This window comes from Mycobacterium sp. 852002-51152_SCH6134967 (assembly GCF_001667105.1).
In the GTDB taxonomy this organism is placed as follows: Bacteria; Actinomycetota; Actinomycetes; order Mycobacteriales; family Mycobacteriaceae; genus Mycobacterium; species Mycobacterium neumannii_A.
Window position 1 is genome coordinate 54,218 of the sequence record NZ_LZIK01000036.1, and the last position, 112,773, is coordinate 166,990.

113 protein-coding genes, 1 pseudogene and 1 riboswitch (2 of these 115 only partly in view) are annotated in these 112,773 nt (G+C 67.7%); of the genes and pseudogenes, 53 read left to right on the forward strand and 61 right to left on the reverse strand.

Features of this window, described 5'->3' with window-relative positions; genetic code table 11:
* Positions 1-389: the 3' end of an alpha-amylase family protein gene (locus tag A5790_RS11570; protein WP_066843845.1), read on the forward strand. 916 nt of this gene lie to the left of the window's left edge; only the last 389 of its 1,305 coding nucleotides appear in the window; its start codon lies off the left edge, out of view; its stop codon occupies positions 387-389.
* Here A5790_RS11570 and A5790_RS11575 read toward each other — a convergent pair.
* Complete coding sequence (locus tag A5790_RS11575; RefSeq protein ID WP_066843848.1) at positions 373-834, reverse strand: DUF1810 domain-containing protein; 462 nt, start codon at positions 832-834, stop codon at positions 373-375. The two genes, A5790_RS11570 and A5790_RS11575, sit on opposite strands and share 17 nt — an antisense overlap.
* Before the next feature lie 76 nt (positions 835-910).
* Between A5790_RS11575 and A5790_RS11580 the strand changes: the two genes are divergently transcribed.
* From A5790_RS11580 to A5790_RS11615, 8 genes are all read left to right on the forward strand, one after another.
* Entirely contained in the window at positions 911-2,167 is a 1,257-nt protein-coding gene (locus A5790_RS11580; protein WP_066844168.1) for an alpha-hydroxy acid oxidase, read from the forward strand.
* 193 nt (positions 2,168-2,360) lie between these two features.
* Positions 2,361-3,365, forward strand: coding sequence for an esterase family protein (locus tag A5790_RS11585; RefSeq protein WP_066843850.1), 1,005 nt, complete (start codon positions 2,361-2,363; stop codon positions 3,363-3,365).
* Positions 3,366-3,533: 168 nt separating this feature from the next.
* On the forward strand, positions 3,534-5,855 hold the full coding sequence (lon, locus tag A5790_RS11590; RefSeq protein WP_066843853.1) for an endopeptidase La: 2,322 nt from the start codon (positions 3,534-3,536) through the stop codon (positions 5,853-5,855).
* Between the two features lie 73 nt (positions 5,856-5,928).
* Positions 5,929-6,300: a TfoX/Sxy family protein gene (locus A5790_RS11595; RefSeq protein ID WP_066843856.1), complete on the forward strand. Its 372-nt coding sequence runs from the start codon at positions 5,929-5,931 to the stop codon at positions 6,298-6,300.
* Positions 6,236-6,928 carry an endonuclease gene (locus A5790_RS11600; RefSeq protein ID WP_082961683.1) on the forward strand — a complete coding sequence of 231 codons (693 nt, stop codon included), beginning with the start codon at positions 6,236-6,238 and terminating at the stop codon, positions 6,926-6,928. The genes A5790_RS11595 and A5790_RS11600 overlap by 65 nt, the downstream gene beginning before the upstream one ends.
* A gap of 4 nt (positions 6,929-6,932) precedes the next feature.
* Positions 6,933-7,661 carry a DUF72 domain-containing protein gene (locus A5790_RS11605; protein ID WP_066843863.1) on the forward strand — a complete coding sequence of 243 codons (729 nt, stop codon included), beginning with the start codon at positions 6,933-6,935 and terminating at the stop codon, positions 7,659-7,661.
* Positions 7,662-7,716: 55 nt separating this feature from the next.
* The gene (locus tag A5790_RS11610; RefSeq protein WP_066843866.1) at positions 7,717-8,304 is read left to right on the forward strand and encodes a hypothetical protein; all 588 of its coding nucleotides are present in this window, start codon (positions 7,717-7,719) and stop codon (positions 8,302-8,304) included.
* Positions 8,305-8,325: 21 nt separating this feature from the next.
* A complete protein-coding gene (locus A5790_RS11615; RefSeq protein ID WP_066843869.1) occupies positions 8,326-9,123 on the forward strand; it encodes an SDR family NAD(P)-dependent oxidoreductase in 798 nt (265 codons plus the stop codon).
* Here the strand turns inward: A5790_RS11615 and A5790_RS11620 are convergent, their stop codons facing one another.
* From A5790_RS11620 to A5790_RS11630, 3 genes are read right to left on the reverse strand one after another with little or no spacing between them, the layout of a single operon-like run.
* On the reverse strand, positions 9,124-10,593 hold the full coding sequence (locus tag A5790_RS11620) for an acetyl-CoA acetyltransferase (RefSeq protein ID WP_066843873.1): 1,470 nt from the start codon (positions 10,591-10,593) through the stop codon (positions 9,124-9,126).
* A complete protein-coding gene (locus A5790_RS11625) occupies positions 10,593-12,899 on the reverse strand; it encodes a CaiB/BaiF CoA-transferase family protein (RefSeq protein ID WP_066843875.1) in 2,307 nt (768 codons plus the stop codon). Before A5790_RS11625 ends, A5790_RS11620 begins: the two co-directional genes overlap by 1 nt.
* A complete protein-coding gene (locus A5790_RS11630) occupies positions 12,896-13,771 on the reverse strand; it encodes a TIGR03619 family F420-dependent LLM class oxidoreductase (protein ID WP_066843878.1) in 876 nt (291 codons plus the stop codon). The genes A5790_RS11625 and A5790_RS11630 overlap by 4 nt, the downstream gene beginning before the upstream one ends.
* 84 nt (positions 13,772-13,855) lie before the next feature.
* Here A5790_RS11630 and A5790_RS11635 point away from each other — a divergent pair, with 84 nt between their 5' ends.
* Entirely contained in the window at positions 13,856-16,273 is a 2,418-nt protein-coding gene (locus tag A5790_RS11635; protein WP_066843880.1) for a phosphoketolase, read from the forward strand.
* A gap of 11 nt (positions 16,274-16,284) precedes the next feature.
* Entirely contained in the window at positions 16,285-17,046 is a 762-nt protein-coding gene (locus tag A5790_RS11640) for a CPBP family intramembrane glutamic endopeptidase (RefSeq protein ID WP_066843883.1), read from the forward strand.
* A 2-nt stretch (positions 17,047-17,048) separates the two neighbouring features.
* On the opposite strand, the gene A5790_RS11645 is transcribed toward A5790_RS11640, so the two are convergent.
* On the reverse strand, positions 17,049-17,627 hold the full coding sequence (locus tag A5790_RS11645) for a CGNR zinc finger domain-containing protein (protein ID WP_066843886.1): 579 nt from the start codon (positions 17,625-17,627) through the stop codon (positions 17,049-17,051).
* Between the two features lie 228 nt (positions 17,628-17,855).
* Between A5790_RS11645 and A5790_RS11650 the strand changes: the two genes are divergently transcribed.
* The gene (locus A5790_RS11650) at positions 17,856-18,209 is read left to right on the forward strand and encodes a hypothetical protein (protein ID WP_231987756.1); all 354 of its coding nucleotides are present in this window, start codon (positions 17,856-17,858) and stop codon (positions 18,207-18,209) included.
* Here A5790_RS11650 and A5790_RS11655 read toward each other — a convergent pair.
* On the reverse strand, positions 18,206-19,222 hold the full coding sequence (locus A5790_RS11655) for a zinc-binding alcohol dehydrogenase family protein (protein WP_066844171.1): 1,017 nt from the start codon (positions 19,220-19,222) through the stop codon (positions 18,206-18,208). The two genes, A5790_RS11650 and A5790_RS11655, sit on opposite strands and share 4 nt — an antisense overlap.
* Before the next feature lie 271 nt (positions 19,223-19,493).
* Here A5790_RS11655 and A5790_RS11660 point away from each other — a divergent pair, with 271 nt between their 5' ends.
* On the forward strand, positions 19,494-19,739 hold the full coding sequence (locus A5790_RS11660; RefSeq protein ID WP_064394143.1) for a hypothetical protein: 246 nt from the start codon (positions 19,494-19,496) through the stop codon (positions 19,737-19,739).
* A gap of 74 nt (positions 19,740-19,813) precedes the next feature.
* Here A5790_RS11660 and A5790_RS11665 read toward each other — a convergent pair whose 3' ends face one another.
* The 3 genes from A5790_RS11665 to A5790_RS11675 form a co-directional block, all read right to left on the reverse strand.
* Complete coding sequence (locus A5790_RS11665; protein ID WP_066843891.1) at positions 19,814-20,944, reverse strand: APA family fibronectin-binding glycoprotein; 1,131 nt, start codon at positions 20,942-20,944, stop codon at positions 19,814-19,816.
* Between the two features lie 209 nt (positions 20,945-21,153).
* Entirely contained in the window at positions 21,154-22,206 is a 1,053-nt protein-coding gene (locus A5790_RS26505) for an ATP-binding cassette domain-containing protein (protein WP_197696771.1), read from the reverse strand.
* Positions 22,203-23,006, reverse strand: coding sequence for an ABC transporter permease (locus tag A5790_RS11675; RefSeq protein WP_066843896.1), 804 nt, complete (start codon positions 23,004-23,006; stop codon positions 22,203-22,205). The genes A5790_RS26505 and A5790_RS11675 overlap by 4 nt, the downstream gene beginning before the upstream one ends.
* Before the next feature lie 138 nt (positions 23,007-23,144).
* On the opposite strand from A5790_RS11675, the gene A5790_RS11680 reads away from it, so the two are divergent.
* The 3 genes from A5790_RS11680 (at position 23,145) to A5790_RS11690 (ending at position 26,298) form a co-directional block, all read left to right on the forward strand.
* On the forward strand, positions 23,145-23,816 hold the full coding sequence (locus A5790_RS11680; RefSeq protein ID WP_066843899.1) for an SDR family oxidoreductase: 672 nt from the start codon (positions 23,145-23,147) through the stop codon (positions 23,814-23,816).
* Between the two features lie 66 nt (positions 23,817-23,882).
* Positions 23,883-24,812, forward strand: a complete 930-nt coding sequence (locus A5790_RS11685; RefSeq protein ID WP_066843902.1) for an LLM class F420-dependent oxidoreductase — start codon at positions 23,883-23,885, stop codon at positions 24,810-24,812.
* 112 nt (positions 24,813-24,924) lie between these two features.
* On the forward strand, positions 24,925-26,298 hold the full coding sequence (locus A5790_RS11690) for an NAD(P)/FAD-dependent oxidoreductase (protein WP_066843905.1): 1,374 nt from the start codon (positions 24,925-24,927) through the stop codon (positions 26,296-26,298).
* On the opposite strand, the gene A5790_RS11695 is transcribed toward A5790_RS11690, so the two are convergent.
* Genes A5790_RS11695 through A5790_RS11725 form a run of 7 tightly spaced genes read right to left on the reverse strand, consistent with a single transcriptional unit; the run spans position 26,295 to position 31,117 of the window.
* On the reverse strand, positions 26,295-26,921 hold the full coding sequence (locus A5790_RS11695; protein WP_066843908.1) for an urease accessory protein UreD: 627 nt from the start codon (positions 26,919-26,921) through the stop codon (positions 26,295-26,297). The two genes, A5790_RS11690 and A5790_RS11695, sit on opposite strands and share 4 nt — an antisense overlap.
* Complete coding sequence (gene ureG / locus A5790_RS11700) at positions 26,921-27,595, reverse strand: urease accessory protein UreG (RefSeq protein WP_066843910.1); 675 nt, start codon at positions 27,593-27,595, stop codon at positions 26,921-26,923. Before ureG ends, A5790_RS11695 begins: the two co-directional genes overlap by 1 nt.
* A gap of 20 nt (positions 27,596-27,615) precedes the next feature.
* On the reverse strand, positions 27,616-28,251 hold the full coding sequence (locus A5790_RS11705) for an urease accessory protein UreF (protein ID WP_066843913.1): 636 nt from the start codon (positions 28,249-28,251) through the stop codon (positions 27,616-27,618).
* Between the two features lie 5 nt (positions 28,252-28,256).
* Positions 28,257-29,990, reverse strand: a complete 1,734-nt coding sequence (locus A5790_RS11710; protein ID WP_066843916.1) for an urease subunit alpha — start codon at positions 29,988-29,990, stop codon at positions 28,257-28,259.
* A 28-nt stretch (positions 29,991-30,018) separates the two neighbouring features.
* Positions 30,019-30,351, reverse strand: a complete 333-nt coding sequence (locus A5790_RS11715) for an urease subunit beta (RefSeq protein WP_066844174.1) — start codon at positions 30,349-30,351, stop codon at positions 30,019-30,021.
* An 8-nt stretch (positions 30,352-30,359) separates the two neighbouring features.
* A complete protein-coding gene (locus A5790_RS11720; protein WP_064393718.1) occupies positions 30,360-30,662 on the reverse strand; it encodes an urease subunit gamma in 303 nt (100 codons plus the stop codon).
* A gap of 50 nt (positions 30,663-30,712) precedes the next feature.
* Positions 30,713-31,117 carry a PaaI family thioesterase gene (locus tag A5790_RS11725; RefSeq protein WP_066843921.1) on the reverse strand — a complete coding sequence of 135 codons (405 nt, stop codon included), beginning with the start codon at positions 31,115-31,117 and terminating at the stop codon, positions 30,713-30,715.
* Between the two features lie 63 nt (positions 31,118-31,180).
* Here A5790_RS11725 and A5790_RS11730 point away from each other — a divergent pair, with 63 nt between their 5' ends.
* Positions 31,181-31,573, forward strand: a complete 393-nt coding sequence (locus A5790_RS11730; protein WP_066843923.1) for a rhodanese-like domain-containing protein — start codon at positions 31,181-31,183, stop codon at positions 31,571-31,573.
* A gap of 155 nt (positions 31,574-31,728) precedes the next feature.
* Here A5790_RS11730 and A5790_RS11735 read toward each other — a convergent pair whose 3' ends face one another.
* Positions 31,729-32,505, reverse strand: coding sequence for an iron reductase (locus A5790_RS11735; protein WP_066843924.1), 777 nt, complete (start codon positions 32,503-32,505; stop codon positions 31,729-31,731).
* A gap of 219 nt (positions 32,506-32,724) precedes the next feature.
* Here A5790_RS11735 and A5790_RS11740 point away from each other — a divergent pair, with 219 nt between their 5' ends.
* The 9 genes from A5790_RS11740 (at position 32,725) to A5790_RS11780 (ending at position 44,998) form a co-directional block, all read left to right on the forward strand.
* A complete protein-coding gene (locus A5790_RS11740) occupies positions 32,725-33,141 on the forward strand; it encodes a BlaI/MecI/CopY family transcriptional regulator (protein WP_066843927.1) in 417 nt (138 codons plus the stop codon).
* 14 nt (positions 33,142-33,155) lie between these two features.
* On the forward strand, positions 33,156-34,097 hold the full coding sequence (locus A5790_RS11745) for a M56 family metallopeptidase (protein ID WP_066843928.1): 942 nt from the start codon (positions 33,156-33,158) through the stop codon (positions 34,095-34,097).
* Between the two features lie 58 nt (positions 34,098-34,155).
* Positions 34,156-35,619 (forward strand): NADP-dependent phosphogluconate dehydrogenase, encoded by a 1,464-nt coding sequence (gene gndA, locus A5790_RS11750; RefSeq protein WP_066843931.1) that lies wholly within the window; start codon positions 34,156-34,158, stop codon positions 35,617-35,619.
* A 52-nt stretch (positions 35,620-35,671) separates the two neighbouring features.
* Positions 35,672-37,108 (forward strand): GuaB1 family IMP dehydrogenase-related protein, encoded by a 1,437-nt coding sequence (locus A5790_RS11755; RefSeq protein ID WP_066843934.1) that lies wholly within the window; start codon positions 35,672-35,674, stop codon positions 37,106-37,108.
* Positions 37,109-37,304: 196 nt separating this feature from the next.
* A complete protein-coding gene (locus A5790_RS11760) occupies positions 37,305-38,675 on the forward strand; it encodes a hemolysin family protein (RefSeq protein WP_066843937.1) in 1,371 nt (456 codons plus the stop codon).
* Positions 38,668-39,720 carry a hemolysin family protein gene (locus tag A5790_RS11765; RefSeq protein WP_066843940.1) on the forward strand — a complete coding sequence of 351 codons (1,053 nt, stop codon included), beginning with the start codon at positions 38,668-38,670 and terminating at the stop codon, positions 39,718-39,720. The genes A5790_RS11760 and A5790_RS11765 overlap by 8 nt, the downstream gene beginning before the upstream one ends.
* Positions 39,713-40,606: a 3-methyladenine DNA glycosylase gene (locus A5790_RS11770; RefSeq protein ID WP_082961685.1), complete on the forward strand. Its 894-nt coding sequence runs from the start codon at positions 39,713-39,715 to the stop codon at positions 40,604-40,606. The genes A5790_RS11765 and A5790_RS11770 overlap by 8 nt, the downstream gene beginning before the upstream one ends.
* 65 nt (positions 40,607-40,671) lie before the next feature.
* Entirely contained in the window at positions 40,672-42,912 is a 2,241-nt protein-coding gene (locus A5790_RS11775) for a malate synthase G (protein WP_066844180.1), read from the forward strand.
* A 37-nt stretch (positions 42,913-42,949) separates the two neighbouring features.
* Positions 42,950-44,998: a substrate-binding domain-containing protein gene (locus A5790_RS11780; RefSeq protein ID WP_066843943.1), complete on the forward strand. Its 2,049-nt coding sequence runs from the start codon at positions 42,950-42,952 to the stop codon at positions 44,996-44,998.
* 116 nt (positions 44,999-45,114) lie between these two features.
* On the opposite strand, the gene gcvP is transcribed toward A5790_RS11780, so the two are convergent.
* The 13 genes from gcvP to A5790_RS11845 form a co-directional block, all read right to left on the reverse strand.
* Positions 45,115-47,961 (reverse strand): aminomethyl-transferring glycine dehydrogenase, encoded by a 2,847-nt coding sequence (gcvP, locus tag A5790_RS11785; protein WP_066843947.1) that lies wholly within the window; start codon positions 47,959-47,961, stop codon positions 45,115-45,117.
* A gap of 181 nt (positions 47,962-48,142) precedes the next feature.
* A riboswitch (glycine riboswitch) is annotated at positions 48,143-48,241 on the reverse strand.
* 66 nt (positions 48,242-48,307) lie between these two features.
* Positions 48,308-48,943: a MerR family transcriptional regulator gene (locus A5790_RS11790; protein ID WP_064418507.1), complete on the reverse strand. Its 636-nt coding sequence runs from the start codon at positions 48,941-48,943 to the stop codon at positions 48,308-48,310.
* A 224-nt stretch (positions 48,944-49,167) separates the two neighbouring features.
* Entirely contained in the window at positions 49,168-49,662 is a 495-nt protein-coding gene (locus A5790_RS11795; RefSeq protein WP_059098552.1) for a bifunctional nuclease family protein, read from the reverse strand.
* A gap of 60 nt (positions 49,663-49,722) precedes the next feature.
* Positions 49,723-50,472: a MerR family transcriptional regulator gene (locus A5790_RS11800; protein ID WP_066843949.1), complete on the reverse strand. Its 750-nt coding sequence runs from the start codon at positions 50,470-50,472 to the stop codon at positions 49,723-49,725.
* A 31-nt stretch (positions 50,473-50,503) separates the two neighbouring features.
* The gene (garA, locus tag A5790_RS11805) at positions 50,504-50,983 is read right to left on the reverse strand and encodes a glycogen accumulation regulator GarA (protein ID WP_064393704.1); all 480 of its coding nucleotides are present in this window, start codon (positions 50,981-50,983) and stop codon (positions 50,504-50,506) included.
* Positions 50,984-51,115: 132 nt separating this feature from the next.
* Positions 51,116-51,511 (reverse strand): glycine cleavage system protein GcvH, encoded by a 396-nt coding sequence (gene gcvH, locus A5790_RS11810; protein WP_064393703.1) that lies wholly within the window; start codon positions 51,509-51,511, stop codon positions 51,116-51,118.
* Positions 51,512-51,558: 47 nt separating this feature from the next.
* Positions 51,559-52,410, reverse strand: coding sequence for a DUF881 domain-containing protein (locus A5790_RS11815; RefSeq protein WP_066843952.1), 852 nt, complete (start codon positions 52,408-52,410; stop codon positions 51,559-51,561).
* Between the two features lie 15 nt (positions 52,411-52,425).
* Positions 52,426-52,758 carry a small basic family protein gene (locus A5790_RS11820; protein WP_066843955.1) on the reverse strand — a complete coding sequence of 111 codons (333 nt, stop codon included), beginning with the start codon at positions 52,756-52,758 and terminating at the stop codon, positions 52,426-52,428.
* Positions 52,759-52,779: 21 nt separating this feature from the next.
* Positions 52,780-53,697 carry a DUF881 domain-containing protein gene (locus A5790_RS11825; RefSeq protein WP_066843958.1) on the reverse strand — a complete coding sequence of 306 codons (918 nt, stop codon included), beginning with the start codon at positions 53,695-53,697 and terminating at the stop codon, positions 52,780-52,782.
* The gene (locus A5790_RS11830; protein WP_066843961.1) at positions 53,694-54,320 is read right to left on the reverse strand and encodes a CDP-alcohol phosphatidyltransferase family protein; all 627 of its coding nucleotides are present in this window, start codon (positions 54,318-54,320) and stop codon (positions 53,694-53,696) included. The genes A5790_RS11825 and A5790_RS11830 overlap by 4 nt, the downstream gene beginning before the upstream one ends.
* 9 nt (positions 54,321-54,329) lie before the next feature.
* Complete coding sequence (secA2, locus tag A5790_RS11835) at positions 54,330-56,654, reverse strand: accessory Sec system translocase SecA2 (RefSeq protein ID WP_066844183.1); 2,325 nt, start codon at positions 56,652-56,654, stop codon at positions 54,330-54,332.
* A gap of 88 nt (positions 56,655-56,742) precedes the next feature.
* On the reverse strand, positions 56,743-57,603 hold the full coding sequence (locus tag A5790_RS11840; protein ID WP_066843964.1) for a GNAT family N-acetyltransferase: 861 nt from the start codon (positions 57,601-57,603) through the stop codon (positions 56,743-56,745).
* A gap of 130 nt (positions 57,604-57,733) precedes the next feature.
* The gene (locus A5790_RS11845; protein WP_066843966.1) at positions 57,734-59,386 is read right to left on the reverse strand and encodes an acetolactate synthase; all 1,653 of its coding nucleotides are present in this window, start codon (positions 59,384-59,386) and stop codon (positions 57,734-57,736) included.
* Between the two features lie 19 nt (positions 59,387-59,405).
* On the opposite strand from A5790_RS11845, the gene A5790_RS11850 reads away from it, so the two are divergent.
* Positions 59,406-61,022 (forward strand): FAD-dependent monooxygenase, encoded by a 1,617-nt coding sequence (locus A5790_RS11850; protein ID WP_066843969.1) that lies wholly within the window; start codon positions 59,406-59,408, stop codon positions 61,020-61,022.
* Between the two features lie 90 nt (positions 61,023-61,112).
* On the forward strand, positions 61,113-63,026 hold the full coding sequence (locus A5790_RS11855) for an ABC transporter ATP-binding protein/permease (RefSeq protein WP_066843972.1): 1,914 nt from the start codon (positions 61,113-61,115) through the stop codon (positions 63,024-63,026).
* Here the strand turns inward: A5790_RS11855 and A5790_RS11860 are convergent.
* Genes A5790_RS11860 through A5790_RS11880 form a run of 5 tightly spaced genes read right to left on the reverse strand, consistent with a single transcriptional unit; the run spans position 63,023 to position 66,737 of the window.
* Positions 63,023-64,528, reverse strand: a complete 1,506-nt coding sequence (locus A5790_RS11860) for an FAD-binding protein (protein WP_066843976.1) — start codon at positions 64,526-64,528, stop codon at positions 63,023-63,025. The two genes, A5790_RS11855 and A5790_RS11860, sit on opposite strands and share 4 nt — an antisense overlap.
* Positions 64,525-64,995, reverse strand: coding sequence for a VOC family protein (locus A5790_RS11865; RefSeq protein WP_066843979.1), 471 nt, complete (start codon positions 64,993-64,995; stop codon positions 64,525-64,527). The genes A5790_RS11860 and A5790_RS11865 overlap by 4 nt, the downstream gene beginning before the upstream one ends.
* Before the next feature lie 50 nt (positions 64,996-65,045).
* Entirely contained in the window at positions 65,046-65,684 is a 639-nt protein-coding gene (locus tag A5790_RS11870) for an SRPBCC family protein (RefSeq protein WP_066843981.1), read from the reverse strand.
* Positions 65,681-66,019, reverse strand: coding sequence for a helix-turn-helix transcriptional regulator (locus A5790_RS11875; RefSeq protein WP_066843983.1), 339 nt, complete (start codon positions 66,017-66,019; stop codon positions 65,681-65,683). The genes A5790_RS11870 and A5790_RS11875 overlap by 4 nt, the downstream gene beginning before the upstream one ends.
* A gap of 31 nt (positions 66,020-66,050) precedes the next feature.
* Entirely contained in the window at positions 66,051-66,737 is a 687-nt protein-coding gene (locus A5790_RS11880; protein WP_066843986.1) for a TetR/AcrR family transcriptional regulator, read from the reverse strand.
* A gap of 105 nt (positions 66,738-66,842) precedes the next feature.
* Here A5790_RS11880 and A5790_RS11885 point away from each other — a divergent pair, with 105 nt between their 5' ends.
* Entirely contained in the window at positions 66,843-67,283 is a 441-nt protein-coding gene (locus tag A5790_RS11885) for a nitroreductase/quinone reductase family protein (RefSeq protein ID WP_066843989.1), read from the forward strand.
* Here the strand turns inward: A5790_RS11885 and A5790_RS11890 are convergent.
* From A5790_RS11890 to A5790_RS11905, 4 genes are all read right to left on the reverse strand, one after another.
* The gene (locus tag A5790_RS11890; RefSeq protein ID WP_066843992.1) at positions 67,280-67,975 is read right to left on the reverse strand and encodes a hypothetical protein; all 696 of its coding nucleotides are present in this window, start codon (positions 67,973-67,975) and stop codon (positions 67,280-67,282) included. The genes A5790_RS11885 and A5790_RS11890 overlap by 4 nt on opposite strands.
* 185 nt (positions 67,976-68,160) lie before the next feature.
* The gene (locus A5790_RS11895) at positions 68,161-69,579 is read right to left on the reverse strand and encodes an FAD-binding oxidoreductase (RefSeq protein ID WP_066843994.1); all 1,419 of its coding nucleotides are present in this window, start codon (positions 69,577-69,579) and stop codon (positions 68,161-68,163) included.
* A gap of 37 nt (positions 69,580-69,616) precedes the next feature.
* Positions 69,617-70,504: a sterol desaturase family protein gene (locus tag A5790_RS11900; protein ID WP_066844186.1), complete on the reverse strand. Its 888-nt coding sequence runs from the start codon at positions 70,502-70,504 to the stop codon at positions 69,617-69,619.
* A gap of 70 nt (positions 70,505-70,574) precedes the next feature.
* A complete protein-coding gene (locus A5790_RS11905; RefSeq protein ID WP_082961686.1) occupies positions 70,575-72,164 on the reverse strand; it encodes a carboxylesterase/lipase family protein in 1,590 nt (529 codons plus the stop codon).
* Between the two features lie 109 nt (positions 72,165-72,273).
* Here A5790_RS11905 and A5790_RS11910 point away from each other — a divergent pair, with 109 nt between their 5' ends.
* Both A5790_RS11910 and A5790_RS11915 read left to right on the forward strand, forming a co-directional pair.
* Positions 72,274-72,609 carry a multidrug efflux SMR transporter gene (locus tag A5790_RS11910; protein ID WP_066844000.1) on the forward strand — a complete coding sequence of 112 codons (336 nt, stop codon included), beginning with the start codon at positions 72,274-72,276 and terminating at the stop codon, positions 72,607-72,609.
* On the forward strand, positions 72,609-72,932 hold the full coding sequence (locus A5790_RS11915; protein WP_066844003.1) for a multidrug efflux SMR transporter: 324 nt from the start codon (positions 72,609-72,611) through the stop codon (positions 72,930-72,932). The genes A5790_RS11910 and A5790_RS11915 overlap by 1 nt, the downstream gene beginning before the upstream one ends.
* Here A5790_RS11915 and A5790_RS11920 read toward each other — a convergent pair.
* Positions 72,901-74,100: an MFS transporter gene (locus A5790_RS11920; protein WP_066844006.1), complete on the reverse strand. Its 1,200-nt coding sequence runs from the start codon at positions 74,098-74,100 to the stop codon at positions 72,901-72,903. The genes A5790_RS11915 and A5790_RS11920 overlap by 32 nt on opposite strands.
* A gap of 120 nt (positions 74,101-74,220) precedes the next feature.
* On the opposite strand from A5790_RS11920, the gene malQ reads away from it, so the two are divergent.
* Positions 74,221-76,362, forward strand: coding sequence for a 4-alpha-glucanotransferase (gene malQ / locus A5790_RS11925; RefSeq protein ID WP_066844009.1), 2,142 nt, complete (start codon positions 74,221-74,223; stop codon positions 76,360-76,362).
* A 77-nt stretch (positions 76,363-76,439) separates the two neighbouring features.
* Positions 76,440-76,853: a hypothetical protein gene (locus tag A5790_RS11930; protein ID WP_066844012.1), complete on the forward strand. Its 414-nt coding sequence runs from the start codon at positions 76,440-76,442 to the stop codon at positions 76,851-76,853.
* 4 nt (positions 76,854-76,857) lie between these two features.
* Here the strand turns inward: A5790_RS11930 and A5790_RS11935 are convergent, their stop codons facing one another.
* Both A5790_RS11935 and A5790_RS11940 read right to left on the reverse strand, forming a co-directional pair.
* Entirely contained in the window at positions 76,858-77,292 is a 435-nt protein-coding gene (locus tag A5790_RS11935; protein ID WP_066844015.1) for an SRPBCC family protein, read from the reverse strand.
* A 5-nt stretch (positions 77,293-77,297) separates the two neighbouring features.
* Complete coding sequence (locus A5790_RS11940) at positions 77,298-78,143, reverse strand: lysophospholipid acyltransferase family protein (protein ID WP_066844018.1); 846 nt, start codon at positions 78,141-78,143, stop codon at positions 77,298-77,300.
* Positions 78,144-78,230: 87 nt separating this feature from the next.
* On the opposite strand from A5790_RS11940, the gene A5790_RS11945 reads away from it, so the two are divergent.
* The 5 genes and pseudogenes from A5790_RS11945 to A5790_RS25445 all read left to right on the forward strand — a co-directional run.
* Positions 78,231-79,181, forward strand: a complete 951-nt coding sequence (locus A5790_RS11945) for a metal-dependent hydrolase (RefSeq protein WP_066844022.1) — start codon at positions 78,231-78,233, stop codon at positions 79,179-79,181.
* Complete coding sequence (locus A5790_RS11950; protein ID WP_066844024.1) at positions 79,181-80,287, forward strand: PDR/VanB family oxidoreductase; 1,107 nt, start codon at positions 79,181-79,183, stop codon at positions 80,285-80,287. Before A5790_RS11945 ends, A5790_RS11950 begins: the two co-directional genes overlap by 1 nt.
* A 20-nt stretch (positions 80,288-80,307) precedes the next feature.
* Positions 80,308-81,753 carry a serine/threonine-protein kinase gene (locus tag A5790_RS11955; protein WP_066844027.1) on the forward strand — a complete coding sequence of 482 codons (1,446 nt, stop codon included), beginning with the start codon at positions 80,308-80,310 and terminating at the stop codon, positions 81,751-81,753.
* Complete coding sequence (locus tag A5790_RS11960; protein WP_066844030.1) at positions 81,750-82,625, forward strand: LLM class F420-dependent oxidoreductase; 876 nt, start codon at positions 81,750-81,752, stop codon at positions 82,623-82,625. Before A5790_RS11955 ends, A5790_RS11960 begins: the two co-directional genes overlap by 4 nt.
* A pseudogene (locus A5790_RS25445) lies at positions 82,622-83,014 on the forward strand (nuclear transport factor 2 family protein); the annotation flags it as partial. The gene A5790_RS11960 and the pseudogene A5790_RS25445, both read left to right, overlap by 4 nt.
* Positions 83,015-83,036: 22 nt before the next feature.
* Here the strand turns inward: A5790_RS25445 and A5790_RS11970 are convergent.
* From A5790_RS11970 to A5790_RS11980, 3 genes are all read right to left on the reverse strand, one after another.
* Positions 83,037-83,528 carry an NUDIX domain-containing protein gene (locus A5790_RS11970; RefSeq protein WP_066844035.1) on the reverse strand — a complete coding sequence of 164 codons (492 nt, stop codon included), beginning with the start codon at positions 83,526-83,528 and terminating at the stop codon, positions 83,037-83,039.
* A 108-nt stretch (positions 83,529-83,636) separates the two neighbouring features.
* Positions 83,637-83,828, reverse strand: a complete 192-nt coding sequence (locus A5790_RS11975; RefSeq protein WP_064348755.1) for a hypothetical protein — start codon at positions 83,826-83,828, stop codon at positions 83,637-83,639.
* A 33-nt stretch (positions 83,829-83,861) separates the two neighbouring features.
* Positions 83,862-85,172 carry an NAD(P)/FAD-dependent oxidoreductase gene (locus A5790_RS11980; RefSeq protein WP_066844038.1) on the reverse strand — a complete coding sequence of 437 codons (1,311 nt, stop codon included), beginning with the start codon at positions 85,170-85,172 and terminating at the stop codon, positions 83,862-83,864.
* Between the two features lie 45 nt (positions 85,173-85,217).
* Here A5790_RS11980 and A5790_RS11985 point away from each other — a divergent pair, with 45 nt between their 5' ends.
* The 3 genes from A5790_RS11985 (at position 85,218) to A5790_RS11995 (ending at position 87,545) form a co-directional block, all read left to right on the forward strand.
* Positions 85,218-86,030, forward strand: a complete 813-nt coding sequence (locus tag A5790_RS11985; RefSeq protein WP_066844041.1) for a hypothetical protein — start codon at positions 85,218-85,220, stop codon at positions 86,028-86,030.
* Between the two features lie 187 nt (positions 86,031-86,217).
* Entirely contained in the window at positions 86,218-86,523 is a 306-nt protein-coding gene (locus A5790_RS11990) for a hypothetical protein (protein ID WP_066844189.1), read from the forward strand.
* 74 nt (positions 86,524-86,597) lie between these two features.
* Positions 86,598-87,545 (forward strand): ankyrin repeat domain-containing protein, encoded by a 948-nt coding sequence (locus A5790_RS11995; protein ID WP_066844044.1) that lies wholly within the window; start codon positions 86,598-86,600, stop codon positions 87,543-87,545.
* 16 nt (positions 87,546-87,561) lie between these two features.
* On the opposite strand, the gene A5790_RS12000 is transcribed toward A5790_RS11995, so the two are convergent.
* From A5790_RS12000 to A5790_RS12020, 5 genes are all read right to left on the reverse strand, one after another.
* Positions 87,562-87,927 carry a DUF732 domain-containing protein gene (locus A5790_RS12000; RefSeq protein ID WP_066844047.1) on the reverse strand — a complete coding sequence of 122 codons (366 nt, stop codon included), beginning with the start codon at positions 87,925-87,927 and terminating at the stop codon, positions 87,562-87,564.
* Positions 87,928-87,952: 25 nt separating this feature from the next.
* Positions 87,953-88,534, reverse strand: a complete 582-nt coding sequence (locus A5790_RS12005; RefSeq protein WP_174522722.1) for a hypothetical protein — start codon at positions 88,532-88,534, stop codon at positions 87,953-87,955.
* 117 nt (positions 88,535-88,651) lie between these two features.
* Complete coding sequence (locus A5790_RS12010) at positions 88,652-88,837, reverse strand: hypothetical protein (RefSeq protein ID WP_066844049.1); 186 nt, start codon at positions 88,835-88,837, stop codon at positions 88,652-88,654.
* The gene (locus A5790_RS12015) at positions 88,834-89,271 is read right to left on the reverse strand and encodes a hypothetical protein (protein WP_126315862.1); all 438 of its coding nucleotides are present in this window, start codon (positions 89,269-89,271) and stop codon (positions 88,834-88,836) included. Before A5790_RS12015 ends, A5790_RS12010 begins: the two co-directional genes overlap by 4 nt.
* 46 nt (positions 89,272-89,317) lie before the next feature.
* Complete coding sequence (locus A5790_RS12020) at positions 89,318-90,121, reverse strand: ketosteroid isomerase family protein (protein WP_066844056.1); 804 nt, start codon at positions 90,119-90,121, stop codon at positions 89,318-89,320.
* 107 nt (positions 90,122-90,228) lie between these two features.
* On the opposite strand from A5790_RS12020, the gene A5790_RS12025 reads away from it, so the two are divergent.
* Positions 90,229-90,636: a hypothetical protein gene (locus tag A5790_RS12025; protein ID WP_066844059.1), complete on the forward strand. Its 408-nt coding sequence runs from the start codon at positions 90,229-90,231 to the stop codon at positions 90,634-90,636.
* Between the two features lie 21 nt (positions 90,637-90,657).
* Here the strand turns inward: A5790_RS12025 and A5790_RS12030 are convergent, their stop codons facing one another.
* On the reverse strand, positions 90,658-91,659 hold the full coding sequence (locus A5790_RS12030) for an alpha/beta hydrolase family protein (RefSeq protein ID WP_066844062.1): 1,002 nt from the start codon (positions 91,657-91,659) through the stop codon (positions 90,658-90,660).
* Between the two features lie 268 nt (positions 91,660-91,927).
* On the opposite strand from A5790_RS12030, the gene A5790_RS12035 reads away from it, so the two are divergent.
* Positions 91,928-93,385 (forward strand): aldehyde dehydrogenase, encoded by a 1,458-nt coding sequence (locus A5790_RS12035; protein ID WP_066844065.1) that lies wholly within the window; start codon positions 91,928-91,930, stop codon positions 93,383-93,385.
* Here the strand turns inward: A5790_RS12035 and A5790_RS12040 are convergent.
* The 5 genes from A5790_RS12040 to A5790_RS12060 are packed head-to-tail and all read right to left on the reverse strand — an operon-like array spanning position 93,377 to position 97,465.
* A complete protein-coding gene (locus tag A5790_RS12040; protein WP_066844067.1) occupies positions 93,377-93,796 on the reverse strand; it encodes a MaoC family dehydratase in 420 nt (139 codons plus the stop codon). The genes A5790_RS12035 and A5790_RS12040 overlap by 9 nt on opposite strands.
* The gene (locus A5790_RS12045) at positions 93,796-94,269 is read right to left on the reverse strand and encodes a MaoC family dehydratase (RefSeq protein ID WP_066844190.1); all 474 of its coding nucleotides are present in this window, start codon (positions 94,267-94,269) and stop codon (positions 93,796-93,798) included. The genes A5790_RS12040 and A5790_RS12045 overlap by 1 nt, the downstream gene beginning before the upstream one ends.
* Positions 94,270-94,322: 53 nt before the next feature.
* Positions 94,323-94,736 (reverse strand): nuclear transport factor 2 family protein, encoded by a 414-nt coding sequence (locus tag A5790_RS12050; protein WP_066844069.1) that lies wholly within the window; start codon positions 94,734-94,736, stop codon positions 94,323-94,325.
* A 12-nt stretch (positions 94,737-94,748) separates the two neighbouring features.
* Complete coding sequence (locus A5790_RS12055) at positions 94,749-96,350, reverse strand: AMP-binding protein (RefSeq protein WP_066844070.1); 1,602 nt, start codon at positions 96,348-96,350, stop codon at positions 94,749-94,751.
* On the reverse strand, positions 96,350-97,465 hold the full coding sequence (locus A5790_RS12060) for an aromatic ring-hydroxylating dioxygenase subunit alpha (protein ID WP_066844072.1): 1,116 nt from the start codon (positions 97,463-97,465) through the stop codon (positions 96,350-96,352). The genes A5790_RS12055 and A5790_RS12060 overlap by 1 nt, the downstream gene beginning before the upstream one ends.
* 105 nt (positions 97,466-97,570) lie before the next feature.
* On the opposite strand from A5790_RS12060, the gene A5790_RS12065 reads away from it, so the two are divergent.
* Positions 97,571-98,812 (forward strand): cytochrome P450, encoded by a 1,242-nt coding sequence (locus A5790_RS12065; RefSeq protein ID WP_066844075.1) that lies wholly within the window; start codon positions 97,571-97,573, stop codon positions 98,810-98,812.
* Positions 98,813-98,814: 2 nt separating this feature from the next.
* On the opposite strand, the gene A5790_RS12070 is transcribed toward A5790_RS12065, so the two are convergent.
* Positions 98,815-101,148 (reverse strand): CoA transferase, encoded by a 2,334-nt coding sequence (locus tag A5790_RS12070; RefSeq protein ID WP_066844078.1) that lies wholly within the window; start codon positions 101,146-101,148, stop codon positions 98,815-98,817.
* A 72-nt stretch (positions 101,149-101,220) separates the two neighbouring features.
* Between A5790_RS12070 and A5790_RS12075 the strand changes: the two genes are divergently transcribed.
* The 4 genes from A5790_RS12075 (at position 101,221) to A5790_RS12090 (ending at position 105,222) form a co-directional block, all read left to right on the forward strand.
* Positions 101,221-102,030 (forward strand): FadR/GntR family transcriptional regulator, encoded by an 810-nt coding sequence (locus A5790_RS12075; RefSeq protein WP_066844081.1) that lies wholly within the window; start codon positions 101,221-101,223, stop codon positions 102,028-102,030.
* 19 nt (positions 102,031-102,049) lie between these two features.
* Positions 102,050-102,763, forward strand: coding sequence for an SDR family NAD(P)-dependent oxidoreductase (locus A5790_RS12080; RefSeq protein WP_066844084.1), 714 nt, complete (start codon positions 102,050-102,052; stop codon positions 102,761-102,763).
* Between the two features lie 99 nt (positions 102,764-102,862).
* Positions 102,863-104,068: a cytochrome P450 gene (locus tag A5790_RS12085; RefSeq protein ID WP_066844087.1), complete on the forward strand. Its 1,206-nt coding sequence runs from the start codon at positions 102,863-102,865 to the stop codon at positions 104,066-104,068.
* Positions 104,065-105,222, forward strand: a complete 1,158-nt coding sequence (locus A5790_RS12090) for a Zn-dependent alcohol dehydrogenase (RefSeq protein WP_066844091.1) — start codon at positions 104,065-104,067, stop codon at positions 105,220-105,222. The genes A5790_RS12085 and A5790_RS12090 overlap by 4 nt, the downstream gene beginning before the upstream one ends.
* 28 nt (positions 105,223-105,250) lie before the next feature.
* Here the strand turns inward: A5790_RS12090 and A5790_RS12095 are convergent, their stop codons facing one another.
* The 3 genes from A5790_RS12095 to A5790_RS12105 all read right to left on the reverse strand — a co-directional run bounded on the left by A5790_RS12095 (position 105,251) and on the right by A5790_RS12105 (position 107,672).
* Positions 105,251-105,487, reverse strand: coding sequence for a hypothetical protein (locus tag A5790_RS12095; protein WP_066844094.1), 237 nt, complete (start codon positions 105,485-105,487; stop codon positions 105,251-105,253).
* Between the two features lie 123 nt (positions 105,488-105,610).
* Complete coding sequence (locus A5790_RS12100) at positions 105,611-106,825, reverse strand: cytochrome P450 (RefSeq protein ID WP_066844097.1); 1,215 nt, start codon at positions 106,823-106,825, stop codon at positions 105,611-105,613.
* A 10-nt stretch (positions 106,826-106,835) separates the two neighbouring features.
* Entirely contained in the window at positions 106,836-107,672 is an 837-nt protein-coding gene (locus tag A5790_RS12105) for a mycofactocin-coupled SDR family oxidoreductase (protein WP_066844100.1), read from the reverse strand.
* Positions 107,673-107,812: 140 nt separating this feature from the next.
* Between A5790_RS12105 and A5790_RS12110 the strand changes: the two genes are divergently transcribed.
* The 5 genes from A5790_RS12110 to A5790_RS12130 all read left to right on the forward strand — a co-directional run bounded on the left by A5790_RS12110 (position 107,813) and on the right by A5790_RS12130 (position 112,618).
* Positions 107,813-108,322, forward strand: coding sequence for a TetR/AcrR family transcriptional regulator (locus A5790_RS12110; RefSeq protein ID WP_066844102.1), 510 nt, complete (start codon positions 107,813-107,815; stop codon positions 108,320-108,322).
* A gap of 160 nt (positions 108,323-108,482) precedes the next feature.
* Positions 108,483-108,911: an MmpS family protein gene (locus A5790_RS12115; protein WP_064396475.1), complete on the forward strand. Its 429-nt coding sequence runs from the start codon at positions 108,483-108,485 to the stop codon at positions 108,909-108,911.
* Positions 108,908-111,814, forward strand: a complete 2,907-nt coding sequence (locus tag A5790_RS12120; protein WP_066844105.1) for an RND family transporter — start codon at positions 108,908-108,910, stop codon at positions 111,812-111,814. The genes A5790_RS12115 and A5790_RS12120 overlap by 4 nt, the downstream gene beginning before the upstream one ends.
* Positions 111,811-112,149 (forward strand): DUF732 domain-containing protein, encoded by a 339-nt coding sequence (locus A5790_RS12125; protein WP_066844109.1) that lies wholly within the window; start codon positions 111,811-111,813, stop codon positions 112,147-112,149. The genes A5790_RS12120 and A5790_RS12125 overlap by 4 nt, the downstream gene beginning before the upstream one ends.
* A gap of 64 nt (positions 112,150-112,213) precedes the next feature.
* Positions 112,214-112,618, forward strand: coding sequence for a DUF5078 domain-containing protein (locus A5790_RS12130; RefSeq protein WP_082961690.1), 405 nt, complete (start codon positions 112,214-112,216; stop codon positions 112,616-112,618).
* Positions 112,619-112,624: 6 nt separating this feature from the next.
* On the opposite strand, the gene A5790_RS12135 is transcribed toward A5790_RS12130, so the two are convergent.
* Positions 112,625-112,773, reverse strand: the end of a protein-coding gene (locus A5790_RS12135) for a hypothetical protein (protein ID WP_156656367.1). It continues 817 nt past the right edge of the window; only the last 149 of its 966 coding nucleotides appear in the window; its start codon lies beyond the right edge, outside the window; its stop codon occupies positions 112,625-112,627.

A 112,773-nucleotide genomic window follows, 5' to 3' on the forward strand; every position in this document is an offset into this window, starting at 1 on the left:
TCCAGGGCATCAAAGAGGAACGGTTCGGGGGCGACGATGCGGTGCGCCCCGAATTCGCGACTCCCCCGCTCGACGTCGACGAACACGGCGCCGACGTCTTCCGGTTGCACAAGTTCCTGATCGGGTTGCGCCGACGCCACGCGTGGCTGCACACAGCGCGCACCTCGCCGCTGCTGTTGACCAACCGCCAGTACGTGTACCAGAGCCGCACCGGAGCCGAGTCGCTGATCGTCGCGCTCAACATCGGCGATGAACCGCTGGCGATCTCGCTGCCCGACCTGGGATTCGATCGGGCGGAAGTCCTCGCGGGCTCGGGCGCACCGCCGTCCGAGGTCGTCACCACCTACGAGGTCGGGCCGCACGGCTGGCTGGTCATCGCTCCTCGCTGAGCAGTTCGACGGTCAGCGGGTCGGGTTCGCCGTCGTAGTATCTCGTCAACACGCGGCTGAAGAGCGCCTCGTCATCGGGGTCCTCGGCGGCGCGGCTGAACAACGTCATCGACGAGCGGACCTTGAGGTTGTCCGGCCACCCGAACAAGCCGTCGGCCGACGGTTGGTCACTGCGGGCGACCAGGTCCGCGCACTCCCGCAGGCGCGGACCGAGCACGTCATGGGCGAGGTACGCCCGAGCTTCGGCGAGGGACCCGATCCCGTACCGCTGCGCGGTCGGGCTCCTACCCAGCCCGCGCAATTGGGGGAACACGAACCAGATCCAATGGCTGCGTTTGCGGCCGGCGCGCAGTTCGTCGAGCACCGTGGCGTACACGCGTTCCTGGGCGTCCACGAAGCGCTGCAGGTCGAACGGGTCGCCGGATGCCGATCTGTCTTTCGCCATGTCATCGGCCAGTCTGACAAGCTAACCTGTGCGATTCAATGACGACTATGAGCGACACGCCGACCGAGGCGCCAAGATGACGCGCCGTCGCGTCCCACATCCGCGGGACCTGGCGCCGCTGCTGCAGTTCAAGAAGCCCCAGCTGAACGCGACGCACCGCAGGCTGGCGTCGGCGCTGACGATCGAGGACCTGCGCCGCATCGCCAAGCGACGGACTCCGAAGGCGGCGTTCGATTACACCGACGGCGCCGCCGAGGACGAGCTGTCACTGGCTCGTGCGCGACAAGCTTTCCGCGACATCGAGTTTCACCCCACCATCCTTCGTGACGTGTCGAGCGTCGACACCAGCGCGACGGTGCTCGGCGGTCCCGTCGCGCAACCGTTCGGCATCGCGCCCACCGGCTTCACCCGGCTGATGCACACCGCGGGCGAGACCGCAGGCGCCCGTGCCGCCGCGCGGGCCGGCATCCCGTTTGCGCTCTCGACGCTGGGCACCGCATCGATCGAAGACGTCAAACAGGCCAACCCGCACGGACGCAACTGGTTTCAGCTGTACATGTGGAAGGACCGGGACCGGTCGATGGCCCTCGTCGAACGGGCCGCCGCCGCAGGGTACGACACGCTGCTCGCCACCGTCGACGTGCCGGTCGCCGGGGCGCGCCACCGCGACACCCGCAACGGCATGTCGATCCCGCCGACGCTGACGCTGCGAACGGTGCTCGACGCCATTCCCCACCCGCGGTGGTGGTTCGACCTGCTCACCACAGAACCGTTGTCTTTCGCGTCGCTGGACCGATGGCCGGGCACTGTGGCCGAGTATCTCGACACCATGTTCGACCCCACGGTGAACTTCGACGATCTGGTGTGGATCAAGAAGCAGTGGCCGAACAAGTTGGTGGTCAAGGGAATTCAGACGCTCGACGACGCCAGGGCCGTCGCCGAACTGGGAGTGGACGGCATCGTGCTGTCCAATCACGGTGGCCGCCAACTCGACCGCGCGCCGGTGCCATTCCATCTGCTGCCCAGTGTCGCCGCCGAGCTCGGCGACACGACCGAGATTCTGCTGGACACCGGGGTGATGTCCGGCGCCGACATCGTCGCTGCCATTGCGCTCGGTGCGCGCTTCGTGCTGGTGGGTCGCGCGTACCTGTACGGGCTCATGGCCGGCGGCGAGGCGGGCGTCGACCGGGCCGTCGAGATCCTTTCGCATCAGGTCAAGCGGACAATGCAGCTACTCGGGGTGAGGTCGCTGAGCGAGCTGGGGCCGCGGCACGTCACGCAGTTGCACCGGCTGCAGCCCGGCGTGGCGGACCCGTCGCGCGATTTCTCCTGAGTCACTCTGACCACACAGGTCACAGCCGGTTTTCGTGGTTCGTGAGTCCGCGCTGAGTCGTAATCGTTAGCCAACCGCGATGTGGCAACCGCATGTCGGGTCGACATCGGCGGTGCGAGTGCGTGTTTCATTACTCACGCACAGCAAACGGCAATTGCTTGTGGAAGCGATGAAAGGTGGGTTGGTTGCCGTTATGAAGATTTTGGAGAGGTGCCGGGGTACCGGTACAAAACTGTTTCGCCGAATGGCGGTGGCGGCGTTCGCCGTGGCGGCGCTGCCCGGGCTGATCGGCTTCGCCGGGGGTTCGGCCACTGCGGGAGCGTTCTCGCGGCCCGGGTTGCCCGTCGAGTATCTCGACGTGTTCTCCCCCGCGATGAACCGCAATATCAAGGTCCAGTTCCAGGGCGGTGGACCGCATGCGGTGTATCTGCTCGACGGCCTGCGCGCCCAGGACGACTTCAACGGTTGGGACATCAACACCCCGGCCTTCGAGTGGTACTACCAGTCCGGGCTCTCGGTCGTCATGCCGGTCGGCGGACAGTCGAGCTTCTACACCGACTGGTACCAGCCGTCGCGGGGTAACGGCCAGGACTACACCTACAAGTGGGAGACGTTCCTGACCCAGGAACTCCCGGCGTGGCTGGAAGCCAACAGGGGCGTGTCGCAGAACGGCAATGCCGTGGTGGGTATTTCGATGGCCGGCAGCAGCGCGCTGACGTACGCGATCTACCACCCGCAGAAGTTCATCTACGCCGCTTCGCTGTCGGGCTTCCTCAACCCGTCCGAGGGCTGGTGGCCGATGCTGATCGGTCTCGCGATGCAAGACGCGGGCGGGTACAACGCCGAGAGCATGTGGGGTCCGTCATCGGATCCGGCGTGGAAGCGCAACGACCCGATGATCAACATCAACCAGCTGGTGGCCAACAACACCCGCATCTGGATCTACTGCGGCACCGGTACGCCGTCGGATCTCGATGGCGGCGCGGCCGGCCAGAACCTGATGGCGGCCCAGTTCCTCGAAGGCTTCACGTTGCGGACCAACGTCACCTTCAAGGACAACTATGTCGCGGCGGGTGGCACCAACGGGGTGTTCAACTTCCCGGCACAGGGGACTCACAGCTGGGGCTACTGGGGTCAGCAGCTGGAGATGATGAAGCCTGACATCCAGCGGGTGCTGGGTGCACAGGCCAGTGCGTAACCGCACCGCATAGATCCACCCACACAGGGAGCCTGCCGTTTACCCCGAACGGCAGGCTTCCTGCCGTCTCGGGGGTGTTTCGCGGTGCGCGTACACCGCGCGACGGGTGAGGGAACAAATCAGGTCATCCCAAGGTTGAGCGCAACAGACTCAAACTTTGGAGGATTGATGGCTGAAGCCAAGACTGTTCCGGTCTTGTTCCTGAGCGAGTCGATCGTGCTGCCCGGGATGGTGGTGCCGATCGAGCTCGACGAGGCCGCGCGCGCCGCGGTCGACGCCGCCCGCGCGAGCGAGTCCGGAGAACTGCTGATCGCTCCCCGCCTCGAGGACCGTTATCCCTCGCACGGGGTGCTGGCTTCGATCGTGCAGATCGGGCGCATGGTCGGTGGACCCGCCGCGGTGGTGCGGGGCGAGAGCCGTGCCCACATCGGCGCCGGCGCCACCGGACCCGGCGCGGCGCTGTGGGTCGAGGTGACCGTGGTCGACGAATCCGAGGTGACCGAGGAGGCCTTCAAGCTCGCGGCCGAGTACAAGAAGCTCCTGCTGGCGATGCTGCAGCGGCGTGAAGCCTGGCAGATCATCGATTTCGTCAACCAGCTCTCCGATCCGTCGGCGCTGGCCGACACCGCGGGCTACGCGTCGTACCTGACCCAGGTTCAGAAGCGTCAGCTGCTCGAGACGCCGGACGTAGCCGAGCGGTTGCGTGCGCTGATCGAGTGGACCGGTGCTCAGCTGGCCGAGGTCGAGGTCAACGAGAAGATCGCCGAAGACGTCCGTGAGGGCATGGAGAAGACGCAGAAGGAATTCCTGCTGCGCCAGCAGCTCAATGCCATCCGCAAGGAGCTCGGCGAGGACGAACCCGACGGCTCCGACGACTATCGCGGCCGCATCGAGGCCGCGGATCTGCCCGAGAAGGTGCGCGAGGCCGCGCTGCGCGAGGTCGGCAAGCTCGAGCGCGCGAGTGATCAGAGCCCGGAGAGCGGTTGGATCCGCACCTGGCTGGACACCGTGCTCGACCTGCCGTGGAACGTCCACACCGAGGACTCCACCGATTTGAGGACGGCGCGGGAGATTCTGGACGCCGATCACCACGGCCTCGAGGACGTCAAGGACCGCATCGTCGAGTACCTGGCTGTGCGGGCACGCCGCGCCCAGCGCGGGTTGGAGGTCGTCGGCGGGCGCGGTTCGGGTGCGGTCATGGTGCTGGCCGGTCCCCCCGGTGTCGGCAAGACCTCGCTGGGTGAGAGCGTCGCACGCGCGTTGGGCCGCAAGTTCGTTCGCGTTGCCCTCGGCGGCGTGCGCGACGAGGCCGAGATCCGCGGCCACCGGCGCACCTACGTCGGTGCGCTCCCCGGTCGCATCGTGCGTGCCATCGGCGAGGCCGGTTCGATGAACCCTGTGGTGCTGCTCGACGAGATCGACAAGGTCGGCTCCGACTTCCGCGGGGACCCCGCGGCGGCGCTGCTGGAGGTCCTGGACCCGGCGCAGAACCACACGTTCCGCGACCACTACCTGGACCTGGATCTGGACCTGTCGGACGTGGTGTTCCTGGCGACGGCCAACGTCATCGAGAACATCCCGTCGGCCCTGCTGGACCGCATGGAACTGGTGCAGATCGACGGCTACACCGAGGACGACAAGGTCGCCATCGCCCGCGACTTCCTGCTGCCCCGGCAGCGTGAGCGGGCGGCGCTGACCGAGGACGAGGTGATCGTCACCGAGGCGGCGCTGCGCAAGATCGCCGCGGACTACACCCGCGAGCCGGGGGTGCGTCAGTTCGAGCGGCTGCTGGCCAAGGCGCTGCGCAAGGTGACGACGAAGTTGGCTGCCGGCGACATCACCACCCTCACCGTCGACGAGCCGGATCTCGTTGAGTACCTGGGGCGTCCGCGCTTCCTGCCGGAATCGGCCGAGCGCACGGCGGTGCCGGGTGTGGCCACCGGGTTGGCGGTCACCGGCCTCGGCGGCGATGTGCTCTACATCGAGGCCGGGGCGACCGACGGTGAGCCCGGGTTGCAACTGACCGGGCAGTTGGGCGAGGTCATGAAGGAGTCCGCGCAGATTGCGTTGTCCTACGTGCGCTCGCATGCCGAGCAGTTGGGCGTCGACCCCAAGGTTCTGGACCGTCGCATCCACGTGCACGTGCCCGCGGGCGCCGTGCCGAAGGACGGTCCGTCGGCGGGCGTGACTATGGTCACCGCGCTGGTGTCGATGGCCACCGGTCGTCAGGTCCGCGCCGACGTCGGGATGACCGGCGAGGTCACGCTGAACGGTCGAGTGTTGCCCATCGGCGGCGTCAAGCAGAAGCTGCTGGCGGCGCAACGGGCCGGGCTGTCAACGGTTTTCATCCCGCAGCGTAACGAGCCCGACCTGGATGACGTCCCGGCCGACGTGCTCGACGCGCTGGAGGTCAAGCCGATGACCGACGTTGCCGACATCGTCGCGCAGGCTCTGCAGCCCGCAGAGGTCGCGGCCACCGCGGCCGCCTGACCGCAGGACCGCAGGACCGCGCTCAGGGTCGTGATCGATCGCAGGTCACGACCCTGAGCGATACGGTCGTCGTATGGCGTACGACGAGGACCTGGCTCACCGCATTCGCGAACTGCTCAGCGGCGAACAAGGAGTCGAGGAGAAGGCCATGTTCGGTGGGTTGGCCTTCCTGATCGGCGGCAACATGGCGTTGGCCGCCAGCGGTCAAGGCGGCCTGATGGTGCGGGTGCCGCCGGACGACACCGCGAAGCTGTTGTCGCGCGAACACGTCGCACCGATGGTGATGGCGGGCAGAGAGATGCGCGGATGGCTGCGGGTGGACGGCGCAGGGCTGGTCACCAAGCGGCAACTGCGACCGTGGGTCATCCGCGGGGCCGGCTATGCCAAGAGTTTGCCCCCGAAAGAGCGCGGGTACGCCAGCCGACGTGGACGCCGCAGCACGTAAGAAGCTGGTCAAGCGCCTCCTCGAGCAGGCGGGCGCGACCTATGCCGAAGACGCCGGTATCCGGTTGGCGGACAAGCCGATGCCGCTCTTTCAGCTGCTAGCCCTGTGCATGCTGTCGAGCAAACCGATCGATGCCTCGATCGCGGTCGAAGCCGCGCGGGAGTTGTTCCGCGCGGGTCTGCGCACCCCCAAGGCCGTCCTCGACGCCGACCGCGCCGAAATGATTCGCGCCTTCGGCCGTGCTCACTACGTTCGGTACGACGAAAGCTCGGCGACCAGACTCACCGATATTTCCAAGAGCGTTGTCGACGAATACGGCGGGGATTTACGCAATCTCGATGGGACCGAGGATCACGACGCGACCGCGCTGACGCGTTCGCTCAAGGGATTCAAGGGTATCGGCGACACCGGCGCCGACATCTTCCTGCGGGAGGTCCAGGACACCTGGACATGGATCCGCCCCTACTTCGACGCGCGCGCCAGCAGTACCGCGCGCAAGCTCGGATTGCCAAGTGGCAGCGACGAGCTCGCCGCGCTGGCGCCGCGCAAGTGTGCAAAGCTAGCCGGCGCCTTGGTCAAGGTGTCGCTGGACAACGACCTGCGTGACGCCGTCATGGCGCGGGAATGACGCGATGGTGATCCGGATCGGCACCTCCGGGTGGTCGTATGACCATTGGAAGGACGTCCTGTACCCGGCGGGGCTGCCGACGGCCAAACGGCTGGCCCGCTACGTCGAGGAGTTCGACACCGTCGAACTGAACGCCAGCTTCTACCGCTGGCCGAAGGACAGCGCGTTCGCCGGTTGGCGACAGCGGCTGCCCGACGGGTTCACGATGTCGGTGAAGGCCCAACGCGGACTCACGCACTACCGCCGGTTACGGGAGCCGGAGCCGTGGGTCGAGCGCTTCGACCGGTGCTGGGAGTTGCTCGGTGACCGCAGCGAGGCGTTGCTCGTGCAACTGCACCCGGAACTCGAGCGCGACGACGCCCGCTTGGACCACTTCCTCAAGCTCATGCCCGATCACATTCCGGTGGCGATGGAGTTGCGGCATCCGTCGTGGGACGACCCCTCGGTCTACGCATTGCTGGAGCGCCACGGCGCCGCCTACGTGGTGATGAGCGGTGCGGGTCTGCGCTGTGTCCCGCGGGCGACCAGTGAGCTGGTGTACATCCGGATGCACGGCCCCGACCAGGATTCGATGTATGCGGGCTCCTACCCCGACGATGCGTTGCGGCGTTGGGCCGACCGGATCTCGGCGTGGGAGAACGAAGGCAGACGGACGCTGGTCTATTTCAACAACGACCTGGGTGGGCACGCGGTCTGGAACGCGCAGAAGCTCAAAGCGATGCTGGCCGGCTGATCGGCCACCCCCGCTGCGCGGACGAAAACCGGTTCCGGCACGCTTAGGAGCCGAGATGCGTGTCCTATGTCTGATGTCGGCCGTCGCGATCCTGGTCGCGGGGTGCTCGGCCGAGCGGATCGTCACCACCGACGAACCGTTCGTGGCGTCGCCGACCTCCACGACCTCCGAAGCGCCTGCCCCGCCGCCCAACAGCGCGCACCTGGTCGACGCATTCGACTACGTCGCGCATCCAGCCGGGTCGGCCGTCTACTTCTTCACCACGCCGAGTGGACGCTGGGCGTGCGCCGTCATACCGCGTGACAGGGCGGGCTGCCAGTCGGCCGCCTCCCCGCTGTCCAGCATGAACATCACCGGCGAACCGGACACGGTGGACAACGGCGCCGGTGACCAGGTCGCGCCGAACGCGATCATCGTCGAGCGCGAGGGTGAACCCCGCTTCGCGGCATTGGAGCAGGCGCAGTTCGTCCTCGACGACGCGAAGGTGCTGGAATTCAACCGGATCCTGGCTGTCGCCGGGTTCCGTTGCAATGTGCAGGACGCGGGCGTCTCGTGCATGAGCGAGGTGACCGGCAAGGGATTCACCTTCACCCCCGAGGGTTTTCAGCCGCGATACACCGAGGTGCCCGCGAACGCACCGTAGCGACGAGAAAGGCAGGCCCGCATGAGGATCGAGCCCGGACAGGTCGCCGTCGTCACCGGCGGAACCAGTGGAATCGGTTTGGCGCTCGCCACGCATCTGGTGGGTCGCGGCGTCGCCGTGGTGATCGCCGACATCCGTGAGGATGCGATACCCGCGGCGGTCGACGCCCTGTCCGGTCACGAGGGGGCAGTGGCCGGGGTACGCGTCGACGTGCGTGACGCGGCCGATGTCGATGCGCTGGCGGCGCACACTTTGGACCGCTTCGGACGCGTCGATCTGGTGTGCAACAACGCCGGGGTGGTGTGCGAACAGACGCCGGTGTGGGAGCAGCGGATCGAGACGTGGCGGTGGCTGATAGACGTCAAGCTGATGGGTGTCGTACACGGGGTGAAGACCTTTACTCCGCTGTTCGTCGCGCAACGCTCCGGGCACTTCCTCAACACCGCGTCCGCGGGCGGGCTCATCCCGCTGCCCCACCTCGGGCCGTACAACGCGACCATGCACGCCGTCGTCGGATTGACGGAGACGCTCGACATCGAACTGCGCTCCGTCTCAAGCGATATGGGTGCGACCGTGTTGTGCCCCGATCTGGTGGACACGCCGCTGGGACCCAACTCGGCGAGTCTTACCCCGCCGGGGGCGGTCAGCGTCCCCGACGACCGGAACGATGACGCGATGCGTGGTGCGATCAGCCCTGCCGTGGTCGCCGATGCCGCGATCGCCGCGGTGGAGGCCGGTCGGGTCCATGCCGTCGTCGGGCCGGGCGCGGCGGAGGCGGCCCGCCAGCGCATCGACGCGCTGTTGGCAGACCTCGACTGACTACCGCAACGCGGCAGTACCGTCCGGATTGACCTGGACCTTCGCGCCCGAGATGTCCTCGTCGACCGTCGCCGCCGCCCCCGCCGCGTCTGGGATGACCGCCAGCACCCGCTCGTCGTCGGGGGTGCGGACCGCGAGGAACGTCTTCTCCGGTGAGCCCTCGCGGTCGAACGGTGTCGTCCACGTCTCCACGGTGCCCACCCCGGCCCAGTCCACGAGCGCCGTTCGGGCCGGCTCGCGGTCAACCTCCGATTGCACGTCCTCCCAACGAAACTCGTGTGGCGGCGGCTCGGTGCCGTAGATGCCGAAGCTGTGCTTGGTGAGGTATCCGCCGTTGGCGGTGATCAACCCGAGCTGGCCGGGGGCGGCAAGGAGTCGTTCGGCCATGGTCGCGATCGAGTGGGTCACGTAGTTGTTCCATGGCCCGCCCGCGAAGGTCAGCCCGCCAGTCACCGTCAGCGGTCTGGCGGGGTCTGCGATCGGGAGGCCAAGCTCGTTGGCGGCCACCTGAACCGCCGAAGGGAAGCACGAGTAGACGTCGACGAGCCCGACATCGTCGATGCCGACCTCGGCCAGTTCCAGGGCCCGCCGCCCCCCGATCCGAATCGCAGGAGACGCGGAGAACTCCGCGCGCTCGCCGATCGCATAGGTATCGTGCGCGTCGGTGCCCGAGTACGGGAACACCCAACGGTCCCTGGGGATCTGCAGATGCGTGGCCTTGTCTGCCGAGGTGAGCACCAGCACCGCGGCCTGGTCGACCATGTTGTTGGAGTTCATCAGCTTCGGATAGGGCCAGCTGATCATCCGGTTGCCCGGTCCGGCCTGCCAGATCTGCTCGGCCGGCACCGCATCTCGGACCCACGCGTGGGGGTTGTTCGCGGCGACCGCACTGAATTGTGCCCACAGCTCACCGATCCGGCGTCGGTGCTCCTCGTCGGACTCGCCCGCGGCGATACGCAGGGCTTGCTCGAACATCGGGTAGACGTAGGCGGGCCGGTCCAGGCTGATCTTGATTTCGGCGGGCCCGGCCATCGGGACCCCTTCGTCGGCGCCCTCGGCCATCGGGACGGACTCGTCCTGGCGCGGCCAGTCCGGCCGCACGCCCTTGGCGCGCAGCCGGCTTCGGGTGCGCCAGGTCTCACCGCCCGCGATCAGAACCACCTCGGCCCGACCGTTCTGGATGTCTCGGCACGCCTCGTTGACCAGCGACTGCGGCGTATTACCGCCGACCCCGGTATAGCGGGTCGCGGCGTTGACGGCGTGGAGGCGTTGCGCGAGAAGCAATCCCGGATCGCGGTACCGCCACGAAAGGAGATTGACCACCCGAACCGAGTCGGCTGCCTCGAGGACCCTGGGGTCCGCTGCTTGGCGTGCGGCCGCGACCATCAGGTCGATCGGCGACACGTCGGGGTTCTCGTCGCGCTGGTTGACTTGTCCGTAGCCGACCAACACCGGCGTCCTGGCTTCCATCACGGCCTTTCTCGGTATGCGAAGAGCGTGCCGTCGGCGATGAGCCGATCGGTCTCCTCGGCGGGGATGTCGAGGATCTGCCGGCAGATCTCTCTGGTCTGCTCCCCCGGCATCGGCGCGGGCCTCAGCAGGGCGGGAGGGATGTTCGTGTACGGCGCCGGTCCCGTTTCGGTGAGCATGGGCGCATCGAAAAGTGGATGCTCCATGTCGGAGTACAGCTTTCGGTAACGCACCTGCGGGTCGGCAGGCACATCGACGGCACGGTTCATCGGCGCGGCGGCGATCCCGGCGTCCTGCAAAGTGCGCGCCACCACGGTCTTGTCGCGGGTACGGGTCCATTCCGCGGTGTCGACGCCGCCGGTGACCGATCCCAGTGCGGCGTGGTCGGTCTCGCAGCGCAGCGAGATCACGCACCACTCGTCGTCACCGGCGCACGGGTACACACCGTGCGCCGCTGTGTCGTCGACGACGGGCAGGCCTGCCGCACGCGCGGACTCGGTGACGTAGCGGGTCGCCAGTTGGCTGACCGCGGCCTCGGACTGCGAGACGTGTACGTGTGCGGGCTGTCCGGTTCGCTCGCGCCGGATCAGCGCAGCCAGTGCGGCGATCGCGGTGAGCCGCGCTGACACGTGGTCCGGGAAGATCGTCGTCGCATCGTAGAAGCCGCCGTCGGCAGACGCCCACAACGCGGTGACCCCGGTGGTGGCCCGCACCAGCGGCCCGTACCCCATGCGCGAGCTCCACGGACCGGCCGCGCCGAAGGCGCTGCTCTCCGCGAGCACGATGCGCGGATTCAGCTCCCGCAGACGGTCATAGGAGAACCCCAGCGACGCAAGCGTTCCCGGCTTGAAGTTGGCGAACACGGCGTCGGCGCCTCTGACCAGGCGGGCAAACAGGTCGGAGCCCGCGGGCGAACGCAGGTCGAGCCCCAGGCTCTGCTCGTTGCGGTGGGTCAGCGCCCAGGACCTGCTCATCACCTGACCGGGCGGGGCCTGGCGCAGCCCGTCGGGATAGGCGGCGCTCTCGATCTTGACCACCTCGGCGCCGAGGTCGGCGAACAACCTGCCCAGCTCGCCCCCGGCGACGATGACGCCGAGGTCGAGGATGCGCATCCCCTCGAAAGGACGCTGCGGCGCGACCGTGCCCTGCGATGCTGTCACCGATGACGCTGTGGCCCAGGCGGGTTCGTCAGCGCCGGGAGCGGGAGCCAACCACCTCAGGCCGCGATGATGGCCGTCGACGACGAACGGTCCCACCGGGGCGACGACATCGGCGCCCGGGGCGAACTCGGCGGTGGTCAGCGCACCGACCGCGCGGAAGTGCTCGGAGGCCAGCGTCTCCGTGGGGGTGAGCACGGCGGCGATGGGAACGCCCCGCTCTTGTCCCTCGGTGACCAGAGCCTCCATGGTCTGGTTCGCGACGAAATCGCCGATCAAGGCGTTGAGTTCGCGAGACGCCGCATAGCGCGCCGCGATCGTGTCGAACTTGGGGTCGGCGAACTGTTCGGGTTCACCCAGCCAGGCGCGCATGCCCTGCCACTGACGCGGGGACAGCAGGCAGATCCGGACATGCCCGTCCTTGCAGGCGAAGATCGGATAGATGTTCTGGTTGCGTGGCCTGCCGCGCCAGATTTCGGTGGTCCTCTTGACGCCGACGGCCGCCTGACCTTCTGATCCGAACGGCGGATCCAGCGACTGGAGCACCGCCTCGAATCGGGAGCAGTCGATGTAATCGCCTGTCCCAGTCCGTAGCCGGTGGTAGTAGGCGGCCAGCGCCGCCCATGCCGCCTGTGTCGCAGCGGTTCCCGATGCCAGTCCGATCGGGGGAAGCACCGGGGTGCCGTCCGTCGGCCCGGTACGCGACAGTGCTGTCGACAACGCGTACAACACGGCGTCGGTGGCCCGCCACGAGGCATACGGCCCGTCGGTGCCGAAGTCCGTGACCGATAACACGACGAGGTGGCCGAACTGTTGAGCCAGGGCGGCGCATGATGTTCCGAATGCGCCTACCCCGCCGGGCTTTCCGCCGTCGACGACGATATCTGCGGTGCCCGCCAAATCCCGCAGCGCCCGGCGGCCGTCGGGGCTGGCGGGGTCCAGAATCGCGCACCGCTTGTTCGCGTTGTGCAAGCGGAACGCAATACTCGCTCCGGCCACGGCCGGCAGCGCCTGCCGGTCGGACCGCCCACCGGGCGGCTCGATCTTCAGGACATCGGCTCCGAGGTCGGCATAGAGCCGGCTCACCCCGTCGGATTCGGCGCCGCCGAGGTCGAGCACCCGCACGGATGCCAGCAGTGGTTCGCTCATGCCGCCAGGAGACTTTCGACCCACCGCAGGTGGTCGTCGGTGTCGGTGGCGACGTACATCAGGTCGACGAAGACGTCCGGATAACCGGCGTCGGCCAGCGTCCGCACCGCCTCGGCGACCGCATCGATCGGTGTGCCGCCGGCGACATTGATGCGCACACAGGTGTGTATGGCCGACGGATCCCGGCCGGCCTGGCGGGCGGCGTCGTCGATGGCGCGGCGCTGCGTCGCAAGGAACTCGGGCATGACGCCTCCGGGCACCAGCACGGCCGGGAGCCACCCGTCGCCGCGCGTCCCGATGCGCCGCAGACTCGCCGGAGTGAACCCGCCGAGATAGATCGGCGGACGCGGTTGCTGGACCGTTTTGAGGTCCACCCACGACAACGGGATCGACCACCGCTTGCCTTCGTGTTCCACGGGATTCGTCGTCCACAGCTGCTCGAGGGCATCGAGCACCTCGTCCAGTTGGGCGCCGCGGGCGCGGAACGGGGCGCCGGCGGCACGGAACTCCTCCGGCGACCACCCGATCCCGAAACCGGGAACGAGCCTGCCCCCGCTGACCAAATCGATGGCGGTCAGCTGGCGGCACAGCTGCACCGGTGGGTACCACGGTGCGACGAACACGCTGCTACCCAACCGGACGCGCGACGTCGCGGCGGCCACCACCGCCAACGCGATGAACGGGTCCAGGCCGGCGCGGAACTGTTCGGGAATGGTGTCTTGACCCGCGTAGCCGACGCTGGGGTGCACCGCGGTCAACAAGCGGTCGCCCACCCAGAGGCTGTCCGCACCGAGGCTTTCGGCGCTGGCCGCGTAGCGCGCGAGGTCCGCCCGGGCCGACACCCCGAACTGCGGCACTGCGAATCCCAACACGCCAGACAGGCTAATGGGTAGCTTCACGCGCATCGGGTACAGGAGTGGCACACCCGTTCACCCGTTTCGACGATGATGAGTCAGATGACTGCTGAGGCCCTGTCCCCCACGCTGTCCGCCGATGAACTCGACCTGATCGACGCCTACTGGCGCGCCGCCAACTATCTGTCCGTCGGCCAGATCTATCTTCTGGACAATCCACTGCTGCGCGAGCCGCTGGCGCCCGAGCACGTCAAGCCCCGGTTGCTCGGCCACTGGGGCACGACACCGGGCCTCAATCTCGTCTACGCGCACCTGAACCGCCTCATCTGCGACCGCGACGTCAACGTCATCTACATCACCGGCCCGGGACACGGCGGTCCCGGCCTGGTGGCCAACGCGTATCTCGAAGGCACCTACAGCGAGGTGTACTCGGGTATCTCCGAAGACACCGAGGGAATGCGAAAGCTGTTCCGCCAGTTCTCTTTCCCCGGTGGCATCCCCAGCCACGTCGCCGCGGAGACCCCCGGGTCCATCCACGAAGGCGGGGAGTTGGGCTACGCGCTGGTGCACGCCTACGGCGCGGCGTTCGACAACCCCGACCTGGTGGTCGCCTGTGTCATCGGTGACGGCGAAGCCGAGACCGGGCCGCTGGCGGCCAGTTGGCATTCGAACAAATTCCTCAACCCGGTCACCGATGGTGCGGTGCTGCCCATCCTGCACCTCAACAGCTACAAGATCGCCAACCCCACGGTTCTCGCGCGCATTCCGCAGGAGGAACTCGAGTCGCTGATGTTCGGTTACGGCTATCGGCCCATCACCGTGGCCGGTGACGATCCGGCCAACGTGCATCAGCAGCTGGCGACGGCGCTCGACGAGGCCTTCGATCAGATCGCCGCGATCCAGCGCGCCGCTCGCCTCGACGGTGAACAGGGCCGGCCGCTGTGGCCGATGCTCGTGTTGAGGACACCGAAGGGCTGGACGGGCCCGCAGGAGGTCGACGGCAAGAAGGTCGAGGGCACGTGGCGGTCCCATCAGGTTCCGTTGTCGGGCACCCACACCAACCCCGAACACCGCTCCCAGCTCGAGGAGTGGATGCGCAGCTATCGGCCCGAAGAACTGTTCGACGAGGACGGCGCGCTACTGCCCGAACTACGCGTGTTCGCCCCGCGCGGACAGCGGCGGATGAGCGCCAACCCGCACGCCAATGGCGGGTTCCTGCTCAAGGATCTGGACCTGCCGCGCTTCACCGACTACGCGGTGCCGGTTGACGACCCCGCCTCCGAATCGACCGAGGCGACCCGGGTGCTCGGGACGTTTCTTCGCGACGTCATCGCGCGTAACGCCGACCGATTCCGATTGATGGGACCCGACGAGACCGCGTCCAACCGGCTGTCGGCGACCCTCGAGGTGACCGACAAAGCCTGGCTGGCCGAGGTCACTCCCGACGACGAGAACCTCGGCCCGGAGGGCCGGGTGATGGAGGTGCTGTCCGAACACCTCTGCCAGGGCTGGCTCGAGGGATACCTGCTGACGGGCAGACACGGGCTGTTCAACTGCTACGAGGCGTTCATCCACATCATCGACTCCATGCTCAACCAGCACGCCAAGTGGCTCAACAGCAGTCGGGAGATGCCCTGGCGGGCGCCGATCGCATCGCTGAATTACCTTCTGACATCACATGTCTGGCGCCAGGACCACAACGGGGCGTCGCACCAGGATCCCGGCTTCATCGACCACGTCGCCAACAAGCGACCCGAGGTCGTGCGGGTGTACCTGCCGCCGGACGCCAACACCTTGCTGTCGGTGGCCGACCACTGCCTGCGCAGCCGCCACTACGTCAACGTGATCGTCGCCGGAAAGCAACCGGCGCTGAACTACCTGGACATGGATTCGGCGATCGCGCACTGCACGCGCGGTCTGGGGATCTGGGAGTGGGCGAGCAACACGACCGGGGAGCCGGACGTGGTGCTCGCGTGCGCCGGAGACATCCCGACCCTGGAAACGGTGGCGGCCGCCGACATCCTGCGTCGGCGGCTGCCCGAGCTCAAGGTGCGAGTGGTCAACGTCGTCGACATCATGCGGCTGCAACCGGAGTCCGAGCACCCGCACGGCCTGTCCGATCGCGAATTCGAGTCGATCTTCACCAAGGACAAGCCGATCATCTTCGCCTATCACGGCTATCCCTGGCTGATTCACCGACTGACCTACCGGCACGCCAACCACGCCCAGTTGCATGTGCGCGGCTTCAAGGAACGCGGCACCACGACGACCCCGTTCGACATGGTGATGCTCAACGATCTCGACCGGTTCCACCTGGTCATGGACGTGATCGACCGCGTCGCCAATCTGGGAAGCAGCGTGGCCGGGCTGCGCCAGGAGATGGCCGACGCGCGCCTGGCGGCCCGGCGCTACACCCGGGAACACGGCGAGGACGATCCGGCGATCTCGGGGTGGACGTGGGACCCGGATTACCAAGCGCCGTCGCTGTCGCAGGACACCCTCAGCGAACACGACCGCTAGACTGGATTTTCGTGTCCGACCAAGCCGCCCTCGCCGAGCGCCCGCATCCGCTGGTCGAACAGCTCTCCGCGTTGCACCACTTCCGCACCTACGTCGACATCGCAGTGGTCGTGGTGGTATTGGCGCTGACGAACCTGATCGCGCACTTCACCACGCCGTGGGCCAGCGTGGCGACGGTGCCTGCGGCGGCGCTGCTTCTGGTGGCGCTGGTCCGCTCCCGCGGCCTCGGGTGGGCCGAACTCGGCCTGAGCCGCGAACACTTGAAGTCCGGAACCGGTTACGCGCTGGGCGCCGTCGCGCTGGTGTTGTCGGTCATCGCGATCGGTGCGCTGCTGCCGTGGACGCGGCCGATGTTCATGAACAACAACTACGCCACGATCTCGGGCGCGCTCATCGCGTCGATGGTCATCATCCCCCTGCAGACCGTGATCCCCGAGGAACTGGCGTTCCGCGGCGTGCTGCACGGAGCACTTGACCGCGCCTGGGGCTGGCGTGGTGTCGCCGCGGCCGGTTCGCTGTTGTTCGGACTCTGGCACATCGCCACCTCGCTGGGCCTGACCAGCAGCAACGTCGGCTTCACCCGGATCTTCGGCGGAGGTGTGATGGGCACCGTCGCAGGCGTGACGTTGGCGGTGGTCGCCACCGGCATCGCGGGCTTCGTCTTCACCTGGTTGCGCCGCCGCAGCGGCAGCCTGATCGCGCCGATCGCGCTGCACTGGTCGCTGAACGGACTCGGCGCGCTGGCGGCCGCGTTCGTGTGGCATCTGAGCTGACGTCAGTGCGAGGCGCGCTTTCGGGCGCGGAACTCCCGGTTCTTGAGCTTGTTACCGCAAGTCGCCATGCTGCACCAGGTGCCACCGTGGTTACGCGAGCGGTCGTAGAACGCCCACTGGCACTCCTCGTTGGCACACGCCTTCAACAGCGACCACGAGCCGTCGCGCTGTGCATCGTGGATCGCCAGTAGCAGTTCGGTGAGGCGGTCGTGCAGCGAAGTGCCCACCGCCGAAAGCCGTATCCGCCCCGAGTCTTCGACCTCGGCCCGTGCGGCGCCACCGGCCGCGGCCCGCAGCGGCGCCAACGCCGCCGCAGTCGGCGGCGGACCACCGGCGTTGTGGACCAGCATCGCGCGCAGGGCCTCGCGCACACCACGCAGTAGATCGAGGTCACCCTCGTCGATGCCGTCTCCGGGATCCAGCAACCCCTTGTCTTGCAGCCACGGCCGCGCGTCGTCCGGATCGGCCAAACGGTCGGGGCCGGACGGCAACTCCGCCGTGTTGACCAGGCTCTGAACCAGGGCGAGACGCGGCGGTGCCGGTTTCGTCTCCTGGTCGCCCAACCACCGCATGCGAGTCATATGGCAAGCCTAGCTTTGCGTGACTGCTAATTCAATTTGACCGGTCATGCGTGACCGTTATAAAGTTGTCAGTGGTCACACATCCGTGCGCTAACGAGGATCGATATGTCGGACAATCCGAATCCACCAACCCTTATGTCGCCGTTTGCGGCGGCAGCGAGCGGGGCGGCTACCCCCTCTCTACGCGCGCGGGTGGTGGCGCGGCTGAGGGCCAGCAAGTTCGATCGGATGGCGGCCGTCGGCGGCGTCGCACCCGACAGCGGCGCGTACGCCGCGCACTGCGCCCGGCTGACGTCGACCGCCGAGCGCGAGGCGGTGGCCAGGGCACTGCGACGGATCGTCCGGGATGCCCGCGGGCACGGCCCGCTGATGTCCTCGCGGGTGCCGTTGCACGTACCGAACATCGCCGCCGCGGAGGACGTGATCTCCGAGGTAACGCTGCGGCTGCACTCTCCCCGGATGGCCGGAGCGCGGGGCATGGCGCGGCTACGTATCCTGCTGGCCGACGGAACCGGTCCCGTTTACCGGTACGGCCGTGGGGATCTCGTGGGCCGGCTCCGCGCCGCGATGGCCGAGCTCTAAACGACCAAGACCGCGGCCCCGGAGACACGGCCGGAGGCCAGATCGCTCAGCGCGGCGTCGGCCCGGTCGAGCGGGTATGGCGGGCTGGTCACCTCGATGTGGTGTTCACCGGCGAAAGTCAGAAAGGCCCGGGCGTCGGCGCGAGTGTTGGCGGTGACCGATCTGAGCTGACGCTCTTGGAAGAGGTGACGCTGGTAGTTCAACGTCGGGATGTCGGAGAGGTGAATACCCGCGATGGCAAGGGTGCCACCACGATCGAGCGCTTCGAGCGCCGGCGGGACGAGCTCACCGACGGGCGCGAACAGGATCGCGGCATCGAGGTCGACCGGCGGACGCTCGTCGGCGCCTTGAGCCGACGCTGCCCCCAGGCCCATGGCCAGCTCGCGCGCGGCTTCCCCGCGCGTCATCACGTGAACTTCGGCGCCCTGCGCGACGGCCACCTGGGTGGTCAGGTGCGCGCTACCGCCGAATCCGTATATGCCCAACCGGCCACCCGGTGGGAGGTCCGCGCGCAGCAGCGCCCGATAGCCGATGATCCCGGCGCACAACAGCGGCGCCAGCTCGGTGTCGGAGTAGCCCGTTGGTAGCGGATGTGCGTATGCCGCTGGCACCGTGGCGAACTCGGCGTACCCACCGTCGGTATCCCAACCCGTGTAACGCGATTGTGGGCACAGGTTCTCGTCGCCTCTGAGGCAGTACCGGCATCGCCCACACGTATGTCGCAGCCACGCGATGCCGACGCGGTCGCCGACGGAGAACTCCGCGCCCGCGCTCTCCCCCACCTCGATGACCTCGCCGACCACCTCGTGGCCCGGCACGACCCGGGGCCGGTGCACGGGCAGATCGCCTTCGGCGACGTGAAGATCGGTGCGGCACACGCCACATGCGCGGACCGCCACCGCAAGCTCGCCGGGTCCCGGGCGGGGAACCTCGATTCGCACGCGTTCCATGGGCCGCGTGGCCATCGGTCCCGGCCGTCGAACCTGCCAGGCGGTCATGGTTGAGACGCTCATCACCACATGGTCGCCCCGCGGTGGCCCGGGCACCACCCTCGGGCGTCTTCACTGTCAGCGAACAACGCTAACGACGGCGGCGGCGAACCGGACAGATCTGGTGTGCGGCAGGTGATCCCTGTGCGCCGGCCCGAACACTTGTAGGGGAAATCCTGATTCCTCGGTGATAACAACGGCATAACCTGTAGATAACGACGAACCGCCGTAAGGCTACGGCGAAGGCCTAGTACCGGGCGCGAAGCCCGGTACCGCGAAGGAGAGGGTGGAAGAGATGAAAACACTTGTTGCACTGGCGGTTGGAGCGCTGGCGGCCAGCGGCATCGCCTTGGCCGCTCCGGCCAATGCCGGATGCCAGGGTGGCTGGACGCCGTGGGGCGGCGGCACGATCTGTGACGGACCGGTCGGCGCCGACGGCAACTTCGAGCGGTGTCAGACCGCGGGCGCCATGGGATTCGGCGGCACGAACTGCTTCATCGTGAACGTCTCGAACGCCAACCCGCCGCGGGTCGGCCCCTGACAATCGCACCAGCGCAGGAGAATTCAAAAACTTCCTCCACGGCTTGATGCCGTGGAGGAAGCTTTCGCTGTACGTCAGGCCGGTGGCGTCATCCCGGGCGCGTTCTCCGGCGCGACCGGAACCGGCACGCCGACCGCGGGTCGCGGGGCAGGCGCGTTGGGATCGGCCGGCGGAGGCGGCGGCGCGTTCGGGTCCGCTGGCGGCGGAGGCGGCGCGTTGGGATCCGCGGGCGGCGGAGGCGGCGCGTTGGGATCGGCCGGCGGTGGCGCCGGTGCGTTCGGATCGGCGGGCGGGGCCTCAGGCGCCGCGGGTGGGGTGTACGGCCGGATCGAATTGGCCAGCGTCACCGCTTCTTCCTTCGGCACAGGGTTGTTCGCGGTCCCGAGCCAGACCACGAACCACCGCTCGGGGGTGCGCTGACCGCGCGGCGTACCCGGTTCGACCGGGTTGCCCACCACGCCGGCCCAGATCTGTCCGTTCGGCTTGTTCGTGTCGGTGAACTTCACCTCGTAGTACGACGCGACGCCCGGCATGCCATCGGCATTGAGCTCGACGGTCTCCTGGTTGACCCGGGTGCCGGGGAACGGCATGAAGAACTCGCCCATGTCGGAGGCCAACCGCTGCGCAGCCTTCGTGTTGTCCGTCTCGGCGCCCGCGAAGAGCTTCAGGTCGAGCCGGCCGAGCAAAATGCTGGTGTCGTTGGGCGGCTCGGCGCCTTCGGGGGCGTCCTTGGTCAGCAACACCTGGCCGTAGGAAAGCTGCGTCGAATCCGCCACTTTCCATCCGGCGGGCACGACATAGCTGAGGCCACCCGCGGCCGAGTCGACGCGGCCCGGATCGCCGGGCGCCGGGGCCGGCGCGTTCGGATCGGCGGGTGCGGGTGCCGGAGCACCGGGTGCCGGTGCAGGTGCCCCCGGCGCCGGAGGTGGCGGCGGTACGCCGGGTGCGGGAGGTGGCGCGCCGGGCGCGGGTGCCCCTGGTGCCGGAGGGGGTGCGGGCGCCCCTGGTGCCGGAGGCGGCGGAGGCCCTTGCAGGAAGGTGTTCCCCGTCGGCGGCGGTGGGGGCGGCGCTGGCGTGGGCTCGGGCTGCGCCTGGGCCACCGTCGGGAGCGCGAGCGCTATGGCGGTTGCCCCGGTCACCGCCGCGACCGCCAATGTCGTCGAGAGCCCCCTGCGCGGGGCTGAAATCGCGTCCGGCTGATCCATGGGAAAGAAACTACCGTGTTACCGCCGTGACGCAAGTGTGAATTGCTCAAAATGAGGATAAATAAGACATAGCTGAGAAGACGATAAGCACTGATAGCAGTAGCGCCATGATTTGCTGACGCAGCACAGTACCCGCGCGTGGCGCGGGGTGGCCGACCGCAGTCGATGACCGGTGACTCGCTTGTTCTTCGCGCCTGCTCCGGTTCCCGTTACTGGGCGGGATGCAGCGTGACCTCCTGCGCCTTCACCGCGAAGAACACGCGCTCGCCAGGGGCAAGCCTCAGTTCGGTCGCGGACTCGGCGGTGATGTCAGCGGCGAGCCCCGGGCTGCCGTCAGGCTGCTCCTCGGCCCGCACCCGGATCGCGGGGCCGCGACCGTCGAGTTCGGCGATGATGACTTCGACGGTGTTACGCGGGCTGCCGCGCGGCCGGTCGCGGTACACCGCGACCGCCGCGGGATGAAACAGGGCGACCGCCGGTCCTGCGGTCGCGATATCCGACGCCGGGCTGCCGTACCAGGCCGCGCCCCACCGGGTGGTCAGGACGCCGTGGCCGTCCGCCATCCCGCGAACCAGGTTGACCCCGGCCAGCCGGGCACCGAAATCGCTCCGCGGAGTCGCCAGTACCGTTGCGGCAGAGCCTCTTTCGACGATGCTGCCGGATTCGAGCACCAGCACCCGATCGGCGAGGGCGACCACGTCGAGCACATCGTGGGTCACCAACACCGCGGACCGCCCGTCGCGTGTGAGCACGTCGCGCAGCACCTTGCGCATCGCAGCGGCGGCCGCGACGTCGAGCCCGGCCAACGGCTCGTCGAGCAGCAGCACGTCGGGTTCGGCCGCCAATGCGCGCGCCAGTGCGACCCGTTGCGCCTGTCCCCCGGACAGCTGACGCGGCCTGCGGTCGGCCAGTTCGATCGCGTCGACGTGGGCGAGCCAATGCTCGGGGCGCGTGCTGCCGGGCGGAAAGGCGACGTTGGCGGCCACGTCGAGATGCGGAAACAGCAGCGGATCCTGCATCAGAAGTCCGACGCGGCGGTCGTGGGTCGCCACATGGACACCCGATGCGGTATCGGTGAGCACGCGCCGGCCCGCCCGTACGACACCGTCATCGGGCCGGACCAGCCCCGCGACGACGTACAAAATCGTCGACTTGCCCGCGCCGTTGGGGCCCAGCACGGCCAGCACCTCACCGCCGTCGACGTCGAACGCGACGTCGACGCCGCGCTGCTCGACGACCGCACGCACGCTGACACCGGTCACGCCGCGCTCCACGCACTGTCACCGCGCAGCCGTCGACTCCCCAACCCCAGCACCACCACGGCTGCCACCACCACGAGCAGCAGCGACAACGCCACCGCGGCATCGGGGTCACTCTCCCGCTGCAGATAGATCTCCAGCGGCAGCGTCCGGGTGACGCCCTCGCGGGAGCCGGCGAACGTGAGCGTCGCGCCGAACTCGCCGAGGGACCGGGCGAACGCCAGCACCGCGCCCGAGACCAGGCCGGGCGTCAGCAGCGGAAGCGTGACGCGCCACCACACCCGGGACGGACGGGCGCCCAGCGTGGCGGCCACGGTTTCGTACCCGGTTCCGGCCGTACGGGCGGCCCCTTCGAGCGCGATGACCAGGAAGGGCAGCGACACGAACGTCTGCGCGAGCACGACCGCCGTCGTCGTGAATGCGATTTGGACACCCGCGGCCTCCAGATACTGGCCGAGCAGTCCGAGCCGGCCGAATGCGTACAGCAACGCGATCCCGCCGACCACCGGAGGCAGCACGAGCGGAAGCAGGATGAGGGGTCGTGCGGTTCGGACGAGTCGACTGTCGCTGCGCGCGAGGACCAGCGCCATCGGAACGCCGACCAGCAGGCACAGCAACGTGCTGGCGGTCGCCGTGCGCAGGCTCAGCAACAGGGCGTTGACGGAGGACTCGCTGCTGATCAGCTGCACGATGTTCGGCCAGTCCACCCTGGCCGCGATCGCCACGAGCGGCAGAGCGACGAACAGCGCGCCGACCGCGGCGGGCAGATACAGCCAGCGCGGCAGACCAGCCGGGTTACTCAACCCGTCCCGCCTCGCACTCCACAGGCCAAACCCTATGGGACTCGCGCCTGCGCGCCGGTTTCGTGCTGTAGCTACTGTCCAGTAACATTTCGGAGGAGCGCTGCGTGCAGCGTCGAACATGACAGGGAGGTCTTCGCGATGGAGGTGCTCGTCACCGCAGGTGACACCGATCTGGGCCGCACGATCGCCGAAGGTTTCCGCGACGCCGGTCACCGCGTTGTGATCGTGGGCGCCCGCCGCGACGAACTCGAGGTCGCCGCGAAGGAACTCGATGTCGACGCCATCGTGCTCGACAACACCGATCCCGACAGCCTGGAAGCGGCGCGACAGCAGTTCCCGCATCACCTCGACACGATCGTCAACGTGCCCGCCCCCGGGTGGGACGGCGGCGATCCGCGCACCTATTCGCTGTCGGACCTGGCTCGGGCATGGCGTGCGGCACTTGACTCGACCGTCGTCTCCGCGGTGCTGACGGTGCAGATCCTCGGTGACCATCTGCGCTCGGGCGGTTCGATCGTCAACGTGGTCGCCGAAAACCCGGCCGTCGGCAGCGCGGACGCGGCGATCAAGGCCGCGCTCGCGGACTGGACCGCTGGTCAGGCCGAGCACTTCGGCACTCGAGGCATCACCGTCAACGCGGTAGCCTCGGGACGGAACGCCGAGCCCGGCTACGAAGGCCTGTCGCGGACGCCGCCGCCGGTCGCCGACGAGATCGCGCGCCTCGCCCTTTTCCTCACCACACCGGCGGCGCGGCACATCACCGGCCAGGTGCTGCACGTCAGCAAGGGCGCGCTCGCAAACTTCGGCTGACTATTCCGCTGTTCGCACGGAGCTAAACGGGATGACCGCTCCGCTTAGGTGTGGTTTCGTGCTCTCATGACCATCAGACTCGGACTCCAGATCCCGAACTTCTCGTACGGCACGGGCGTCGCCGAAATCTTCCCCACTGTCATCGCACAGGCGCAGGAGGCCGAGGCCGCCGGTTTCGACTCGGTCTTCGTGATGGACCACTTCTATCAACTGCCCGGGCTCGGCACGCCGGACCAGCCCATGCTCGAGGCCTACACCGCGCTGGGCGGTCTGGCCACGGCCACCGAGCGGGTCCAGCTCGGCACCCTGGTGACCGGCAACACCTACCGCAACCCGACGCTACTGGCCAAGGCGATCACCACGCTGGATGTGATGAGCCACGGACGCGCCATCCTTGGCATCGGCACCGGCTGGTACGAGCTCGAACACGACAGCCTCGGCTACGAGTTCGGCACCTTCACCGACCGCTTCAACAAGCTCGGCGAGGCGTTGGAGATCATCCTCCCGATGCTGCGCGGCGAGCGCCCGACGTTCGACGGCAAGTACTACCGCGCCAAAGACGCGATGGCCGAACCGCGGTTCCGGGACCACATCCCGCTGATGATCGGCGGCAGCGGCGAGAAGAAGACGATTCCGCTGGCGGCCCGGCACTTCGACCACCTCAACATCATCGCCGGCTTCGACGAGCTGCCGCGCAAGGTGCAGGTGGTCAAGGAGCGTTGCGAGGAGATCGGCCGCGACCCCGCGACGCTGGAAACCAGCATGCTCGTCGTCGCGATCATCGACGAGAACGTCACCGGCGACATCATCCCCGACGACTACAAACAGCAGGCGGTGTTCGGCAGTGCCGATCAGATCGCCGAGCAGATCAAGACCAAGGTCCTCGACGCCGGTGTCGACGGGGTGATCTTGAGCCCGGTGACGAGCCTCGACGGGTACCACCCCGGCCGGGTCACCGCGGTCGGCGAAGCCCTCCGGCCGCTGCTTGGCGGGTGATCCGGGCGCCGGGTGGGATATAACACAACGAACCCGTTCACTGATCGGGTGTTCAGGCGACTACCGTTACGGGTAGTGAACTGCACGTGGAAGCACCGTCGAGGAGCCCAATATGAGCCATCCCGGAGCCACTGCATCTGATCGGCACAAGGTCGTCATCATCGGGTCAGGGTTCGGCGGGCTGACCGCTGCCAAGAGGCTCAAGAGAGCCGACGTCGACGTCAAGTTGATCGCCAAGACCACCCATCATCTGTTCCAGCCGCTGCTGTACCAGGTGGCCACCGGCATCATCCCCTCCGGCGAGATCGCTCCCCCGACGCGGATGATCCTGCGCAAGCAGAAGAACTGCCAGGTTCTTCTCGGCGACGTCACCCACATCGACCTGGCCAACCAGACGGTCACCTCCGAGTTGCTGGGCCACACCTACGTCACCCCGTACGACTCGCTCATCGTCGCCGCAGGGGCCGGCCAGTCCTACTTCGGAAACGACCATTTCGCGGAGTGGGCGCCGGGCATGAAGTCCATCGACGATGCGTTGGAGCTGCGGGCGCGCATTCTCAGCGCGTTCGAGCAGGCGGAGCGGTCCAGTGACCCGGCGCGACGCGAGAAGCTGCTGACGTTCACCGTGGTTGGCGCGGGTCCGACCGGCGTCGAGATGGCCGGCCAGATCGCCGAACTGGCCGATCACACCCTCAAAGGTGCGTTCCGCCATATCGATTCGACCACCGCACGGGTGATCCTGCTCGACGCCGCACCCGCCGTCCTGCCCCCGATGGGCGAGAAGCTGGGCAAAAAGGCGCAGGACCGGCTCGAGAAGATGGGCGTGGACATCCAGCTTGGCGCCATGGTCACCGACGTCGACCGCAACGGCATCACGGTCAAGGACTCTGACGGCACGATCCGGCGTATCGAGTCCGCGACGAAGGTGTGGTCGGCCGGTGTGCAGGCCAGCCCGCTGGGCCGGGACCTCGCAGAGCAGTCCGACGGTGAGGTCGACCGGGCCGGGCGCGTGCTCGTGAACCCTGACCTGACGCTGCCCGGCCACCCGAACGTGTTCGTCGTCGGCGATATGGCCCATGTCGAGGGTGTGCCCGGCCAGGCGCAGGGCGCCATCCAGGGCGGACGGTATGCCGCCAACGCGATCCGGGCCGAGCTCAAGGGCGCGGACCCCACGCAGCGCGAACCGTTCCAGTACTTCGACAAGGGCTCGATGGCCACGGTGTCGCGGTTCTCCGCCGTCGCCAAGATCGGCCCGCTGGAGTTCGGCGGGTTCATCGCCTGGCTGGCCTGGTTGGTGCTGCACCTGGTGTATCTGGTCGGTTTCCGCCGCAAGCTCACCACGCTGGTGTCGTGGACGGTGACGTTCCTGTCGACGCAGCGCGGCAACCTGACGATCACCGAGCAGCAGGCCTACGCCCGCACCCGAATAGAGGAGCTTCAGGAGATCGCCGCGGGCGTGCGCGACACCGAGAAGGTCGCAGGCTAGAGCCGCGCGCCCTGCCAGGTCGCCAGGCAGCCGCCCGCGGCAAGCGCCAGCGGTTCACCCACCGTGTCGACCTCGGCGTCTGGATAGCTCAGTTCACTGATCGCGGCCATCGGTGCGCCGATCTCGTCGTCGGTGACCGAACCCCTGCCCAACTCGATGCGGTGCCGCAGGAGTGCAGTGCCGTTGACGTCGGCGTGCAGCGACCCTGACCAGAACCCGTGGTACTCATCGGATCTGCCGATCTGCACCCGCTCGCGGAGCCTGACACGTCCATGTGCGCCGACTTCCAGGCGGACCGAGGTGTGGTGACGTGAGTCGGCTGCCACGATCGTGGGTTCGGGGTCGAGGTCCAGCTCTCCGTCGACGTCGAGCTCCCAGATCGCGTGAGAATCAAGGGTTTTCGCCCCTGGGAGGGCCACCGTCGCGGCGGCGGTGCGTATCCGCAGCCGAGCGTCCGGTTCGACGACGACGCGGAAGTAAAGGACGTCGCCACCCAGCGGGGTCGCCGCCGCCGACACCAGATGGACGGTGTCGGGCCCGGTGAGCCGGGCGGCTAGACCGCCCACGCACTCGATACGCGGCCGGCGGTCCCGCCGTGCGACGATCAGCACCTCGGACCGCACTAGACGGGCACCCGGAGTTGGGCGCGCACCCAGTCCAGCACCGCGGCGGCCGTCGGGTCCTCGGTGAGCGAAATCATCACGAACGGGCGCTCACCGCGCACGGCCGCCGCGTCGCGGGCCATCACGTCGAGGTCGGCTCCGACCAGCGGGGCGAGGTCGGTCTTGTTGATCACCATCAGGTCTGAGTAAGTCACGCCGGGACCGCCCTTACGGGGAACCTTGTCGCCGCCTGCGACATCGACGACGAAGATCTGCACGTCGACCAGCCCCGACGAGAACGTCGCCGTCAGATTGTCGCCGCCGGACTCGACGAGAATGAGGTCCAGCCGGTCGTTTGCGGCGATGAGGTCGTCGATCGCGTCGAGGTTGGCGGTGATGTCGTCGCGGATCGCGGTGTGCGGGCAGCCGCCGGTCTGCACCGCGGCGATCCGTTCGTCGGGCAGCACGGCGTGGCGTCGCAGGAAGTCCGCGTCTTCGGTGGTGTAGATGTCGTTGGTCAGTACGGCCAGTGACACCTCGTCGCGCAGCTGTCGGCACAACGCCGCGACCAGTGCGGTCTTCCCCGAACCCACCGGCCCGCCGACGCCGATGCGCAACGGCTCCCCCCGTCGGCGCGTGCGCTTGGGTCGCTCGAGATGGTGGTGTGGCTCGCCGTCGGTGAAATGCGGTGGCATGACGATCCTTTCGGGGCGGACTACGAGACGAACAGGGGGCGCTCACGCCTGCTGTGGCGCTGGGCCAGCACGTCGAGCAACGGATCGGACAGGTCGGCCAGTTCCTTTGCCGCGGTGGCCGCGGTCTGGTCACACAGCGCCGACAGCTCGAACGTGAGCGCGGCGACGTCGGCGGGATCGAGCGCGAGCAGGCGCTGCGCGGCGGTCGCCGAACCGGTCATCGTGGTGTAGACCATCGAGAGGGCGGTCTGCTCAGCGCTCAGCCCCGCCGCGCGTCCGGCCCATCCCGCCGCGACCGACAGGTGTGGGGTGGCGTCGAGCGCGTCCCAGTCGTCGTCGGGCCACACCCGGCGGGCCAGCCGCACGAGGCCGCGACCCTGTGCGCGCGATGCCTGGCGGGCGGCGGGCGCCGGTGTGCGGGCGTCGGTTTCGTGGTCGGCCTGCGCGGGCGCGAGTTTTCCCGTGTGCACTGCCGCGGCCAGCGAGGCGGTCACCAGGCCCTGGGTGCGGATGCGTCGTCGCAGGTATGCCCGCAGCGTGGTCACGTCGGCCACCAGCCCGCTGGTGATCGCTTCCTCGATGCCGCCGGAGTGCACGTGCCCGCCGGTCGGCAACCGCGAATCGGCCAGTGCGAGAAGCGTGGTCAGGTTCGTCATCAGCTTCAGAAGAGGAAATACCGTTGTGCCATCGGCAGTTCGGCCGCCGGTTGTTCCTGCCAGACATCTCCGTCGATGTGGACCGTGAAGGTGTCGGGATCGACCTCGATGCGTGGCAGCGCGTCGTTGAGCGGCATATCGGCCTTGCCGACGCCGCGGACGTCTTTGACCGGCACGAGGCGCCGTTTCACGTCGATCCGGTCGCCCAGTCCGTCGTCGACGGCCTGCTGCGAGACGAAGTGCACCGACGTGGCGGCGGCGGCCGACGGCGCCGCACCGAACATCGGGCGCGGCAGCACCGGTTGCGGTGTCGGGATCGACGCGTTGGCGTCTCCCATTGCGGCCCAGGCGATCATGCCGCCCTTGAGCACCGCGTGCGGGCGCACACCGAAGAACGCGGGCTCCCACAGCACGAGATCGGCGAGCTTGCCCACCTCGATCGATCCGATCTCGGCGTCGAGGCCGTGCGCGATCGCCGGGCAGATCGTGTACTTGGCGACATAGCGTCGCGCGCGGTGGTTGTCGGCTTCCCTCGCCCCCGAGGTGTCGCCGTCCAGCGCACCGCGCCTGCGTTTCACGACGTGAGCGGTCTGCCAGGTGCGGATGACCACCTCGCCGATGCGGCCCATCGCCTGGGCGTCGCTGCCGATCATCGAGATCGCACCGATGTCGTGCAGCAGGTCCTCGGCGGCGATAGTCGACGGCCGGATGCGGCTCTCGGCGAACGCGAGATCCTCGGGGACGCTGGGGTTGAGGTGGTGGCACACCATCAACATGTCGAGGTGCTCGTCGAGCGTGTTGACCGTGTGCGGGCGCGTCGGATTGGTCGAGCTGGGCAGCACGTGCGGTTGCGCGGCGACGGTGATGATGTCGGGAGCGTGTCCGCCACCTGCTCCCTCGGTGTGGTAGGCGTGGATCGACCGGCCCGCGATCGCGCCGACGGTGTCCTCCACGAAGCCGGCCTCGTTGAGGGTGTCCGAATGCAGTGCGACCTGTACGCCCGACGCGTCGGCAACGGTCAGGCAGGCGTCGATCGCCGCTGGGGTGCTACCCCAGTCCTCGTGAAGTTTGAATCCCGATGCGCCGCCGCGTAACTGCTCCCACATGGCCTCGGCGCTGACCGTGTTGCCCTTGCCGAGCAGCGCGATGTTCATCGGCCAGGAGTCCAGCGACTCGAGCATGCGGGCCAGATGCCATGCCCCGGGGGTGACCGTGGTGGCCTTGCTGCCTTCCGCCGGGCCGGTTCCGCCCCCGATCATGGTGGTGATGCCACCGCCGAGCGCTTCGGCCATCGTCTGCGGGCAGATCAGGTGCACATGGCAGTCGATGCCGCCCGCGGTGACGATGCGGCCGTTGCCCCCGATGATCTCCGTCGACGGCCCGACCACGAGGTCGGGATGGACGCCCGACATGATGTCGGGGTTGCCGGCCTTGCCGATCGCGGTGATGCGGCCGTCACGAATGCCGATGTCCGCCTTGATGATCCCCCAGTAATCGAGGATCACTACTCCGGTGATGACGGTGTCGGGAGCCCCCTCGGCACGTGTTGCGCGTCCCTGCCCCATGGATTCGCGCAGCACCTTGCCCCCGCCGAAGACGGCCTCGTTTCCGGCGAGTTCGGGCCCGCCGCTGCGGTCCTCGGTGATCTCGATGAACAGGTCGGTGTCGGCCAGTCGGATCCGGTCGCCGGTGGTCGGCCCGAAGAGGGCGCCGTACCTGGCGCGTGGCAACCGGGTCATCGGGCTCCTCTGCTCTCGGCGGACGTGCTCATCGGTTGTTCAGACGGCCGGGCGGGTCCAGCCGGCCGGGCGGGTCCAGGTTCAGCCCGTGCACCTCGCGCGAGCCTCCGAGCGCGACGAGCGAGACGGTCTGGGCGACACCGGGTTCGAACCGCACTGCGGTCCCCGCGGGGATATCGAGCCGGTGGCCGTGCGCGGCTGCGCGGTCGAAGGACAGCGCGGCATTGGCCTGCGGCAGGTGGACGTGGCTGCCGACCTGCACCGGCCGGTCTCCGGTGTTGACGATCTCCATCGCGAGCCGCTCGGCGCCCGCGTTGATCTCGATGTCGCCGTCCCCGTACAGGATTTCGCCGGGCACCATCGGTTCGGTCATGGGATCGGGTGGTGGACGGTGACGAGCTTGGTGCCGTCGGGGAACGTCGCCTCGACCTGGACGTCCTCGAGCATCTCGGGCACGCCCTCCATGACGTCGTCGCGGCGCAGAACCTCGCGGCCGCTGGCCATCAGCTCGGCCACCGTGCGGCCGTCGCGGGCACCTTCGAGGAGATGGTCGGTGATCAGCGCGACCGCTTCGGGGTGGTTGAGCTTCAGGCCACGACCCTGTCGGCGCCGGGCGAGCTCGGCCGCGTAGGAGATCAGCAGGCGGTCCTGCTCATGCGGGGATAAACGCATAGTGGGCGATATTGCCACGGAGCGCGGCGATCAGCAGCGCACGCGATGTCTTACGCCGCCGGCATGTTCTGCAGCCGCACCTGTCCGCGCGCGACGAGCTTGTCGTCGTCGGCGGTGATGGTGATCTGCCACAGCTGCTGACGCCGGCCGCGGTGGATCGGGGTGGACACCGCGGTGACGGTTCCCGAGGAGATGGCCCGCAAGAAGTCGGTGTTGTTGTTGACACCGACGACGTTGCCGCCGCCGTTGTCGGCGAGCCAGACCGCGGCAGACACGCTCGCCAGGCTCTCGACGATCGAGCAGTACACGCCGCCGTGCACGATGCCGTAGGGCTGAAGCAGCTTGTCCGTGACTGTCAGCTGTGCGCGGCCGCCGTCGGGACCGAGTTCGAGATAGGTCAGGCCGAGCTCGGTGTCGAAGCCCTTACCCAGGTCGGAAGGCAGGTCGGAAGTCACGGATCGTGTCTACACGCTGTCGAACACCATGACCGCGCCGGGTGCGCGGAGTTAGGGTCAGCCATGGCCAAGACCGCGAAAGACCTCGTTGAAGCCGCCAACGCTGTGGTGCCCAAGATCTCCCACGCCGAGGCGAAGGAAATGATCGACAAGGGTGCGTTGGTCGTCGACGTCCGCGACGCCCCCGAACTGGAGAAGAGCGGCAAGGTGGCGGGCGCCGTGCACGTTCCCCGCGGCATGCTCGAGTTCCGTGCCGACCCCGAGTCGCCGTATCACGACCAGAACTTCGCCAAGGACAAGCCGGTGATCGTGTACTGCGCCTCCGGTGGGCGCTCGGCGCTCTCGGGGCAGGCGCTCAAAGAGCTCGGTTATCAGGACGTGTACAACCTCGGTGCGTTCGGCGACTGGGCCGACAGCGGTGGCGCCGTCGAAAAGGCCGGCGGCGAAAACGCCTGACGCACACGGTATTCAGGGCGCACATGCGGACGAGCCCCGCACCAATGGTGCGGGGCTCGTCCTCCGTGTGGACCGGGGGTCTCTGCAGCCCTCAGGACTCCGGCGCGGTCCGGTGGTTCGTGTTGATCTCTGGTCAGAGCATAGGCAAGGCTTGCCTAATTAAGCAAGACTTTCCCCGCGATTGGTCGTGAGGTGCCCCGGACCGGAAGTCCGAAGCCGACGAGCGCGTCGAGCACGGCCTGCCCGCGCCGCATGCTCGTCCACTCGCTGGAGCCGGCGAGCAGCGGCACCTGCGTGGCGGCGCTGACGACCGCCCCGCCCACGACGTGCCACATCGAGGCGACCGACATCGCTCCCCCGCTGATCTCGACCAGCTTGGCGAACAGCGGCGCCAGCGCGCGGTGGCTGCGGTGTGCGACCCATGTCGTCAACGCCGCCTCGCTGGGCAGCGCCACGATGCCGTCGCGCGTCGAGTTTCCGGCGCGGTTGGACCTGTGGTCGAAGTACGGATCGTCGGGAAGGGCCCGCAGCGTCGGGTCGACGACGCCGACCCAATCGATCGCACCTTCGGAATCCGCGTGCACCCACAGGTTCTCCAGGCCGGTGTCCCATGCGCGGCCTTCGAGTACGACCAGCGGCACGACGCGCCCGACGACCACGTGGGCGAGGGTGGCCGCCAACTGGTGTGCCACCGCGGCGCGGCTGTCGGTCTCCTCGGCGGCCAGATCGAACATCGTTTGCAGACGGTCCGTGCTCAGCGCGTCGGCCAGCGGCCACCACCGTCGCCGGGACAGGTCCCGCATCACCGCGACGCCGTAGACCCGCGGACACTCGGGATAGAGCTCACGGAGTCGTCGACTCGATTCATGCAGCGGCAACGTCCTGTGGATCGCCATGCTCGCGATGAGTGGATCGTCGACCAATACCGTCATAGGGCCTCCCGCATTCAAGTTAGGTAAGGCTTACTATAGCTACGCGCGTCACGACGACCAGACCCTGTGACTGCTTTCACACCACCCTTCGGATGGGCGGTGACCACGGGCGGAGGTTCGAGCCGGGCGACGGTGGGCCCTTGTCCACCAGGCGAAATACGACGCACCGTAGTAAGACGTAGTACGCTGGATCAATAGCCTCTAGGAGATGAACGGACCATGGCGAAGTTGACGCGTCTGGGGGAACTGGAACGCGCGGTGATGGATCACTTGTGGTCCTCTCGCGAACCCCAAACCGTGCGCCAAGTTCACGAGGCGCTCGCCGCCCAACGCGACTTGGCGTACACCACGATCATGACCGTGCTGCAGCGGCTAGCGAAGAAGAACCTCGTCGTGCAGCACCGCGATGACCGCGCCCACCGATACGCACCAACCCACGGCCGCGATGAACTCGTCGCGGGCCTGATGGTCGACGCGCTCGACCAGGCAGCCGACTCGGGCAGCCGGGAAGCCGCGCTGGTGCATTTTGTCGAGCGCGTCGGCGCCGACGAAGCCGCGGCGTTGCGTCGCGCACTGACCGAACTGGAGAGCAAGGTTCGCGTTTCGCCGCCCGCTGGTAATTCGGGCACCGGCTGAGAGAGACTGACGGCGTGTCCGCGCTGGCCTTCACCGTCCTGGCGCTGGTCCTGTCGGGACCGGTGCCCGCCGTCCTGGCGCGCGCGTCGTGGCCGTTCCGCGCACCGCGAGCGGCGATTGTGTTGTGGCAGGCGATCGCGCTGGCCGCCGTCCTGTCGGCCTTCTCGGCCGGAATCGCCATTGCGAGCAGGCTTTTCGCGCCGGGTCCCGACGGTCGGCCGACCGCCACCATCACCAGCGAGATCGCCGTCATGGGCTGGCCGGTGTGGATCGCCTACGTCGTGGTCTTCGCGCTGACACTGGTGATCGGTGCGCGGCTGATCGTGGCGGTGTTGCAGGTGGCCATCGCGACGCGGCGCCGTCGCGCCCACCACCGGATGGTCGTCGACCTCGTGGGCAAGTCGCAGAAGTGGGCCCACGCCCACGCCGGTGACGGGTTGCGCATCCTGAACGTGGACCAGCCGCTGGCGTACTGCCTGCCGGGCGTGCGCAGCCGCGTCGTGGTCAGCGAGGGCACGCTGACGACGTTGGCGGACAACGAGATCTCGGCGATCCTCAGCCACGAACGCGCGCACCTGCGCGCCCGGCACGATCTCGTGCTGGAGATGTTCACCGCGGTGAACGCGGCGTTCCCGCGCTTCGTCCGCAGCGGAAGCGCGCTGGACGCGGTCCGACTTCTGGTCGAGATGCTGGCCGACGACGCGGCGGTGCGCAAGGCCGGTCCGACTCCCCTGGCCCGCGCGCTCGTCGCGTGCGCGGCCGGTCGTACGCCGTCGGGTGCGCTGGCGGCGGGCGGACCCACCACCCTGCTACGGGTACGTCGGCTCGGAGGCCGGCCCAACAGCCGGGTGCTGGCCGCAGGCGCGTACACGACCGCGGCCGCGGTGCTCGTGGTGCCGACCGTCGCGGTGGTGCTGCCGTGGTTGACCGAGCTACAAAGGCTGTTCACCGCTTAAGGGATAAGCCACCCGCGAACCGTGCGTTCACACAACAAAACAACGAAAGGCTGCCCGCATGAGCTCTGACGCTTCCGCATCGACCACCGGTACCGCTCAAATCGGGGTGACCGGGCTTGCCGTCATGGGATCCAACATCGCGCGTAATTTCGCCCGGCACGGCTACACCGTTGCGCTGCACAACCGTTCGGTCGCCAAGACCGACGCGCTGCTCGACCAGCACGGGTCGGAGGGCAAGTTCGTGCGCAGCGAGACCATCGCCGAATTCCTCGACGCTCTGGAAAAGCCGCGACGGGTGCTGATCATGGTCAAGGCCGGGGATCCCACCGACGCGGTGATCAACGAACTCGCCGATGCGATGGAGGAAGGCGACATCATCATCGACGGTGGTAACGCCCTCTATACCGACACGATCCGCCGCGAGAAGGCGATGCGCGAGCGCGGGCTGCACTTCGTCGGCGCCGGCATCTCCGGCGGCGAGGAGGGTGCGCTGAACGGGCCGTCGATCATGCCCGGCGGCCCGGCCGAGTCCTACAAATCGCTGGGTCCGCTGCTCGAGGAGATCTCGGCGCATGTCGACGGTGTCCCCTGCTGCACCCATATCGGGCCTGACGGTGCGGGCCACTTCGTGAAGATGGTGCACAACGGCATCGAGTACTCCGACATGCAGCTGATCGGCGAGGCCTACCAACTGCTGCGCGACGGGCTGGGCAAGTCGGCCGGCGAGATCGCCGACGTCTTCGACGAATGGAATTCCGGCGACCTGGACAGCTTTCTGGTCGAGATCACCGCCAAGGTGTTGCGCCAGACCGACGCCAAGACCGGTAAGCCGCTCGTCGACGTCATCCTCGACGAGGCTGAGCAGAAGGGCACCGGACGTTGGACGGTGAAATCAGCGCTCGACCTCGGCGTCCCAGTGACCGGTATCGCCGAGGCCGTGTTCGCGCGCGCTCTGTCGGGATCGGTGACCCAGCGCAAGGCCACCACCGGCCTGGCCTCCGGCGACCTCGGTGAAAAGCCCAGTGACGTCGAGAAGTTCGTCGAGGACATCCGCCAAGCCCTGTACGCGTCGAAGATCATCGCCTACGCGCAGGGCTTCAACCAGATCCAGGCCGGCAGCGCCGAATACGACTGGGGCATCACCCCCGGCGACATGGCCACCATCTGGCGCGGCGGCTGCATCATCCGGGCCAAGTTCCTCAACCGGATCAAAGAGGCCTTCGACGAGAACCCCGACCTGCCGACGCTCATCGTCGCGCCGTACTTCCGCAGCGCGATCGAGGCGGCGATCGACAGCTGGCGCCGCGTCGTCATTACCGCCACCGAACTGGGCATCCCGATCCCTGGTTTCTCCTCGGCACTGTCCTACTACGACGGATTGCGCCAGGAGCGCCTGCCCGCTGCCCTCACGCAGGGCCTGCGGGACTATTTCGGCGCGCACACCTACGGCCGCATCGACACCGACCCCGCCAAGCGGTTCCACACGCTGTGGAGCGGGGACCTCAGCGAGGTCGAGGCCTAGCGTTCTCTCGGCAGGGAACCGTGCGCCGTCGGGCCACTAGACTTGGACCGACATGCGATTTCTGGAGGGCCACCGGCCCGCATACGACCTGACCTACAACGACGTCTTCATCGTCCCCGGACGCTCGGATGTCCAATCCCGGATGGATGTCGACCTGTCGACCGCCGACGGCTCGGGCACCACGATCCCGGTCGTTGTCGCGAACATGACCGCCGTCGCCGGCCGGCGGATGGCCGAGACGGTGGCCCGTCGCGGCGGCATCGTCGTGCTGCCGCAGGACTTGCCGATCTCCGCGGTGAAAGAGACCGTCGACTTCGTCAAGAGCCGCGACCTCGTCGTCGACACTCCCGTGGTGCTCTCCCCCGACGACTCGGTGTCTGATGCGACCGCGCTGATCCACAAACGTGCCCACGGCGTCGCGGTCGTCGCCTTCGAGGGCAGGCCGATCGGCCTGGTCACCGAGGCGAACTGCGAGGGCGTCGACCGGTTCACCCGCGTGCGCGACGTCGCGGTCTCCGACTTCGTCACCGCGCCGGTGGGCACCGAGCCGCGCAAGGTGTTCGACCTGCTCGAGCACGCCCCGGTCGACGTGGCGGTGCTCACCGAGAGCGACGGGACGCTGGCAGGCGTGCTGACGCGTACCGGTGCGGTCCGGGCGGGGATCTACACACCCGCGGTCGACGACAGCGGCCGCCTGCGGATCGCTGCGGCGGTCGGGATCAACGGCGATGTCGGCGCCAAGGCACGCAGCCTGGCCGAGGTCGGGGTGGACCTGCTGGTGATCGACACCGCCCACGGACACCAGGTCAAGATGCTCGATGCGATCAAGGCGGTCTCGTCGTTGGACCTCGGGCTGCCGCTGGCCGCGGGCAACGTGGTCTCCGCCGAGGGCACCAGGGACCTGCTCAGCGCGGGCGCGTCGATCGTGAAGGTCGGTGTCGGCCCGGGCGCGATGTGCACCACGCGCATGATGACCGGCGTCGGGCGACCCCAGTTCTCCGCGGTCGTCGAATGTGCCGCTGCGGCACGGCAATTGGGTGCGCACGTGTGGGCCGACGGCGGTATCCGGCACCCGCGTGATGTCGCACTGGCATTGGCTGCGGGCGCATCCAACGTGATGATCGGCTCGTGGTTCGCGGGCACCTACGAATCCCCCGGCGACCTGATGCGCGACCGCGACAATCAGCCCTTCAAGGAGAGCTACGGAATGGCGTCCAAACGCGCTGTGGCCGCCCGCACCGCCGGTGACGGGTCGTTCGACCGGGCCCGCAAGGCGCTGTTCGAGGAGGGCATTTCGACGTCGAGGATGGGCCTGGATCCGTCCCGCGGAGGCGTCGAGGACCTGCTCGACCACATCACGTCCGGGGTGCGCAGCACCTGCACCTACGTCGGCGCGGCGAATCTGGGCGAACTGCACGAAAAGGTGGTGCTCGGCGTGCAGTCGGCGGCCGGCTTCGCCGAGGGGCATCCACTGCCCACGGGTTGGTGATCCCTCCCCCGCAAGATCACCCGTTACCATGGGTTTCCTTCAGTCCTCTACGCGAAAGGGATCCCGTGCCGCAGGCACCCGTCGAGGCCCGGGTTGCAGAGGGGGCCAACCGGGCCGAGCGGCCCGAGCCTCCCGACGCCGAGCCTTCCTCTAGACGGCCGGGCAACAGGTCCGGCATCTGCGCGAGGACACCCCGATGAGCGTCGCTTCGACGGTGCTGTCTCTGCTGGCGATCGTGCTGCTGACGGCGGGCACCGCGGTGTTCGTCGCCGCCGAGTTCTCGCTGACCGCGCTCGAGCGCATCACCGTGGACGCCAACGCACGCAGCGGCCACCGGCGCGACAAGATGGTCCAGCGGGCGCACCGGACGCTGTCGTTCCAGCTGTCCGGCGCCCAGGTGGGCATCTCGATCACCACGCTGGCGACCGGTTACCTGGCCGAACCCGTCGTCGCGCGGTTGATCCACCCCGGCCTGGACGCGATCGGCATACCCCCGGCCTACACCGGCGGATTGGCGCTGGTGCTGGCCATCGCGATCGCCACCTCGATCTCGATGGTGTTCGGCGAGCTGGTGCCCAAGAACCTCGCGGTCGCCCGGCCCGTGCCGACGGCGCGTTGGTCCGCCGGACCGCAACTGCTGTTCTCGGCGCTGTTCACCCCGCTGATCCGGCTGACCAACGGCACGGCCAACATGATCCTGCGTCGCCTCGGGATCGAACCCGCCGAGGAGCTGCGCTCGGCGCGCTCCCCACAGGAACTGGTGTCGCTGGTGCGCAGTTCGGCCCGCAGCGGCGCACTGGATCCCGTCACCGCGGTGCTGGTCGACCGGTCGCTGCGGTTCGGCGATCGCTCCGCCGAGGAGCTCATGACCCCCCGGCAGAAGATCGAGGCCCTCGACGCCGACGCGACGGTCGCCGAGCTGGTCACCGCCGCGATCAGGACGGGATACTCGCGCTTCCCGATCATCCGCGGAGACCTCGACGAGACGATCGGGATCGCGCACGTCAAGCAGGTGTTCGAGGTGCCGATCGACGAACGCGCGACCACCCGGCTGGCCTCGCTGGCGCTGCCGGTCGCCAAGGTGCCATCGACTCTGGACGGCGACACAGTGATGACCCAGATCCGCGCCAACGGCCTCCAGACCGCGCTGGTGGTCGACGAATACGGCGGCACCGCGGGCATGGTCACCGTGGAGGACCTGATCGAGGAGATCGTCGGCGACGTCCGCGACGAGCACGACGACGAGGCCCCCGATGTGGTGCCCGCGGGCCGCGGCTGGCAGATATCGGGCCTGTTGCGCATCGACGAGGTGGCAAGCGCCACGGCGTTCCGCGCCCCCGAGGGCGACTACGAGACGATCGGCGGCCTGGTTCTCGAGAAGCTCGGGCACATCCCCGACGAAGGTGAGTCGGTCGAGCTCGAGGCGTTCGACCCGGACGGTCCGCTCGAGAGTCCGATTCGCTGGCTGGCCACCGTGCTGCGGATGGACGGCCGCCGAATCGACCTGCTCGAGCTCACCGAACTGGGCCGCACCGGCGAGGCCGACGGGAGAAGTACCGATGGGTGACCTCTTCGGTGTGCTGCTGACGGTGCTGCTGCTGGCTGTCAACGCGTTCTTCGTCGCCTCGGAGTTCGCGTTGATCTCCGCGCGGCGCGATCGGCTAGAGGCGCTGGCCGAACAGGGCAAGAAGAGCGCCGTCACCGTGATCCGCGCCGGTGAACACCTGTCGCTGATGCTCGCGGGCGCTCAGCTGGGTATCACGATCTGTTCGATCCTGCTCGGTCGCGTCGGCGAACCCGCCGTCGCGCATCTGCTGGAGAAGCCGTTCGACGCCGTGGGTGTGCCCGACGCGGTGCTGCACTCGGTGTCCTTCGTCGTCGCACTGGCCATCGTGGTCGTCCTGCACGTGCTGCTCGGTGAGATGGTGCCGAAGAACATCGCGATCGCCGGCCCGGAGTCGGCGGCCATGCTGCTGATACCCACCTACCTGGTGTGGATCCGCATGGCCCGCCCCTTGATCGCGTTCTACAACTGGTGTGCCAACGTGACCCTGCGGGCGTTCGGGGTGGAGCCCAAGGACGAACTCGACGTCACGGTGTCCACGGTCGAACTGTCGGAGATGATCGCCGAATCGCTGTCCGAGGGGCTGCTCGACCCCGAGGAACACAGCAGGCTCACCCGCGCCCTGCAGATCCGCGATCGCGCGGTCAAGGACGTCGCGTTCCCGCTGCGCGACATTCGGACGGTGTCGGTGGCGCGCGAAGGGGCGGGGCCGACCGTCGGCGCCGTCGAAGAGGCGCTGGCCGAGACCGGTTATTCGCGCTTCCCGATCACCGACGCCTCCGGCACCTACCTGGGATACCTGCACATCAAGGACGTGCTGGCCTTCGTCAACGACCCCGACGCCGTGCTGGACCTGTCGATGGTGCGCCCGCTGCCGGTGGTTCCGTCGTCGCTCCCGTTGCCCGAGGCGTTGTCGCGGCTGCGGCGCACGAACAGCCACCTGGCGCTGGTGACCGCACCCGACGGCAGCGTGGAGGCGATGGTCGCCCTCGAGGACCTCGTCGAGGACTTGGTGGGCACCGTGCGCGACGGGACCCATCGTGTCTGACGTCGCCGTGCGCGGCGCTTCCGTGCTCGACGAGTCGGACTGGAGCACCCGAGAGCGGGCCCATCAGCGCCGGGCCGACGCGTTCTGCGCACCTCACCGTCGTCGCGCCCGTCGCGGCGAGAAGCACCCGGTCTGGGACTTCCTGTTCACCTACTACAGCTTGCGGCCCGCCAAGTTGCGAATGTGGCACCCCGGCTTCGGTCTCGCTTTGGCCGGCGGCGCACAGCGCTTCCTGAGCCGGACGGGGTACGCGAGTGACCACTCCGGGGTGGTCGTGAGCCCGGAGTACCTGGTGGCGCGGATCGACACCGTGCGGTTCGTCGTCCGGCTGTTGCGTTCGACGGCGGCGCGCCCGGCCCGGCTGAATTGTTTCGGGTTGCACGAGTGGGCGATGGTCTACCGGTCGTCGACGGTGCGCCACGACCGGGTGCCGTTACGGCTCGGCGCGGCGGGCACCGACGCGGTCGTCGAGTCGATACCTTTGCGCTGCAGTCACTTCGACGCGTTCCGCTTCTTCACCGAACCGGCCGCCGGACGCAACGCCGAACAGCTGACCCGGCAGAGTCAAGTTGCCACCGAACAACCTGGCTGTCTGCACGCCGCGATGGATTTATACAAGTGGTCGTTCAAGCTCGGCCCGCTTATCAACTCGGAGTTCGTGATGGACTGCCTCGAGCTGGCCGCCGAAGCCCGCGAACTCGACATGCGGGCCAGCCCCTATGATCTCCGCGAATACGGATTCGAGCCGATCGCGATCGAGACACCGGCCGGTCGAGCCGAATACGTGCGGATCCAGCAAACCATCGCGGAGCGGGCGGCCCCGCTGCGGGACGACCTCGCCGATCGGTGCGAACGGCTTCTGACCGCAGCAGCCCGGGACGGCTGACCAGCCGGTTGAGGATAAGCCGTATTACCGCTGGGTAAGCTGGGACGACAGTTCGAGGAGGAATGATGACCGATCGCGTGACGGTGGGAAACCTGCGCGTGGCCCGGGTGCTGTACGACTTCGTCAACAACGAGGCGTTGCCCGGCACCGACATCGACCCCGACACCTTCTGGTCCGGCGTGGACAAGGTCGTCGCCGATCTGACGCCCAAGAACGAAGAACTGCTGGCCAGACGCGACGATCTGCAGGCCCGCATCGACAAGTGGCACCGGCAGCGGGTCATCGAGCCGCTCGACCATGACGCGTACAAGGCGTTCCTCACCGAGATCGGCTACCTGCTCCCCGAGCCCGACGACTTCACGATCACCACCGCGGGCGTCGACGACGAGATCACCACGACCGCCGGACCTCAGCTGGTGGTGCCCATCCTCAACGCCCGCTTCGCGCTGAACGCCGCGAACGCCCGCTGGGGCTCGCTCTATGACGCCCTCTACGGCACCGACGTGATCTCCGAGGACGACGGCGCCGACAAGGGTTCCAGCTACAACAAGGTTCGCGGCGACAAGGTCATCGCCTACGCCCGCCGATTCCTCGACGGCGCTGCGCCGTTGGCCTCCGGCAACTGGAGCGAGGCCACCGGTCTGCGCATCGACGACGGCCAGCTGCTCGTCGACCTGGGCGACGACAACGCTTCGGCTGCTGACTCCTCGCGCGAGCGCTCGTCGGTCGGGCTCGCGGCACCCGAGCAGTTCGTCGGCTACACCGGAGACCTCGGCTCGCCGCAGTGGTCGGTGCTGTTGCGCAACAACGGATTGCACGTCGAGATTCTCGTCGACCCGGAATCGCCCATCGGTTCGACCGATGCCGCGGGCATCAAGGACGTCGTCCTGGAATCCGCGGTCACCACGATCATGGACTTCGAGGATTCGGTCGCCGCCGTCGACGCCGAGGACAAGGTGCTCGGGTACCGGAACTGGCTGGGCCTCAACCGCGGTGACCTCACCGAAGAGGTGAGCAAGGGCGGTAAGACCTTCACCCGCAAGCTCAACGAGGACCGCACCTACACCACCCCGGACGGCGAGGGCGAGCTGACGCTGCCCGGACGCAGCCTGTTGTTCGTGCGCAACGTCGGACACCTGATGACCAACGACGCGATCGTGCGGACGGACGGCGACGGCCAAGAGGTCGAGGTCTTCGAAGGCATCCAGGACGCGCTGTTCACCAGCCTCGTCGCGATCCACGGCCTGAAGTCCGGGGACGGCAACGGCCCGCTGGTCAACAGCCGCACCGGCTCGGTGTACATCGTCAAGCCCAAGATGCACGGCCCCGACGAGGTGGCCTACACCGTTGAGTTGTTCGGCCGCGTCGAGGATGTGCTCGGGTTGCCCGCCAACACCCTCAAGGTCGGCATCATGGATGAGGAGCGCCGCACCACCGTCAACCTGAAGGCCTGCATCAAGGCCGCCGCCGACCGGGTGGTGTTCATCAACACCGGCTTCCTCGACCGCACCGGCGACGAGATCCACACCTCGATGGAAGCCGGCCCCATGATCCGCAAGGGCGCGATGAAGAGCACCCAGTGGATCCAGGCCTACGAGGACCAGAACGTCGACATCGGGCTGGCGACCGGTTTCTCCGGCAAGGCCCAGATCGGCAAGGGCATGTGGGCGATGACCGACCTGATGGCCGACATGGTCGAGCAGAAGGTCGGCCAGCCCAAGGCCGGCGCCACCACCGCGTGGGTGCCGTCGCCGACCGCGGCCACGCTGCATGCCATGCACTACCACGAGGTCGACGTCTACGCGGTGCACAAGGAGCTGGAAGGCGAGAAGCGCACCAGCGTCGAGCAACTGCTGGCCGTGCCGCTGGCCAAGGAGCTCGCGTGGGCGCCCGAGGAGATCCGCGAAGAGGTCGACAACAACTGCCAGTCCATCCTCGGATACGTGGTGCGCTGGATCGACGCGGGTGTCGGCTGCTCCAAGGTGCCCGACATCCACAACGTCGCGCTGATGGAAGACCGTGCGACGCTGCGCATTTCGAGTCAGCTGCTGGCGAACTGGCTGCGCCACGGCGTCATCACGCCCGACGATGTGGTGGCCAGCCTCAAGCGGATGGCCGCAATCGTCGACAAGCAGAATGAGCAGGATCCCGAATTCAAGCCGATGGCAACGGATCCGGACCACAACATCGCATTTCAGGCCGCGCAGGAATTGATCCTCTCGGGCGCCGAACAACCCAACGGCTACACCGAGCCGATCCTGCATCGCCGCCGCCGCGAGTACAAGGCCGAACACGGCGGTGCGTGATCCGGTGACCGGTCGGCGTCGCAAGTAGAGGGCGGAAGTGGGCAGGCACAGTAAACCGGATCCCGAAGATTCGGCAGGCGGGGATTTCGGCGACCGTCACGACGAGTCGGAGACCGAACGCTTCGGCTATCTCGGCGACCGCCCGGAACCGGGACCCGGAGGCTATGACGCAGGCTACGGCTCCGAGTACGGCGACGTCGACCGTCCCGATTATGCGGATGGTCCGGAAGACCCCGGTTACTCGGATTTCGAACGCGACTATTCGGAGCCCGAGACCGGCGCATCGGCTCCCCCGCCGGGAGTCCCGCCGCGCTCGGGCCCGGCGCACAGCGGTGAGTGGGAGGGCGGTGAGTGGACCGGTAGCCATCGCGCGGTCACCCCGGGCAGGCGTGGTGTCAGCGTCGGCGTCATCGCCGCCCTGGTCGCGGTCGTGGTGCTCGTCGGCGCGGTCATCCTGTGGCGATTCTTCGGTGACGCCTTGTCCGACCGCACCGATCAGGCCGCCGCGCGGTGCGTCGACGGTGAGCTGTCCGTCGCGGTGGTGGTCGACCCGAACATCGCCGAGCCGATCCAGTCGCTGGCCAACCGGTACAACGAGACCGCCGCCCCGGTGGCCGACAAATGCGTGAAGGTCGGCGTCAAACCGGCCGAATCCGACCAGGTGGTCAACGGTTTCACCGAGGCGTGGCCTCAAGAGTTGGGCGATCGTCCCGCGCTGTGGGTGCCGGGCAGCTCGGTGTCGGCGGCGCGGCTCGAGGCCTCGTCGGGCGCGCAGGCGATCATCGACAGCCGGTCACTGGCCACGTCGCCGGTGGTGCTGGCCGTTCGGCCGGAGTTGAAGAACGCTCTGGCGCAACAGAACTGGTCGACCATTCCGGCATTACAGAGCAATCCGTCGTCATTGGACGGGCTGAATCTGGTCGGCTGGGGCGCGCTGCGGCTGGTGCTGCCACTGAGCGGCGACAGCGATGCGTCGTATCTCGCCGCGGAGGCGATCGCGGCCGCGTCGGTGCCCGCCGGTGCGCCGGCCAGTGAGGGCATACGCGCGGTGAACACCGTCGTGGCGGGTCAGCCGCAGCTGCCGGACAAGAAGACCTCGACGGCGTTCGACGCGCTGGTCAAGGCATCCGATCCGGCGGCGGCTCCCGTGCACGCCGTCGCCATCACCGAACAGCAGCTGTATCAGCGCAGCGCCGGTCTGCCCAATGCCGCCGGCGTGGTCTCGGGATGGCTGCCGCCCGGTCCCGCGGCGGTGGCCGATTACCCGGCCGTGTTGGTGTCGGGCGATTGGCTGTCGCAGGAACAGAAGAGCGCTGCCAGCGAATTCGCCCGGTTCATGCGCAAACCCGAACAGCTCGCGGAGTTGGCCAAGGCCGGTTTCCGCACCGAAGGCGGAACGCTGCCCGACAGCGACGTCGTGGACTTCGGGCCGGTGCCTGCTCCAATGTCGGTGGGCGACGACCAGATACGCGCGCAACTGGCCAACGCGCTGACCGCCCCGGCGGCCAACCCGGCGGTGACGATCATGCTCGACCAGTCGATGCCCACCGACGAAGGCGGACGGTCTCGGCTGCAGAACGTCGTTGCCGCGCTGAACGCCCGGTTGCAGGCGTTGCCGGCCTCGTCGGCGGTGGGCCTGTGGACGTTCGACGGAACCGCGGGCCGTTCGGAGGTGAGCACCGGACCGCTGAGCGACCAAGTCGACGGCCAGCCCCGCTCGGCGGCGTTGACGTCAGCACTGGACGAACAGTCCGCCTCCGGAGGGGGTGCGGTCTCGTTCACCACACTGCGGCTGGTCTACACCGAAGCGATGGCGAACTTCCGCGAAGGACAGGAGAATTCGGTCCTGGTGATCACCACCGGGCCGCACACCGACCAGACCCTCAACGGAGAAGGGTTGCAGCAGTACATCCGCGGCGCATTCGACGATGCCAAGCCGGTGGCGGTCAACGTCATCGACTTCGGGTCGGACTCCGATCGCGCGACCTGGGAGGCCGTTGCCGAGATCAGCGGCGGCAGCTACCAGAACCTCGCCAGCTCCGACTCCCCTGAACTGACGGCGGCGATCGCGAACTTCCTCGGTTAGCGCCCGGCGACGACCCGGCTCACACGCCGCGCCCCTAGTCGCCGAACGTGGGTTACCGGCACACTTTTCTCGCGTTTGGCGTGCGGGTAACCCACGTTCGGCGGGCAGTTGAGTGGTTACGCGAAGGCCTCGACGGGCGGGCACGAGCAGACCAGGTTGCGGTCGCCGTACGCACCGTCGATGCGACGCACCGGCGGCCACACCTTCGGACGGTAGTTCTTGCCCAGCGGATAGGCCGCCTGCCCGCGGGTGTAGGCGTGCTTCCAATCGTCGATCAGCAGGGACTCCGCGGTGTGCGGTGCGTTGCGCAACGGGTTGTCCTCGGCGGGCCAGGTGCCGTCGCTGACCTTGTCGATCTCAGCGCGAATCGCGATCATCGCCTCGCAGAACGCGTCGACCTCGGCGAGGCTTTCGCTCTCGGTGGGCTCGACCATCAGCGTGCCCGCCACCGGGAAACTCATGGTGGGTGCGTGGAAACCGTAGTCCGCCAGTCGTTTTGCCACATCGTCGACGGTCACGCCGGTCTGCTTGGTGATGGTGCGCAGGTCGAGGATGCACTCGTGGGCGACCATGCCATTCTCGCCGGTGTAGAGCACCGGGTAGTACTCGTCGAGGCGACGCGCGATGTAGTTGGCCGACGCGATGGCGGTCAGCGAGGCGGCGCGCAACCCGCCTGGGCCCATCATCCGGATGTAGGCCCAACTGATCGGCAGGATCGACGCCGACCCGTACGGCGCCGCCGACACCGTGTAGGTGTCCGGTAGCTCCTCGGCGAGCGGATGGCCGGGCAGGTACCGCGCCAGGTGCGCGCGCACCGCGACCGGGCCCACACCGGGGCCGCCGCCGCCGTGCGGGATGCAGAACGTCTTGTGCAGGTTGAGGTGGCTCACGTCGCCGCCGAACCGGCCGGGCCGGGCCAGGCCGACGAGCGCGTTGAGGTTGGCACCGTCGACGTACACCTGACCGCCCGCGTCGTGGACCGCCGCGCAGATGTCGGCGATGTCGTGCTCGTACACCCCGTGCGTCGACGGGTACGTGATCATCAACGCCGACAGTCGATCCGCGTGCTCGCTCACCTTCGCGCGCAGGTCGTCGAGGTCGACGTCGCCGTTGGGTCGGCACGCCACCACCACGACACGCATGCCCGCCAGCGCCGCCGAGGCCGCATTGGTGCCGTGCGCGCTCGACGGGATGAGGCAGACGTTCCGGTCGGGCTCACCGCGCTCGGCGTGATACGCCTGGATCGCCAGCAGGCCGGCGTACTCGCCCTGCGAGCCCGCGTTGGGCTGCAGCGACACCGCGTCGTATCCGGTGATGTCGATCAGCCACTGCTCCAGGTCGGCGATCAGCTTCCGCAGCCCCGGGGTGTCGGATGCGGGTGCGAACGGATGCTGGCGCGCGAACTCCGGCCAGGTGATCGGCTCCATCTCGGCGGCCGCGTTGAGCTTCATCGTGCACGATCCGAGCGGAATCATGCTGCGGTCCAAGGCGATGTCCTTGTCGGCCAGCGACCGTAGGTAGCGCATCATCTCGGTTTCGGTGCGGTACCGCGTGAACGCCGGATGGGTGAGGAACTCCGAGGTGCGCGTCGCGATACCGGGGCCGTCGAACTCCGAATCGACCGGCGTCGCCGAGAAGGCCGACAGCACCGCCTCGACATGCGCAGCGGTGGTCGCCTCGTCACAGGACACCGAGACGTGGTCGTCGTCGACCAGCCAGACGTTGATGCCGCGTGTCTTGGCGGCCTCGCGCACCGCCGCTGCCCGGCCGGGCACCTTGGCCAGAACGGTGTCGAAGAACTCGCGGTGCACGACCTCGACCCCGGCTGCCGTCAACCCGGCCGCCACCGCACGCGCCCGCTGGTACACCCGGCGGGCGATCCCGGTCAGGCCGTCGGCGCCGTGGTAGCTGACGTACATCGCGGCCATCACCGCCAGCAGCACCTGCGCGGTGCAGATGTTGCTGGTGGCCTTGTCGCGGCGGATGTGCTGTTCGCGGGTCTGCAACGCCAACCGGTACGCCGGCGCGCCGTCGGCATCGAGCGACACCCCGACAAGGCGGCCCGGCAGCTGGCGCGCGTGCTTGGCGTGCACGGCCAGATATCCCGCATGGGGTCCACCGAAACCCATTGGCACACCGAATCTCTGGGTGCTTCCGAACGCGACATCGGCGCCGATCTCACCGGGCGGGGTGAGCAGCATCAACGCCAGCAGGTCCGCACCGATCGCGACCAAAGCGTCGCGGTCATGGGCTTGGGCGACGAGCTCGCTCCAGTTCACGACGGCGCCACTGGCTCCCGGCAGTTGAGCGATGACGCCGAAGAAGTCGCCGTCTGGCAGTCCCTGGGTCAGATCGGCGGTGACGATCTCGATGCCGAGCGGTTCGGCGCGGGTGGCCAGCACCGCGGCGCTCTGGCGGAACAGGTCGGCGTCGACGGCCAGCCGGTTCGACGGCCCGCGCACTGCGCGGTGCATCAGCGTCATCGCCTCGGCGGCCGCCGTGCCCTCGTCGAGCATGGACGCGTTGGCGACCTCGAGCCCGGTCAGATCGGTCACCATGGTCTGGAAGTTGAGCAGCGCCTCGAGGCGGCCCTGGCTGATCTCCGGCTGATACGGGGTGTAGGCGGTGTACCAGGCGGGGTTTTCAAGGATGTTGCGGCGCAACACCGGCGGGGTCAGCGTGTCGTAGTAGCCCTGGCCGATCATCGACACGGCCACGGTGTTCACGTCGGCGAGCGCGCGCAGTTCGGTCAGCGCCTCGTCCTCGGAGGCGGCCGCGGGCAGCCGGTCGAGCCCCGGGGCCAAATCGTCGGCCGACAGCGCGTCGAGGATGCCCGACGGCAGCGCCTTCTCGGCCAGTTCGTCGAGCGAGGAGACTCCGATCGTCTCGAGCATGCTGGCGACGGCGTCGGCATCCGGTCCGATGTGGCGGTCGGCGAAATCGGGCTGATGGTGATCGAACACTCGGGCTACTCCAGACGCGTGCAGGCAGAGGACCGCTGGGTTCCTCCCCCTCTGTCGTCGACCCGCTGCGGGCGCCTGAGAGATTCGGCGATCACGACGGTGCGAGAAGCGCCTTTCCCCATGGGCGGGCGAGGGCCGCCGGGCGGACCCGACCGGAGCTCACCGCTTTCCAGAGGCATCGGGGTCTCCTGCGGTCCTGGGTGCCTGAGAGGTTGACGGAGAGGTGTTGCTCCTTCGGCGTCCGTGACTGGCCGCCACGAAACTCTCCCGCACAAGCGCGATGCGCTGACGAGTTTACCGTCAGAGGCGCTGACCTCGACAGCGTGCGGGTGCGTGGCCCGGAATCTCAGCCGATCTTGCGGTCGCGGTGCTTACGCCGCGAGGCCAACTCGTCCTCGGGCGCCGCGATCGACTCGCCGCCGTCGGCGCGCTCACCGGGGAAATCGGCGATAGCGCCGGTCAACTCCCGCATCGCACCCGAAACCGCGATGCCGAACACGCCTTGGCCGCCCTGCAGCAGGTCGACGACCTCTTCGGCCGACGTGCACTCGTAGACCGTGGTGCCGTCGGAGAACAGCGTGATGTTGGCCAGATCGCGAACCCCGCGCTGGCGCAGGTGGTCGACGGCGACGCGGATGTTGTGCAGCGAGATACCGGTATCGAGCAGGCGTTTGACGATCTTGAGGACCAGGATGTCCTTGAACGAGTACAGCCGCTGGCTGCCCGAGCCTGCCGCGCTGCGGATGGACGGTACGACCAGCGACGTCCGAGCCCAGTAGTCGAGCTGGCGGTAGGTGATGCCGGCGATCTGGCAGGCGCTGGGGCCGCGGTAGCCGACGAGCTCGTCGGGAACGGAGTTGTCGGGGAACAGCCCGGCCTGGACGGGTTCTCCGGCCGGCTCCGGGGTGGTGGTCAGTTCCGAATCCGCGGGGCCGCTGGCAGCGGTGAGGTCCAGCTGCTCCTGACGTGGCGTGTCTCCCACTTCCAGATTCCTCTCGCCGATCGAACCCGCCTCTGTGACCTGCGTGGGGCACACATCTGCCAAGCCCGAGTGTGTCGAGCATACGCTTCTCGCCGTCCGCGGACTGCCCATCAGTGGTCCGGCCCCCAAAGTATGGCTGCCCGATTCGCCGATGGGGAAACCCTGCGCCGCGTGTCGAAGCGACGAGACGTTTCCGTGACAAACCCGCAGGACGTCGGCCGCCTCTAGGTGGCCTTGAAGTCGTCCGGTGAGACGCTGTCGAGGAACTCCTTGAACTTCTCGACCTCGTCCTCGCGCACCGCGCCCGCCGCTTCGTCGTCGTTCTCGTCGGGAATGATCAGCCCGGCCTCCGCCAGCACCGCTTCCTCGACGTAGATTGGCACCCCGACCCGCAGCGCGATCGCCACGGAATCCGACGGACGCGCCGAGACCTTGATGTCGCGGTCGAAGATCAGGTCGGCGTAGAAGGTGCCCTCCTGCAGGTCGACGATGCGCACCTCTTTGAGCGAATGACCAAGCGCGGCAATGACATCTCGAATCAGATCGTGTGTCAGCGGCCGGGCCGGCTCGACGCCCTGCTGTTCGAGCGCGATCGCGGCGGCCTCCGACTGGCCGATCCAGATGGGCAGATACCGGTCGCCGTTGGACTCCCTCAGCAGCAGGACCGGCTGGTTCTGCGGCTGCTCCACGCGAATGCCGACCACACGAACCTCACCCATCTGTGTCTGCCCTCCGCACCGAAGAAGCGAGCTTCATAGCCATCGCTTCGAGTCTAATCCTCAGCGATCCAGTACGTCGCGCACAGCCGACTTGATCAACGATGTGTGCAATGTGATCGCCAAGGCCGCCACTTCACGTGCCAGGTCGTCGGCCCGGTCGCGGGCGCCTGCCTTGTTGGCCTTGACGATCGGCCCCGCGATCTGGGCGATCAGATCGGACTGCCGATCGGCCGCCGACCGGAACGCCCGCAGGTGCCGGGGCTCGACGCCGTAGTCCTCCAGAGCGCGGGCGCACTGGGCGATCACCACGGAATGCTCGTCGAAGAATCCGCCTCGTCCGGGCGTGATGATGCCGGCCTTGACGAGCGCGCCCAGCAGTTCTTCTCCGACGCCCGAGCGGGCCAGCAGATCCTCCCGCGACAGGCGCACCTGCGTCGGGGCCACCGCCGCCGCACCACCGGGAGCGTCGGCGCCGTCTGTGCCGTCTGAGGACACCGGAACCAAACGCGGTACGCCGTATGCCGATCCGTTCTGGGGCAGCTCGCCGTTGGGCTGTGCGTCGAGCTGTGCCTTGATCACCTTCAGCGGCAGGTACTGGTCGCGCTGGGCGGTGAGGATGAACCGCAGACGTGCGCAGTCGTACGCAGTGAACCGCCGGTAACCCGACGCGGTGCGCTCGGGGGTGACCAGGCCTTCGGCCTCCAGGAATCGGATCTTGGAAATGGTCACGTCCGGGAAGTCCGGTCGTAGCAGATCGAGGACCGCTCCGATCGACATCCCAGTGAGCGCGGGAGTGTCGGGTGCGCCCATGGTTACTCTTCGCGCATGCGTTGGTCGACCACTAGCCGGCCTGACCGCTGTCGTCGTTCTTCGGGCCGGTGAGGAACACCAGGCGGAACTTCCCGATCTGCACCTCGTCGCCGTTGGCCAGCACCGCCGAGTCCACCGGTTCGCGGTTGACGTAGGTGCCGTTGAGGCTGCCGACGTCGACCACCTGGAACTCACCGCTTTCGAGGCGGAACTCGGCATGTCTGCGGCTCACCGTGACGTCGTCGAGGAAGATGTCGCTGTCGGGATGCCGACCGGCCGACGTGGTGGGCTGGTCGAGCAGGAACCGCGATCCCGCGTTCGGCCCGCGCTTGACGACCAGCAGCGCCGATCCGGCGGGCAGACCTTCGACGCCCGAAACGGCGCCCTCGGTGCCAGCCGTGGCCGGGGCGTCCAGTTCGTTGAGGAAGTCGGCGCGGAAGACGGACGTCGTCTCCACGGTGACTTCGTCAGACGTCTGGTCGGTCCCAGAGTTCTGGTCGTTTTCCGTCACCCGCTGCTCCTAACTGGCTGCTGTGGCGATACCGCGTCTGATGTCGACCGTACCGCGCGGCGAGCGCGATTGTGCCCACCACCGCCGGATCCGCCCTAGTTGGCGTCCGGTCTGCAAAACCCTAACAACCCGTCACTCGCTCACTGTGCTGCGGTAGCCGTCGGCGTCCAGCAGTGTGCCCAGCCCCTGCTCCAGGGCGGCGGGGTCGGCCTGCAGCTCGACCAGCCAACCCTCCCCATAGGGATCGGAGTTAACGAGCTGCGGACTCCCCTCGAGATCACCGTTGACCGCAACGACTTTCGCGGTGACGGGGGCGTAGAGGTCCGACACCGACTTGGTGGACTCCACCTCGCCGAACGACTCGCCGGCAGTCACCTCGGCACCGACGTCGGGCAGCTGGACGAACACCACGTCACCGAGTGCCGACTGGGCGTAATCAGTGATACCGACGCGCACGGTGTCGTCGCCGGTGCGCAACACCCACTCGTGTTCTTCGGTGTAGTGCAGGTCGGCTGGGATTTCGCTCACGGCGCTCCTCGTTGTTCAGCGGTTCGGCCCGGGTTGGCAACTGACCCTTATTTGACTGGCTGAGCGTATTGGCGCTGTTTCGGTTGTCGCAAGGCGGTCACGTCGACGCGGTCGGACTGCTGCACAGCCATGCTGCCGCCGACCCGTTCGACGCTGTCCATGGCGCCGCCGGGAATGGTCATGGCCGCGGCCAGGGTGGGCGGATCGCCAATGGCCAGAACCGAATACGGGGGGCTCATGGTGACGTCGTCGATCACCAGGGCGCCCGGGTTGCCGACGACCCAGGTGTCGACGCCGACGCGCACCGCGGTCTGCGCGTCGGCTCCCCCTCCGCGGATCTCCATTGCCTCGGCGCCGGCGTTGCGCAGTTCGTTGATCACGTCGAGCAGCGTTTCGGCGGGCACCCCGGGCGCGGTGTCGGTGATGGTCAACGTCACACCGGGGCCGGTCGCGGGCACGGTGCCGATCAGGATGGACAGCGCGGCGAGCCGGGCCTGGGCGTTCTCGATGGCGGCCTGGTCGCTGCTGCCGGAGGCCTGCAATTGCGCCAGGGTGCGCTGCAGATCGTTCACCTCGGTGTTCAGCGCAGCCTCCCGCTGTTGCAGCGAGTCGAGCAGCACCAACAGGTCAGCGGGCCGGGCGGTCTCGAGCGAGTCACCGGACTCGTTCTGTCGAACCTGGGTCACGATCGCCACACCGAGCAGTACGCACAGCACCACGGCCAGCGCCCCGAACACCACCTGGGAGCGGCCCCTCCGCATCACCCCGGCGATTCCGCCCGCGCGCAGATCGCCGATGTCCTGAGACGGCTCGTCGGGTGGCAGTTCGTGGCGGCCGCCGCCGGCGCGACGGTCGTCGTTGTCATCGGGTAGGGAATGCTGCGGTGTGTGCTCATTCATGGGCACTCCTCGTCATCACGCGCCGAACAACCTGCGGCGCAAAGCGGCTGCGTTGCCGAAGATCCGGATTCCGAGCACGACGATGATCGCCGTCGACAACTGCGTGCCGACCCCCAACTGGTCGCCGAGGTAGACGATCAGCGCGGCGACCAACACGTTGAACACGAACGACACCACGAACACCTTCGAGTCGAAGATGCGCTCCAGGTACGCGCGCAGGCCGCCGAAGACTGCGTCGAGCGCGGCGACGACCGCGATCGGCAGGTAGGGCTGGACGAACTCGGGCACGTCGGGGCGAAACACCAGGCCGAGCACCACGCCCACGATCAGTGCGGCGATTCCGATCATGTGTCTGACTCCATGTTCGTGTCATTGCCCAATCTGCTTGGCGAAGTTCAATTCTCGGACCGAGCCTGCGGGCAGCTGCAGCCCGTCGCCGGTGCTCACGCTCACCCCGACACCGTAGGAGGCCTCCAGCAGCCGCAGCCGCTGCAGGCCCGGGCTGCGATCGAACACCTCCTGCATCGCGTGCGGCGGTCCGATCGCGAGGACGACATAAGGGCTGTTGATCGGTTGATTGTCGACCAGGATGCCGCCGCCCGCCTGTCGGATAGTGACATTGGGGCCGATCCGCACACCGCCGACCGACAGCGCTTCGGCGCCGCTGACCCACAACGAGTTGACGACCAGTTGCAGGTCGCGGTCGAGAATCACCTGCCTACTGCCCGGGACCCGTTCTTTGGACACGTCGCTCAGGTTGGCCGACGACGCGCCCGGGTCGGTGACGGTGATCGTCAGCCCGGGCCCGATCACGGGCGTGGCCGCGGCGGCGAAGCTCGCCTCGTCGAGGCGGCTGAGCAACTGCTGGCCGCGTGCGTCGCCCTCCAGGCGCCTGCGGCGTTCGTCGTCGACCTCGGCCGCCAGTGTGTCCCGGCGCTCGGCGGCCGCGGTGGTGTCGGCCTGCGCCGTCCGCACGCTGCCCGCAAGCACATGCTGCGTCTCCTGGACACCGGGTGCGGTCGCGCGCGCCTGGGCCACCGCGGCGGCGAACACCACCACCAGCAGCAAGGCACCCGCCAGCTGCCAGACCCACTGTTGCCACTTCGGCCGCTCGCGGCCGGCGACCTTCGCCTCGGCGGCCGCGGCGTACCCCGGATCGAGGTGATCGGTCAGCAGCGACCGCAGCAGGGACGGCACCGGAATCTTGGTCGGCCGGTTCGCCTCGTGGGCGTTGCGGCCCGACTCCGGGTCATAGCCGCCGAGTGTGTTGCGGAAACTCTGCGTCATCGCGACACCTTCGGCAGTTGGCGCACCACCATGCCCACCTGGATCAGGTAGAGCACCCCTGACCACAGGTACATCAGCAGACCCCAGATCAGAAAGCCCCACCCGATGGCCAGCACCACCCGGCTCCACGTGGCGTCCCACTGCCCCAACAGGATCAGCGGCAGACCCGACATCAACGCGAACGTGGCGGCCTTGCCGATGTAGGTGACCGGCAGCGCGGTCAGGCCGCGGCTGCGCAGCAGCGGCAGCGTCGCGGCCAGCACGGCGTCACGCCCGATCAAGGTGAGCACGATCCACCACGGCAGCGACCCGTGCAGCCCCATGGCGATCGGGACCGTCAGCATGTAGATGCGGTCCACGGCGGGATCGAGCAGCTCCCCCAGCCGCGATGACTGGTTGTCGACCAGCCGGGCGATCTTGCCGTCGGCCCAGTCGGAGAACCCGCTGAACATCAGCACGGCCACCGCCCAGGCGTTGGCATGCACCACGAGCAGCAGCCACAGGAAGACCGGCACCAGCACCAGACGCACCGCGCTGAGCACGTTGGGCACGGTGAGCACCCGGTCGCGGGCCTGACCCGCCCCCTCCGGCGGCGAAGGCACCTGGCCATGCGCCTCGGTCATGGGCTAAACCTAGCGGAACACGCCCGGCAGGCTCAGCGCCGAGAGCGAGTCGTCGGCCAGTGGGTTGTCGTGCACCATGTACGTCCACGTCGAGGTCGGCCGGGCCAGCTTCGACAGGTCCACGCCCGGCTCGTCCTCGATCGACGGCGCGGTTTCAAACGTCTGCTGGGCCGCCTCTATCGCGTCGGCGGCCAGCGATGCGAACGCGTCGACGGCCATGCGATGGAACTCGTCGATCGGGGTCTGGTTGCCCAGCGCCCGCAAATGGATGCTCTCGCGGATGTCGGCCAGGTACGCCAGGTGGTCAGCCCAGCCCCGGTCGAGGTGGTAGAGCATGATCAGCCGGCAGATCGTCTCCAGCTTCTCCTCACCGAGCCGTTCGACGACCTCCTCGTAACGCTTCGGCGACAGCTCGGCGAGCTCCTCGCGCGCTGTGGGCGCGCGCAGCAAGGTGTTTCGTCGTTCGACGATGATCGAGCGCTGCTGAGCGATCAGCTGGTTGTAGCGCCAGTTGGTGGCGTGGATGTCCAGCATCCGGCCTTCGGCGACGCGCTGGGCGTGGTCGAGCAGGCTGGCGGCCTTGGGGCTGACGACGCGGCCGTCCTCGTCGGTCTCCATCGGCAGCTTGTTGGGTTCCAGATGCGCGACGACGACGTCGTCTTCCCAGCTCGAGAAGAACACCGACGAGCCGGGATCGCCCTGGCGCCCGGCGCGGCCTCGCAACTGGTTGTCCAATCGCTCGGTGTGGTGGCGGCCGGTGCCGATGACGTGCAGCCCGCCGAGTTCGGCGACCTCATCGTGGTCGGCCTCGGCTGAGCCCCCGAGCCTGATGTCGGTACCCCGGCCTGCCATCTGCGTGGACACCGTGACGCTGCCCAGCGTGCCGGCCTCGGCGATCACCGCGGCCTCTTCGGCGTCGTTCTTGGCGTTCAGCACGACTGCGGGAACACCTGCCTTGACGAGCTTCTCGTGCAGCTCTTCGGATTCCGCGACGTCGCGCGTGCCGACGAGCACCGGCTGGCGGGTCTGGTGAACCTCCTTGATGTGCTCGACGACCGCGTCGTTCTTGGCGGCCGCGGTGACGTACACCCGGTCGGGCTCGTCCTCGCGGATGTTCGGCTTGTTCGGTTCGATCGGTGACACGCCGAGCTTGTAGAACTGGCGCAGCTGTTCGCCGGCCGCCAGCGCGGTGCCGGTCATACCGCACACCGTCGCGTACCGGTTCACCAGCGCCTGGACCGTGATGGTGTCGAGCACCTCGCCGGTTTCGGTGGTCTCGATGCCCTCCTTGGCCTCGACCGCGGCCTGCAGGCCGTCGGGCCAGCGCTGCAGCTGCGCGATGCGGCCGCGCGAGGCGTTGATCAGGTGCACAGCGTCGTCGCGGACGATGTAGTGCACGTCGCGTTGCAGCAGGACGTGGGCGTGCAGCGCCACGTTGATCTCGGTCAGCGTGCCCGAGACGTGCTCCTCGGAGTACAGGTCGATGCCGCCGAGTTTGGCTTCCATCTTCTGGGCGCCGATCTCGGTGAGATGGACGTTGCGGCTGTCGGTGTCGGTGTCGTAGTCGACGCCGGGGGTGAGTTCCCCGACCATGCGGATGATCTCGACCTTGGGGGTCTCGCGGTGGGTGGTGCCGGCCAACACCAGCGGCACCAACGCCTCGTCGACCAACACCGAGTCGGCCTCGTCGATCAGCGCGACGTCGGGGTTCGGCGAGACCAGATCGGCGACGTCGGTGACCAACTGGTCGCGCAGCACGTCGAACCCGATCTCGTTCACCGAGGCGTAGGTGACGTCGCACTGGTAGGCCGCGCGGCGCTCCTCGGCCGTCGAACTCTCGGTGATCCAGCCGACGGTCAGGCCCAGCGCCTCCAGAAGCGGGCCCATCCATTCGGCGTCGCGGCGCGCGAGGTAGTCGTTGATCGTGATGACGTGCACACTGCGCCCGCCCAGGGCGTAACCGGCCGCTGCGATCGCACCCGAGAGCGTCTTGCCTTCACCGGTGGCCATCTCGACCACGTCGCCCGCGAGCATGCGCAGGGCACCCAGAAGCTGAACGTCGAATGGCCGCAGCGAGGTTTTGCGCTCGGCGGCCTCGCGGGCAATCGCCAGAAACTGCGGGATGTCGCTCGACTCGGCGAGGTCGTCGAGGTTGAGCAACTTGGCGGCCTTGGCCAGCTTTTCGTCGTCGAGCGCCGCGGCCTTCTCGTCGAAGTCCGCCGAGTTGCGCACCTGCGCCATCGATTGCGCCTGGCTCCGGTCGGTGCTGGCGCCGAGCAGCTTCCAGAACCTATTGCTGACACGACCTGAAGTGCGGGTCTTCGTCTTTGCCACACCGCTACCGTACGCGCTGCGCTCCTGGCCGCGGGCGCGCGTGCCCGCTTCGCGACGCCGCATTTCGCCAGCAGTCTGCGCACGTCCCCTACTCACGTGCGGGCCCACAGGGTGAGTCGACCGTGCGGAAGTCGATGCGCGCGAAATCGCACACCGGCTCGAAGCCGATCTTTCGATATATCGCATTCGAGGTCGGGTTGGCACGATCGGTGAAAAGCACCACCGCCGCGTCGGCGCGCTCCAGCGAGGCCTGGGAGGCCGCGGCGGTGACGGCCGAGCCGTAGCCATGGGCTCGGTGCTCCGCCGGTGTGAAGACCGGGCCGATGCGCGACACCCCCGCCACCGGCGCATGCAGCAGCGCCGTGCTGACCGGTGTGCCGTCGACGTCCCACATCAGGAACCGGCCGCCTCGGACGGCAGCGGCGTCGACGAAGCGAATCCTCGCGGCGTCGTCGCGGGGGTGGCCGAACGTCTCGCCGAAAAAGCGCTCCATCCAATCGGTCAGGAGGGCGCGATCGGCCTCGTCGGCCCATCGCGGCGCTCCTGCAACGCCGGTCGGTGGCTGCAAGGTCCCCAGCCGGTAGAGCCGCTCTTCGAGCGTGACGCTGCCGGGATGTCCGCCGTGAGACTGCCAGGCGTCCGCGATTGCGACCGCGACCTGACGAAGCCCGCGCACCCCGGTCAGATCGGGTCGCCTCCTTAGGAGATCGCCGGCGACGACGTCGGCGCAATCTATCGGAATACCGTTGCACACCAACGGGTATGACAGTGTTTGCATCGCGACGCCGACGACATCCGAGTTTTGCCACACCGACATCAGCAGGGTGCCGTCGGGGATCGCCGAGGCAAGGACTGTCAGCTCGACGGTGTTGGCGACCGGGTCGCGCCGGTACACCGGTTCGGCGATTGTGCGGAACTCGTCGGCGGAATCGTGAATGTGCACCTCCATGAGTCCAGCATGGCCCGAACGCCGAACGGGTCGAGCGATTTTCGTCGCGTTCGCTGCGGTGTGAGGGTGCGCAAAGTGCTGAGATTTGGCGGCGTTTCGTGCGCAAACACGCGCGCTCGCGGAAATAGGGCTAGGCGAGGTTGGAGCGACGGGGGTAGGCCACCGTCGGATCGGTCAGCACATTCACCACCGCGGGCAGCGCCGAGGAGAAGGCGCGCTCGAGGGCGGGTCGCAGTTCGGCGGGTGCCGACACCAACTCGCCGTGTCCGCCGAGCGCGGTTACGACCTCATCGTATCGGGTGCCCGGCCGCAGGTCGGCCACCACCGAATACCCATAGATCGCCTCCATCGGATGCTTCTCCAGCGCCCAGACACCGTTGTTGCCGATCACCGAAACGACCTGAATCCCGTGGCGCACCAACGTATCCCACTCCATACCCGAGAACCCGAACGCCCCGTCGCCCTGAAGCAGGATCACCTGGCGATCGGGCCGGGCCAGCTTGGCGGCCAGGGCGTAGCCCGGTCCGGAACCCAGGCAGCCGAACGGGCCGCTGTCGAGCCAGGCGCCGGGCACGTAGCTGTCGATGACGCGGCCGGCATAGGAGCCGAAGTCGCCTGCGTCGACCACCACGATCGCATCGCGGTCGAGCATGGCGCTGATTTCCGCGTACACGCGCATGGGGTGTAGCGGCGTGCGGTCGTCGCGCAGTTCATCGGCCTCGGAGGCACGCATCGCGGTCTCGGTGGCACGCAGGTCGGCGATCCAGGGTTCGTGATCGTTGGCGCCGACCGTCGACAGGGCGGACAGCGTGGCGCTGATGTCGCCGTACAGGCCGGCGGCGACCGGTCGCGGGGCCGGTCGATCCGGGGCGCATCGGTCGACGGCGATCAGCGCGGTATCTGCGCCGAACACACCCCCGAAGCCCAGCCGAAAGTCCATCGGCACGCCGATCACCAGCGCAACATCTGCCTGCTTCAACGCCTTTGACCGCGCCCTGGAGAACGCGAGCTGGTGGTCGGCGGGGACCGTGCCGCGGGCCATCCCGTTCATCAGCACCGGAATGCGCAGCGCCTCGGCCAGATTCAGCAGCGCCGTCTCGGCGCGCCCCCACCAGACGTTGGTCCCGGCCATGATGACCGGCCGTTGCGCCTCGGCCAGCAGGCCAAGCGCAGCGCTCAACGCGGCACCGTCGGCCTGCACCACCGCGGTCGGTTCGCTCAGCGCTCCTGGCGCGCCGGTGTCCGCGGCCTCGCTGAACACGTGGTCCATCGGAAAGTCGACGAACGACACACCCGAGGGCCCGCCCGCCGTCCCGGCCGCGGCGCGCAGCGCGTCATCGACCAGTCCCGCAACGGCATCCGGCGCCTGCGCGGTCGCGGCGAAGCGGGTCAGCGGCGCGACGAACGGGACGTGGTCGATTTCCTGCAGGCTGCCCTGCCCCCACCGCATGGCCGGTGCGCGACCGCCGAGGATAACCAGCGGTGACTGGTTCTGCTGCGCGGCGGCCATCGCGCTCATGCCGTTCGTGACACCGGGCCCGGCCGTCAACGCCGCGACACCCGGCACCCGGGTCACCTTGGACCAGCCCTCGGCGGCGAACGCGGCGGTCTGCTCGTGGCGGGTGTCGACCAGCCGGATGTTCTCCGCCCGGCAACCGTCGTAGACCGAGAACAGGTGCCCGCCGGAAAGCGTGAACACCGTGTCGATTCCGCTCGCCCGCAACCGCCGCGCGATCAGATGCCCCGCGTTCACGGTCGACGGAACCGGCGCGTCGCTGCTCATGGTGGCAGCATAACCACGCGTGAGGAACCCCGAGGAAACGCAAGTGTTGATCGCCGGCGCCGGGCCGGTCGGTCTCACCGCCGCCATCGAGCTGGCCAGGCGCGGCGTCGATTGCCGTATCGTCGACTCGCTGCCCGAGCCGCCGCGGCACGCCAAAGCCGTTGGTGTGCAACCACGCTCACTCGAGGTTTTCGAGAACATGGGCATCCTGGGACGGATCCTCGACGCGGCGACCCCGATGCGCGGTCAGCTGGTCTACGTCAACGGCGAACAGGTCGCGAAGGCCGACTTCGACGTCCCCGCCGATGTGCCCTTCGGCTTCGTCGCGATTCCTCAGTACGCCACCGAAGCCATCCTGCGCGACGAACTCGCGGCGCGCGGGGTGCGCGTCGAGCGTGGCTGGCGACTGACCGGCTTCGACCAGGACGCCGACGGCGTGAGCGCGACGCTGATCGGCGACGGTGAACGCACTGTGCTGGCCGGCTACCTCGTCGGCGCGGACGGCGCGCACAGCACGGTACGCAAGGCCCTGGGGCTCACCTTCGAGGGCGGCGCGTTCGCCGAGCAGTACATGCTCGGAGACGTCGACGTGGACTGGTCGCTGCCGCGCGGCTACGCCGTCCGGTCGATGCACCAGACCGACGGCACCACGGACGATCTGCTGGTGTGCATACCGCTGCCCGACGCTGCGCGGGCGGACTCGAAGCATCACCGCCGGTACCGGATGTCGATGCTGGTGCCCGACGAGTTGGCCAGCGCACCCGCCGACGGTGTCGCGCACGGCTTCGAGGGTGTCCGCGCGCCCGAACTGCACCACATCCAGGCCGTCCTGGACCGGCTCTCCCCCGAACCGACCACCGCGCGCAACCTGCGTTGGTCGTCGGTGTTCCGGATCAGTCACCGCATCGTCGACGCCTACGGGTGCGGTCGGGTGTTCGTCGCCGGTGACGCCGCCCACATCCACCCGCCGACCGGTGCGCAGGGGATGAACACCGGCATCCAGGACGCCCACAACCTGGCCTGGAAACTGGCGTTGGCGGTGTCGGGCGCCGCGACGCCCGATCTGCTCGACAGCTACGACGCCGAACGCCGGCCGGTCGGCGAGGAGGTGGTCGGGCGCACCGTGCGCAGCGCCCGCGACGGCATCGGCGCCGACTCGACCGATCCGCAGTACGTGATCCGCCGCGAGGCGCAGTTGCTCATCGATTACGCGGACAGCCCGATCGTCGCGTCGGGTGCAGGACGCCGAGCCGACGACGCGAACGGGCTGACACGCGACACCGTGACCGGCCCGCTGCGGTTGTTCCAGCTCTTCGGCCGCGACCACACCACGCTGTTGTACGCGGGTGCCGGCTGTGGCCCCGCCGACGTCGCGGACTTCGAACGTGCCGCCGCAGCGGCGATCGCCGTCGCGGGCGAGCGCGTGACCGTGCACATGGTCGCCGCGCCCGACGCCGACGTCGCCGACACGGCGCTGCCGCTGATCCGCGACGCAGACGGACAGTTCGCCCGCGCCTACCACTGCGCCGAGCGGGCAATGTTCGTGGTGCGGCCCGACGGCTATCTCGGTTACGCGGCGGCGCATGTCGACGCCGAAGACCTGGCTGCCCATCTGCGCTCCACATTCGCCCGATGAGCGCACGTTGTCCGACTCGCGGCCCGTGGTTGGTCCCTCTGAAACGCCTGCGGCGGTCGGAGAAGGTACCTTGCCGGAGTGAATGAGGGAATGTTCACCCCGACGCTGGACTGGGGCAGTGAACTGTGGATATCGCTGGTGTGGATCGCCCGAGCCTGGGCGATCACAGCGGTGTGCACTCTGATCGTCTTGGTGCTCATCGCGAAGTTCACCGAGTGGGGCCGTCAGTTCTGGCGGATCACCGGCGACTACTTCAAGGGTCCGGAGAGCGTCAGGATCTGGCTGTGGCTGGGCACGCTGCTGCTCTCGGTGATCATCGGGGTCCGCCTGACGGTGCTGTTCACCTTCCAGGGCAACGACATGATGACCAGCTTTCAGGTGGTGGCGTCCGGCCTGGGCACCGGCGACGACGCCATCCGGAACTCCGGCAGGGACGGGTTCTGGTTGTCGATGATGATCTTCGCAATCCTGGCCGTCATCCACGTCGCGCGGATCATGCTCGACCTCTTCTTGACCCAGCGGTTCATGTTGGCCTGGCGGGTCTGGCTCACCGACCGGCTCACCAGTGACTGGTTGGACGACAAGGCCTACTACCGCGGCCGATTCATCGACGACACCATCGACAACCCCGACCAGCGCATCCAGTACGACATCGACATCTTCACCGCCGGCGTCGGCGGCCTGCCGAACACACCCAACAACACCTCGACAGCCACGCTGCTGTTCGGCGCGATCAGTGCGATCGTCTCGATGGTCTCCTTCACCGCGATCCTGTGGAACCTGTCGGGGACGCTCACGCTGCCGTTCATCGGCGACGTGCCGCGGGCGATGTTCTGGATTCTGTTGGCGTACGTGCTGCTCGCTTCGGTCTTCGCGTTCTGGATCGGCAGGCCGATCATCTGGCTGTCGTTCTACAACGAGAAGTTCAACGCCGCCTTCCGCTATGCGCTGGTGCGCCTGCGCGACGCGTCCGAGGCGGTCGCCTTCTACCGCGGCGAGATCGCCGAAAGGTCAGGGCTGCGGCGGCTGTTCGCGCCGGTGGTCAGCAACTACAAGCGCTACATCAACCGCATGATGGGCTTCTACGGCTGGAACCTGTCGATGGACCAGATCATCGTCGTGCCGCCCTATCTGCTGCAGTTTCCCCGGTTCTTCACCGGTGAGATCACGCTCGGCGCGATGAGCCAGACCGCGGCGGCGTTCGGCAACATCGAGGCTGGCCTGTCGTTCTTCCGCAACGTCTACGACCAGTTCGCCGGTTATCGGGCTGCGATCATCCGGCTGCACGGCCTGGTGGTCGCCAACGATGAGGGCCGGGCGCTGCCCGAACTGACCACCGCGCCGTGCGCGGACGGCACCGTCGAACTCTCCGCCGTCGAAGTCCGCACTCCCGATGGCCGACAACTGATCAGACCGCTCGACATGCGGCTGGAGGTCGGTGACTCGTTGGTGGTCACCGGCAAGTCGGGCAGCGGCAAGACCACCCTGCTGCGCAGCCTTGCGCAGCTGTGGCCGTTCACCTCGGGCCGACTGACTCGCCCGTGTGGGCCCAACGAGACGATGTTCCTCTCGCAGATGCCGTATGTGCCGCTGGGCGATCTACGCACCGTGGTCAGCTACCCCAACGAAGTCGGCGACATCGATGACAGGACGTTGAAACACACGCTGCACAAGGTGGCGCTGCCGCATCTTGCGGACCGCCTCGACGAGGTCGACGACTGGGCCAAGGTGCTCTCGCCCGGCGAACAGCAACGGATCGCGTTCGCCAGAATCCTGTTGACCAAACCGAAGGCCGTGTTCCTCGACGAGTCCACGTCGGCCCTGGACGAGGGCCTGGAGTTCATGCTCTATCAGTTGGTTCGCACCGAACTGCCCGACACCATCCTGGTCAGTGTGAGCCACCGCAGCACGGTCGAACAGCACCACACCCACGAACTCGAGCTGCTGGGCGACGGCGACTGGCGACTGGGTCGCGTTGAGGGTGACGAACCGGCGAAGGTCTAACGCGCCACAGCGTGTGCGCCCGCGCGCCTGGCTGCGTGCTCACCCGCCCGCCGCCCGAAGAACGACCCTTCGCCGAGTTGGGTTCCGCTGGCGTAGCCCTTGCCGTCCTGGGCGATGTTGGACGCGCACGCTCCCGCCGCATAGAGGCCTGAGACGGCGGAGCCGTCCTCGCGCAGGACCTCTCCGTCGATCGACACCGCCAGTCCGCCCATGGTGAAACCCGAGTACATCGCGCGCCCCAGCGACAGGTCGAACGCCGCGAACGGGCCGGTGTCCTGGGCTGCGACGTAGTCGGGTTGTTTGTGGAAGTCGGGATCCTCACCGCGAGCGGCGAATTCGTTGTACCGATGCAGGGTCGCGACCAGGTTGCCCTGCGGAATACCCAGCGCCGCTTCCATTTCCTCCACGGTCTCCCAACCGTCGATGAACTTGATCAGCGGCATCTCGGGCATCTCCATGTGGGCCTCGTCGACGACGAGATAGGCCGTCTGCTCAGGCTGTTCGAGCACGAAAGCCGAAGTGCGCGAATGGTATGAGTCCTCGGCGACAAAGCGGTGGCCGTACTTGTTGACTATCACACCGGTGAGCAGGATCTCCGGCGGATACGCCGCGGCGGTGATGAACAGCTGATCCATGTTCTTGGCGACGCCGCCCGCCGAGATGCCCATCCGGATACCCAGGCCGTCATCGTTCGGATTGCCCAGGATGTAGGGCTCCACCTCGCCGTGGTGCTTGGTCTTGCGCTTCTGGCCGAGCGCCGGCGTGAGCTCGGCGACCATCTCGGGGTTCATCGCGAACCCGCCCGCGGCGATGATCACCGCCTTCGCCTTGATCGCGCCCGTCTCGCCGAAGTGCTTCCAACGCACGCCGGCCACCGACCCGTCGTCGACGACCAGATTGGTCACTCCCGTCTCGTAGCGGATCTGCACACCGAGCTCGGTGGCGCGCTTGACCAACAGGTCGATGACCATCGCGGCTCCCCCGAGCTCACCGGGTACCGGCACCGAATGGCCGCGCGGTGCCGGTTTGGCCTGCTCGCAGAACGGCCACACCTTCTCGTTGCCCGTGTACGAGAGGCCTTCAGTGCCCGGCGGCACCACCACCTTGCCCGGGTAGTAGCTGCGCTCGAACTGAAAACCCAAGTCCTCCAACCAGTTGAAGTGTTCGACGCTGCCGTCGCAGTAGGCGCGGATCTTGTCGAGCTCCGGATCACACGACACTGCGACGAGGTAGGAGTACATCTCGTCGGCGCTGTCCTCATGACCGGTGGCCTGCTGCACCGCGGTCCCGCCACCCAGATAGAAGTGTCCGCCGGCCATCGAGCTGGTCCCGCCGGCGTCGGCGGCCTTCTCCAGCACCAGCACCCGAGCGCCCGCGGCGGCGGCGCTGACCGCTGCACACCCGCCTGCGATGCCGAATCCGACCACCACGACATCGAATTCGTCGGACCACGACGCGACATCGGCGGCGTCGACGGTGTCGGGAATCTCAATGGTGCTCACTGCTGCTCCTGTTTGATGTAGTCGAAGAATGCCCTGATCTCGTCGGGGATGTGGGCGATCTCCAGGTACGGCACACCGGCGGCGGCGATGTAGGCGAACTCCATGCCACCGGGCATCACGCCGCGCTGCACCGCCTCGGCTTTCCGTTCGGTCAGTGCCGCTTCCACGTCGTCGACCTCGATGCAGATGTGGTGCATGCCGGGGCCCGCGGTGTCGAGAAAGTCGGCGTAGATATTGCGCCCCGAGACCGGTGCGATCAGTTCGAGCTGCGTGTCGCCGGCGTAGCTCAGCGAGATGTCGGCCACGAAGTCGGCGGGTTCACCGCGGTACGTGCACGCCTCCGGGGCGAAGTGGACGCCGGGCATGCGCACCCACTTCTTGGCGCCCAACATCGAGGTGAGCGCGCTCTCGGTGGCCTCGAGGTCCCGCGTCACCCACGCGATCTGGACAGGTGTCTGGGCAAGCATCGCGTCGAGAATATCCGCGGGCTGTCCACTTGGCTAGAACGTGTTCTAGTTCAGGCCTCGCCGTAGTACGCCTTCAGGCACCGGTCGGCAGCCTCCCGCGCGGCGGCGGGGTCGGCGCCGGAGGCGATGTTCGCCTCGTACCAGGCGTCGTTGGACAACGCCAGAAAGCGTCGACCCTCGGCGGTGGTGACCCACTGTGCCCCGAACTCCGGGTCGACCGCCTCCCCGGTGGACAGATGCATCGCCAACCCGAGCACCATCGAGTCCCAGCCGATGCCCACGGCGCCGGGGCCGAACTGCAGCGACATCTCGTCGCCGACGACGGCGATGTGCTCGATGACCAACTGTGCCCGGTCCGCGCCCTGGTCGCTGACGCTGACCTCGATCCAGCTGGTGTTGCCGCCGTACTCCCAGGTGGCGGTGAAGCTCTTCGGCGGGTCGCACGTCAGGATCGTTCCGCCGGCGTTGCCGTGCAACTGATAGCTGCCACCGACCTTCAGGTCGCCCGAGATCGGCATCAACCACCGCGGGATGCGCTCGATGTTGGTCACGGCATCCCACAGATCCGCCTGATCGGTGTCGTAGGTCTGCTTGATGGTGACGACGTGTGCCTCGCCGGCGTCGATCGTGCGTTTCCCGACGGTGCGTGCGACGGCACTGATCTGGTGGTCCACGTCGATCTCGGTCATGTTGCCTTCTTTCGTCGTTGTCGCTTACCGCGCGCGATCTCGGTGCCGAGTGCGTCGAGCTTCGGCGACCAGAACCGCCGGAAGCCGGCGAGCCACTCGTCGGCGTCGCGCATCGCCGCCCCGTCGACGGCGTAGAGACGGCGCTGACCGTCCGGCCGCACCGAAGTGAACCCGTTGTCGCGCAACACTTTTAGATGTTGCGAGACCGCGGGCTGGGTGATCGCGAACTCGTCGCCGATGGTCTCGGCGATGGCTCCTGCGGGCTGCTCGCCGTCGGCCAACAGCTCGAGGATCCGGCGGCGCACCGGATCGCCGAGGACGTCGAACGCGTGCACCCCTTCAAATTAAAGTCACAACTTATATAAGTCAATGCTTATCTGATTGCAGTGCGTCGATCAGCAGGCCGATCTGCAGATCGAAGACCGCCGCGGGATCGGTCAGCGTGTCGGGCCCGTACTGGCCGAACACCTCGAGGCTGATCGCACCGACCAGAGCCGCCCATGCCAGGAAGCTCTTGGCGATCGCGCCGTCGTCGCCCCCGAAGTCGAACTCGTCGCGCAACGCCTCGAAATCCGACGACAGCGGTTCGTCGACAACCGTTTTCGACGAGGGGATGTCACCGGCGGCGATACCGGCGCCGACCACGTCGAACAAGGCAGCCACGACGCGGGTCCCCGGGCCTACGGTGCGTTCTCGGGGCGCCTGGTATCCGGGCACCGGGGTGCCGTAGAGCAGCGCCCACGAGGCGGGCTCCTCGACCGCCCATCGGCGGGCGGCGTGCGCCATCGCGCGAAACTGCTCGCGCCACGGTGTGCCTTCGCCTCGGGCGTGGTCGACGTGATCGGCGAGTTCGGAATATGCATCGACCAGCAGCAGCGTCAGCAGTTCGTCGCGGCTGGACACGTAGCGGTACATCGCTGAGGACACCATGCCGAGGTCGCGGGCGATCGCCCGAAGCGAGAGCCCGGCCGCGCCGTCGGTCACGAGGTGACGCCGACCCAACTCGATGATCTGCTCCTCGATCCGCTGCCGGCTCTCGGCCCGTTTGCCCATGTGCCGAGTGTGACACAAAGCGAGATCACTGCTCTTGATTTTGTCGCGGCGAGGTGGCACCCTCAGTTAGAGAGCACCGCTCTCTGATCGAGGAGGTCCCCTGGGATGACAACGCGCTACGACGAACCGACGCGGGCCGCCCGCGTCATCAACCACGTCTTCCGCTGGCTGGCCGAGGCCGGTGTCAGTGTTGCCGGGACCAAGGCGCTCTCGGTGCGAGGCCGCAAGACGGGCAAGCGCCGAAGCGTGGTGGTCAACGTGCTCCCGGTGGGCGGTCGCGACTACCTCGTCTCCCCGCGCGGTCACACGCAGTGGGCCCGCAACGCAAGGGCGGCCGGCGTCGTCGAGGTCGGTCCGCGGTGGCGCCGCCGCGAGGTGCGGATCGCCGAGGTGCCCGACGAGGTCAAGCCCGAGCTGCTCGTCCGCTACCTGGACCGCTGGTTCTGGGAGGTCAAGGGACACGTCGGCGGTCTGACACCGACGTCGTCACCGGAGGAGTTGCGCGCCGCGGCGCCGTCGATTCCGGTGTTCGAGCTCGTGCGTTAGGGCAGGGATACGGAGCCGACGTTGGCGGATGCGGCGGAGATGACGGCCTCGCTGGCCTGTTGGCTCGCCGTCTGCCAGGACACCGCGGCCGGATACTGGCCCCAGGTGCTGTTGAACATGCCGATCAGCACCGCCCGGTTGTCGGGGGTGATCACGTACACCGGGCCGCCCGAGTCGCCCTTCTGGCTGACCACACCGTTGGCCATCGTGAACCAGCCGTTGTTGACGGCCTCGACGTTGCCGCAGCTCTCGCCGGTGACCACGCCGAAATGGCACACCGGCTGCCCGGCCGTCGGCACGACACCGGGGTCGGCCACCAGCACCTTGCCGCCCGGCAGCACGTTGTTGACCGCGACGTTGGGTGCGAGCGCGATCGCCTCCCAGTCGGCGATCTGGTGATTGGTGTCGACGGTCGCACCGTTGGGGGTGTTGTCGCGGTACACCGTCTGCATACCGATGAGGTTGCCGTTGCGGTCGCGCACCGGCCCACTGCCTCGGCAATGGCCTGCGGTGAACGCGATCCGGGTCGCCGGATCGACATAACCCAGCGTGCAGACGTTGTTGTCCTGGCGGATTTCCATGCCGGGATAGACCAGGACGCCCGGGTTGGCCTGCGCGGGCGCCGACATCAGCGCAACCGCGGTGATCGGGGCGGCCAGCGCCGCCAGTACCCGTAGCGAATGTCGGCGCACTGTCGTCTCCGCTCGTCGAGCCGATGAAGTTTCGGCACCGGCGCGTTGTGAGCCGCTTACCGGGTCGGGAGAGCTGACAATCACCGCCCGACCAGGAGCAACCACTCGACGATGGTCCCGTCACTTGCCCATCGGTGAAGGTCACAGAGACGTTACGCCCCGGCCGCGGTTTCGGCACGGGGCAGCTACGAATCGAAACCGAGGCCTAGCGCATCCAGCGTCCGCAGATAGGCGTTCCGGCGTCCGGCGGCGTGGTCGGCCCGGTCGAGTGACCACCGGGTCGCCTGGATGCCGACGGTGGCCAGCGGCTCGGGAGGAAACGGCAGTGGACGCTCGCGCACCATCTGCAGTTCGGTGCGCGGCGTGGGCCGGCCTTCGAGCAGGTCCAGGCACACGTCGGCGGCGAACCGGGAAGCGCCAACGCCCAGTCCGGTGAAGCCGTTGACGTATGCGACGCGGCCGTCCCTGGCCAGTCCCCAGTGCGCGCAGAACCGGGTGTTGGTGTCGATCGCGCCGGCCCACCGATGACTGAATCGGACGTCGTCGAGTTGTGGGAAGGTCAAAAAGAAGTGCTCGGCCAGCCGGCGGTAGCTCGCGGGCCGGTCCTCGTAGCGGGGCCGCACTTTGCGCCCGAAGTGGTAGACGGCGTCGTACCCGCCCCAGACGATCCGGTTGTCCGCGGTGAGGCGGTAGTAGTGGAACTGGTTGGCGCAGTCGTCGATTCCCTGCCTGCCGCGCCAGCCGATGCGGCCCCGCTGGTCGTCGGTGAGCGGTTCGGTGGCCAACACGTAGTCGTACACCGGCACCGTATGCAGCCGGTTGCGCTTGAGCAGGCTCGGATAGACATTGGTCGCGAGCACTGCTTGCCGCGCGGTGACGACGGCCTGGCCGGTCTGCATACGCAACCCGACGCCACCGGAATCCAGCCGGACGGCGTTGGTGTGCTCGTAGATGCGCACGCCCGCGTCCTGGCACGCCCTGGCGAGTTCGAACACCAGCTTGGCGGGGTGCACGATCGCGCAGGTGTGGGCGTCGATCAGGCCGGCGAGGTAGGTCGGCGAGGTCACCTCGTCGCGAACCTGGGTGGTGTCGAGGAACTCCCCCTCGCCGTCGGCCGCGGCCTGGCGCAACCACTCCACCTGATGCGGTTCGGTGGCCACTGTCAGGGTGCCGGTGCGCTGCCAGTCGGTGTCGAGGCCCAGTTCGGCGATCTCGGCCTGCATACCGTCGAGGTTGTCCAAGCCCATTTCCTCGAGAACGTCGAAGTCATTGGGCCAGCGGGTTTTTCCGTTCGCGGTGCCGTGCGTCAGGCTGGCCTCGACGAAGCCTCCATTGCGGCCGGAGGCTGCCCAGCCCACCCGGTTGGCTTCGATGAGCACGATGCGCTGATCGGGGTCGCGTCGCGCGGCATGCAGCGCGGTCCACAAGCCGGTGTATCCGCCCCCGACGACGATCAGATCGCAGGTGACCGGCTTCGTCAGGGCGGGGAACTGCGGCCGCGGCGGGCCGACGCGCTCGTCCAGCCACATCGAGCCCAACGTGCTTGTCGCCAGCGAACGTTCGACCAGACCGGCGTCGACCGGGGCGTCGAAGACGGTGTTCACACAGCGCAGACTACGGCGCGCAGAGGCGCTGCGTGGCTCAGGCGCTGATGGGCGCCGACGGCTGCTCTGCCACGAGCGGCGGTCGCGCCGGCGCCCACCCGGGCGGGCCGAACATGTAGCCGAGCCTGTCGCGCCACCGCCGCGCCCTGCGGACGTCACGCACGATCGCCACGTACTCGTGTGTCTGCAATGTCCAGATGTTGTAGGTGTCGACCTGCTTGGTCAGCCCGTAGTGCGGGCGGACCGTCTCGGCCGCAAAGCTGCCGAACAGCCGATCCCACAAAATGAAGATGCCGCCGTAGTTCTTGTCGAGGTACTGCTGGTCCATGCCGTGGTGGACCCGGTGGTGCGACGGCGTATTGAACACGAATTCGATGGGGCCCCAGAGCTTCCCGATGCGTTCGGTGTGGATCCAGAACTGGTAGATCAGGTTGATCGAGAAGCTGGCGAAGACGATCCACGGCGGTACGCCGAACAGCGGCAGCAGCGCCCGCAGGAACACGTCACCGCTGATGTTCCACTTCTGGCGCAGTGCGGTGGCGAAGTTGAAGTACTGGCTGGAGTGGTGCGCTTGATGAGTGGCCCAGATCAGCCGCACCCGGTGCGCCATCCGGTGATAGACGTAGTAGAGCAGGTCCACCCCGACGATCGCGATCACCCACGTGTACCAAGCGTTCGCGGGTAGCTGCCACGGCGCGACGTAGACGAACAGTGCCGCATAGCCCAGCAGCGCGATGAAGTTCAGTACGCCGCTCGTGCCGATCGAGACCACGCCCATCCAGATGCTGGCCCACGCGTCCGACCGCTGATAAGCACCGGCCGGTGCACGGTCGGCCTCCTCGTGGGCCAGCTTGCGGGCGGCCGCCCACTCGATGACCAGCAGCAGCAGGAAGAACGGCACCGCGAAGACCACGGGATCGTGCATCAACGGTGGCAATACGTGCGAGAAGGCGCCACTCACATCCACTTCGAAACCTCCGGGCCCAGCATACGTCTCAGCGAAAACTCAGCACTTGATCGCCCCACGCGGTGCGTAGATCGTGGTCGAGGTCGTCGACCACCCTGTCCTCGGCGTCGATGAGCAAGGTGGCGCGATCGGAGGTGTGGTACGGCCGCCACACCGGGTCGCCGGTGAAACCCACGGGTGTGCCGTCGACGGCGAAGTTCACCCAGCGCCGCCGGATGCGCGCCGAGACCTCCTTGCCCGTCTTGCGACCGCCGAGCTTGAAAGTCGGATCCTTGGGGCCCGCGACCAGATTCCCCCAGACGTACGGTAATTCGGTCGCGTGCGCGGCGCCGAGCCGCAGCAGCTGCAACATCGGGGTGGCGAAGTCGAATCGGTAGAGGTACACGGGTGCGACCTCGCGATGACCCTCGGCGAACCAGACGGACGGCATCCGGAACCCGATATCGCGCGCGACTCCCATACCGATGGTCTTTCCTCGGCCCCGGTACGCGGCGCGGATCTGCTGTTCGTCGGGCAGCTGCAAGTCGGGTTGTTCGGCGGCGATCTCGGCGAACATCGCCCGGATCGCCTTGGGCGTGATCGGCATCAGCGGCGACTTCATCCAGCGGAAGAGTGCCGCTTCGTGCTTGTTGGTGCCGATGATTAGCGGCACCGGGAGGGTGCGCCCATCCCGGGCGAGCTGGACCGGATGTGCAGGCACCACATCGCCGTCGATGATCGGCGCGAACGCCAGCGTGCCCGGGGTGCTCACCGGGATGTGGTCGAAAACCTGCTTGGAGGCAGTCATCAGCGCAGAAGTGGGCACCGAAACCAACTGCTGGGCGTCGCTGGAGCTCAGCCCGAGCCGGTCGAGAAACAGCGCCGCCACCCGTTGCGAGCGCTCACGGTCGTAGACCGAGGTAGCCGGTGAGCTCTGCGCGATCGCCGCGCCGAACAGGCCGGCGGCGGCCGGGCTGGCCAGCAGCGTGGTGATGATCCCGCCACCGGCGGATTCTCCGAAGAGGGTGACGCGGTTCGGGTCTCCCCCGAAACCGGCGATGTTGTCGCGCACCCACTGCAGCGCGAACAGCACGTCGCGCAGGCCGAGGTTGGTGGCGAAGTCGTCGCTCACCGCCGACAGGTCCAGGAAGCCCAACGCTCCGAGGCGGTAGTTCACCGTGACGATCACGGCGTCGCCGTCGGCGGCGAGCGTGCGGCCGTGATACAGCGGCTGCGCCGACGAACCGAGGACGTAGGCGCCGCCGTGCACCCACACCATCACCGGTTTGCCCGCGCCCGGCTCGATGTTCGATGCCGCCCACACGTTCAGGCTCAGGCAGTCGTCGCCCTGCGGAGCGCCGAGGTCGATCGGGATGCGCGGGTCCGTCGGCTGCGGGCACACCGGGCCGACCGTCGTGGCGTCCGCCGGTTCGGACCAGCGCTGCGGCGGTTCGGGCGCCCGCCACCGCCGCTCACCCGCAGGCGGGGCGGCGAACCGGAGCCCCTTCCACACCTTCACGGTGCCGTCGTCGAGGCCGCGAACCGGTCCGTACGCGGTGTCGACGACGAGCGCGTCGTCGCTGCCCCGTGCCCCTGCGGTCACCGGAACTCCACGTCGTACGGCATGGGACTCCTCCATCGATGGAATACAGCCAGTTCAGGCTACGCGCGCGTCCGGACAGGCCGTCCGGTCAGCGGTTCCGCTCTCGCCGCACGGGCAGAGCCGACCGGTCGGCTAGCTTGATCGGGTGCAGAAGTGGGCCCTGCTGGCCGGTGCGATCGTCGTCGAGGTCGCGGCGACGCTGTCGCTGCGGGCGTCCCAGGATCATTCGGCGTGGCTTCTCGTCGTCGTCGGGGGCTACCTCGCGGCCTTCACATTCCTGACGCTGGTGTTGCGCGCCGGAGTGCCGGTCGGGGTGGCGTACGGAATCTGGGGAGCGGTCGGCACGGCGGGTACCGCGGTTCTCGCCGCTGTCCTGTTCGGTGACCCGTTCACCTGGCCGATCGTCGCCGGCATCGGCCTGATCATCGCCGGTGTGCTGCTGATCGAGCTCGGTTCGCACCGGGTGGTCGAACACCGGTGATGTACTGGACACTGGCCGGCGCGATCGTCTTCGAGGTATTCGCGACGCTGTCGCTGCGGGCTTCGGAGGGGTTCCGCAGAAAGGCCTGGATCGCACCGATCGTCCTGGGTTACCTGGCGTCGTTCTATCTGCTGTGGCTGACGCTGGCGCTCGGGATGCCGGTCGGCGTCGCCTACGGCGTGTGGACCGCGTGCGGCGTGGCGCTGGTCGCGGTCATCGCGCGCTTCGTGTTCACCGAACCACTGACCTGGGTGATGGCTCTGGGTATCGCGCTCGTCGTCGGCGGCGTGCTCACGATCGAGCTTGCCGGCGTCGCGCACTGAGCACACCCGACAACAACACGACCGCGATGCCGGCGATCGGCACGACGAGCAGGCCGGTACGCAGGCTCGTCGCGTCCGCGATCACCCCGATGAGCACTGGGGCGACGAGGAACCCGATGCGCATCAGCCAGGTGAGGATGGTCAGGCCGCTGCCCGCTTGCAGGCCCGGCAGCTGATCTGCGGCGTGCATGGCCGACGGCACGAGGGTGGCCGCGCCGAGGCCGGCCATCGCGAAACCGGCGATCGTGCCCGCAACGGACGGGAACGCGAGCGCGAGGCCCATACCGATCGCGGTGATCGCGCCACCCGTGCGTACCACGGTGCGTTCCCCGAACCGGTCGACCAGGGGGTCACCGACCAGTCGCCCGATGAAGAGGAAGGTCACGACGGCGATGTAGCCCGAGACCGCGATCGGCCCGGGCGCACCGAGCGCGTCGCGCAGATACAGCACGGCCCAGGAGTTACCGGCGTCCTCGACCATCGCACCGGCCACGGCGATCAGCACCAGCGCGAGCAGTGCGGCGTAGACCGCGCCGCCGGCACCGCCCGCACGGTCGGCGGGCTCCTCCCGGTGGTCGGCGTGATCGGACCCGGGGAGCAGAAAGCGGTACGCGACGATCACGATCACGCTGCACAGCACCGCCGAGAAGCCGAGATGCAGCGCGCGCGGAATGCCCAACGCGAGCGCCGTCCCGCCCATCATCCCGCCGACGATCGCGCCCGCCGCCCACACCGCATGCAGCGAGTTGATGATCGAACGACCGTAGATGCGTTGCACCCGCAACCCGTGTGCGTTCTGGGCGACGTCGGTCACCGCATCGCAGGCGCCCGCCGCGAACAGCCCCGCGGCCAACAACACCGGAGACGTCGCCACGCCCGCGAGCAACACGAAGGCGCCGATTCCGATGGTGCCGACGACAGCCACCCGCGACGAACGGTAGCGCCGGATGAGCGCGGCCGCACTCAGCCCCGCCGCCAGCGCCCCCGCCGAGAATGCCGCCACCGCGACGCCGTACGCCGAATTGGACATACCCAGGTCGGTCTTGATCTCGGGGTAGCGCGGCAGCAGGTTCGCGAATACTGCGCCGTTGGTCAGAAACAGCGCTGCCACCGCGATTCGGGCCCGTCGACTCTGCGCCTCGGCCGCCTCCTGTCGGTCGGGCGCCATACCGGCCGACACTACCCACCAGGTTCGTGCCCGGATTGAGCGCCGGTTGACTTCGTCCAGATCGGGTATGAGCGAGCCTGTGATGAGACGTGGGGACCGATTCCGGGCAAGATTGGCGACATGACAGGGCCCGCAGCGTCGCTAGTGGAGTTGGCGCGACGCTACGGTGTCGCAACCGATTACGAAGACTGGACGGGCACGCGCATCGCCGTGACCTCCTCGACGCTGGTCTCGGTGCTTGCCGCGTTGGGTGTCGCCGCGGACACCGAGGACGACCGCGCCGCCGCACTCATCGATCACGACCGCGAGTACTGGTCACGCCACCTTCCGCCGACGATCATCGGGCGCACCGGCGCCGCTTCGACGTTCTGGGTGCACGTCACGCACGGAAACCCCGTGTCGCTGCGGATCCGCCTGGAGGACGGATCGGTGCGGACCGACCTGCCCCAACTCGAGAACAACAGGCCCCCTTACGAATTGGACGGGCGACTGGTCGGCGAGGCGACCTTCGAGACGCCCGCCGACCTGCCGATCGGATACCATCGCCTGGAGCTGCACGCCGACGGGGCGGAGTTCAGCACCCCGATCATCGTCTCCCCCGCGTCGCTAGTGCCCCCCTCCGGCAGAAACTGGGGCCTGGCCACCCAGCTCTACAGCGTGCGGTCCGAAAGGTCCTGGGGTATCGGTGATCTGACCGATCTGACCGACCTGGCGGTATGGTCGGCCGCCCAACATGCCGCGGGGTTCATCCTCGTCAATCCGCTGCACGCGGCCGCTCCGGTAGCGCCGATGGAGCCCTCGCCCTACCTGCCGACCTCGCGCCGGTTCGTCAACCCGATCTATCTGCGGGTCGAAGCGATCCCCGAATACGCCTATATCCGCCGCCGCAACCGGTTGCGCAAACTGCGCGAGGCCGTGCAGTCGCGTGCCGACCGCGCCGAGCAGGTCGACCGTGACGCGGCGTGGAAGGCGAAGCGCTCGGCGTTGGAGGCGGTCTACGAGGTACCGCGCTCGGCGGGACGGGAGCTGGCCTACGCCGCCTACCGGGAGCGCGAGGGCCGCAGCCTCGACGACTTCGCCATCTGGTGCGCGCTGGCCGAACGGTACGGCGCCGACTGGCACCAGTGGCCGAAGCGACTGCAGCATCCCTCGGGTGACGCCGTCGCCGAGTTCGCCGCCGAGCACGCCGACTTGGTCGACTTCCATCGCTGGCTGCAGTGGCAGCTCGACGACCAGCTCACCGCGGCGCAGGCCACCGCGCTGCAGACCGGGATGAGCCTGGGCATCATGCACGACCTCGCCGTGGGCGTGGACCCCAACGGCGCAGACTCATGGGCCCTGCAGGATGTGCTCGCGCTCGGCGTCACAGCGGGCGCTCCTCCCGACGAGTTCAACCAGCTCGGCCAGGACTGGTCACAACCGCCGTGGCGGCCCGACCAACTCGAGGAGCTCGCCTACGAGCCGTTCCGCGCACTTGTCAACGCGGTGCTGCGCCACGCGGGCGGTGTGCGGATCGACCACATCATCGGGTTGTTCCGGCTGTGGTGGATTCCCAACGGAGCGCGGCCCACCGACGGCACGTATGTGCGCTACGACCACGAGGCGATGATCGGCATCGTGGCGCTCGAGGCCCACCGGGCGGGAGCCGTCGTCGTCGGGGAGGACCTCGGCACCGTCGAACCGTGGGTCCGCGACTACCTCAATGAGCGCGGTCTGTTCGGTACCTCGATACTGTGGTTCGAGGCCGACCGCGACGGCGCTCACGGATCGGCGGGGGCCCCGCTGGCCGCAGAGCGGTGGCGCGAGTACTGCCTGTCGGCCGTCACCACGCACGACCTGCCTCCGACCGCCGGCTATCTGGCAGGCGAACACGTTCGCCTGCGCGACGAACTCGGGCTGCTGACGCGGCCGGCCGCCGAGGAGTTGGCCGATGACCGGGAGCAGCAGAACAGCTGGCTGGACGAGCTGCGCCGCGTCGGGCTCCTGGACGGCGACACCGCGGCCGACACCTCCGAGATCGTCGAGGCCCTGCATCGCTATCTCGGTCGCACGCCGTCGCGGTTGCTGTCGCTGTCGCTGGCCGACGCCGTCGGCGACCTGCGCACCCAGAATCAGCCGGGCACCACCGACGAGTATCCGAACTGGCGAGTGCCGCTGGCCGGGCCGGACGGTAAGAAACTGCTGCTCGAAGACGTCTTTGACGACGTCACCGCGGCGCGACTCGGCGAGATCATGCGAAAAGCGGTGCGCCCGGCGGTGTAACGCCGACGCCGTCTGCTCCGGTTTCACATTCGTCACGGCTGCGATATGTTCGCACCGCACCGACCTGAGGAGATCACGTGAACAAGCTTGTTGTGCTCAGCTGCGGGCTCGTGGCTGTCGGTTCGGCGGCACTGGTCGGCGCCGGCATCGCGATGTCGCAACCGAGCAGTGTGAACGTGGTCGGCGAACCGTACAACCGGGCGCTGCAGATCCTGAAGTCGCAGGGCGTCAAGGCCTACTTCGGCGGTTCGGTCGGCAGCGTGCTCCCCCAGGCGGAGTGCCTGGTCGACCAGCAGAAGATCACCTCGGGCGGCCGGATGCTGCTGATGCTGGACTGCAGCCAGAAGGCGGCGGACTTCATCGCCGAGCAAGGTCCCTCGGGCGGTCCGACGGTCGGTCGAAACGGCGTCACCACCGTGACTCCGACCCCGGTGGTGCCGATCCAGGGTGCCCCCGGCGCGGGCACGCCACCGCCGGCCCCGGTGGGCTAGCGGGTCAGCCCTCCACCATGTGGCGCAGATTGGTCAGCGTCCTGCTCATCGTGCGACCGACCTGGCGCGCGGCCACCCGGTCGGCGATCAGGCCCAGAAGATTGCCCGCCGACTCGTAGGACAGCCTGAACGTCACCTTGGTGCGGCCGTCCCCGGTTTCGCGCAGCCGGAACCGGCCGCGTTGTGAGACCCCGGTGAGCCCGATCCAGGACACCTCACGCGGCGCGTCGAACTCGACGACCTCCACGGTGCCGCCGATCGGCACCGAGCCGACCTTCCAGTGCACGGTGTAGCGGGACCCGAGGCCGGCGGGCGGATCGGTCATCGTCTCCCAGCGCTCCAGGCTGGCCATGAAGTCCGGATAGCACTGCGGGTCACTGACCACCTTCCACACCTGGTCGCGGTCGGCGTCGATGACGCACTGGCGTTGAACTCTCATCGTCGTCAGCCCAGAACCGGGAAGCGTCGTGTGGCGGCCAATCTGTCGACTCCTGCCTGCAGGCTGCTCAACACCTTGTCGTTGATGACGTCGTCGTCGCTGGCCGCGATGTCGTCGGTGTCGATCGGATCTTGCACCTCGATCGCGATCTTCGTCGGCAGGGGCAGCCGCGGGATGAAGTCGCTGACGGTCAGCCCCCACGGCGGCGCCAGCAGGATGGGCACGCTCTTGAGGCGGGCCAGACGGTCGGCCCTCAGCAGTCGTGCCAACCACTGGCCCCGGTCGAGGAACAACGCGGCTTCCTGACCGCCGACGCTGGCGACGGGCACGATCGGCACACCGGCCTCGCGGGCGAGTTTCACGTAGCCCTTGCGACCGCCGAAATCGACCTCGTGTCGGTGCCACGATGGGCGGAACACCTCGTAGTCGCCGCCCGGGTACACCAGAAGCGCCCCACCGGAGTCCAGCGCCAGCTTGGCGTTCTCGTGGTTGGCGGCCACGGTGCCGAACTTGCGCAGCGAACCCAGGCCCGGCATCGAGACGACGAGATTGTGCGCGAGTTGATAAAACGGCCGCTCGACGCCGAAGTACGAGCTGAACGCCAGCGTGAACACGAACGTGTCGGGCGGGAGGTTGCCACCGCTGTGGTTGCCGACCAGCAACACGGGGCCGTCGGCGGGGATGCGGTCCAGGCCGCGGACGTCGGCGCGGAAGTACAACGACGCCAGCAGCCACAGCCCCGGCAGCTGCTCACGGATGTAGTCCGGATCGCGCTGGTCCAGGTCCGCCTTCGGGACCCGGTCGGCCACCTGCTGCTTGGCCCATCCGAGAACGTCGTCGATCGCAGCCATGAACGTGTTATAGACGCGCCCCGCCTACCGCAAACCTGCCTTCCCGCCTCCCGCACGTAGACTGTGCGGCACGAAGGAGGAGCCGAGATGGCACTATCGCCGGCCCCCGGGGCCCATCTGCCGACTCAGCCGGTGGAAGCCCTGCGTCCGCGCCGTTTCGCACACGAGGTCGATCCCGGCCCGGTCCAGATCCAGGCCCGCAAGGTGCATTTCGACCTGTCCGGAGTACCCCTCGAGTGGATCCCCGGCCATCCGGTGGCCTCCACGATGATCAACCTGTTCAACGTGGTGCTGCCCGCCGCCGAGCACTGGTTCGTCCGCACCTACAACGAGGCGCTGCCCTTGGTGAGGGATCCCAAGCTCGCCGACGACATCCGCGGCTTCATCGGTCAGGAGGCGACGCACGCCGCAGCCCACGACGATGTGATCTCCGACTTCCTCATCGGCAACGGGGTCGACCCGAAGCCGATGCTGGACCTCGTCGGCTATATGTTTGAAAAGGTCTTGGCGCCAAAGCATTTCGACGACCCCGAACGGCGCCTCAGCAACCTGTGCGAGCGGCTGTGGCTGATCGCAGCGATTGAGCACTACACCGCGGTGCTCGGTGACTTCGCGCTGAACTCCACCTGGGACGACCACGGAGCGGACCCGACCCTGGTCGACCTGTTCCGCTGGCACGGCAGCGAAGAGGTCGAGCATCGCTGCGTCGCCCACGACGTGGCGGTCTACTTCCACGACAGCTATCCGGACCGGATCCGGGCGATGACGGTCGCTGCGACGGCGATGTTTACCTTCTTCCAACGCGGCACCTGGTACCTGCTGAAGTCCGATCCCAGCAGCGACATCGGCTGGTTCCAGATGCAGCGCCTGCGGATGCGCGACTCCGAACTGGGCCTGCTGCCGAAGTTCCGGACCCTGTTCGGGGAGAACACGCTGTCCTACTTCCGGCCCGGTTACTCGCCCGAGGACATGGGGTCGACCGCCCAGGCCGTTGCCTACCTGGCCACCTCACCCGCCGCGCGCGCCGCGCACCGTTGATGGGTCTGCGCGAGCGCTACCGGCAACTGCCTGCCCATCCGCTGCGGCCGGGCCGGCGCTACGCGATGATCGGCATCGCCGACGTCGTGATCAATTCAATGGAAGCGTTGGCCGGCGCCGTCCGCAAGGTCACACCTCCCCGCGAGCTCGACCGCACCCTGATCCTGCGGGTCGCCGAGCGTGAGGTGGTGGCCCGCGACGAGAACGTCGTGGCGCTGACACTGGTCGCCGCCGACGGCGAATCGCTGCCCCGGTGGCATCCCGGATCACACATCGACATCACGCTGCCCAGCGGGCTGGTGCGGCAGTACTCGCTGTGCGGCGATCCCGCCCGCGCCGACAGCTACCGCATCGCGGTGCGGCGCATCCCCGACGGCGGCGGCGGGTCGATCGAAGTGCACGAGGGGCTGCATACTGGCGCGACCGCGACCTCACACGGGCCCCGCAACGCGTTCCCGCTGACCGTCCCCGGCTACGGCTCCCCCACCCGGCGGCTGCGGTTCGTCGCAGGCGGCATCGGCATCACCCCGATCCTGCCGATGCTGCGGCTGGCGCAGGCGCTCGGTGTGGAGTGGTCGATGGTGTACACCGGCCGCAGCCAAGACAGCCTCCCGTTCATCGAGGAAGTCGCACGGTTCGGCTCTCGCGTGCAGATTCGCACCGACGACGTCGACGGACTGCCTGACGCCGACGACCTGCTCGGCGACTGCCCCGACGGCACCGCGGTCTACGCGTGCGGTCCGGCGGCGATGCTGACCGTCATCCGCGAGCGGCTGGTCGGGCGCGACAACGTGGAACTGCATTTCGAACGGTTCGCCGCCCCGCCCGTCGAGGACGGCACGACCTTCTCGGTGACGGTGGCCGCACGCGACCAGACCATCGACGTCGGCGCCGAGGAGACGCTGCTCGCAGCGCTGCGCAGATCCGGTGTTCAGGCGCCGTATTCGTGCCAGCAGGGCTTCTGCGGTACGTGTCGCACCCGGGTGCTGGCCGGCGCCGTCGACCACCGCGACACGCTGCTCACCGACACCGAACGCGACGGCGGGCTGATGCTGATCTGCATCTCCCGCGCCGCCGAAGGTTCCCATCTGACACTCGATCTGTAGTCGTCTCGTACTATTCGCCCATGCCGTTGGCCGAGGGGGAGACTTTCGCCGGATACACCATCGTGCGACTACTCGGCTCCGGCGGAATGGGCGAGGTCTATCTGGCCGACCATCCGCGCCTGCCCCGACGCGACGCGCTCAAGGTGCTTCCCGCGTCGGTGTCGGCCGACGACGAGTACCGCAGACGGTTCCAGCGTGAGGCCGACATCGCGGCCACGCTGTGGCACCCGCACATCGTCGGGATCCACGATCGCGGCGAGGCCGACGGCCAGATCTGGATCTCGATGGACTACGTCGACGGCACCGACGCGGGGCAGCTGCTGAAGGAGCACCATCCCAACGGCATGCCTCCGACGGAGGTCGCCGCGATCGTCGCCGCCATCGCCGACGCCCTGGACTACGCCCACCAGGGCGGCCTGCTGCACCGCGATGTCAAACCCGCCAACATCCTGCTCGCCAGGCCCGAGGCAGACGATCGGCGAATCCTGTTGGCCGACTTCGGCATCGCCCGCTGGGCGGACGACGTCAGCGGTCTCACCGCGACCAACATGACGGTGGGCACGGTGTCCTACGCCGCGCCCGAGCAGTTGATGGGTGAAACGCTCGACGGCCGCGCCGATCAATATGCGTTGGCCGCCACCGCATTTCATCTGCTGACCGGGTCGCCGCCGTTTCGCAACTCGAATCCGGCCGTGGTCATCAGCCAGCACCTGTCTGCGGCGCCGCCCGCGATTGGCTCCCACCGACCGGACCTCGCGAACCTGGACCCCGTGCTGGCCAAGGCGCTGTCGAAGAACCCCAAAGACCGGTTCGAGCGTTGCGCGGACTTCGCCAGGGCGCTCAGCCACCACCTCGGCGTCGCCTCGTCGGACCCCGACAGCACCCGACTCGCCGTGGCCGCCGCCCAACCGAAGAAGTCGTGGCTGCGGCCGGGGTTGCTGGTGCCCGCGGTGCTCGCGGTGCTGCTGGTCGCCGCGGTCGTGGTGGCAGCCTTCCTGTTCGGCGAGGAACGCGCGAACGCCCCGGGCAGGTCGGCGACAGCTGCGTCGTCAACGCCGCCAGCCGCACCTCCTCCACCGCCGCCTCCGCCGCCGCCGACGACCACGGCGACCGACACTCCCACGACCACCGCCACCGACGACGACGCCGCCACCACAACGGCGTCCACGCCCGCCGACGACTCCGCCGCGGTGATCGGGGCCGACTGCTCCCCCGAGGGCGCGACCGCCCAGACCGACGACGGTTCGACCGCCTACTGCTCGACCCTGCAGAGCACGGGCGCCACGATCTGGTCACTGACCGAGGGCGATGTCCCGAGCCCGACGGTCACCACCGAGGTGACCGACCCACCGCTGCCGGTCGCTGAGGAATCGCCGGTCCGGGTGTGCATGGAGCAGACCGGCCAGACCCGCCGCGAGTGTCGCCGGGACATCCGGGAAAGCAACGGTTTGCCGCCGCTGCCATGAAATACGCCGTCGTCGCGCCCGTTGCGGCGGGCGTCACCGCAGACCCCGCCTTCATGGCCGCGTTCGCCACGCATTTGGAGGCCTGCGGGTTCGAGTCACTGGTCGTGGTCGAGCACACCGTGCTGATGTCGGAGTACACCAGCGTCTACCCCTACGACGCGTCCGGCCGGGTCGAACTGCCCGCCGACTGCGACGTGCCCGATCCGCTCGACCTGCTCGCCTACCTGGCCGGTCACACCCGGCGACTGGGCCTCGCCACCGGCGTGCTCGTGCTGCCCAACCATCACCCCGTCGTGTTGGCCAAGCGGGTGGCGACCGTCGACGCGCTCTCGGGCGGACGACTGCGGTTGTGCGTGGGGACGGGTTGGCTCAAAGAGGAGATCGAGGCGTGCGGGGCCGACTTCGGCAGCCGGGGCCGGCGCGCCGACGAGCAACTCGCCGTGCTGCGGCTGCTCTGGCAGGACCGCCCCGAAGGAGCCGACTTCCACGGCGAGTTCTTCGATTTCGACAACGCCATGTGCTACCCGAAGCCGCTGTCGCACATACCAATTCACATCGGAGGACACAGCAGGGCGGCGGCAAGGCGAGCGGGTAGGCTCGGTGACGGGTTTCAACCGCTGGGCGTCGGCGGCGCAGAATTGGCCGAAATCGTCTCGTTGATGCGCGAGGAGGCCGAACGGTGCGGGCGTGACCCCAATGCGCTGGAACTCTCGCTCGGGCATCTCGTCACCAAGGTCGATAGTGAGCGGGCGGCCAAACTGGAGGCGCTCGGTGCGGACCGCTTGATCCTGGCCATGCCGCCGACGGCCAATATCGACGAAGCGCGCGACGCGTTGAGCGCGTGCGCGCAGCGGCTGGGGCTTGGCGCATGAGGCTGCGCACCGCCGATCGACTGGCGCTGGCCGACCTGGTGCACGTCTACGCCTCCGCCGTCGACGACCGCCGCTTCGACGATGTCGTCGAGCTGTTCACCGAGAACGCCGAGCTGCGGCTGCCGGACCCGCCGCGGGCGCTGGAGCCGGTGCGCCGCCACCAGGGCCGCGACGGGGTGCGGGCGGCGATGGCCTCATTGGCCGCGGTGCCCAGGACCGAACACGCGATCGTCGGCGAGGTGTACGCCGCGGCCGACGAACCCGACTACGCACTCGGCCGCATCACCTGCATCGCCCACCACTGGACGGTCAGCGACGGTCAGGCGTCCGATCTGGTGTGGCATCTGCGCTATGACGACGAGTACCTGCGGACACGGGCCGGCTGGCGAATCCACGGCCGCGCGTTGACGATCAATGCGATCGAGACGCGACCGGTGCGTCGTCTGCGATTGCCGCCAGCAACAGGTCCAGCAGGACCCGCTGACCCTTCAACAGCTTGGACCGAGCCTGCGCCACGGAAAACCAACCCACCCGGTCGATTTCGGGAAACTCCCTGATCGTGCCCGACCCTCTCGGCCACTCCATGGTGAACGTGTTGGAGAAGGTGCCGTCCAGGTCGAGGTCGCCGCGCGCCGCGAATGCGGTGACGATCTTGCCGCTCGGCTGTTTGACGGGTGCGAACTCGATGCGCGGGCCTTCCGGCGGGCGCTTACCCAGTTCCTCTTCGAATTCACGGCGCGCGACGGCCCACGGGTCCTCGCCCTCGTCGTATTCGCCCTTGGGGATCGACCAGGCCCCTTCGTCCTTGCGCGCCCAGAACGGCCCGCCCGGGTGGCCGATGAGCACCTCGACTGCGCCGTCGCGCACCCGGTAGAGCAGCAGTCCCGCACTCAGCTTCGGCACGCCCTCATTTTTCCTTCCGCGAGCGACCGTGTCTGCACCGCGACATGCCGCGCCCAGGCGTACAAGAGAGGTCGGTCGCGGACCGCGAGTGGCACGAGACGGTCAGCGCTAGTACTTGCGGTCGCCCTCGCTGCTGTCGAAGAAGTCCCAGTCGCCATCGTCGTTCTTGACCTCCATGCGCCAGCCGAGCTCGGGGTCGGCCTTCTGGTCGACGAACCAGGCGTGGGCGTCGTCGGCGCTCTCGATGTCCTTCGTGTCGACAACCTCGCCCTTGGGATTCAGCACGCGATAAGTAGCCATGCCGACACAGTTCCCCGGTTCAACGGGTTTGAATCAGCCGGCTTTCGGCGTCGGAATACCCTCGCTGGCCGAGAACTCCGCGTCCTCCTGCGTGGACAGCCCGAACGAGACAACGGGCCGGTCGAAGAACACATCGGTCAGATATGCCAGTGTTACCGCCCAGCGGTTGACGAACCGCGGAATGGCGTATACGTGGTAAGCCCGGGTCACGACCTTGGCGGGAAAGCCCGATAACTGGATGTTGAGCGGATTGGCCACGGCGTAGCGCGGGCCCAGGTCGACGACCAGCCCCATGTTGCGGTGCTTGTAACGCTTCGGCTTGCCCACACCGAGGCTGGCTGCGACATTGCGCGCCAACACCTTTCCCTGCCGGGTGGCGTGCTGGGCGGTCGGCGGCGTGATCTTGCCCGGCTGTGTGACGTCGGGCACCGCGGCGGCATCGCCCGCAGCGAATACCCCGGAATGGCCGGGAACCTGGAGCTCGGTGGTCACTTTCAGCCGGCCGCGCTCGGTCGGCAGCCCGAGCTTTTCGATCAGCGGCGCTCCCGTCACACCGGTGACCCACGCCACGGTATGGGTGCGGACCAGCGAATCATCGCTGAGCACAACGTGTTCGGCGTGCACTTCCTTGAGCGTGACCCCCAGCCGGACATCGATGCCACGCTCTTTGAGCACACGCTGCGCCGCAGCGCCCAACTTCTCCCCGACTTCCGGCATCACCTGCTCGGCGAGGTCGAGCAGCAGGAATTTGACTTCGCTCGGGTCGAAGCCCATCTGGTTGGCGGCCGAGTCGGCCAGCGCCCGCAGTTGCACCGCGAGTTCCGTCCCCGAGTACGACGCGCCGATCACGACGATCGTGCGCCGTGCCTGACGGCGGCCCGGATCGTCGTCGACGTCGGCCAGTTCGAGTTGCTGGATCACGTGATCGCGCAGATACAACGCCTCGGCGGTCGACTTGAGACCACGCGCGTGCTCGGCGAGGCCGGGCACGTCGAACAGCTTGGTGACCGAACCGGGCGTCAGCACCAGCCGATCCCATGACAGCGCGCGCGACCGTTCCTCGGGATCGGTGAACGTGACGGTGCGTCCTTTGAAGTCGACCTCGTCGACCCGGCCGCGGATCGCCTGCACGCCGCGTAAGGCGTTGGCCAGCGGGATCGCGACGAAGCGGGCATCGACCAAGCCGCCCGCGACGTCCGGCAACAGCGGCGTGTACAACATGTAGTCGACCGGCGAGATGAGTGAGATCTCGACGTCTGCGCGCTCTCTACGCAATTTCTTGGCCAGAGTCCGCGCACATTCGAAACCGGTGAAGCCGCTGCCGACGATTACCACGGAGGTCATGGGCCCGACTGTACGGAACCGGTCCCGGCGGGGAATGCTGGAGGCATGACGCGCCCGGAACCTCTGCGCCGATTCGATCCGTTCCGACCCATCGACATGTTGACCGCGTTGTGGTCGTCGGCCGCGGTAACGCCGGTCACCACAGGCGCCGCCGCGGCGTACCGCACGCTGTTCATGACGGTGCGCCGGCTGGTGGTGGGCAGGCGGCTCAGCGTCAAACTCGATGAGGCGGACCTGACGCTGACGGTCACTGAGTTCGACTCGCATCTCGACCCCCGCGGCCTGTCGGTCGGCCAGCTCAACGACGTCCGGCTCGCCGCACGCGACATCCGGTGCAACGAGGCGCGGTTCGACCATGCCACCGCGGTGTTGCACAACGTCCACATACGACCGACGGCACCACCGGTCCTGGTCGCGGCGCCCGTCGAGCTGACGCTGGAGATTCCGGCGCCGGTTCTCGACGACGTGTTCCGTTGGGCCGCGCCGAGGCTCGCGGGCGCGATCGGCGCCGACGGTGTGGCCCGGCTGCGCCTTGCACGACGACCGGGGGCCGGCAACCTCGAGGTCGACGCCCATCTCGACGGCTCGACGCTGTGGCTCAAACCACGTTGCATCACCTTTCGCCGGACCCGCTGTCCGCTGCCGGCGCGGACCCCGGCCTATCCCGTGCGGCTGCCCGAACTGCCGCACGGTGTCCAACTGACCGGAATCAGCTTCGCGCCGGGGGTGGTACGGCTGTCGGCGTCGGTGGCGGAGTGGCGGATGGACCTGCCGCTGACCAGGCTCGAGGACATTCTCGGACAGTTGAGCGCCGTCGGCCGTCCGCTGCAACTGAGCCGGTTGGGCCGCCTGCTCTGACGTTATTGCGCACACCGAACAACGTTGCGCCGCTTAAAATCTGCCATTCTTTCGGCCATTTCCTGCCAGGGAATTAAACCGGCTCCTTCTTCGTTGCCGCCTATGAGTCGATCGAACGCGCCCAACACCGAAATTCGTTGGCGGAAGACCGCTTCGGCGGCTCGCAGACATGGAAAAGAGGCAGCATATGAAGAAGATAGGAATCGCAGCTGTAGCGAGCGGACTGGCAGCCGCCCTGATCGGGCTGGCCGCACCAGTGGCCGCCGCACCTTCGGGGGGGCAGAACGCACAGGACACCATCAACCAGCTCAAGGCTGAGGGATACAGGGTCGTCGTCACTCAGGTGGGCACCGCCCCGCTGAGCGAGGCCGAGGTGGTCGCGGTCCGCGAGGGCCCCACCTTCACCCGGATCGATGCGGGCAGCCCGGTGATCGGGAGTAGCCATAACTTCATCACGCATCAGGACCGTCTCGTCTACGTAGACGTCAAGTAGCCGGTTTGTGAAAGAGGGCACGAGAGGGGCACCCGCGAGGGTGCCCCTCTTCGCGTTTGGGCACAATCCTGGCTGTGGCCGAACTCGCCCGGTATCAGGACGGGCCCGCACGGGTCGTGATCCTGTCAGACGGCGCCGATGTGGTCTTCCGGACCGACCACGCCGACGGCGAACGGCCGAATATCACCGAAACCCGCATGCCGGTCTCCGATTTCGTCGCCCGAGGCGAAGGCCCGTGGCCCTGGTACGACCTCGGCCCCAAACGCGAGGCTTCGTTGAGGGCGCTGGCCGCGCTCGGCGTCGACCCACCGGATTGGACCGAGCCGTTACCACCGGACGTCCTTGACCTGTTCGACCGGGCACAGCGCGGCGACTCGGCGGTGATCGAACTGCTCGCGATGGGTGCCGATCCCGATCCCGTGGACGCATGTGGTGCATCACCGCTCTGGTACGCGGTGCGCTCACCGGGGTTGGGCATCGCGGTGGCGTTGATCGATGCCGGCGCCGACGCGGGACGCCGCATCGAGTTGTCGGCTCACAGTGAGCGCTACACCAGGATCCTGCACGAGATCGTGCGCAACGGTCGCACGGTGGCGCTGAACCACGCCCTGGCCAACGGCGTCTGCCCGGCGGTGCTGGACTCCGAGGGCGCGACACCACTGCACGTGCTCAGCAGCGACGGCGACAACGTCAACCCGCAAATGGTGCGCGCCCTGGTCCGTGCCGGTGCGCCGGTCCAGGCAGCGCTGCCCGACGGTACTCAACCCATCGACAGGGCCGCGCGGCTCGTGCTGCCCGCGACCGTCGCGGCGCTCGTCGACCACGGCGCCGACCCCGGGCGCGGGCTCGACGCGCTGATGTCGTGGTGGGCTCTCGGGGCGGAGGTCAGCGCCGAGAAGGCCGGTGTCGTGGCCGACGTCGTCGATGTGCTGCGCACCGGCGGCGCCGAGGTGACCGCACGACACCTTGACCTCGCGGCCGGTGCCAGCGTCGAGCGGGTGACGGCGGCCCTGCGTCCTTAGCAGACCCTCGCGGGGTCTAGATCCCGAGGAACGGCAGCGGGATCGGCGAGTTACCGCTGCCGATCGACGACACCATTGCAGGGCAGAACATCGAGATGGCGATGCCGGTGAACATGGTCGCCGGGCCCAGCGACATGCCGCCCATTTCGGCGACCTTGGCCGCGACGTTGGCGGCGTTCTGGCCCGGATCGGACAGCATGGGGCACACCTGCTGGCCGACGGCGACGGCACTGCTCGGATCGCTCATGACGACGCCGGCCTCGGACACCGCGTTGAGGAAGGCGTCGTCGACGGGGTCGGCCTGCGCGGGCGCGGCCACCACGGCCGCTGCGGCGAGAAGTCCGGAGGTCAGCGCGAGCGCCGACACGGGTTTGCTAAGCACCCGGGAAGCCTACGCTGTGGAACCCTCAGACGCCCGTCCAGGCGGTGTCGATGGTGGAGCCCACGTCGATCACCTTGGCCTTCTGGGAGGCCGGGCTGTCGATCTCGCCGGCGACGTGGGCGGCGATGAACCGCCGGATCTCGGCGTCGATGCCACCGAGGATGCGAACCAGCTCCCCCCGCAGCGACTTGGACGTGACATGGATGGAGATGTCGGAGGCCCGCGGTTTCTCGACGTCGAGGATCAACAGCAACGGTTCCGCGGCACGGGCGGTCGCATTCAGCGCGATCTCGCCGAAAACCATGAACTTCGGCTTGTCGATGCGCAGATCGACCATCATGTCGATCTCCAGGGGGATGCGGATGGCGAACGTGATCATCGGGCCCACGTGGCGGGTCAGTCGCGGTTCCTGGATCCGCACCTTGGCGGTGACCTTCGCGATCTTGCCCGGACCCTGAGCGATCGGGCCCATCTCGAACTCGTCGCCGGCGATGTCGGCGATAGCGCTGCCGACGCGCTGCTCGGTCACGGCGACCTCGAAGAATCTGCGGCCGAATTCCTCGTAGGTGATCTCGGTGGGCTCATCGTCGACAGGCATGGTGCTCATACAGTCTCACGCGCCCAGTTCGCGCTGCACGCGACGCGACCGCTGCGACCGAATTGAGACACCTCGTACACGCCTCTCGCGTTCCCGCGACCGTTCCGCGACCCCGTATGCCTACCGTCAACGACCGTCGTTGCTGCGTGCCTCGGCCCCGCTCTCCTCCGCGTCGATAGCGTCGTCGGAAAACGTCTGGCCGACGTAGGTGCCGTCGTCGCCGCCGCTGTCCTTGCCGGCGCGCGAGGTTGCCACGTGGTCGTCCTCGGTGACGCCCTCTTCGCTGGTGTCGTCGTCTTCGCGCGGAGTCATGCGGCCGGATTACCCGCCGTGGATGTGGTCAAACGGTCCCTCGACGGAGACCGGGGAGGCACCAGCTTGAGCGCCAGAAGCCCGAGCACCGCCACGACGAGGGCCGGTGTCCCGTACAGCAGGACCCCCATGGCCAGCGTTGTCGTCGAACCGCTCATCGCGGAGGCCACCACGTAGACCGAGAACACCCAGCTCGCGAGCAGGGCGACGCTCATCACGACCACCGCGACGGCCATGCTGCGGGCAGGCCCGTAGTACCGGTAACCGCTGACAGTGAGCACCGCGACGGTCGGGATGCCCAAGATCGCGGCGGCCGCCCATATCTGCTCGAGCGTCGCGAGCCGTCCGATTGTGGGCAGGATCAGGCACGACGCCAGCACCGCGGCCACGACGACGCCCACAACGGCGATCTCGCGTGAATCAGTGTGTCGCATGGTTGCCGGGTTGCCCCCGGCCCGAGGACGCGAAACGTCGGGTGGTTCAGCCCACCGGGGCGGCGTAGTAGCGGATTCGCCTGATCGAGAACGGTGTCGCCGCCACGTCGGCGATGAGCACATCGCGCGACCCGGCGCCCTCAATGCCGCACACCAGGCTGTGACCCGAACCGATCAGTTTGCGCGAGCGGGCGCCGGCAAGCCGGGACAGCAGCTCGGTGCTGCCCATCGGCGTGTGCTCACCTGCGGTGATCTGTGCGGCGCCGCCCAACCAGCGCCGCAGCCCGACCTCGTCACCGGCATGGGCAGCCGCCAGGAACTCGTCGAACCGTCGCTTGCCCTGGGGGCCGATCCCCCGGAAGCCGCCGAGAAAGCCGAGCGCCCCGACGATGCCCTGGTTCGTCAGTAGCGCCCGCGACAGTTGCAGCCCGGCGGGCACCGATCGGATCCCGCCTCTGAGGAACTGCCCGACCATCGCTGGAAGTTCCCAATAGGCTGACAGCTCAGCGATTTTCAGCTCGTCCGCGTCGACTTCGAGGTGGTAACGCAGGTAGGCGGGAATCCGCATCGTCAAACCGGCCGCCATTCGGACCTCCAGTTCCAGATCGCGGATCACGGTCGAGCCGACCACGATGTCGACGTCGCGGTGGAACGCGATGTCGCGCGGACCGACGAAGGTGTCGTAGAAGCGGGCGATGGCCGTCGTCCCGCGGTGCGGTTGCGAACCCACCGGGTCTTCGATGATCCCGTCGAAGGTGAAGGCCGCGACCCACGCCTCGCGATCGTGGACGGCGACCGCGGCCGGGGATCGCTCGACGGCGGCCAGGGCGTCGGCCCGGGAGATGGCCATAGAGGTTGCCTACCACTTCGGGATCGCTTCAGTCGACTACTTCCCCGCATGCGGGCACACTGGAAGAGATACCGCGCACAGGTGCGGGCGCCCCAGGAGGAGACACGATGAGCAGCAACGGCCCGTTCGGGTTCGACCCCGAGGAGTTCGACCGCGTCGTGCGCGAAGCCGGTGAGGGTCTGCGCGACGCGCTCGACGGCTTCGGCAGGTTCTTCAGCACGTCAGGGGAACGCGCGGGCTGGGCCAACCTGGTTGACGAGTTCACCCGCTCGTCGCGGCCCCGACGCGAACCGGAGACCACCGGGGAGACCGGTGACGGGGTGTGGGCGATATACACCGTGGACGACGACGGCGGTGCGCACATCGAGCAGGTCTACCCCACCGAGTTGGATGCGCTGCGGGCCAACAAGAACAACACCGATCCCGCCCGCAAGGTGCGGTTCCTGCCGTACGGCATCGCGGTCAGCGTCTTGGACGCATCCGATCCCGACTCCACCCCCAGCGACGACGCCTAGCGCGAAACCGTGTGCGCCGCTTCACCGTTGGTTTGTCGGCTGGGCTTCGAGCACTCGCGCAATATCGGGTTTCATCTGCTGCAACTGCTGGCCTGCATAGCCCCAGCTGTGGATGCCCGCGGGGAAATTGAAGACGCCGTTGTTCCCGCCGGCGGCGATGTATGCGTCGACGAACGCCCGGTTCGACTCGATCGCGAAGCCCTCGAGGAAGCCGAGCCCGGCGATGGGTGCGTCGGGATTGGTCAGCGCGGGATCGGTGAGCGTGCCGTCGCCGCAGTAGATCCAGACGCGCGTTCCGTTGGCGGCGAGCCGACCGGCCTGCACCGTGGGATCGTTGCGGGCCCACGCCGGATCGCCGGGCGGGCCCCACATCGCGGCGGGATCGAAGCCGCCGTTCCACATCTGCGCGACCCTGACCTGACCCGGGCCGTTGGGTGCCGACAGGTTCAGAAAGCCCGACAGCGATCCGGCGTAACTGAACAGTTGCGGGTGGTAGGCGGCCAAAATCAGCGCCGCCGAACCGCCCATCGAGAACCCGACCACGGCGTTGCGGGTCGGCCGGACCCCTTTGTTGGAGGCCAGCCACACCGGCAGTTCCTGGGTGAGGAAGGTCTCCCACTTGTACGTGTAGGTCGTGCCGTTGCCGACCGCGGGCGCATACCAGTCGGAGTAGAAGCTCGACTTGCCGCCGACGGGCATCACCACCGAGATGCCGGAGCCGTCATACCAGTCGAAGGCCTGGGTGTTGATGTCCCAGCCGTTGAGGTCGTCGCCCGCCTCCATGCTGTCGAGCAGATACAACGCCGGTGAGTCGTCGCCGGCACCGAGGAACTCGACGCGAACGGTGCGGTTCATCGCCGCCGACGGCACTTCCAGGTGTTCGATCGGAAGGCTCGGATCCGAAAAGGCCTGTGCGGTTGGGCTCGCACCGCCGGCAGCGAGGGCCGGCAGCATCGCTGCGGCCACCGTCGCTGCAGCCCATCGCGTAGCCCGGCGCAATGACGGCCACTTCACGAGCGCCATCGATGACCTCCCTATCATCGCCGACCCTGAGCGGACGATACGCCCGCGAGAGCCATCACCCGCGGTTTTCGCAACACTCGCCCCTCTTTCGCGAAATGGCATTCCGGCAGGGAAAGTTCGAGTGGACGCCTTCCGGAATGCCATTTCGCGGCCGAGTCGGCGCAGCGTCCCGGCGCCATTTTGCTAAGTTTGCATAAATAGCGACTTTGGCGGGCGTACGGTGCGCTCGATGCGGAACTCGCCCGTGGGTCGACGAGGAGGCGCTGTCTTGAGATCGCTGACATACGAACGGCTTTTCATCGGCGGCCGATGGGAAGCGCCGGCCACCGGGCAACGTATCGCGGTCATCTCACCGCACACCGAGGAGCGCATCGGCGAGACACCGGAGGCCGCCGCCGGCGATGTCGACCGCGCGGTGCAGGCAGCCCGCAGGGCGTTCGATGAGGGTCCGTGGCCGCGGATGAGCGTCGACGAACGCATGGAGAAGGTCGAGAAGCTCGCGACGGTCTACGCGGCTCACACCGACGAGATGGCCGACCTCATCACCGCGGAGATGGGCTCGCCGCGCAGCTTCAGCCGGTTGGGGCAGGCCACCGGCGCGCTGGCTCAGATGCATCTGATCCTGGCCACCGCGAAGGAGTTCCCGTGGATCGAGCGGCGCCGAGGGTTGTTCGGCGACGTACAGATCCGGCGCGCGCCCGTCGGCGTGGTCGGTGCGATCGTGCCGTGGAACGTGCCGCAGTTCCTCATCATGCCGAAGATGATCCCGGCACTCATCGCAGGCTGTGCGGTGGTGGTCAAACCGGCTCCCGAGACGCCCATCGACGCGCTGTGGCTGGCCGAGATGCTCGAGGAAGTCGACCTCCCCGAAGGCGTCGTCTCAGTCCTTCCCGGCGGACGCGACACCGGTGAGCACCTGGTGCGTCACCCCGGAGTGGACAAGATCTCGTTCACCGGTTCGTCGCCCACCGGACGCCATATCGCCGCCGTATGCGGGGAGCAACTCAAACGCGTCAGCCTCGAGTTGGGCGGCAAGTCGGCGGCGATCATCCTCGACGACGCCGACATCGACCGCACGGTCGAGCATTTGAAGACGGCCAGCCTGATGAACAACGGGCAGGCGTGCGTCGCGCAGACGCGGATCCTGGTGAGCGAACGCCGACACGACGATGTGGTGGACGCGCTGAGCGCGATGATGTCGGGGCTTCAGGTGGGTGATCCCGCCGACGATGCCACCGACATCGGCCCGCTGGTGGCGCAACGTCAACAGCAGAGGGTGCAGGGTTACATCGATGCGGGGCTCGCCGAGGGGGCGCGAATGGTGGTGGGCGGCACCGACTCACCGCGTGAGCGCGGATGGTACGTCCAGCCGACGCTGTTCACCGACGCCACCAACGAGATGCGTATCGCCCGCGAGGAGATCTTCGGGCCGGTGCTGACCGTGCTGACGTACGCCGATGAACGCGACGCGATCCGGATCGCCAACGACAGCGACTACGGGCTGGCAGGCTCGGTCTGGACGGCCGACGTCGCGCACGGGCTGGAGATCGCCGCGCAGATTCGGACCGGCACCTACGGGATCAATATGTACACGCTCGATACGACGATGCCGTTCGGCGGGTTCAAGCAGTCCGGAATCGGTCGCGAGTTCGGCGCGGAGGGACTCTCCGAGTACGTCGAGTTGCAGACGACCATCAGCGCGGACAAGATGCCCGACCTAACGTGACAGCTCGAGCGTCAATTCCGCCGGGCAGCACAGCTCGCCGCGTTGGTTGCTCACGGTGATCTGCAGATCGACCAGGCCGCTGTCCCGCTTGGCCACGACGCGCCCGCGACCCACCATGGAGTCGCCGGCGTAGATGGAGCCCAGCAGGGTGATCTTGCGGCGCACCACCCGGCTGTAGGGGCCGGCCCAGTCGGTGGCGATACGGTCGACGAATCCGGCGATGTGCATCGTGTTGACGAAGATCGTCGGATACCCCTGCTGTTCGGCGTAGCGCGGATCGTAGTGTGCCGGAAAGTAATCCCATGTCGCACCGGGGTTCATCACGACGCGCTGGTAGTCGATGTGGTCCACCAGTTCCGGCAGGTCCGTAGGGACCGTGACCCGCTTCCATTGCACGCCGTCTTCCGCCATCACGTTTGCGCCTCGGGCGTGAACCGGAACAAGGTGTTGCGGTTGACGGCGACCAATGTGCCGTCGTCGCGGCGGAACTCGTCGCAAGTCTGCACGAAGTGGCCGATCCCGAGGCGAGTGCGCTTTGGAGGCGAGACCGACACGACCTCCTCGATCACGTGCAAGCGATCCCCTTCCACGATGGCGCAGGGGAACTCGGCGTCGTTGGCGGCGTTGATGAACGTCGTCCCAGGCAGCGGCACGCGAATCGCGATCGCGGCGAGCGGCGGTCGGCGGTTCGGCAGCCACGGCGGCGGGATCAGCCACCCCATCAGCAGCCCGGGTGGGGCCAGCAACCCGCCCCACTGGCGGCGGGCGAAATCGTCGTCCCAGTAGCCCGGATTGGAGTCGCGGACCATGGCCGCGAAGTGTTGGATGCGGGCCGCGCTCACTGCGGTCCCGGCGTACCGCGGCTCCGTGCGCGTGCCGACCATCTGCAACGCGTCGTCATATGTGCCGAACGCCAGCTCGTAGCGCACAGTCTCGGTCACCCCGGCAGCGCGCTCTCACGGGGAACCGCATCCCAGGCCAGTCGGCGCGAGGCGAAGTACCACCCGCCGCGCTCGTAGACGAGACGGTCGGTGTAGCTGCCGGTGGCCTGGAGTTCGTTGTCACAGAACAGCAATGCGACGCACTGCTGAGTCGCTTCGACGCCGTCGACGGTGATGTCGTGGTCGACGGTGACCAGTCGCCGACCATTTCCACCGTCGAAAGCGTCGGCAAGGGTGGTGAACGACTCCTCGCCCCTGGTGTAGGTCGCACCGGAATGCCGGAAGGTGGCGAGCCAGCCGGTCAGGTCACCGCTGGAGAACAACCGGTTGTGCCTGGCGTCGAGGTTGAGGATTCCTGCCCGCCCCGCCAGCCCGTCGAGCACGTACTGCTGTTGGTAGCTCAATGCCATCGTGTGACTCCTTCACCGACTCAGCAGGTAGCCGTGGGCTTCTCGGTCCCATACCGCCGAGCTCAGGCCCCGTTGCCGCAGAAGATCCTTTCGCACCCGCCCGATGACGTTCTTCGGAATCTCGTCCAGCACTTCGAGGTACCGGGGCACGCAGAAGTACGGCATGCGCGCCGCGCAGAAGTCCAGCAGCTCGGGAAGGTCGACCGCCGCACCGGGACGTACGGCCACGACGACGAGGATGTCGTCCTCACCCACATCGCTCGGGACGGCGACCGCGGCGGCTTCGGCGACCGCCGGGTGCTGCATCACCACCTGCTCGAGCTCGACCGAGGACACGTTCTCCCCGCGTCGGCGCAGCGAGTCCTTGGCGCGGTCGACGAACGTCAGATTCTGGTTGTCGTCGAGGAAACCCAGATCGCCCGTGCGGAACCACTCCGGGTGGGGTTCGATCCGCAGGCCGCGGTGCCCGGGCGCGGACGACACATACCCCTCGCTCATCACATGCGCTGTCCGCGGCCGGCACGCGATCTCACCCGTCACCCCGACGGCGACGGGGCGGCCGTCCCCGTCGACGATGCGTACCTCGAAGGCCGGGTTGACTTGCCCTGACGTACCCGGGACGCCGTCGTCCGAAACCGCCTTATATGCGATCGGAAACGCCTCGGTCAGCCCGTACATCGTCACCACGCGGCACCGGTAGCGGTCCTCGATCGCGCGGTACAGCTCAGCCGAAATGGGTGCGGCCGAGATGAAGCGGATCCCGAGCTGCGCGTCGCGGGGGTCGGGCGGCAGAGTCCACAGCATCGACACCATCGCACCCGCCCCGGCGAACCCCGCTGCGCCACAGGCCCGCAGCTCTTCGCACACCTCGGCGGGGTGAAACGCGCCCGCCAACACGCCGGTGGCGCCGACGAGCATGGGCGCCAGCACCGTCGGGGCGGCGCTGAGGTGGAACAGCGGCATCGCCGTCCAGATCACGTCGCCCCGGCCGTACTCCCACGCCGACGCGACGGTGGCGGCCGCGACGAACAGGTAGTGCCACGTGGTCGCCACCGCCTTCGACGGACCGGTGGTTCCCGAGGTGAAGAACAGCGCTCCTACGTCGTCGGCATCGGTGTGCACCGTCGGGCAGGTGGCGCCGTGCGATGTGCTCAACTCCGCGGCGACCGAATCGTCGATCAGCAGGGCCGCCGCCGGAGCGTCGAGCCGGTCGACCACCTCGGCGAGTCGAGCGCGACGGGCCTCGTCGGTCACCACCAGCCTGGCCTGCGACACGTTCAGCGCGTGCGACAGGAAATCACCCTTGTTCGCGGCGTTGACCGCCGCACTCACCGCGCCCAACCGGGCGGCGCCGAGCCAGAAGTACACCCACTCCGGACAGGTACCGGCGAACAGCGCGACGGTGTCACCGCGGCGCACGCCGCGATCGGCCAGCATCGCCGCGGCGGCGCGGGACCGGTCGCGCATCTGGGCGAACGTGATGGGCGCGCCGTCGATCGACATCATCACCTCGTCGCCGAACTGGTCGGCACGGCGGTCGAGAACCGAAGCGACCGTGAACCGTTCGACGCCGAAAGCCGCGGGCTCCACGCGCCATGCCCGGTCCGTGGGCATCAAACCTGCGCCGCGGACGGGTCGGGTTCGCCGGTCGCCGTGTACCCGAAGTCGGTCGCCGACGGTTGGGTACCGGGATAGAACCGGTGCGCCCAGCGGCGCAGCGCGGCGTAGTCGCGGGCCTCCTCGGGCGCAAGGTTCGGTTTCTCCAGGTACTTCATGTTCTCCCAGGTGAAGAAGTCCTGTTTGATGACTTCCTGCTGCAGCTGCAAGAACTTCGCCGCCCGGCCGGTGGGCTTGTCGCCGTGATCACCGGCTTCGCGGATGGATGCCTGGGTGTAGAAGTAATCGGTGTAGTCCTCGTCGACCGGCGTCTGGCCGGTCACCTGGACGGTGGCGACCAGCTCCGACGGGAAGCGCACGACGCCGAGGCCCAGCGAATAGTTGTCGTAGATGATCTTCGCGTCCACGGGCCCGTTCGGGGTGAGCCACGTCTTGGCCCGTCCCCCACCGAAATTCGCGTTCACCGTCGCATGCAGGTGGTAGCCGGACACTTCGAACGACGCGGTGTTGGCGGGATTGGCCGCCTTGTGCACGTACTGGACGTGGTAGGGGTCCGCCGCGTTCTCGATGATCATCTGCGCATGCACCTTGACCCTGTTGACCATCCGGGTGTGGGGGTGCAGCGGGTAGTACTCGTCGGTCTCGAGTTCGGGTAACACCGGTGGCTGCCAGTACGGCGCGCGGCTGTGACGTTCGTGCCACACGAGGATGAAGCCGTACCACTCGGTGCACGGGTAGCGCTTGATCCGTACGTTCTGTTTGCAGCCGATCTTGCTGTACGGGATCAGCGCGTTGGTGCCCTCACCGGTCCACTGCCAGCCGTGCCACGGGCAGACGATGTTCTCGCCCTCGACGGTGCCGCCGACGCCCATGTTCGCACCCAGGTGCTGACAGTAGGCGTCGAGCACATTGACCCGACCCGATTGCGTCCGGAAGATCACCAGCTCCTCGCCGAAGTAGTGGGCGCGTTTGACCTGACCGTCGGCCAGGTCCGAGGAGAACCCGACGATGAACCATCCGGTCGGGAACCGGTAGGTCGACAGGCTGATTCCGCTGGGCCCGAACTCGCGCTCCGACGGGTCGAGGGTGGGATCGTCGACCGTATCCGTCATCGCAACTCCGTCCGCGCACGCACCAGCCGGGCTCAGCGGCGCTGTCCGTTGCCTATTTTTACTATTTTAGGCATTCTGGGTCAAGGACGGCGAAGGGAACCGCGCATGACAGCGACCACTCCGGTCGACCTGTCCGATCCGGCGTTGTGGCAGAACGGTTTTCCCGACGCGCTGTTCACAGAGCTGCGGCGCGAGCGACCGATCTTCAAACACGAACTCACCGACCGGGTGGCGGCGACGCTGAAGCGCGATTTTTGGATGACGACCAAGGTGCATCACATGCACCGCATTCACCGCGATACCGAATCGTTCACCGCCGCCGAGGGACCGCTGATCCAAGGTGTGGGTGCGGTGGGGGCGTTCCCGACGATCATCAACATGGATCCGCCCGAACTACTCAAGCGGCGCCGGGTGATGTCACACGCGTTCACGCCGAAGGCGATCGGGAAGCTCGAACAGGATATCCGCACGCGGGCCGCCGGCCTGATCGACCACTTGCTGGAGCGTGGCGGCGGAGACTGGATCGCCGATGTCGCCGATGCTCTGCCCATGTCGGTGATCGGCGACATCGTGGGCATACCCGAAGAGGACAGACCGGAGATCTTCGAGACCTTCGACCTGATCCTGCAGGCGAATTCGGCCTCGTCGGGACGGGAGGCCGAACAGCAGCATCTCGAGCTGTTCGGCAAGGTCTTCACCTATGCCTCGGAACTGACCGCCGCGAAGCGCCTGCGACCCACCGACGACATCTGGAGCACCCTGGCCACGGCCGTGGTGACCGACGAGGACGGCGAGCAACTGTCGATTCCGGCCACCGAGCTCGACATTTTCTTCTTCGTGATCGCGTTCGCGGGCAGCGACACCACGAAGAACGCATTGGCCTACGGGCTCCGGGCGTTCGTCGACAATCCCGACCAGATCGAGCGCTACCGCGCGGACCCATCGGTGCGCCAGTCCGCGGTCGAAGAGGTGCTGCGATGGTCCACCCCGGTGGCGTTCTGGAGCAGGGTCACCAAGGTCGATTTCGAGATCGACGGCGTCATGATCCCCCGAGGCGAGCGCGTGGTGTCGATGTTGCGGTCGGCCAACCGCGACGAGGACGTCTTCGCCGATCCGTTCGCGTTCGACATCGGTCGTGCGGACAACCCGCATGTGGCTTTCGGCGGCGGCGGACCACACCACTGCCTCGGTGCGATGCTGGCCCGGGCGGAGATTCGCGCTGTGCTCGACGAGTTGTTGTGCAGGGCCGAAGACATCACGCTCGGACGGGTCGACGTCACCTATCCGAGCCTCACCAACAACATGACGATCTACCACTCGATGCCGATCTCGCTGCGGGGACGCTGAATTCACAACCCCTTCGGCCGCGACCCGATGACACCCTGGGCCTCGAGCCGCTCCAGGTCGCTTGCGGTCAGACCGCACAGTGTGGTGAGGACCTCGGCGTTGTGCTCACCCAGCGTCGGCGGTGGGCGCTGCAGCCAGGTCTGACTGTCGGCCAGCGGCGTGAACGGTGGGCACGGGTAGAGGTTTTCCCCGGTGCGGGAATGGTGAAGGCGTTCGAAGAACCCGCGGTGCCGCAGTTGAGGGTTCTCGGTGACGAGCGACGGCGACACCACGACCGCGGCGGGCACGCCCGCACGTACCAACTCCTCCACGGCGGCTTCGGCGTCGCGTGCGCCAAGCCAGGTCTCGAGCTCCGCACCTCCGGTGACATCGGCCAGCGCGGCGCCTTCGTCTTCGGTGCGCGCGGCGAGTGCGATCCAGCTGTCGTCGCCTGCGCACCTATAGACATCCTGTACGGCCGCCCCGTACCCCCGGTTGCCCCGTCGTTCCATCACCCGCCCGAACACCTCGTATTCGATTGTCTGAACGGCTGTTACGTTGAGCACCGCTTCGATCATCGGCACCTCGACGAGCTGCCCCTCACCGGTACGGTCGGCGAACTCGAGTGCAGCGAGCGTCGCGAAGGCGGCGTGCGCACCGGCGAGCGGATCACAGGCTCCGCGCGGGGCGATCGGCGGGCCCTCGGGCATCCCAGTGACCCAGGCAAGGCCGGCGATCTGCTCCATCGTCGGAGCGAAACCGACGCGGTCGCGCCAGGGTCCGGTCAATCCGAACGCGGGCATCCGCACCACGACCAGGCGCGGATTGAGTGCGAGCAGTTCCGCTGCGCCGAGACCGAATTGCTCCATCACGCGCGGCGAGAAGTTCTCGACCACGACGTCCGCCTGACCGATGAGGCGCCGAACCAGCCGGAGCCCCTCCTCGGACTGCAGATCGAGGGTGACCGACCGCTTGTTGGTGTTCATCGCGTGGAAGACCCAGCCGTACTCCCACCAGTCGTCGACGTCCTTGCGCATGCCGCCCGAATAGCGGATACCGTCCGGGCGCTGGATGGATTCGACCTTGATGACGTCCGCGCCGAACGCAGCCAACGAATGGGTGGCAGCCGGGCCGGCCCAGAACGCGGTGAAGTCGACGACCCGCACCCCCGCGAGCGGCATGCGCCCGGTCGGCGCCGATTCGGTACGCAGATCCCGTGGTTCCCAGAACGTTTCATCGTCACCGTCCCCGACCGCGGGTGAGGTGGCGACCGGTGCGGGACGCGCGCTCGACATCAGCCACGGGGGCCTTGGCTGGTGGAACCCGGCCGGGTTGTCGATGTAGACCCCACGTTCGCGAAGGTGATCCATCGACGGAATGGTCGCGCCGTTGCCCAACGGCGCCAACGGCAACCGGAACAGCTGCCCCAGTTCGACGATCTCGGCGACCGTGCGTTCCCTCATCCACGGGTCGATGCGTTCGCGGATCCAGTCGCGGTAGTCCCACCGGCCGATCTGGAACTGCAACTGCGCGATCTCCGTCAACTCCGGGCAGTCGACCATCGCGGCGAAGTCCAGCCACTGCTGGCCGGTCACCATGCTGATGCCGACGTAGCCGTCCTTGGCGAGTTCGATGGACGGCACCTCCACCGACCGCCGCACGGGCGGGACTTGTAGGAGCGCCGAATGCAGCCATTCCCCACTCTGCATCAGCGTGATGGCCTCGAGCAGCGACATGTCGAGGTGGCCACCCGCTCCGCCGTCACAAACGCGCCGCCGCAGAGCCAGCGCACCGTAGGCGGCCCACGTTCCACCCATGTACTCCCCCAGGTCTCCGCCGATCGAGATCGGCGGACCCGCCGGATCGCCACGAAATCCGGTGAGCCCCGACGCGGCCTGCAGCGTGAATTCGGTGGCGGGCCGCCGAGACCACGGCCCCGTCCAGCCGAAGTCCGAGATCGAAACGACTATGCATCCGGGCGAGGCCGCCAGCAGCGCTTCGGGGTCGACACCGTCCCGTCGGGCCGTGGCCTCATCCGCGGTCACCACGATGATGTCGGCGCACGACAGCAGATGACTTGAAATGGCTGTGACGCTGCGCTTTCCAGCGTTGAGATAGCAGAACAGCGGCGAGTCGGCGTCGTCATGTATTGGGCTGTCGCTGACCGTGACCCGGCGCAGCGGATCCCCCTCGGGTGGTTCGACCTTGACCACGTCGGCGCCCGCGTCGGCAAGAAGCTTGCCGCAGTACGCCCCGGCGATGCGGTCGCTGACCTCGAGGACCCGCACATCGTGCAGCGGGGTGGCTACCGTGCCACTCACACCGTCGCCCACGCATACCTCCCGGTCCGCCGTCATCTTAGTGACCATCGCCGCATGGCAAGGCAACGCTGCAGGTGGCCGGGCTATCACTGTTAATATTGCTAAGATATGACAACACTGGGAATCGGGCCCGAGGCACGTCGCCGCCTCGGGGCGCGCCGCACAGCGGAGATCGTCGCCGACGAGCTGCGCCGCCAGATCATCGAGGGTGAGCTCAACGACGGTGACCTGCTGCCTCGTCAGGAAGTGCTCGTCGAGCAATTCAGCGTGAGCCTGGTGTCGTTACGAGAAGCCTTGCGAATTCTCGAGACTGAAGGCCTCGTCTCGGTGCGTCGAGGCAACCGTGGCGGAGCGGTCGTGCACGCGCCCGCCAAAGCCAGCGCCGCCTACATGCTGGGCCTGCTGCTGCAGAGTGACTACGTGCCGCTCGCCGACCTCGGCACGGCGCTACAGGAACTCGATCCGATGTGTGCGGCGCTCGCCGCGCGCGGACCCGACCGCGGTAAGACGCTCATCCCCAAACTCAGGGACCTCAATGCGGCGATGGCCGAACACATCGACGACGGAGCGCGATTCACCGAGATCGGCGGGCAGTTCCACGACGAGATCGTCCGCGGTTGCGGTAACCACACGATGATCGCGGTCGTCGGCAGCCTGGAGACACTATGGACCGGGCACCTGAACTGGTGGGCCGAAGACAGCGCCGCCAAAGGCGAGTACCCGGCGATGAACAAGCGCCGCATCGCGTTGACCGTCCACACCAAGATCGCCGACGCGATCGAGGCGGGCGACGGCGAACGCGCACGAAAGCTGGCCGCCAAGCACGTCGCCGACACTCAGACCTACCTGTTGGCAGGAAATCCCGAACAACGGATCGTCGCACTGTCACCGCAGGCGCTCGCGCAGCGGAAGCGTTAGACAGCTTGAAAGGCAATGCGTGCGAACGGCTTTGATCACCGGCGGTAGCGGTGGAATTGGCAAGGCGTGCGGGCGCAAGCTCGCCGAACTCGGTTACGACGTGGTGTTGACGGCACGGCGGGAGGCGCCGCTACGGGCCGCCGCCGAGGAGATGGGCGCGCGCTACGTCGTCGCCGACGCGAGCCTGCCGTCGGGGTTCGCCCCCGCCGTCGAGGCGGCAGGCACCATCGACCTGCTCGTGCACGCCTCGGGGATCCTCGGTGGAACCTACGCCCGCAAACAGACTTTCGAGCAGTGGCGCGCGACGATGTCGGCGAACCTGGACTCCTGCTTCGTGGTGACGTCGGCCGCGCTGCCACGGATGCGGGCCGGCTCCCGGTTCGTGTTCATCTCGTCGTCGGCGGCGCATGAGCCGATGCGCGCCCGCACCGCCTACTCGGCGGCGAAGGCGGGCATGAACGCTTTCGCCAGCGCGCTGGCGCAGGAGGTCGACCGCGACGGAATCAATGTGCACGTCGTCACTCCCGGGCCCGTCGAGACCGAGATGCTTCAGGACGTGCCGTTCGAGATGTACGCGATCCGGGCAGCGGATGTGGCCGACGCCGTCGCCTGGCTCGACACCGTCGACCCGGCGGTGGACGTGCCGGAGATCAGGTTGCATGCGATCACGCGCGGACCGTCGGCCCGTCCGCCGGTCGTCCCCCTCGAGGCACAACGCCGCGCCAATACGTGATTTCGGTGGCTCCGCCGCCCCTGCGCTTACCTTGACCTAGATTCCCTAAAATAGTAAAGATGGGCGGGTAGAGCGCCAACCCCGCTGCCGGGAGGCAAGGTGACGATCAGCACCCGTTCGGATGACCAGACCGCTCCCGATGTGGCCAGCGATCCCTACGGTTTCTTCGAGCGCATGCGCACGACGGAGCCGGTGTGGCGCGGCACCATCATGGACACCACCGACATCCCGCCGGAGCTCCTGCCACCGGAGGAATGGACGCTGTTCGACTACGACAGCGTGTACAACGCCTTCCGCGACAGCGACGTCTACGGCTCGGAGGTGTACCACCGCACCATCGAGTTGGTGTTCGGTCCGACCATCCTCGGGATGCATGGCAAACAACATCATGACCACCGCAGCCTGGTGGCCAAGGCATTCCGGCAGACCGCGCTCGCCCAGTGGGAACCCGAGGTGATTGTCCCGATCTGCGAGAAGCTGGTCGACGAGTTCATCGACGACGGCGAGGTCGACCTGGTCAAGGCGGTGACCTTCGAGTTCCCGACCCGCGTCACCGCAGAGTTGTTGGGGCTCCCGCAAGACGATCTGGAGATGTTCCGCCGCCTCTCACTCGAACTGATCTCGATCACCGAAGACATCGAGGCGGGATTGACCGCTTCGGTCGAACTCGGCGCGTACTTCCAAGAGCAGGTGGACCAGCGGCGCCGCCAGATGACCGACGACGTCATCGGCGACTTGGTCGGCGCCGAGATCGACGGTGAACGGCTGACCGACGAGGCGATCATCTCGTTTCTGCGACTATTGCTGCCCGCCGGGCTGGAGACCACCTACCGGTCGTCGGGCAACCTGCTGTATCTGCTGTTGACGCACCCTGACCAACTCGAGGCGGTCCAACGCAACCGCGAGCTGATCGGAGCCGCGTTCGAGGAGGGGTTGCGCTTCGAGACGCCGTTGGTGAGCGTTCCGAGGTCCACGACGCGCGACGTGGAAATCCGCGGTGTCCCCATACCGAAGGGCGCACAGGTAAACCTCTGTATCGGATCGGCAAACCGCGACGAAAAGCGTTGGGACAACGCGAATGTATTCGACATCCACCGCCCGCGGCGTGCTCACACCTCGTTCGCCGGTGGGCTGCACAGCTGTCTGGGAATGCACCTGGCGCGAGTGGAGACCAGGGTGATGCTGACCAGTTTGTTCGACCGTGCAACGGATTTCGAGTTGCAGGTCGATGACGACACCCGGCTCGCCGGTCTGCCGTTCCGCTCCCCCATCCATCTGCCGGTCACGTTCCGTCCGACACGATGAGGAGCCGCGCGGCGATCCTGCACGACGTCGGCGGTCCATGGTCGGTCGAAGAGTTCGAACTCGACCCGCCGCGAGCCGGCGAGGTGCTCGTCGAGATGGCCGCGGCCGGGTTGTGCCACTCCGACGATCACATCCTCAAGGGCGACATGTCGGTCTCCAACGAGATCGCCCGCCAGTACGGTCTGACGCCGATGTTCCCGATGATCGGGGGCCACGAGGGATCTGGCAGGGTGCTCGAGATCGGCGAGGGGGTCGCCGAATTCGCGGTCGGCGACCACGTCGTGATGTCGTTCATCGCGGTGTGCGGCCAGTGCCGCTGGTGCGCCTCCGGGTTGGAGTACCTGTGCGACGAGGGCGCCGGGACGATGGTGCCAGGCATGCCGACCGACCAGACCTTTCGCCACCACACCACCGACGGCCGTCCACTCGGCCATCTGTCCAAGGTCGGCGCCTTCGCCGAGCACACCGTGGTGTCGGCGCACTCGCTGGTGAAGATCGACCCGCGCCTGCCGCTCGTCACGAGCGCGCTGCTGTCCTGCGCGGTTCCGACGGGCTACGGTTCGGCGGCCAACCGCGCCAACGTGCGCGGGGGTGACACCGTGGTGGTGATCGGGGCCGGTGGCATCGGAACCGCGGCGATCCAAGGCGCGCGGATCAACGGCGCCGCGCAGATCGTGGCCGTCGATCCCGTCGAGTTCAAGCAGAAGGCAGCGCTGCAGTTCGGTGCCACACACAGTGTTTCGACCGTCGCAGAAGCGCTCGATCTGGTCCGCGACCTCACCAACGGGGTCATGGCGGACAGCGTGGTGGCCGCGCCGTCGCTGATCGCGGGCGGGGACGTCGACGCCTACCTGAAGCTGACGCGCAAGGGCGGCACCTGCGTGCTGACCGGGATGACGGCGCAGACAACACGATCGGCGAAGATCGCGCTGCAGGACTTCATCCTGTGGAACAAGAACCTCGTCGGCACCGTCTTCGGTTCCTGCAACCCGCGAGCCGACATCAGCCGACTGGCCACCCTCTACCAGTCGGGCCTACTTCAGCTCGACGAGATGATCACCCGCCGGTATCGGCTCGACGACATCAACACCGCGTACGACGACCTGCTGGAGGGCGAGATCATCCGAGGCGTCATCGATTTCGCGCTCGACTAGACCGCAGGCAGCCCGGGCCGGATCGCGACTAGTACTGGCCCAGTGGGCGACACACGTTGGAGATCGGATTCCAGTACTCGCCCGGTGCGCATGCCAACGGGGCGGTCGCGACCGGACCGCGACACACGTTCGCCACCGGATCCCACCACCCGTTCGGGCAGTCGAGGGGTTGCGCCGCACCGGTTGCCGCGGTTGCGATCGAGAATGCCGCGATCGGGCCGGCAGCTGCGGCGAGGACCATCGCACGAGAAATGATCTTGCTCATGCGACGAGCTTGCCCCAAACGGCGCCGTCGCAAACCGCCGGCTCCGCAGAAAACCGTTCTAACCGGTTGATCGCACGCATCAGGTGCGTGCGATCAACCTGTTAAGTCCCAAAGCCGCCCGTCTCAGGGCAATACGACGTCGAGCCGCTCCCAGCCGCGGACCGTCGACGTCGGCGCGAGCCGCGCGGTCTCGGTGTCGATGTCCCACTCCGGCCAGCGGTTGAGCAGCTCGTCGAGCGCGACGCGGCCCTCCAATCGGGCGAGGTTGGCGCCCAGGCAGTAGTGCACCCCTTTGCCGAACGTGATGTGGCTGATGTTGTCCCGATGGATGTCGAAGGTGTCCGGATTGTCGTAGCGGCGCGGGTCCCGGTTGGCCGCGCCGAACATCAGCAGCATCGCGCTGCCGGCCGGCGCGGTCCGCCCGTGGGCCTCGAGATCCCTTGTGACCAAACGGGCCACGTTGTGGCCGGTCGGCTCGTACCGCAGCGTCTCGTCGACCACACGCTGTAACAACGACCGGTCCTCTACCACCTCGCGGCGCTGATCGGGGTGCTCGGCGAGCACTTTCGCCAGCCAGCCGATGAGCCGGCCGGTGGTCTCGTTGCCTGCGCCCGCGACCACCTGCGTGTAGTGCAGGACCTCTTTGCGGGTCAACTTGCGCGTCACGCCGTCCTCGTCCTCGAACTCGACGCTGAGGAGGGCGGTCATCAGGTCGTCGGAGGGGTTCTTCGCGCGCCAGTCGACGTATTCGGCGTAGATGCTGCCGTCGGCGATCTTGTCCGCGCGTACCACTTTCATGGGTGAGCCGGGTTTGGTGCGCAGGCTCGCGTCGTTGGCGTCGCGCACCGTCACCTGCTCCGATTCGGGGATGCCGAGCAGCATCCCGATGACGCGCATCGGCATCATCGACGCGAGTTCGGCGATGATGTCGAACCGCTCCGCGCCGACCAACGGATTGAGGCAGTTGACGCAGTACTGGCGGATCTGGTCCTCGAGCTCGGCCATCCGGCGCGGGGTGAACACCCGCGACATCAGGCCGCGCAGCCTCGTGTGAACCGGCGGATCCTCCATCATCATCACGCCTTTGGGCATCTCGAACTCCGACTGGATGAGTTCGAGGATGTCGCCGCGGCTGTTGGAGAACGTCTGCCAGTCGAGCAGCGCCCGCTCGACGTCGTCGTGGCGCGACAACGCCCAGAAGTCGTAGGACTCGTTGTAATAGAGCGGCGCCTCCTCCCGCAGGCGGGCATACGTCGGATACGGGTCGGCGACGATGTCCACCCGGTACGGGTCGTAGTAAACGGCGCTGCCGTGGGCCTTCTCGTCAACAGCGGTCATCGGTTCTCCCCTACTTCAGGAGGCTGCCGGCGTCGACGGGCAGAGTCACACCGGTGATGTAGCGGGCTTCGTCGGAGGCGAGGAACAGCACGGCGTTGCTGATGTCGACCGGCTCCACCCACGGGATCGGAAGGAAATGGAACGACTGGCAGATCGGCGCGAGATCGTCGGGTCCCGGGTTCTCCAGGTCCGGACGAAACAGTCGGTAGGTCGGTTCGTTCATCAAGAGCGGGGTGCAGACATGGGTTGGGTGCACGCTGTTGACCCGGATCGAGTGCGCTCCGAGTTCGACGGCGAAGGTGCGCATCAGCCCGACGACACCATGCTTGGCGGCGATGTAGTGGCCCACCTGCGGGTAGGCCTTGGTGCCGCCGACCGAGCTGGTGAGGATGATCGATCCGCCGCGGCCGCCGGCCAGAAGATGTGGAACCGCCGCTTTGACGGTCTTCCACACGCCGCCGAGGTTGACGTCGATCGTCTCGTCGAAGCGGTCCTCGGCCATCTTGTGCAGCTTCACGCCGGTGGTGCCGATGCCGGCGTTGGCCACGACGATGTCGAGGCCACCAAGCTGTTCCACGCCGTTGTCGACGGCGGACTTCAGCGCGTCGAAGTCGCGGACGTCGACCTCGGCCGTGACGATGCGGCGGTCGAGGTTTTTGACCATGTCGGCGGTCTCGGCGAGGTCCTCGGGAGTGGCCGCCGGTGCAGTCGAGTCCTCGAAACCGCGGCAGATGTCGACCGCGATGACGTCGGCGCCCGCCTGTGCCAACCGCACCGCGTGGCTGCGTCCCTGACCGCGTGCCGCACCGGTGACGAACGCGACCTTGCCTGCTACCCGACCCGCCATCGCCGCAGCTCCCCTCACTTGTTGGGCGATCGCCCAACATCTAGGCTGGCGCCATGTCTAGCAGCCCCGTCGGCGAGCGGTCAAGGGGTGGACGCGAGTCTTCCGCTCGCTCGGCCCTGATCGAGGCGACCGCCCAGGTCATGCTCGAAGAGGGCTACGCCGCAGCCACGTCCCGGAGGGTGGCGGCCCGGGCCGGGGTGAAGCCCGCGTTGGTGCACTACTACTTCCCGAGCATGGACGATTTGTTCCTTGCCGTGCTGCGCGAAGGCGCCGAGGCCAACCTGTCCCGTCAGCGTGAAGCCGCCGATGCCGACGAACCCCTGCACGCGCTGTGGCGCCTGAACAGCACCCACGGGGCGCGGCTCTTCATGGAGTTCATGGCCCTGGCCAATCACCGCAAGGACATCCGCAGTGAGATCGCGGCCTACGCCGAGCGGTTCGGGGGCGTCGAAGAGCGCGTGGTGGCCGCGGCGATGAAGGCCCACGGCGCCGACGTAGAGGCGTTCCCGCCCGTGGTCATGTCTATGATCGTCACCAGCTTGGCCCGCATCGTCCTTCTCGAACGGGGGCTCGGTATAACCCGAGGTCATGCCGAGGCGGAAGCGTTCATCGAGCGCTACCTGGACCGCTTCGAAATCAAGTCGTCGTGACCTGGCCCACACCGTTGACGCGCGGGTGACCAGCAGCACTCTGACTTGAGTTAACCTAGGGCTCAATGAGAACTTATACGGGCTAAGTTACGCACAGACGCATGCACAGCGACGAATACGACTTGAGGGCGGATATGGGTTGCATCGGGCGGACGCAGTAATGCTCCGGAAGGCGAGAAAGGTCTGGCTGCCCATCGTCATCATCGTTGTGGTGACCATCGCGGGTTTCACGGTCAGCCGCATCCGGACCTTCTTCGGCGCCGAAGGCGTCATCGTCACCCCCCGGGTGTTCGCTGACGACCCCGAACCGTTCGACCCGAAGGTCATCAAATACGAGATCTTCGGTACGGGCTCGTATGCCGACATCAACTATCTGGACCTCGACGCCAGGCCGCAACGCATCGACGGCGCGTCGTTGCCCTGGTCACTGACACTTCAGACCACGGCGCCGTCGGCCGCGCCCAACATCGTCGCGCAGGGAGACGGCCAGACCATCACCTGCCGAATCACCGTCGATGACGAGATCAAGGACGAAAGAACCTCCACTGGCGTGAACGCCCAGACCTTCTGCTTTGTGAAATCCGCATGACCTCACCGACGAACGAGGCGCCGACGGACGCCTTCCCTCCCGTCCGCCGGGCCAAGCGGCCCTTCATCCCGCGGACGATCCGCACCTTCGCGGTCCCGATCATCCTGGGCTGGATCGCGGTCATCGCGGTACTCAATGTGACTGTGCCGCAGCTGGAAACGGTCGGCCAGGAGCGCGCGGTCTCGATGAGCCCGGACTTCGCGCCGTCGATGATCGCGATGAAGCGCGTCGGCCACGTCTTCCAGGAGTACGACTCCGACAGCTCGGCGATGATCGTGATCGAGGGCGAGCAGCCGCTCGGCGAGGACACCCGCGCCTTCTACGGCGAGATGGTCGCCAAGCTCGAAGCCGACAAGAAGCACGTCCAAAGCGTCCAGGACTTCTGGAGCGATCCGCTCACCGCCTCCGGCGCGCAGAGCAGCGACGGAAAAGCCGCCTACGTGCAGGTGTACCTGTCCGGTAACCAGGGCGAAGCGCTGGCCAACGAATCGGTCGAGGCGGTCCAGGCCCTGGTCGAGGGCATGCAGCCGCCGCCGGGCGTGAAGGTGTTCGTGACCGGCCCCGCCGCTCTTGCAGCCGACCAACACATCGCCAGCGACCGCAGCATGCGGGTCATCGAGGCCCTCACGTTCACGGTCATCATCACGATGCTGCTGCTGGTGTACCGGTCGATCATCACCGTGATCCTGACGCTGGTGATGGTCGTTCTGCAGTTGGCCGCCGCCCGCGGCATGGTGGCGTTCCTCGGCTACCACGAGATCATCGGGCTGTCCCCGTTCGCGACCAACTTGTTGGTGACGTTGGCGATCGCCGCGGGAACCGACTACGCGATCTTCCTGACCGGTCGCTACCAGGAGGCGCGCGGACTCGGAGAAGACCGAGAGACCGCGTACTACACGATGTTCCACGGCACGGCGCACGTGGTGCTGGGGTCCGGTCTGACGATCGCGGGCGCGCTGTTCTGCCTGAGCTTCACGCGGCTGCCGTACTTCCAGACGATGGGTGTGCCGCTGGCCGTCGGCATGGTGACCTCGGTGATTGCGTCGCTGACGTTGGGGCCGGCGATCATCAGCGTCGCGAGCCGGTTCGGCAAGGTGCTCGAACCCAAACGGGCGATGCGGGTGCGCGGCTGGCGCAAGGTCGGCGCCGCCGTCGTGCGGTGGCCCGGACCGATCCTGGTCGCGACGGTGGCCCTGTCGCTGGTCGGCCTCCTCGCGCTGCCGGGTTACCGGACCAATTACAACGACCGCAATTATCTGCCTGCCGACCTGCCGGCCAACCAGGGATACGCGGCCGCCGACCGGCACTTCTCGCCGGCCCGAATGAATCCCGAGCTGCTGATGATCGAGAGCGATCACGACCTTCGCAACTCCGCCGACTTCCTGGTCATCGACAAGATCGCCAAGCAGATCTTCCGCGTGCCCGGAATCTCGCGCGTGCAGGCCATCACCCGGCCCGACGGGAAACCCATCGAGCACACGTCGATTCCGTTCCAGATCAGCATGCAGGGCACCACCCAGCAGATGAACCAGAAGTACCTGCAGGACCGGATGGCCGACATGCTGGTGCAGGCCGACGAGATGTCCAAGACCATCGCGAACATGGAGCGGATGTCCAAGCTCACCGAGGAGATGGCCGCGACCACGCACAGCATGGTCACGAAGATGAAGGACATGACGGTCGACGTGGCCGAGCTGCGCGACAACATCGCCAACTTCGACGACTTCTTCCGGCCGATCCGCAACTACTTCTACTGGGAACCGCACTGCTTCAACATCCCGATCTGTTGGGCGTTCCGGTCGGTCTTCGACACCCTCGACGGGATCAACACGATGACCGACGACATCCAGGACCTGCTGCCCGATATGGAGCGGCTGGACCAGTTGATGCCGCAGATGGTCACGCTGATGCCGCCGATGATTGAAACGATGAAGACGATGCGGACGATGATGCTGACGATGTACTCGTCGCAAAAGGGTCTGCAGGACCAGATGGCAGCCATGCAGGAGAACTCGACTGCCATGGGTGATGCCTTCGACGCGTCGATGAACGACGACTCCTTCTACCTTCCGCCGGAGGTCTTCGACAACGAAGAGTTCAAGAAGGGCATGGAGAACTTCATCTCTCCGGACGGCAAGTCGGTGCGCTTCATCATCGCCCACGACGGTGACCCGATGACCCCTGAGGGCATCGCGCGCATCGACGCGATCAAACAGGCCGCCAAGGAAGCCATCAAGGGCACGCCGCTGGAAGGCTCCACGATCTATCTGGCCGGCACCGCCGCGGTTTACAAGGACATGTCCGACGGCAACAGCTTCGACCTGATGATCGCGGCCATTCTCGCGCTCGCCCTGATCTTCACGATCATGCTCCTGCTGACCCGCGCCGTCGTTGCGGCCGCGGTAATCGTTGGCACAGTGGTGATCTCGCTCGGCGCGTCTTTCGGGTTGTCGATCCTGATCTGGCAGCACATCCTGGGCATCGAGTTGCACTGGATGGTCATGGCGATGGCGATCATCATCCTGTTGGCGGTCGGCGCGGACTACAACCTGCTGCTGGTGTCGCGGATGAAAGAAGAGCTGCACGCCGGCATCAGGACCGGGATCATCCGGGCGATGGGCGGCAGCGGTTCGGTCGTGACATCGGCGGGTCTGGTGTTCGCGTTCACGATGATGTCGATGGCTGTCAGCGAATTGACAGTGATCGGACAAGTCGGAACGACCATCGGACTTGGCCTGTTGTTCGATACTCTTGTCATCCGGGCATTCATGACGCCGTCCATCGCGGCGCTCATGGGTAAGTGGTTTTGGTGGCCACAGCGGGTGCGAGAACGTCCAGTGCCTGTACCGTGGCCGAAACCGAGGGAACTGACGCCGTCAGGGGGGGAAGGAGCACAGTCATGAAACGACTGATCAGTGGGGTTGTTGCCGCAGCGGCGGCGCTGGTGCTGGCCGCACCCGCCCAAGCGCAGGACATCGACACCGACTTCACCAACGAGCTGCACACGTACGGCATTTACGGGCAGAAGGACTACAACGCCTGGATCGGCAAGATCACATGCAAGCGGATACGCAAGGGTGTCGACCGGGATGCCTTCGCCTCGGCACAGTTCGTCCAGAACCAGCTGGCAAGGAGTCAGAACAGTACCGACCAGTCGTGGAAGTTCCTGGCCGGAGCGCTGCGCTTCTACTGCCCCGACCGCCTTCCGATCTTGGACCAGGCCCGTGACCACCGCTGAAAATAGGAGCCGCAACGTGTTTCGTAAAGCCACCATCGCACTGGCATCCTTCGGTTGCGCGGCGATGATCTTCCCGGCCACCGCAGCCGCCGACGCCACCGACGACTACCCGATTCCAAATCGGATCATGCGGACCACCTGCACGGTCGACCAGTACATGGCCGCCGTTCGCGACCAGGATCCGTTCTACTTCGAGCGTTACATGATCGACTACCGAAACCGGCCCGCCGACGTGCAGAAGGGCGCCCGCGACCGGATCTACTGGTTCTTCTCGCTGGACTACGCCGGTCGCCGACAGTACTCGGAGAACACCGCAACCAACGTCTTCTACGAGACCATGGCGCAACGCTGGGCCAACTGGGCCAAGCTGTTCTTCAACAACAAGGGTGTCGTCGCGCACGCGACCGACGTGTGCATGAACTACCCGCCGAGCCAGCCTGAGATCTGGAACTGGACCACGACGCCGTAGCCCAGGTCAGGGCAGCCCGCCGAACAGCGGGCTCAACGCCGCCTGGATCGGATCCGCGGGTGGCGGGAACGCCGCCGGCGCCGTAGCAGGTTGCGGCGCCGGGCTGAGCGCTGCCGGAACCGGCTGCGCCACAACGACTGTCGCGGTCGGTTCCT

Coding starts and splice junctions, on each gene's coding strand:
- A5790_RS11575 (WP_066843848.1), bottom strand. CDS start 834: ATGGCGAAAGACAGATCGGCATCCGGCGACCCGTTCGACCTGCAGCGC.
- A5790_RS11580 (WP_066844168.1), top strand. CDS start 911: ATGACGCGCCGTCGCGTCCCACATCCGCGGGACCTGGCGCCGCTGCTG.
- A5790_RS11585 (WP_066843850.1), top strand. CDS start 2,361: ATGAAGATTTTGGAGAGGTGCCGGGGTACCGGTACAAAACTGTTTCGC.
- lon (WP_066843853.1), top strand. CDS start 3,534: ATGGCTGAAGCCAAGACTGTTCCGGTCTTGTTCCTGAGCGAGTCGATC.
- A5790_RS11595 (WP_066843856.1), top strand. CDS start 5,929: ATGGCGTACGACGAGGACCTGGCTCACCGCATTCGCGAACTGCTCAGC.
- A5790_RS11600 (WP_082961683.1), top strand. CDS start 6,236: ATGCCAAGAGTTTGCCCCCGAAAGAGCGCGGGTACGCCAGCCGACGTG.
- A5790_RS11605 (WP_066843863.1), top strand. CDS start 6,933: ATGGTGATCCGGATCGGCACCTCCGGGTGGTCGTATGACCATTGGAAG.
- A5790_RS11610 (WP_066843866.1), top strand. CDS start 7,717: ATGCGTGTCCTATGTCTGATGTCGGCCGTCGCGATCCTGGTCGCGGGG.
- A5790_RS11615 (WP_066843869.1), top strand. CDS start 8,326: ATGAGGATCGAGCCCGGACAGGTCGCCGTCGTCACCGGCGGAACCAGT.
- A5790_RS11620 (WP_066843873.1), bottom strand. CDS start 10,593: ATGGAAGCCAGGACGCCGGTGTTGGTCGGCTACGGACAAGTCAACCAG.
- A5790_RS11625 (WP_066843875.1), bottom strand. CDS start 12,899: ATGAGCGAACCACTGCTGGCATCCGTGCGGGTGCTCGACCTCGGCGGC.
- A5790_RS11635 (WP_066843880.1), top strand. CDS start 13,856: ATGACTGCTGAGGCCCTGTCCCCCACGCTGTCCGCCGATGAACTCGAC.
- A5790_RS11645 (WP_066843886.1), bottom strand. CDS start 17,627: ATGACTCGCATGCGGTGGTTGGGCGACCAGGAGACGAAACCGGCACCG.
- A5790_RS11650 (WP_231987756.1), top strand. CDS start 17,856: ATGGCGGCCGTCGGCGGCGTCGCACCCGACAGCGGCGCGTACGCCGCG.
- A5790_RS11655 (WP_066844171.1), bottom strand. CDS start 19,222: ATGAGCGTCTCAACCATGACCGCCTGGCAGGTTCGACGGCCGGGACCG.
- A5790_RS11660 (WP_064394143.1), top strand. CDS start 19,494: ATGAAAACACTTGTTGCACTGGCGGTTGGAGCGCTGGCGGCCAGCGGC.
- A5790_RS11665 (WP_066843891.1), bottom strand. CDS start 20,944: ATGGATCAGCCGGACGCGATTTCAGCCCCGCGCAGGGGGCTCTCGACG.
- A5790_RS11680 (WP_066843899.1), top strand. CDS start 23,145: ATGGAGGTGCTCGTCACCGCAGGTGACACCGATCTGGGCCGCACGATC.
- A5790_RS11685 (WP_066843902.1), top strand. CDS start 23,883: ATGACCATCAGACTCGGACTCCAGATCCCGAACTTCTCGTACGGCACG.
- A5790_RS11690 (WP_066843905.1), top strand. CDS start 24,925: ATGAGCCATCCCGGAGCCACTGCATCTGATCGGCACAAGGTCGTCATC.
- ureG (WP_066843910.1), bottom strand. CDS start 27,595: ATGCCACCGCATTTCACCGACGGCGAGCCACACCACCATCTCGAGCGA.
- A5790_RS11705 (WP_066843913.1), bottom strand. CDS start 28,251: ATGACGAACCTGACCACGCTTCTCGCACTGGCCGATTCGCGGTTGCCG.
- A5790_RS11710 (WP_066843916.1), bottom strand. CDS start 29,990: ATGACCCGGTTGCCACGCGCCAGGTACGGCGCCCTCTTCGGGCCGACC.
- A5790_RS11715 (WP_066844174.1), bottom strand. CDS start 30,351: ATGGTGCCCGGCGAAATCCTGTACGGGGACGGCGACATCGAGATCAAC.
- A5790_RS11720 (WP_064393718.1), bottom strand. CDS start 30,662: ATGCGTTTATCCCCGCATGAGCAGGACCGCCTGCTGATCTCCTACGCG.
- A5790_RS11730 (WP_066843923.1), top strand. CDS start 31,181: ATGGCCAAGACCGCGAAAGACCTCGTTGAAGCCGCCAACGCTGTGGTG.
- A5790_RS11735 (WP_066843924.1), bottom strand. CDS start 32,505: ATGACGGTATTGGTCGACGATCCACTCATCGCGAGCATGGCGATCCAC.
- A5790_RS11740 (WP_066843927.1), top strand. CDS start 32,725: ATGGCGAAGTTGACGCGTCTGGGGGAACTGGAACGCGCGGTGATGGAT.
- gndA (WP_066843931.1), top strand. CDS start 34,156: ATGAGCTCTGACGCTTCCGCATCGACCACCGGTACCGCTCAAATCGGG.
- A5790_RS11755 (WP_066843934.1), top strand. CDS start 35,672: ATGCGATTTCTGGAGGGCCACCGGCCCGCATACGACCTGACCTACAAC.
- A5790_RS11760 (WP_066843937.1), top strand. CDS start 37,305: ATGAGCGTCGCTTCGACGGTGCTGTCTCTGCTGGCGATCGTGCTGCTG.
- A5790_RS11765 (WP_066843940.1), top strand. CDS start 38,668: ATGGGTGACCTCTTCGGTGTGCTGCTGACGGTGCTGCTGCTGGCTGTC.
- A5790_RS11775 (WP_066844180.1), top strand. CDS start 40,672: ATGACCGATCGCGTGACGGTGGGAAACCTGCGCGTGGCCCGGGTGCTG.
- A5790_RS11795 (WP_059098552.1), bottom strand. CDS start 49,662: ATGGGTGAGGTTCGTGTGGTCGGCATTCGCGTGGAGCAGCCGCAGAAC.
- A5790_RS11800 (WP_066843949.1), bottom strand. CDS start 50,472: ATGGGCGCACCCGACACTCCCGCGCTCACTGGGATGTCGATCGGAGCG.
- A5790_RS11815 (WP_066843952.1), bottom strand. CDS start 52,410: ATGAATGAGCACACACCGCAGCATTCCCTACCCGATGACAACGACGAC.
- A5790_RS11820 (WP_066843955.1), bottom strand. CDS start 52,758: ATGATCGGAATCGCCGCACTGATCGTGGGCGTGGTGCTCGGCCTGGTG.
- A5790_RS11825 (WP_066843958.1), bottom strand. CDS start 53,697: ATGACGCAGAGTTTCCGCAACACACTCGGCGGCTATGACCCGGAGTCG.
- A5790_RS11830 (WP_066843961.1), bottom strand. CDS start 54,320: ATGACCGAGGCGCATGGCCAGGTGCCTTCGCCGCCGGAGGGGGCGGGT.
- A5790_RS11840 (WP_066843964.1), bottom strand. CDS start 57,603: ATGGAGGTGCACATTCACGATTCCGCCGACGAGTTCCGCACAATCGCC.
- A5790_RS11845 (WP_066843966.1), bottom strand. CDS start 59,386: ATGAGCAGCGACGCGCCGGTTCCGTCGACCGTGAACGCGGGGCATCTG.
- A5790_RS11855 (WP_066843972.1), top strand. CDS start 61,113: ATGTTCACCCCGACGCTGGACTGGGGCAGTGAACTGTGGATATCGCTG.
- A5790_RS11865 (WP_066843979.1), bottom strand. CDS start 64,995: ATGCTTGCCCAGACACCTGTCCAGATCGCGTGGGTGACGCGGGACCTC.
- A5790_RS11870 (WP_066843981.1), bottom strand. CDS start 65,684: ATGACCGAGATCGACGTGGACCACCAGATCAGTGCCGTCGCACGCACC.
- A5790_RS11880 (WP_066843986.1), bottom strand. CDS start 66,737: ATGGGCAAACGGGCCGAGAGCCGGCAGCGGATCGAGGAGCAGATCATC.
- A5790_RS11885 (WP_066843989.1), top strand. CDS start 66,843: ATGACAACGCGCTACGACGAACCGACGCGGGCCGCCCGCGTCATCAAC.
- A5790_RS11900 (WP_066844186.1), bottom strand. CDS start 70,504: ATGCACGATCCCGTGGTCTTCGCGGTGCCGTTCTTCCTGCTGCTGCTG.
- A5790_RS11905 (WP_082961686.1), bottom strand. CDS start 72,164: ATGGAGGAGTCCCATGCCGTACGACGTGGAGTTCCGGTGACCGCAGGG.
- A5790_RS11915 (WP_066844003.1), top strand. CDS start 72,609: ATGTACTGGACACTGGCCGGCGCGATCGTCTTCGAGGTATTCGCGACG.
- A5790_RS11920 (WP_066844006.1), bottom strand. CDS start 74,100: ATGGCGCCCGACCGACAGGAGGCGGCCGAGGCGCAGAGTCGACGGGCC.
- malQ (WP_066844009.1), top strand. CDS start 74,221: ATGACAGGGCCCGCAGCGTCGCTAGTGGAGTTGGCGCGACGCTACGGT.
- A5790_RS11935 (WP_066844015.1), bottom strand. CDS start 77,292: ATGAGAGTTCAACGCCAGTGCGTCATCGACGCCGACCGCGACCAGGTG.
- A5790_RS11940 (WP_066844018.1), bottom strand. CDS start 78,143: ATGGCTGCGATCGACGACGTTCTCGGATGGGCCAAGCAGCAGGTGGCC.
- A5790_RS11945 (WP_066844022.1), top strand. CDS start 78,231: ATGGCACTATCGCCGGCCCCCGGGGCCCATCTGCCGACTCAGCCGGTG.
- A5790_RS11950 (WP_066844024.1), top strand. CDS start 79,181: ATGGGTCTGCGCGAGCGCTACCGGCAACTGCCTGCCCATCCGCTGCGG.
- A5790_RS11955 (WP_066844027.1), top strand. CDS start 80,308: ATGCCGTTGGCCGAGGGGGAGACTTTCGCCGGATACACCATCGTGCGA.
- A5790_RS11960 (WP_066844030.1), top strand. CDS start 81,750: ATGAAATACGCCGTCGTCGCGCCCGTTGCGGCGGGCGTCACCGCAGAC.
- A5790_RS11975 (WP_064348755.1), bottom strand. CDS start 83,828: ATGGCTACTTATCGCGTGCTGAATCCCAAGGGCGAGGTTGTCGACACG.
- A5790_RS11980 (WP_066844038.1), bottom strand. CDS start 85,172: ATGACCTCCGTGGTAATCGTCGGCAGCGGCTTCACCGGTTTCGAATGT.
- A5790_RS11985 (WP_066844041.1), top strand. CDS start 85,218: ATGACGCGCCCGGAACCTCTGCGCCGATTCGATCCGTTCCGACCCATC.
- A5790_RS11990 (WP_066844189.1), top strand. CDS start 86,218: ATGAAGAAGATAGGAATCGCAGCTGTAGCGAGCGGACTGGCAGCCGCC.
- A5790_RS12005 (WP_174522722.1), bottom strand. CDS start 88,534: ATGAGCACCATGCCTGTCGACGATGAGCCCACCGAGATCACCTACGAG.
- A5790_RS12010 (WP_066844049.1), bottom strand. CDS start 88,837: ATGACTCCGCGCGAAGACGACGACACCAGCGAAGAGGGCGTCACCGAG.
- A5790_RS12015 (WP_126315862.1), bottom strand. CDS start 89,271: ATGCGACACACTGATTCACGCGAGATCGCCGTTGTGGGCGTCGTCGTG.
- A5790_RS12020 (WP_066844056.1), bottom strand. CDS start 90,121: ATGGCCATCTCCCGGGCCGACGCCCTGGCCGCCGTCGAGCGATCCCCG.
- A5790_RS12025 (WP_066844059.1), top strand. CDS start 90,229: ATGAGCAGCAACGGCCCGTTCGGGTTCGACCCCGAGGAGTTCGACCGC.
- A5790_RS12030 (WP_066844062.1), bottom strand. CDS start 91,659: ATGGCGCTCGTGAAGTGGCCGTCATTGCGCCGGGCTACGCGATGGGCT.
- A5790_RS12040 (WP_066844067.1), bottom strand. CDS start 93,796: ATGGCGGAAGACGGCGTGCAATGGAAGCGGGTCACGGTCCCTACGGAC.
- A5790_RS12045 (WP_066844190.1), bottom strand. CDS start 94,269: ATGGTCGGCACGCGCACGGAGCCGCGGTACGCCGGGACCGCAGTGAGC.
- A5790_RS12050 (WP_066844069.1), bottom strand. CDS start 94,736: ATGGCATTGAGCTACCAACAGCAGTACGTGCTCGACGGGCTGGCGGGG.
- A5790_RS12055 (WP_066844070.1), bottom strand. CDS start 96,350: ATGCCCACGGACCGGGCATGGCGCGTGGAGCCCGCGGCTTTCGGCGTC.
- A5790_RS12060 (WP_066844072.1), bottom strand. CDS start 97,465: ATGACGGATACGGTCGACGATCCCACCCTCGACCCGTCGGAGCGCGAG.
- A5790_RS12065 (WP_066844075.1), top strand. CDS start 97,571: ATGACAGCGACCACTCCGGTCGACCTGTCCGATCCGGCGTTGTGGCAG.
- A5790_RS12070 (WP_066844078.1), bottom strand. CDS start 101,148: ATGACGGCGGACCGGGAGGTATGCGTGGGCGACGGTGTGAGTGGCACG.
- A5790_RS12075 (WP_066844081.1), top strand. CDS start 101,221: ATGACAACACTGGGAATCGGGCCCGAGGCACGTCGCCGCCTCGGGGCG.
- A5790_RS12090 (WP_066844091.1), top strand. CDS start 104,065: ATGAGGAGCCGCGCGGCGATCCTGCACGACGTCGGCGGTCCATGGTCG.
- A5790_RS12095 (WP_066844094.1), bottom strand. CDS start 105,487: ATGAGCAAGATCATTTCTCGTGCGATGGTCCTCGCCGCAGCTGCCGGC.
- A5790_RS12100 (WP_066844097.1), bottom strand. CDS start 106,825: ATGACCGCTGTTGACGAGAAGGCCCACGGCAGCGCCGTTTACTACGAC.
- A5790_RS12105 (WP_066844100.1), bottom strand. CDS start 107,672: ATGGCGGGTCGGGTAGCAGGCAAGGTCGCGTTCGTCACCGGTGCGGCA.
- A5790_RS12110 (WP_066844102.1), top strand. CDS start 107,813: ATGCTCGAAGAGGGCTACGCCGCAGCCACGTCCCGGAGGGTGGCGGCC.
- A5790_RS12115 (WP_064396475.1), top strand. CDS start 108,483: ATGCTCCGGAAGGCGAGAAAGGTCTGGCTGCCCATCGTCATCATCGTT.
- A5790_RS12120 (WP_066844105.1), top strand. CDS start 108,908: ATGACCTCACCGACGAACGAGGCGCCGACGGACGCCTTCCCTCCCGTC.
- A5790_RS12125 (WP_066844109.1), top strand. CDS start 111,811: ATGAAACGACTGATCAGTGGGGTTGTTGCCGCAGCGGCGGCGCTGGTG.
- A5790_RS12130 (WP_082961690.1), top strand. CDS start 112,214: ATGATCTTCCCGGCCACCGCAGCCGCCGACGCCACCGACGACTACCCG.